Source organism: Flavobacteriales bacterium (assembly GCA_016704485.1).
In the GTDB taxonomy this organism is placed as follows: domain Bacteria; phylum Bacteroidota; class Bacteroidia; order Flavobacteriales_F; family PHOS-HE28; genus PHOS-HE28.
The window spans coordinates 691308-806650 of sequence record JADJAA010000002.1; the positions used below are offsets into that span (position 1 = coordinate 691308).

102 protein-coding genes (2 of these 102 cut by a window edge) are annotated in these 115343 nt (G+C 49.4%); 54 read left to right on the forward strand and 48 right to left on the reverse strand.

Annotation, left to right across the window (positions count from 1 at the left end):
• Both IPF95_14015 and IPF95_14020 read left to right on the forward strand, forming a co-directional pair.
• Positions 1 to 515, forward strand: partial view of an SRPBCC domain-containing protein gene (locus tag IPF95_14015; GenBank protein ID MBK6475800.1) — the 3' portion only. The gene continues 4 nt to the left of window position 1, outside the view; 515 of the gene's 519 nt are visible here — the last part of the coding sequence; its start codon lies off the left edge, out of view; the stop codon is at positions 513 to 515.
• Between the two features lie 22 nt (positions 516 to 537).
• A complete protein-coding gene (locus tag IPF95_14020) occupies positions 538 to 765 on the forward strand; it encodes a hypothetical protein (protein MBK6475801.1) in 228 nt (75 codons plus the stop codon).
• Between the two features lie 34 nt (positions 766 to 799).
• On the opposite strand, the gene IPF95_14025 is transcribed toward IPF95_14020, so the two are convergent.
• From IPF95_14025 to IPF95_14045, 5 genes are all read right to left on the reverse strand, one after another.
• Positions 800 to 2263, reverse strand: coding sequence for an alpha/beta hydrolase fold domain-containing protein (locus IPF95_14025; GenBank protein ID MBK6475802.1), 1464 nt, complete (start codon positions 2261 to 2263; stop codon positions 800 to 802).
• A 114-nt stretch (positions 2264 to 2377) separates the two neighbouring features.
• Positions 2378 to 2983 carry a TIGR04282 family arsenosugar biosynthesis glycosyltransferase gene (locus IPF95_14030; GenBank protein ID MBK6475803.1) on the reverse strand — a complete coding sequence of 202 codons (606 nt, stop codon included), beginning with the start codon at positions 2981 to 2983 and terminating at the stop codon, positions 2378 to 2380.
• Positions 2983 to 4023, reverse strand: a complete 1041-nt coding sequence (arsS, locus tag IPF95_14035; protein MBK6475804.1) for an arsenosugar biosynthesis radical SAM protein ArsS — start codon at positions 4021 to 4023, stop codon at positions 2983 to 2985. The genes IPF95_14030 and arsS overlap by 1 nt, the downstream gene beginning before the upstream one ends.
• The gene (locus IPF95_14040; protein ID MBK6475805.1) at positions 4020 to 4358 is read right to left on the reverse strand and encodes a carboxymuconolactone decarboxylase family protein; all 339 of its coding nucleotides are present in this window, start codon (positions 4356 to 4358) and stop codon (positions 4020 to 4022) included. Before IPF95_14040 ends, arsS begins: the two co-directional genes overlap by 4 nt.
• A 102-nt stretch (positions 4359 to 4460) precedes the next feature.
• Complete coding sequence (locus IPF95_14045) at positions 4461 to 4988, reverse strand: GNAT family N-acetyltransferase (GenBank protein ID MBK6475806.1); 528 nt, start codon at positions 4986 to 4988, stop codon at positions 4461 to 4463.
• A gap of 157 nt (positions 4989 to 5145) precedes the next feature.
• Between IPF95_14045 and IPF95_14050 the strand changes: the two genes are divergently transcribed.
• Complete coding sequence (locus IPF95_14050; protein MBK6475807.1) at positions 5146 to 6810, forward strand: NAD(P)/FAD-dependent oxidoreductase; 1665 nt, start codon at positions 5146 to 5148, stop codon at positions 6808 to 6810.
• Positions 6811 to 7157: 347 nt separating this feature from the next.
• Positions 7158 to 9956, forward strand: coding sequence for a gliding motility-associated C-terminal domain-containing protein (locus IPF95_14055; protein ID MBK6475808.1), 2799 nt, complete (start codon positions 7158 to 7160; stop codon positions 9954 to 9956).
• 117 nt (positions 9957 to 10073) lie between these two features.
• Here IPF95_14055 and IPF95_14060 read toward each other — a convergent pair whose 3' ends face one another.
• The 3 genes from IPF95_14060 to ppsA form a co-directional block, all read right to left on the reverse strand.
• Entirely contained in the window at positions 10074 to 10301 is a 228-nt protein-coding gene (locus IPF95_14060) for a type II toxin-antitoxin system HicB family antitoxin (GenBank protein ID MBK6475809.1), read from the reverse strand.
• Between the two features lie 178 nt (positions 10302 to 10479).
• Positions 10480 to 11448 (reverse strand): gliding motility-associated C-terminal domain-containing protein, encoded by a 969-nt coding sequence (locus tag IPF95_14065; protein ID MBK6475810.1) that lies wholly within the window; start codon positions 11446 to 11448, stop codon positions 10480 to 10482.
• 110 nt (positions 11449 to 11558) lie between these two features.
• The gene (gene ppsA / locus IPF95_14070; GenBank protein ID MBK6475811.1) at positions 11559 to 14036 is read right to left on the reverse strand and encodes a phosphoenolpyruvate synthase; all 2478 of its coding nucleotides are present in this window, start codon (positions 14034 to 14036) and stop codon (positions 11559 to 11561) included.
• 236 nt (positions 14037 to 14272) lie between these two features.
• On the opposite strand from ppsA, the gene IPF95_14075 reads away from it, so the two are divergent.
• A complete protein-coding gene (locus IPF95_14075; GenBank protein MBK6475812.1) occupies positions 14273 to 14476 on the forward strand; it encodes a hypothetical protein in 204 nt (67 codons plus the stop codon).
• Between the two features lie 156 nt (positions 14477 to 14632).
• Positions 14633 to 15040 (forward strand): hypothetical protein, encoded by a 408-nt coding sequence (locus IPF95_14080; protein MBK6475813.1) that lies wholly within the window; start codon positions 14633 to 14635, stop codon positions 15038 to 15040.
• 340 nt (positions 15041 to 15380) lie between these two features.
• Here IPF95_14080 and IPF95_14085 read toward each other — a convergent pair whose 3' ends face one another.
• Entirely contained in the window at positions 15381 to 15572 is a 192-nt protein-coding gene (locus IPF95_14085) for a hypothetical protein (GenBank protein MBK6475814.1), read from the reverse strand.
• A 131-nt stretch (positions 15573 to 15703) separates the two neighbouring features.
• Positions 15704 to 16381, reverse strand: a complete 678-nt coding sequence (locus tag IPF95_14090; GenBank protein MBK6475815.1) for a response regulator transcription factor — start codon at positions 16379 to 16381, stop codon at positions 15704 to 15706.
• Between the two features lie 273 nt (positions 16382 to 16654).
• On the opposite strand from IPF95_14090, the gene dcm reads away from it, so the two are divergent.
• The 5 genes from dcm (at position 16655) to IPF95_14115 (ending at position 21444) form a co-directional block, all read left to right on the forward strand.
• Positions 16655 to 17917 (forward strand): DNA (cytosine-5-)-methyltransferase, encoded by a 1263-nt coding sequence (gene dcm, locus IPF95_14095; GenBank protein MBK6475816.1) that lies wholly within the window; start codon positions 16655 to 16657, stop codon positions 17915 to 17917.
• Positions 17918 to 18084: 167 nt separating this feature from the next.
• Entirely contained in the window at positions 18085 to 18618 is a 534-nt protein-coding gene (gene msrA / locus IPF95_14100) for a peptide-methionine (S)-S-oxide reductase MsrA (protein MBK6475817.1), read from the forward strand.
• Positions 18619 to 18678: 60 nt separating this feature from the next.
• On the forward strand, positions 18679 to 19386 hold the full coding sequence (locus IPF95_14105; protein MBK6475818.1) for a hypothetical protein: 708 nt from the start codon (positions 18679 to 18681) through the stop codon (positions 19384 to 19386).
• A gap of 110 nt (positions 19387 to 19496) precedes the next feature.
• Complete coding sequence (locus tag IPF95_14110; GenBank protein MBK6475819.1) at positions 19497 to 20861, forward strand: OmpA family protein; 1365 nt, start codon at positions 19497 to 19499, stop codon at positions 20859 to 20861.
• A gap of 154 nt (positions 20862 to 21015) precedes the next feature.
• Positions 21016 to 21444 carry a DUF983 domain-containing protein gene (locus IPF95_14115; protein ID MBK6475820.1) on the forward strand — a complete coding sequence of 143 codons (429 nt, stop codon included), beginning with the start codon at positions 21016 to 21018 and terminating at the stop codon, positions 21442 to 21444.
• Between the two features lie 8 nt (positions 21445 to 21452).
• On the opposite strand, the gene IPF95_14120 is transcribed toward IPF95_14115, so the two are convergent.
• Positions 21453 to 22163 carry a class I SAM-dependent methyltransferase gene (locus tag IPF95_14120; protein ID MBK6475821.1) on the reverse strand — a complete coding sequence of 237 codons (711 nt, stop codon included), beginning with the start codon at positions 22161 to 22163 and terminating at the stop codon, positions 21453 to 21455.
• Positions 22164 to 22342: 179 nt separating this feature from the next.
• On the opposite strand from IPF95_14120, the gene IPF95_14125 reads away from it, so the two are divergent.
• Positions 22343 to 22792, forward strand: a complete 450-nt coding sequence (locus IPF95_14125; GenBank protein ID MBK6475822.1) for a MarR family transcriptional regulator — start codon at positions 22343 to 22345, stop codon at positions 22790 to 22792.
• Complete coding sequence (locus IPF95_14130; protein MBK6475823.1) at positions 22789 to 23391, forward strand: nitroreductase family protein; 603 nt, start codon at positions 22789 to 22791, stop codon at positions 23389 to 23391. Before IPF95_14125 ends, IPF95_14130 begins: the two co-directional genes overlap by 4 nt.
• A 13-nt stretch (positions 23392 to 23404) precedes the next feature.
• Here the strand turns inward: IPF95_14130 and IPF95_14135 are convergent, their stop codons facing one another.
• Entirely contained in the window at positions 23405 to 24703 is a 1299-nt protein-coding gene (locus tag IPF95_14135; protein MBK6475824.1) for an alkaline phosphatase family protein, read from the reverse strand.
• 116 nt (positions 24704 to 24819) lie between these two features.
• On the opposite strand from IPF95_14135, the gene IPF95_14140 reads away from it, so the two are divergent.
• Positions 24820 to 25803 (forward strand): sterol desaturase family protein, encoded by a 984-nt coding sequence (locus IPF95_14140; GenBank protein MBK6475825.1) that lies wholly within the window; start codon positions 24820 to 24822, stop codon positions 25801 to 25803.
• Positions 25804 to 25874: 71 nt separating this feature from the next.
• Here the strand turns inward: IPF95_14140 and IPF95_14145 are convergent, their stop codons facing one another.
• Entirely contained in the window at positions 25875 to 27647 is a 1773-nt protein-coding gene (locus tag IPF95_14145) for a DEAD/DEAH box helicase (GenBank protein ID MBK6475826.1), read from the reverse strand.
• A gap of 388 nt (positions 27648 to 28035) precedes the next feature.
• Here IPF95_14145 and IPF95_14150 point away from each other — a divergent pair, with 388 nt between their 5' ends.
• Positions 28036 to 28791, forward strand: a complete 756-nt coding sequence (locus tag IPF95_14150; GenBank protein MBK6475827.1) for a DUF547 domain-containing protein — start codon at positions 28036 to 28038, stop codon at positions 28789 to 28791.
• A gap of 15 nt (positions 28792 to 28806) precedes the next feature.
• Here IPF95_14150 and IPF95_14155 read toward each other — a convergent pair whose 3' ends face one another.
• A complete protein-coding gene (locus IPF95_14155; GenBank protein ID MBK6475828.1) occupies positions 28807 to 30057 on the reverse strand; it encodes a PKD domain-containing protein in 1251 nt (416 codons plus the stop codon).
• 300 nt (positions 30058 to 30357) lie between these two features.
• Here IPF95_14155 and ffh point away from each other — a divergent pair, with 300 nt between their 5' ends.
• The 8 genes from ffh to IPF95_14195 all read left to right on the forward strand — a co-directional run bounded on the left by ffh (position 30358) and on the right by IPF95_14195 (position 36085).
• Positions 30358 to 31698 (forward strand): signal recognition particle protein, encoded by a 1341-nt coding sequence (gene ffh, locus IPF95_14160; GenBank protein MBK6475829.1) that lies wholly within the window; start codon positions 30358 to 30360, stop codon positions 31696 to 31698.
• A gap of 42 nt (positions 31699 to 31740) precedes the next feature.
• Entirely contained in the window at positions 31741 to 32289 is a 549-nt protein-coding gene (locus tag IPF95_14165) for a hypothetical protein (GenBank protein ID MBK6475830.1), read from the forward strand.
• A gap of 55 nt (positions 32290 to 32344) precedes the next feature.
• A complete protein-coding gene (locus IPF95_14170) occupies positions 32345 to 32602 on the forward strand; it encodes a hypothetical protein (GenBank protein MBK6475831.1) in 258 nt (85 codons plus the stop codon).
• 2 nt (positions 32603 to 32604) lie between these two features.
• Positions 32605 to 33027, forward strand: a complete 423-nt coding sequence (locus tag IPF95_14175) for a PIN domain-containing protein (GenBank protein MBK6475832.1) — start codon at positions 32605 to 32607, stop codon at positions 33025 to 33027.
• A gap of 30 nt (positions 33028 to 33057) precedes the next feature.
• Positions 33058 to 33603, forward strand: a complete 546-nt coding sequence (locus IPF95_14180; protein MBK6475833.1) for a putative metal-dependent hydrolase — start codon at positions 33058 to 33060, stop codon at positions 33601 to 33603.
• 72 nt (positions 33604 to 33675) lie between these two features.
• Entirely contained in the window at positions 33676 to 34569 is an 894-nt protein-coding gene (locus IPF95_14185; GenBank protein MBK6475834.1) for a bifunctional 5,10-methylene-tetrahydrofolate dehydrogenase/5,10-methylene-tetrahydrofolate cyclohydrolase, read from the forward strand.
• Between the two features lie 70 nt (positions 34570 to 34639).
• Positions 34640 to 35296, forward strand: a complete 657-nt coding sequence (locus IPF95_14190) for an energy transducer TonB (GenBank protein ID MBK6475835.1) — start codon at positions 34640 to 34642, stop codon at positions 35294 to 35296.
• Between the two features lie 156 nt (positions 35297 to 35452).
• Entirely contained in the window at positions 35453 to 36085 is a 633-nt protein-coding gene (locus IPF95_14195; GenBank protein MBK6475836.1) for a carbonic anhydrase, read from the forward strand.
• Between the two features lie 84 nt (positions 36086 to 36169).
• Here the strand turns inward: IPF95_14195 and IPF95_14200 are convergent, their stop codons facing one another.
• The 3 genes from IPF95_14200 to IPF95_14210 all read right to left on the reverse strand — a co-directional run bounded on the left by IPF95_14200 (position 36170) and on the right by IPF95_14210 (position 40949).
• On the reverse strand, positions 36170 to 36892 hold the full coding sequence (locus IPF95_14200; GenBank protein MBK6475837.1) for a hypothetical protein: 723 nt from the start codon (positions 36890 to 36892) through the stop codon (positions 36170 to 36172).
• A gap of 8 nt (positions 36893 to 36900) precedes the next feature.
• On the reverse strand, positions 36901 to 37323 hold the full coding sequence (locus IPF95_14205) for a phosphoheptose isomerase (GenBank protein MBK6475838.1): 423 nt from the start codon (positions 37321 to 37323) through the stop codon (positions 36901 to 36903).
• Positions 37324 to 37436: 113 nt separating this feature from the next.
• Positions 37437 to 40949, reverse strand: a complete 3513-nt coding sequence (locus IPF95_14210; protein MBK6475839.1) for a hypothetical protein — start codon at positions 40947 to 40949, stop codon at positions 37437 to 37439.
• Between the two features lie 120 nt (positions 40950 to 41069).
• Between IPF95_14210 and IPF95_14215 the strand changes: the two genes are divergently transcribed.
• The 3 genes from IPF95_14215 to IPF95_14225 are packed head-to-tail and all read left to right on the forward strand — an operon-like array spanning position 41070 to position 47260.
• Positions 41070 to 41882, forward strand: a complete 813-nt coding sequence (locus IPF95_14215) for an enoyl-ACP reductase (GenBank protein MBK6475840.1) — start codon at positions 41070 to 41072, stop codon at positions 41880 to 41882.
• A gap of 57 nt (positions 41883 to 41939) precedes the next feature.
• Positions 41940 to 44105: a tetratricopeptide repeat protein gene (locus IPF95_14220; GenBank protein MBK6475841.1), complete on the forward strand. Its 2166-nt coding sequence runs from the start codon at positions 41940 to 41942 to the stop codon at positions 44103 to 44105.
• Between the two features lie 44 nt (positions 44106 to 44149).
• A complete protein-coding gene (locus IPF95_14225) occupies positions 44150 to 47260 on the forward strand; it encodes a hypothetical protein (GenBank protein MBK6475842.1) in 3111 nt (1036 codons plus the stop codon).
• 16 nt (positions 47261 to 47276) lie between these two features.
• Here the strand turns inward: IPF95_14225 and IPF95_14230 are convergent, their stop codons facing one another.
• The 16 genes from IPF95_14230 to IPF95_14305 all read right to left on the reverse strand — a co-directional run bounded on the left by IPF95_14230 (position 47277) and on the right by IPF95_14305 (position 62131).
• Complete coding sequence (locus IPF95_14230; protein MBK6475843.1) at positions 47277 to 47906, reverse strand: CoA pyrophosphatase; 630 nt, start codon at positions 47904 to 47906, stop codon at positions 47277 to 47279.
• 2 nt (positions 47907 to 47908) lie between these two features.
• A complete protein-coding gene (locus IPF95_14235) occupies positions 47909 to 48406 on the reverse strand; it encodes a hypothetical protein (GenBank protein ID MBK6475844.1) in 498 nt (165 codons plus the stop codon).
• A 35-nt stretch (positions 48407 to 48441) separates the two neighbouring features.
• Positions 48442 to 49323 (reverse strand): signal peptidase I, encoded by an 882-nt coding sequence (gene lepB, locus IPF95_14240; GenBank protein MBK6475845.1) that lies wholly within the window; start codon positions 49321 to 49323, stop codon positions 48442 to 48444.
• Between the two features lie 174 nt (positions 49324 to 49497).
• On the reverse strand, positions 49498 to 51054 hold the full coding sequence (locus IPF95_14245; GenBank protein MBK6475846.1) for a signal peptidase I: 1557 nt from the start codon (positions 51052 to 51054) through the stop codon (positions 49498 to 49500).
• 80 nt (positions 51055 to 51134) lie between these two features.
• Positions 51135 to 51881, reverse strand: a complete 747-nt coding sequence (dapB, locus tag IPF95_14250) for a 4-hydroxy-tetrahydrodipicolinate reductase (GenBank protein ID MBK6475847.1) — start codon at positions 51879 to 51881, stop codon at positions 51135 to 51137.
• A gap of 53 nt (positions 51882 to 51934) precedes the next feature.
• Complete coding sequence (locus tag IPF95_14255) at positions 51935 to 52762, reverse strand: zeta toxin family protein (protein ID MBK6475848.1); 828 nt, start codon at positions 52760 to 52762, stop codon at positions 51935 to 51937.
• A gap of 2 nt (positions 52763 to 52764) precedes the next feature.
• A complete protein-coding gene (locus IPF95_14260; GenBank protein MBK6475849.1) occupies positions 52765 to 53013 on the reverse strand; it encodes a hypothetical protein in 249 nt (82 codons plus the stop codon).
• A gap of 184 nt (positions 53014 to 53197) precedes the next feature.
• Positions 53198 to 53491 carry a type II toxin-antitoxin system RelE/ParE family toxin gene (locus tag IPF95_14265; GenBank protein ID MBK6475850.1) on the reverse strand — a complete coding sequence of 98 codons (294 nt, stop codon included), beginning with the start codon at positions 53489 to 53491 and terminating at the stop codon, positions 53198 to 53200.
• On the reverse strand, positions 53484 to 53735 hold the full coding sequence (locus tag IPF95_14270; GenBank protein ID MBK6475851.1) for a type II toxin-antitoxin system ParD family antitoxin: 252 nt from the start codon (positions 53733 to 53735) through the stop codon (positions 53484 to 53486). The genes IPF95_14265 and IPF95_14270 overlap by 8 nt, the downstream gene beginning before the upstream one ends.
• Before the next feature lie 165 nt (positions 53736 to 53900).
• Complete coding sequence (locus IPF95_14275; GenBank protein ID MBK6475852.1) at positions 53901 to 54821, reverse strand: T9SS type A sorting domain-containing protein; 921 nt, start codon at positions 54819 to 54821, stop codon at positions 53901 to 53903.
• A gap of 28 nt (positions 54822 to 54849) precedes the next feature.
• Positions 54850 to 55494: a hypothetical protein gene (locus IPF95_14280; GenBank protein ID MBK6475853.1), complete on the reverse strand. Its 645-nt coding sequence runs from the start codon at positions 55492 to 55494 to the stop codon at positions 54850 to 54852.
• Between the two features lie 50 nt (positions 55495 to 55544).
• Positions 55545 to 56420 (reverse strand): ParB/RepB/Spo0J family partition protein, encoded by an 876-nt coding sequence (locus IPF95_14285; protein MBK6475854.1) that lies wholly within the window; start codon positions 56418 to 56420, stop codon positions 55545 to 55547.
• Positions 56417 to 57238: a ParA family protein gene (locus IPF95_14290; protein MBK6475855.1), complete on the reverse strand. Its 822-nt coding sequence runs from the start codon at positions 57236 to 57238 to the stop codon at positions 56417 to 56419. Before IPF95_14290 ends, IPF95_14285 begins: the two co-directional genes overlap by 4 nt.
• Before the next feature lie 337 nt (positions 57239 to 57575).
• Positions 57576 to 59558: a KUP/HAK/KT family potassium transporter gene (locus IPF95_14295; GenBank protein MBK6475856.1), complete on the reverse strand. Its 1983-nt coding sequence runs from the start codon at positions 59556 to 59558 to the stop codon at positions 57576 to 57578.
• Between the two features lie 196 nt (positions 59559 to 59754).
• Positions 59755 to 60141 (reverse strand): PUR family DNA/RNA-binding protein, encoded by a 387-nt coding sequence (locus tag IPF95_14300; GenBank protein ID MBK6475857.1) that lies wholly within the window; start codon positions 60139 to 60141, stop codon positions 59755 to 59757.
• A gap of 88 nt (positions 60142 to 60229) precedes the next feature.
• Positions 60230 to 62131: an ABC transporter ATP-binding protein gene (locus tag IPF95_14305; GenBank protein ID MBK6475858.1), complete on the reverse strand. Its 1902-nt coding sequence runs from the start codon at positions 62129 to 62131 to the stop codon at positions 60230 to 60232.
• A gap of 246 nt (positions 62132 to 62377) precedes the next feature.
• Here IPF95_14305 and IPF95_14310 point away from each other — a divergent pair, with 246 nt between their 5' ends.
• From IPF95_14310 to IPF95_14335, 6 genes are all read left to right on the forward strand, one after another.
• The gene (locus IPF95_14310; protein MBK6475859.1) at positions 62378 to 63442 is read left to right on the forward strand and encodes a Glu/Leu/Phe/Val dehydrogenase; all 1065 of its coding nucleotides are present in this window, start codon (positions 62378 to 62380) and stop codon (positions 63440 to 63442) included.
• A gap of 10 nt (positions 63443 to 63452) precedes the next feature.
• Entirely contained in the window at positions 63453 to 64403 is a 951-nt protein-coding gene (gene nusB, locus IPF95_14315; GenBank protein MBK6475860.1) for a transcription antitermination factor NusB, read from the forward strand.
• A gap of 18 nt (positions 64404 to 64421) precedes the next feature.
• On the forward strand, positions 64422 to 64940 hold the full coding sequence (locus IPF95_14320; GenBank protein ID MBK6475861.1) for a DUF1573 domain-containing protein: 519 nt from the start codon (positions 64422 to 64424) through the stop codon (positions 64938 to 64940).
• 49 nt (positions 64941 to 64989) lie between these two features.
• Positions 64990 to 65313: a preprotein translocase subunit YajC gene (gene yajC, locus IPF95_14325; protein ID MBK6475862.1), complete on the forward strand. Its 324-nt coding sequence runs from the start codon at positions 64990 to 64992 to the stop codon at positions 65311 to 65313.
• An 87-nt stretch (positions 65314 to 65400) separates the two neighbouring features.
• A complete protein-coding gene (locus IPF95_14330; protein ID MBK6475863.1) occupies positions 65401 to 65985 on the forward strand; it encodes a dephospho-CoA kinase in 585 nt (194 codons plus the stop codon).
• Between the two features lie 2 nt (positions 65986 to 65987).
• Positions 65988 to 66272, forward strand: a complete 285-nt coding sequence (locus IPF95_14335; GenBank protein MBK6475864.1) for a hypothetical protein — start codon at positions 65988 to 65990, stop codon at positions 66270 to 66272.
• A gap of 9 nt (positions 66273 to 66281) precedes the next feature.
• Here the strand turns inward: IPF95_14335 and IPF95_14340 are convergent, their stop codons facing one another.
• Entirely contained in the window at positions 66282 to 66923 is a 642-nt protein-coding gene (locus IPF95_14340; protein ID MBK6475865.1) for a 3'-5' exonuclease, read from the reverse strand.
• Between the two features lie 274 nt (positions 66924 to 67197).
• On the opposite strand from IPF95_14340, the gene IPF95_14345 reads away from it, so the two are divergent.
• Positions 67198 to 67635, forward strand: a complete 438-nt coding sequence (locus IPF95_14345) for a hypothetical protein (protein ID MBK6475866.1) — start codon at positions 67198 to 67200, stop codon at positions 67633 to 67635.
• Positions 67636 to 67772: 137 nt separating this feature from the next.
• On the opposite strand, the gene IPF95_14350 is transcribed toward IPF95_14345, so the two are convergent.
• Entirely contained in the window at positions 67773 to 68909 is a 1137-nt protein-coding gene (locus tag IPF95_14350; protein ID MBK6475867.1) for an IS4 family transposase, read from the reverse strand.
• A 62-nt stretch (positions 68910 to 68971) separates the two neighbouring features.
• On the opposite strand from IPF95_14350, the gene IPF95_14355 reads away from it, so the two are divergent.
• The 4 genes from IPF95_14355 to IPF95_14370 all read left to right on the forward strand — a co-directional run bounded on the left by IPF95_14355 (position 68972) and on the right by IPF95_14370 (position 73716).
• Positions 68972 to 71677 carry a proprotein convertase P-domain-containing protein gene (locus tag IPF95_14355; protein ID MBK6475868.1) on the forward strand — a complete coding sequence of 902 codons (2706 nt, stop codon included), beginning with the start codon at positions 68972 to 68974 and terminating at the stop codon, positions 71675 to 71677.
• 146 nt (positions 71678 to 71823) lie between these two features.
• Positions 71824 to 72372, forward strand: coding sequence for a 1-acyl-sn-glycerol-3-phosphate acyltransferase (locus IPF95_14360; protein MBK6475869.1), 549 nt, complete (start codon positions 71824 to 71826; stop codon positions 72370 to 72372).
• Between the two features lie 57 nt (positions 72373 to 72429).
• Positions 72430 to 72954, forward strand: coding sequence for a hypothetical protein (locus IPF95_14365; protein ID MBK6475870.1), 525 nt, complete (start codon positions 72430 to 72432; stop codon positions 72952 to 72954).
• Between the two features lie 84 nt (positions 72955 to 73038).
• A complete protein-coding gene (locus IPF95_14370) occupies positions 73039 to 73716 on the forward strand; it encodes a peptidylprolyl isomerase (GenBank protein ID MBK6475871.1) in 678 nt (225 codons plus the stop codon).
• 93 nt (positions 73717 to 73809) lie between these two features.
• On the opposite strand, the gene IPF95_14375 is transcribed toward IPF95_14370, so the two are convergent.
• Positions 73810 to 75051 carry a DEAD/DEAH box helicase gene (locus IPF95_14375; protein MBK6475872.1) on the reverse strand — a complete coding sequence of 414 codons (1242 nt, stop codon included), beginning with the start codon at positions 75049 to 75051 and terminating at the stop codon, positions 73810 to 73812.
• 136 nt (positions 75052 to 75187) lie between these two features.
• Between IPF95_14375 and IPF95_14380 the strand changes: the two genes are divergently transcribed.
• From IPF95_14380 to IPF95_14390, 3 genes are all read left to right on the forward strand, one after another.
• On the forward strand, positions 75188 to 75964 hold the full coding sequence (locus tag IPF95_14380; protein MBK6475873.1) for a hypothetical protein: 777 nt from the start codon (positions 75188 to 75190) through the stop codon (positions 75962 to 75964).
• Entirely contained in the window at positions 75961 to 77937 is a 1977-nt protein-coding gene (locus tag IPF95_14385) for a hypothetical protein (protein MBK6475874.1), read from the forward strand. Before IPF95_14380 ends, IPF95_14385 begins: the two co-directional genes overlap by 4 nt.
• Before the next feature lie 140 nt (positions 77938 to 78077).
• Positions 78078 to 81929, forward strand: a complete 3852-nt coding sequence (locus IPF95_14390; GenBank protein MBK6475875.1) for a T9SS type A sorting domain-containing protein — start codon at positions 78078 to 78080, stop codon at positions 81927 to 81929.
• Between the two features lie 69 nt (positions 81930 to 81998).
• On the opposite strand, the gene IPF95_14395 is transcribed toward IPF95_14390, so the two are convergent.
• The 4 genes from IPF95_14395 to IPF95_14410 form a co-directional block, all read right to left on the reverse strand.
• Positions 81999 to 85031 carry a GH92 family glycosyl hydrolase gene (locus IPF95_14395; protein MBK6475876.1) on the reverse strand — a complete coding sequence of 1011 codons (3033 nt, stop codon included), beginning with the start codon at positions 85029 to 85031 and terminating at the stop codon, positions 81999 to 82001.
• Positions 85028 to 85972: an ROK family protein gene (locus IPF95_14400; protein ID MBK6475877.1), complete on the reverse strand. Its 945-nt coding sequence runs from the start codon at positions 85970 to 85972 to the stop codon at positions 85028 to 85030. The genes IPF95_14395 and IPF95_14400 overlap by 4 nt, the downstream gene beginning before the upstream one ends.
• Complete coding sequence (locus IPF95_14405; protein MBK6475878.1) at positions 85948 to 87243, reverse strand: sugar MFS transporter; 1296 nt, start codon at positions 87241 to 87243, stop codon at positions 85948 to 85950. Before IPF95_14405 ends, IPF95_14400 begins: the two co-directional genes overlap by 25 nt.
• 119 nt (positions 87244 to 87362) lie before the next feature.
• Positions 87363 to 88136, reverse strand: coding sequence for a T9SS type A sorting domain-containing protein (locus IPF95_14410; protein MBK6475879.1), 774 nt, complete (start codon positions 88134 to 88136; stop codon positions 87363 to 87365).
• Positions 88137 to 88362: 226 nt separating this feature from the next.
• Here IPF95_14410 and IPF95_14415 point away from each other — a divergent pair, with 226 nt between their 5' ends.
• A complete protein-coding gene (locus IPF95_14415) occupies positions 88363 to 89361 on the forward strand; it encodes a N(4)-(beta-N-acetylglucosaminyl)-L-asparaginase (protein ID MBK6475880.1) in 999 nt (332 codons plus the stop codon).
• Positions 89362 to 89545: 184 nt separating this feature from the next.
• The gene (locus IPF95_14420; GenBank protein MBK6475881.1) at positions 89546 to 89899 is read left to right on the forward strand and encodes a hypothetical protein; all 354 of its coding nucleotides are present in this window, start codon (positions 89546 to 89548) and stop codon (positions 89897 to 89899) included.
• Positions 89900 to 89905: 6 nt separating this feature from the next.
• On the opposite strand, the gene IPF95_14425 is transcribed toward IPF95_14420, so the two are convergent.
• From IPF95_14425 to IPF95_14435, 3 genes are read right to left on the reverse strand one after another with little or no spacing between them, the layout of a single operon-like run.
• Complete coding sequence (locus IPF95_14425; protein MBK6475882.1) at positions 89906 to 90946, reverse strand: hypothetical protein; 1041 nt, start codon at positions 90944 to 90946, stop codon at positions 89906 to 89908.
• Positions 90918 to 91532: an RNA polymerase sigma factor gene (locus IPF95_14430; GenBank protein MBK6475883.1), complete on the reverse strand. Its 615-nt coding sequence runs from the start codon at positions 91530 to 91532 to the stop codon at positions 90918 to 90920. The genes IPF95_14425 and IPF95_14430 overlap by 29 nt, the downstream gene beginning before the upstream one ends.
• A 3-nt stretch (positions 91533 to 91535) precedes the next feature.
• A complete protein-coding gene (locus tag IPF95_14435; GenBank protein ID MBK6475884.1) occupies positions 91536 to 92648 on the reverse strand; it encodes a hypothetical protein in 1113 nt (370 codons plus the stop codon).
• Between the two features lie 144 nt (positions 92649 to 92792).
• Here IPF95_14435 and IPF95_14440 point away from each other — a divergent pair, with 144 nt between their 5' ends.
• The 3 genes from IPF95_14440 to IPF95_14450 are packed head-to-tail and all read left to right on the forward strand — an operon-like array spanning position 92793 to position 94113.
• Positions 92793 to 93065 carry a DUF493 family protein gene (locus IPF95_14440; GenBank protein ID MBK6475885.1) on the forward strand — a complete coding sequence of 91 codons (273 nt, stop codon included), beginning with the start codon at positions 92793 to 92795 and terminating at the stop codon, positions 93063 to 93065.
• Positions 93066 to 93070: 5 nt separating this feature from the next.
• The gene (locus IPF95_14445) at positions 93071 to 93451 is read left to right on the forward strand and encodes a hypothetical protein (protein ID MBK6475886.1); all 381 of its coding nucleotides are present in this window, start codon (positions 93071 to 93073) and stop codon (positions 93449 to 93451) included.
• Positions 93448 to 94113, forward strand: coding sequence for a hypothetical protein (locus tag IPF95_14450; protein MBK6475887.1), 666 nt, complete (start codon positions 93448 to 93450; stop codon positions 94111 to 94113). Before IPF95_14445 ends, IPF95_14450 begins: the two co-directional genes overlap by 4 nt.
• 90 nt (positions 94114 to 94203) lie before the next feature.
• Here IPF95_14450 and IPF95_14455 read toward each other — a convergent pair whose 3' ends face one another.
• Positions 94204 to 95040 (reverse strand): T9SS type A sorting domain-containing protein, encoded by an 837-nt coding sequence (locus tag IPF95_14455; protein ID MBK6475888.1) that lies wholly within the window; start codon positions 95038 to 95040, stop codon positions 94204 to 94206.
• A gap of 210 nt (positions 95041 to 95250) precedes the next feature.
• Here IPF95_14455 and IPF95_14460 point away from each other — a divergent pair, with 210 nt between their 5' ends.
• The 3 genes from IPF95_14460 (at position 95251) to IPF95_14470 (ending at position 97636) form a co-directional block, all read left to right on the forward strand.
• Positions 95251 to 96471 carry a hypothetical protein gene (locus IPF95_14460; GenBank protein ID MBK6475889.1) on the forward strand — a complete coding sequence of 407 codons (1221 nt, stop codon included), beginning with the start codon at positions 95251 to 95253 and terminating at the stop codon, positions 96469 to 96471.
• Positions 96472 to 96619: 148 nt separating this feature from the next.
• Positions 96620 to 96853 carry a hypothetical protein gene (locus tag IPF95_14465; GenBank protein MBK6475890.1) on the forward strand — a complete coding sequence of 78 codons (234 nt, stop codon included), beginning with the start codon at positions 96620 to 96622 and terminating at the stop codon, positions 96851 to 96853.
• Between the two features lie 207 nt (positions 96854 to 97060).
• A complete protein-coding gene (locus tag IPF95_14470) occupies positions 97061 to 97636 on the forward strand; it encodes an ORF6N domain-containing protein (protein ID MBK6475891.1) in 576 nt (191 codons plus the stop codon).
• A 58-nt stretch (positions 97637 to 97694) separates the two neighbouring features.
• On the opposite strand, the gene IPF95_14475 is transcribed toward IPF95_14470, so the two are convergent.
• On the reverse strand, positions 97695 to 100319 hold the full coding sequence (locus IPF95_14475; protein ID MBK6475892.1) for an ATP-dependent Clp protease ATP-binding subunit: 2625 nt from the start codon (positions 100317 to 100319) through the stop codon (positions 97695 to 97697).
• Between the two features lie 250 nt (positions 100320 to 100569).
• Between IPF95_14475 and gyrA the strand changes: the two genes are divergently transcribed.
• Together gyrA and IPF95_14485 are read left to right on the forward strand one after the other, a co-directional pair.
• Positions 100570 to 103161 carry a DNA gyrase subunit A gene (gene gyrA / locus IPF95_14480; protein ID MBK6475893.1) on the forward strand — a complete coding sequence of 864 codons (2592 nt, stop codon included), beginning with the start codon at positions 100570 to 100572 and terminating at the stop codon, positions 103159 to 103161.
• A gap of 23 nt (positions 103162 to 103184) precedes the next feature.
• Entirely contained in the window at positions 103185 to 104348 is a 1164-nt protein-coding gene (locus IPF95_14485) for a hypothetical protein (GenBank protein MBK6475894.1), read from the forward strand.
• A 203-nt stretch (positions 104349 to 104551) separates the two neighbouring features.
• On the opposite strand, the gene IPF95_14490 is transcribed toward IPF95_14485, so the two are convergent.
• The 3 genes from IPF95_14490 to IPF95_14500 all read right to left on the reverse strand — a co-directional run bounded on the left by IPF95_14490 (position 104552) and on the right by IPF95_14500 (position 108670).
• On the reverse strand, positions 104552 to 106108 hold the full coding sequence (locus IPF95_14490) for an FMN-binding glutamate synthase family protein (GenBank protein ID MBK6475895.1): 1557 nt from the start codon (positions 106106 to 106108) through the stop codon (positions 104552 to 104554).
• 332 nt (positions 106109 to 106440) lie between these two features.
• Positions 106441 to 107112, reverse strand: a complete 672-nt coding sequence (locus IPF95_14495; GenBank protein ID MBK6475896.1) for a hypothetical protein — start codon at positions 107110 to 107112, stop codon at positions 106441 to 106443.
• 517 nt (positions 107113 to 107629) lie between these two features.
• Entirely contained in the window at positions 107630 to 108670 is a 1041-nt protein-coding gene (locus IPF95_14500) for an SRPBCC family protein (GenBank protein ID MBK6475897.1), read from the reverse strand.
• Positions 108671 to 108832: 162 nt separating this feature from the next.
• Between IPF95_14500 and IPF95_14505 the strand changes: the two genes are divergently transcribed.
• From IPF95_14505 to IPF95_14520, 4 genes are all read left to right on the forward strand, one after another.
• Positions 108833 to 109411: a hypothetical protein gene (locus IPF95_14505; GenBank protein ID MBK6475898.1), complete on the forward strand. Its 579-nt coding sequence runs from the start codon at positions 108833 to 108835 to the stop codon at positions 109409 to 109411.
• Positions 109412 to 109516: 105 nt separating this feature from the next.
• The gene (locus IPF95_14510) at positions 109517 to 110200 is read left to right on the forward strand and encodes a zinc metallopeptidase (GenBank protein MBK6475899.1); all 684 of its coding nucleotides are present in this window, start codon (positions 109517 to 109519) and stop codon (positions 110198 to 110200) included.
• A 199-nt stretch (positions 110201 to 110399) separates the two neighbouring features.
• The gene (locus IPF95_14515; GenBank protein ID MBK6475900.1) at positions 110400 to 114455 is read left to right on the forward strand and encodes a PKD domain-containing protein; all 4056 of its coding nucleotides are present in this window, start codon (positions 110400 to 110402) and stop codon (positions 114453 to 114455) included.
• On the forward strand, positions 114452 to 115343 hold the 5' portion of the coding sequence (locus IPF95_14520) for a type IX secretion system membrane protein PorP/SprF (GenBank protein ID MBK6475901.1). Its footprint extends 113 nt past the window's final position; 892 of the gene's 1005 nt are visible here — the first part of the coding sequence; its start codon is at positions 114452 to 114454; its stop codon lies off the right edge, out of view. Before IPF95_14515 ends, IPF95_14520 begins: the two co-directional genes overlap by 4 nt.

Genomic DNA, 115343 nt, shown 5'->3' on the forward strand with positions numbered 1-115343 from the left:
AATCACGTAGAAGTATCGAGCCACACGTTGTATCCCGCGTATTCAGCACGCCTCGGGAATTGGTCTGGAAAGCCAACACGGAACCGGCCGATATGATGAAATGGTTCGCACCAGCCGGCTCGAATAGCTTCGTGAAAAGTATGGATCTCAGACCCGGTGGCACGTGTCATTATTGTCAGCGCGCTGCCGATGGTACCAATGAGATGTGGGGGCTGATCACCTATGAAGTGATCACGCCGATCGATAGGATGATGTACATCCAGTCCTTCTCTGATGAAGTAGGCGCCGTAACAGCTCATCCATTATCAGAGACCTGGCCGAAGTATATGCGCTGCGTGGTGATCTTCGATGATCTAGGCAATGATCAGACCCGCATGACAGTGGAGTGGACACCACATGACCCTAGCGCAGAAGAAGTCGCAACTTTCGATGGTGCACGCGCTGGCATGGACCAAGGCTGGAAGGGTACGTTTGATAACTTGGAGGCATACTTGATGGCGGAACGGACCGTCTAGGGCAACTGGTCACTTCAGAACCATGATGACAGAACCCAGCATCATAAGAACCATGGAGCTTACCACTGCTGTGATCGACCGTGCGGTCCATCAAAAACATGGTCACGTATACGGATCCGGCCATTCCAGAGATCAGAAGATCGCGGTGACGCCCATCGAACGACTGATCGATCAACGAGCACGAAATTCCTCGTATCCGGTTGGCTTGGCTGATGAGAATCGTTGCCACATCTCCATTGTTCCAAGGTGATAACGCATACAAGGTAGGCGGTGCGCACTTTTTCTTATCGCTCGATCAACACACGCAAACCGCGCGTGGAGGCTGCCGACCCCAGTAGCAGAACATAAGTTCCACTGGTGATACCCTCCGGAATATCCAGTTGGATGGTCTCGGCATTTGCTTTCACGATCCTTTCCAGAACAGTCCGTCCATCCAACGCCATCAATCGGATGGAAACGTTGCCGTGCAGATCTGGATGTTGCACTTGGATATGATCTTGGGCAGGTTGCGGATAGATCAAAGGCCTGATCTCGTAGCTGATCTCATTGGTCCCAGTACTAATACACGAAGTTGGTCCACTCGCTATCGTATCAAAAAAGGCTGCAATGTTCACAGCACGTAGTGCAGGATTCCCTAAAAAATGATACGAGCCGTTGTTCCCGTAACGAATGCATTCGAACAAGGCCAGGTCAGTAAAGAATGGATCGCAATAGGCGAATTCAGTAATGTATTCTGGCGGATCGATCATGGCATCAAACGCATTCTTGATCGCGTTACTACCATAAGTGATGGGCTGGTTGGTGTGCCACGGCGTACTGCCCAAGTTGCATTGGCCGGACATGGTTTCAAACGGTCTCCCTTTGTTGAACGGCACAATTCCATCACAGGTCTGATGGTACATGTAGACGATCGGAGTATCAACACCTTGCCACCAATCGAGATCGAATGCATCATAGGGAACACCCCCGAACAAGTTCGCAACACCACGCACGCTTGCATCATTCCCATTCAGGTTCAACGTTCCTTGAACCGGGCCAAGGTCGGGACGCTGCAAGGCTGCCGGAGGCGTTGCATAGGTGTGCAGAATGCACTGGAAAGTGGTTCCGTTCAATACGTTCGGAGCCGGTACAGGTGCATCCGGCATGGCGTTACAGTAGTATGGTTTTTCTTCATCCCGGTCCATAAAAGCAGCCGCCAAGGCAGTAAAACCGCCAGCGCTTTCACCCCCCAAGAATACCTTGTCCACGCATACACTGTCCAGCGCCGAGCGTTGTTTCAACCAACGGATGGCGCCTTTTACATCCTGCTGTGCTCTGTATAGTGCTCGCTTCATTTCTATTGAGTCCGCAGCATAGAGGGCACCGTATTCAATAGGCCATGTTGGAGGACCTGCCGGGTTAGGAACGAAGTCGTCCTTATGCCATCCCAACCGATAATTCACACTCGCAACGACATATCCACGCCCTACGAATTCTCGCGCAAGAGCAACTACACCGGACCCCGGATCATTCTTGCAACCACCTACCCAAGCACCTCCATGCACAAGAACTAAAAGCGGGCGTTCATTGTCCGTGTTACCTAAAGGCTTGTACAGATCCAGCTCTAACGTGTCCACTATGCCGGTATAATTTGGAGCAACACCATAGACCAGATCACTTTCCAAGGTGAATTGGTATTGCTCCGGGGTTGTGTAGTCCTGTGCAATTGCATTTGTTGCCAAGGAAAGTGCACCTATCAGTATGCTCACTTTATACATCAAGTCTTTGATATCACAGTGTTTGGTGCATAGGAAAACAAATCCTACGTGTAGACAAATTACGTCTTTTCTTCGGAAGAGGTTGCGTTAGGCCTGATGATGGTTCTATTTAGGCCTGTCCCGTTGGTCCCAATTCGTGTCGATCAGGTCTTGTTCGGTATCCACATCGATCAACTCCAACAACATGTGAACGCGTTTGTGCTCGCGCCCTAGGTCTTCCAGCGTTTCACGCGCAACGGAATCCGTACTCCACGTTTTGTTCTGGAACACGCTGACCAATGGTTCATTCAGTCCAAGTAAATAGTACCCACCATCCCGTGTAGGTCCTAATACCGCGTCGTTGGTCTTCAACGAATCAAAGGCTTCGGAGATCAAATCCGCTGATATGAGAGGGCAGTCGGTTCCGATGATCACGATAGGTGAATGACCATAACTGAAGCCATTTGAGAAGGCGGTTAACATGCGCTCACCGAGATCGCTGCCATTTTGTAAGTGTGTGGTGAATCCATAGGCTTCAACCGCATCAACGGAGCCTTCACCGGTATACCACGCTTGCTTGGTGCAACGCAATTGTTCTGTGGAACCAAGTGTGTGAGCCAGAAGTCCAACGTATACATCCAACGCCTTTTCTGGACCAACTGTCGCAGCCAAACGTGTTTTGACCTTGCCGATCTCAGGTTTCCGTAAGAATACGATCAACAAAGGTCCCATCACGCAGTAGCTCCTCCGCAACTACTTCCTGCCCCAGCAGTGCAACCAAAACAATGGCGCCCTGTTGCGATCCTTCTGCCGATAACGCTTGCAGAAGCCAGATCAGAAATGTTCTTTGGCATACCTGCGGTCAGTGGAATATCCAACATCTGATTGAAATCACAATCGTAGATGGATCCAGTATGGCTCACGGATATCATGTTCCTGCACATCACACCCGCTACTGCCTGTGGGTTGAATGCATTGACCAATTTTTCCATGTATTCCTGATACTGATCCGTTCGGACCAAGTGTTCCAAGAATCGGCTGATCGGTAAATTGGTGATGGCAAATAGGTCGTTGAACACAATACCATGATCGGTCATCAACGAGCGTTTGAATTGCGCCTTCAGTTCAGACTGTGAGCCTGGCAGGAACGCACCCGCAGGATTGTACACAAGGTCGAGTTTCAGACCACTTCCTTCCACGCCGTACCCTACAGTGTTGAGCATCTTCAATGCTTCAATGGAATGCTCGAATACACCCTTGCCGCGTTGGCGATCGGTGCGGTCGGCGGTATAAAAGGGTAGGGAACTGACCACTTCTACCTGATGCTTTTTGTAGAATTCAGGCAGGTCATGATACTTCTTGTTCGCTAGGATTATCGTGAGGTTACAGCGCACCATAACACGTTTGCCGAGCTGGGCGCATTGCTCAACGAACCAACGAAAATCGGGATGCATTTCCGGTGCGCCACCTGTAAGGTCCACCGTTCCAATGTCATGTGCTTTTATTGCAGTGAGACAGTCTTCCAGAATGGCACGCGAGATCTTTTCTTTTCTGTCCGGACCAGCATCCACGTGGCAATGTGTACAGGTCTGATTGCACATCAAGCCAAGATTCACCTGAAGAACATCCAATCCGAAAGCATCAAGTACAGGAAGTCCCGCATCCTTCAACTTCGCCGCGAAATAAGGAAGGTCCAATGATTCGCCCTCCAGAACCATTCGTTGCTGAAGGGTCGCACTCAATAGGTGATGTGTTGCCGAAAGGCTTTTCATCCACCAACCATTTCCTTCGCCTTGTTCATCATTTGAACGCCATGCACCAATGATGCGCCGCCACGAATGGCCGCCGCTACGTGAACAGCTTCCATCATCTGGGCCTCACTACAGCCTTTTTCCATGGTATCGGTCGTGTAGGCATCTATACAATATGGACATTGTATGGCGTGTGCAACACTTAAAGCGATCAGCGATTTTTCGCGCGCCGTAAGCGCTCCCTCCTTGAACACATCACCATAATAATCGAAGAACTTCTCTCCGAGTTCCTTTTGGAATTCCGTGATCTTTCCGAACTTCTTAAGGTCGGCGGGGTCGTAGTATATTTTGCTCATGACTCAAGAGGCACAATTTAAGATGATCGATGAATGGTCGCTTTATCAGTGTATGCCTGACGATAGGATGAATCATTTTGATAGCTCTCGTACATCAAAGATCTAGACCTTTGTTCTGAAAAGGAATAACTCCTCGTCCCGAAAGATCACCTTTCGTTGAAATTCCATCCCGTTGTGCTTGGCTACGGCCTGGCTTGCGAAATTGGCCGGATCGATCAGTGAAACCACGGATGGCGCGAGTTGATGGTCTGCCGCAAATGCTTTACAAGCTACCGCCGCTTCCTTCGCGTAGCCCTTTCCCCATGCAGATGGCAGCATGTGGTACCCGATCTCCAATTCCATTTCCCCCTCGACCTCCTGGGTGAGCAATCCAACCATACCTACTGGCTTGTTGGTCGCCCGCTCGATCACAGCATTCAAGCACGTGCCATTACGCGGTATGCGATCCAAACTCTTCTGGATAAAGAAGGTGCATGAAGCCGGATCACCGACCTTCAGACCTAAGAACCGTAGACAGTCCGGGCTATTGATGAACTCCATCCACCAATCGCAGTCATTCATGCTAGGTCTGCGAAAGATCAGCCGTTCCGTACTATGGCCTTCCATTGATGGTATGGGTAGTTTGATCATTTTAGGTTCTGGAAGGCTGCAAAGAAATAGGTTTGATCTCAGCGGCCCGAAACACCTACAGTTCACTCAGGTGCTAAATAACTCCGACCTTTACGCATCATCGAAAAAAGACGTCGCAACAGTTGTTGCATCAAGAGGTCTTTTGTGGCCTCGAAGAATGCAAGAACGATCTGACTTTGATACGATAATCATTGGCTCCGGCGCTGGAGGATTGTCCGCGGCGATCTGCTTATCCAGAGCGGGCCAACGCGTTTTGGTGTTGGAGCAACATGACGTCCCAGGAGGTTGGTGCCACAGCTTTTATTTGAATGGTCATCGGTTCACGCCTGGGGTGCATTATGTGGGTCTATTGGGAGCAGGTGAGTCCACCAGCGAGCTATACCAAGGCCTTGGCATTGCCGATGAATTGGTGTTCTTCCGCATGAACCCGAAGGCATACGAACATTGCTGGATCGGCGGTGAACGCATAGACCTGCCTGCGAATTTTGATGAATTGATAGAGTCGCTTTCAACACGTTTCCCGAAGGAGCGGAAGAACATCAAACAATACCTGACCACAGTGCGTGATGTTTGTGCACAGTTGATGCTGATCCCCAAAATGAACGGGTTTTGGGATAATGTTACGATCCCCTGGCGAACGCGGCACTTAGGCAAATATGGCTTGTTCAGCCTGAAGACAGTGATCGACCGGTTCATTCAAGACCCATTGCTGAAAGCTGTTTTGAACGTGCAATGCGGAGACCATGGAGTGCCGCCGGGCAGAGCGAGTTTTCCATTGCATGCGGCGGTAATGTCACACTATTTCAGCGGCGGCTATTATCCTATGGGTGGCGGCGGCGCCATTGTAAAGGCCATGACGAATGCGATCAAAAAGCATGGTAGCGAAGTGCGAACCAGCCAGCGCGTAAAGCGGATATTGTTAGAAGGGAAAAAAGCGATCGGCGTAGAATTGGAAACCGGCGAACGCGTACTCGCCAAATATGTGATCAGCAATGCAGACCCTGCTACCACATACCGCAAATTAGTAGGAGTAGAAAACGTATCTCCGAAATTGGTAAAGAAGTTGGACAAGACGAAGTACTCGTGTACATCACTCATGCTCTTCCTAACCGTGGATATGGATGTGCGCAAAGCTGGGCTGGACTCAGGTAACATTTGGTACACCGCAGGCATCGTGGATGCTGATGTTCTGTACAGTGAAATGATGCAACCGGATATCCTGAAAGGCGAAGAATTTCCAGGCATGTTCATAAGCTGTACGACGCTAAAGGATCCTTCCAGCTATGATGGGAAACACCATTGCCTAGAGGCCATTTCGTTCATAGACCCGAACGCTTTCGAACAATTCAAAGGGGAAGGAAATGATCGCTCGGCTGCCTATATGGAATACAAAGAAGCGATCATGGCCAAGATGTTGAAGACCTTGGAAAAAGTGGTGCCGGGCATTGGTGCGCATATTATCCACAAGGAATTGGGCACACCGCTTACAAATTCGTTCTTCATCAACTCAACAAATGGGTCGGTGTATGGGACGGAGAAGATCTTCAAGCAGATCGGCCCGTTCTCGTACAAGCCCAAAAGTGAGGTCGAGAACCTCTACTTATGCGGCGCCAGCATAATGTCCCACGGAGTTGCTGGTGCTGGTTATTCCGGCGTACAAACGGCCGCAATTATACTTGGTTGCCGTTCCGAAGATTTAATTAAGCCAACCGGAACAAACCCGGTAAAGACCTACGAAGCAGAGGACCCGAGCAACTATCCGGAAGCGTTAAAGCGCAAGATGGAAGTGAAGCGGAGTCGGGCAGGGGTTGTTGGATCGTAATTAGTAGCCTTTATATCTGGGGATCCATTGCTTCGCTTATAAGCTTTTGTGTGTTTCCTGATCACTGGTCTAATACCATCCGTACTGACGAATGAACCATCCAATAACTAATACCACAGCAACTAGTCCTATTATAAGGAGTGCGCTTATCATCGAAAATAAACCTACTGTGATCCGTGCTGACCAGCGCCACATTCGTGCAAGGTAGAACTGTTCTTTTATACAGCGCATTGCATGAGAAGCTTTCAATTTGAATGCACCACGTACGCGTACATTTGGTGCACTGCCATGGAAACTCTCACCAAGGCATCCTTTTCACCACCCCTTACGTCTTACGGTCGATCCACATGGTTGATCCACTTTCACGCCGAGTGCGTTATTGGTCAATAGCTTTTGCGCAATTTGTCGTGTGCTTTGCGAGCGCGCAGGATCCGATCACGGTTACTAGCCAATGTCTTGGCCAAGTAGCTGCGGAGCACCACAGTTTGGCCATGGGTCCGGTGGGGACGGATTGGTTCGGCCCTGTAGTTAAGTCTGTTCCTCTAGGTGACGGAGGTTCTGTGGCCATGTACCGTTATATCGCCGGTCCGGATACGGGTGTGCAGGTGACCCGTTTCGACTCCATGGGCGCTACGGTCTGGAACTACAGTTTTACGGATCCGGGCGTGCCATATCTGCATCCTACTACTATTTGCCAAGCAAATGATCTTGGCTATCTGATCGGTGGGCAGACGGCAGGCTACACCAATGTGTGGGATCCATTCATCCTGAAGTTGGACGCGGACGGCAACTTCTTGTGGTTCAAGACCTACACGTGCAACCGCAACCTTTTCGTCAACGACATTGCTCAGAGCTCAAGCGGCAACATCTGTATGGTGGGCGGCGACTATTTCCTGTTGACCGCCTTCTGGGCCAGCCCATGGAATAATGGTTTTGATGCCAATGCTAACGCAGCCGTGGTGCTTGTGACTGATGGCGCCGGTGCTCCGCTCAGCTTTACGCCTTACTCCTTCCACTTCGGTGGTGTGGATCGCAAATGGGAGAACTTCTGTGATGTGGAGGCCATGCCGGACGGTTCGTTCTTGATCGCTGGGAACAGCGGCCACAACTGGGATTTTTTCACGGCCACTGCGCTGCACATCGATAATAGTGGTGGTTTGCTCTGGTGTCGCAATTGGCTGTGCACGCAGTTCGGTGGTACGTGGAGCAGCGATGTGGCGCAAAGTGTGGTAGCGGGTGTCACGCCGGGAACGGCACTTATCTCTGGTTATGTGAGCGATCACAACCAGTACGGTACGGGCTGGAGCTATCGTGACGCGTACGCGGCACAGATCGACATTGCCACCGGTGATCTGAACTTCAGCAAGCGCTATCCCATGACAGCAGCCAACATCATTGACTCTGAATTGTCCAATGGAAGACTACTGATCGTCGGTAGGCAATTCACCAGTGCAGGACTTAGTGGAGGTGTGCTCTATGATGTTGATGCTGCCACTGGAACGCTGGGTCAAATGCGAACGTACCATTTTGGTTCATCTCCGGGAACTTCCATCGCTTGCATCGATGCCTACGCCAACGGTGATCTGTTGCTTGCAGGAAACACCGGTCGCAACGGTTTTCAACAGGCCATAATGCTCAAGACCGATGCGCTTGGCGCCGCAACATGTACAGACAGCTTGTGGGAAACGCCAGGGGATATCGACCTCGTATGGACCGAGAAGTTCATGACGATCAACGATCCCGGTGGACTGAATCCCAGTCCGCTGACCACAATACCCACCGTTGCAGTTGATCGCACGCTTATCCGCAATTGTGTATGCCTCAAAGTTTCCACCTTCTGTCCGCTTCCATTGGATACGCTCTTCACGCTGGACAAGGACACGCTTGCTTGCTCTGGTGACTCCCTTCACATCGCCTCCGATCTGGAAGAGAGCTTACAATGCGGTGATCCGCAATTCACCTATGCTTGGGAGTACTTCTCGGATGGGGTAGTGGTCAACAATGGGGTTGTTGGCGGAACATCCTTTGCTACTTCCGGGCAAGCTTCACCACCGGGTTTGACAGCACCGGACGGATCAGTATCCGTGCAAGTACAATTGCGCGTGATCGATTGCGCCGGCGATACGATATGCAAGGTTGCAGCATCCGTTGGAATTGGTGGCTTTCAGACCATTGATGAAGTGCTGGCAGCGGATACGGTTTTCTGCGGTGCGGCTTTGCAATTGGGTCCGGGTTCCACGGATCCTGATGCAACGTTCTCTTGGTACGCTACCACCTTGGATGGCGATCTGGCACAAGCCCAAGCGGGTGGGGTCGTCAGCACCAGTGCACTTTACAGCGCTGGATCCACAGGTACTTATTTTTTGCTCAGCAATGTACATGGTTGCATCAGTATAGATTCCATTCTGGTGGATATGGACCGCCTCACGATCGATCTGGCGGACAGTGCGTGGTTCTGTAAGAATGACAATGTGTTGTTAGATGCTACTTGGCCGGGAGCAACGAGCTATCTGTGGAGCGGTGTTGTAAGTAGTGATAGCGCAACCGCAATGGCGACCACCGCGGGCAATGCTATTGTAATGGTGCATGTCGCGAATTGTGTAGGTGCGGATACCATCGCAGTTGCAGAACACCCTTTGCCCGTATTCAACCTACCGGATGAAGTGCCGTTGTGCATCGATACGCGCATTGCACACTTGGTGATAACAGATCCTCATGATAGCCTTGTCTGGAGCACAGGTGAAACAACTTCATGGATCAATGCGACGGAGACGGGCTACGTTTCGGCCAGCATATTTGTAGATGGATGCCACTCAGAAATGGACAGCACTTTGGTATACTTGGAGGATTGTACCTGCACGCTCTACGTGCCCAATAGCTTCACCCCGGATGGCGACGGCGTCAACGATGCGTGGGCACCCGTAATGGATTGCGACCTGCGCTACATGGACCTGCTACTCTTCAACCGCTGGGGAGAACTCATCGCCGAATTGAAAGAACCCGCCGACCGTTGGGATGGCACTTACGGTGGCCAGCAATGTCCCATTGGTGTGTACGCATATAAATTACGCTATTCCAGCATTCGCTTGGATCAGGAACAGACCGAACGGTCGGAGGTGTTCGGACATGTGTCGCTGCTGCGGTAGAGGAGTGGTTCTTGAATATTTGATGTGAGCCTTTTGTCCGCAACAGTTCGAACCCATGTTGACGTAGGACCCGGATCAGCTCATCCGGTGTTATCGAAGGAGTAGTGGACATTACCACTAAAAGCCCACCACCATGGAGTACTCCAATGTGCGGCTATCGTCCGGTATCGGATCACCTTCTGCTTTTAATGTCTCCAGAAAAAGCTCAATGGCTTCTTTCGCCATGGCCATTGCGTGGTCAACATCATCACCATAGGTAATGCAACCGGGCAGTGCGGGCACGTTCACTGTGTAACCACCTTCGGGTTCATGTGTAAGTAGTATGCGATATGTGCGTTGGGTCATGATGATCCGAGGTTGCTAACAAAGTTACGCGTTTACGCCTTTTCCAACCTTCACCCCGTTCTCTGCCGCGATCTTCTTCTCAACCTCAGCAATAGCCCGTTCTGTCTTCAATAACGGATCCATTTCAATATTGGAATCATTACTAGGCAAAATCGTTAGTCATGAAGCGTTAGAGATACTACCGCAATAGCGACACATGGCCTTTCAGCTTCTCTTGACCAGAACATTCAGAAGATGATTGAAGAACGTAATAATACACTCCATCCGGAGCTGGCTCTCCTCCAGACGATCGACCATCCCATGACGTAGTTGCCGAATGCATCAGATCTCCCCATCTCGAATACACCTGCAAGTAATAGAGCGAACCCGATTGCATCGGGGCAAACTGATCATTAACCCCATCTCCGTTCGGAGTAAATACATTGACAACAACAGCGGGAGGATTCGCAGTGAGTTCGTTTAACTCCGCTGATGTAGCTGCCCCACTCACTCCATATTGGAAAGCTCCAATACACTGTGGTTGTACCTGAGCATTTGATGGCTCAACAAAGTATACGTCATTTCCGTTGAATGCGATCAGACGGATATCATCCACACAAGGCCCGGTTCGGATAGTCACTGCCCCTAAGACCCCATAGAATGGCATTTCCATTACTCCAATGGAATCTACGCCGATTATCCCAGACTGGGATTCGCTCATCCTTATCCGGATAAGTGCATCATATCCTGCAGTCATGTAAAGGTCTCCTTGGTACCAAGTCAAGTCTCCTGAAGCTGAATATCCAATGTATCCTAGCACTGCAAATGAGCCATCAGTTCTAATGACACAGAGCGAGTCCCACGACTCAAAGAGCAGTTGCTCATTGTCTAGTGCAACCAACGAAACTCCACTGAAAGGTGCTGGAATTGTTGTGACAAGTTCTGGCATTCCAGTCGTTCTATCAATCTCATAAAGATATGATGAACTAATGCCGAACAAACGGCCTTCCGGAGTGAGGGCGATATCACCGAACCCGATCCCGGTGTCACCAATGTAGGTCGTATCACAACTGATGGGATCGAACTCGTACAACCATGGTCCACTTACAACATACACTACATCCTGACATCTAATGTAGTTGTAATGAAAACAAGCGAATAGTAACATCGCCGAAAAAGCGAGTATTCTGAAATTCGAACTTCGTTCAAAAATTCTATTTGATAACATTGGATTCAACCTAAAGATGGTCGAATATCCGGATTCGCTGCTTGAGAGGCTCAAGCCGGTACCTTCCCCTTACCAGCCGCGATCTTCTTCTCCACCTCAGCAATAGCCCGCTTCGTCTTCAACAAACTATCCGGAGTAACACTGATCGAATCGATCCCCAGTTCCACCAAGAACTGCGCAAAATCAGGGAAGTCACTAGGACCTTGGCCACAGATGCCAACTTTGGTGCCGGTGCGCTTGGCGGTCTCGATCAGCATCTTCAGCATGCGCTTTACGGCCGGGTTACGCTCGTCGTAAAGGTGTGATACCAGTGCGCTGTCGCGGTCCAAGCCGAGCGTAAGCTGCGTAAGATCATTGCTACCGATGGAGAAGCCGTCAATGTGTTCGCTGAACTCTTCGGCCATGATGATGTTGCTCGGGATCTCTGCCATCAGGAAAAGCTCCAAACCTTCCTTGCCGCGCTCCAGCCCGTATTCCTTCATCACTGCGGTCACGCTTTGCAGCTCTTCCACCGTGCGGCAGAAAGGCACCATCACCACCACGTTCTTCAGGCCCATTTTCTCGCGCACACGGCGAATGGCCTTACACTCCAGACCGAAGGCTTCCTTGTACACTTCGCTGTAGTAGCGACTTGCACCGCGCCAGCCGATCATCGGGTTCTCCTCGTCCGGCTCGAAATGTTCGCCGCCCAAGAGGTTCTTGTACTCGTTGCTCTTGAAGTCGCTGAACCGCACGATCACCTTGTTAGGGTAGAAGGCCGCGGCGATCTTGGCAATGCCATAGCTCAGCTTTTTCACGAAGAAGGTCTCTTCGTCCTCATAGCCGTGGATCAAGTAACTGATCTTTCCGCTCAGGGCCACATCCCCGAGTTCCTTGTGTTGTAACAACGCCAATGGATGCGCTTGTATGTAGTTGTTGATGATGAACTCCTCACGCGCCAAACCCACGCCGGCATTCGGCAAACTGCTGAACTTGAACGCCAAGTCCGGGCTTGCCACGTTGAGCATGATCGGGGTCTTCGTCTCCGGCATGTCGGCGAGCATCGTTTCCTCTTTATGGAAGGGGATGATCCCGCTGTAGATGATGCCGGTATCACCTTCGCAGCAACTGGCGGTTACTTCCATACCGGTATCCAAAAGGTCGGTGATATTGCCACAGCCCACGATCGCGGGCACACCCATTTCACGTGCTACAATGGCCGCATGGCACGTACGGCCGCCTTTGTTGGTGATGATCGCGCTGGCCTTTTTCATGATCGGCTCCCAATCCGGGTCGGTCATGTCCGTTACCAGTACATCGCCTTGTTGAAAGTCCTTGCCATCACCGCTTCCGCCACGACCATCGAGGCTGAAGAGGATCCGCACTTTACCAGCGCCAGCGCGGTCGCCAATGGCGATACCGGTGGCGATCACCGGGTGTTTCTTTGGCGCCTCTGGTGTGGCCTCGTCAGGGTTGATCAACTTGTATTCCACCACACGGTCCGTGGCCTTGCGGCTGTGGATCGTTTCCGGGCGGGCTTGTACGATGAAGAGATGACCGGTCAAGCCGTCAATGGCCCATTCTACATCCATCGGGCACCAGTGGCCTTTCTTATCACTGTAATACTTTTCTATGGCTGCCACGCTGCGCGCGATCTCCAGTACTTGATCATCGGTCACACAAAAGCGGTTGCGTTGGGCGCGCTCGATCGGGATGGTCGAGGTCGGCTTTCCGGGCTCAACACCGTAGACCATCTTACGATCCTTGGAGCCCAGCTTCTTTTCAATGATGCTGGTGTATCCCTCTGCCAGTGTGGGTTTGAAGACAAGCCACTCATCGGGGCTCACAGCGCCTTGCACCACCATTTCTCCCAAACCATAGCTGCCGTTGATCAGTACCACGTCCTTGAAACCGCTTTCGGTATCGAGGCTGAAGGCGACACCGCTGGCACCCACATCGGAGCGTACCATTTTCTGGATGCCCACTGAAAGTCCCACTTGGAAGTGATCATATCCCAAGCTCTCGCGGTACACAATGGCGCGATCGGTGAACAAGGAAGCGAAGCAGTTCCGCACGGCACTGATCAAGTCCTGGTGCCCACGGATGTTCAAGAAGGTCTCTTGTTGGCCGGCGAAGGAGGCATCCGGCAGGTCTTCCGCGGTGGCACTGGAACGAACGGCCACGTCGGTAGCTTCTTGTCCGTATTTCTGGGACATTTCATCGTACCGCTGCATGATCCCTTTCCACACCTCTTCAGGGAACTTTCCGTTCTTCACCAAGGTGCGCACGGCAAGACCTGTGCGGCGGATGTTCTCTATATCATCCACATCAAGCCCGGCAACGATATCCCGGATCTTCTGGTCCAGCACGTTATGTTCAATGAACGCTTTGTAAGCAGCAACGGTAACCACATATCCTCCCGGCACTTCAACCCCGAGCTTTCCGAGGTTTTGGATCATCTCACCGAGGCTGGCATTTTTACCACCAACGGTTTCGATATCACTTAGTTCAACTTCGTGGAGCCATTTCAAGTAAGGTTCTTTAGGCATGATCTGAGTTCAAAAGTGCGGTTTATTGAAGAAGCTTTCTAACGGACGAGTCAATGCAAAGGTTGGGAAAATAGATAAGTTCATCTCGATTTTCTTGGATGGATCGAATATCGCCGGTTCTGGCCTTGATGATGAAAGTATGACACCATTGGATTCAAGCATTTGCAGGAATAAATAAGAACGACGTCCCCAGCCTGATCTGTTATCCCTAACTTTGCGACCCTTCAAGGACGAACATGACGACAAAACGAGCCAAACTCCGCAAGGGGAACAGCGGCACCGGAAAAACGGTAGCCAAGAGAAGCGACACACGCGCCAAGCGGAAAGCCGAAACTGCGCGGAAAATGACTGCAGCTGCAGTTCAATTGAAAGCCGTGGCGAAACCGGCAGCTACCGCTAAGAAGGCAGCGCCAAAAAAGAAAGCAGCAGCAAAAAAGTAACGGATCATTCTGATCAGGGACCCCATTGGTGCGTTGCACTTGTGGGGTTTCTTTTTGAGCGTGGTTTTGTAATACAACACTCAATGCTCGCATGTTCTGCACCCCATTCCGATGTTCGGGGGCATCTATTCTGAAAGATCCTGTTACATTCGGATCATGCCAGTCTTAGCCGATAAGGTTTGTTTGGAGTGTGGTGAGAAGATCGTAGGTCGCACGGACAAACGATTTTGTTCAGATGCGTGCCGAAATCTCTTTCACTATCATGCGAACAATAGCAGCATAAACTATGTCCGCAATGTTGTGAATACATTGAAGCGGAACCGCAGGATCCTATCTGAACTGAATACGGGTGCTGAGGGGAAGACCAAGGTGCACAGGGAGAAGTTACTGGAACATGGATTCAGTTTCATGTACCATACCAACACCCACATTACCAAAGCGGGGAACAATTATGTGTTCTGTTTTGAACAAGGGTATTTGGAACTGACCGAAAATTGGTTCATGCTCGTGCGCCGGGATGAGTACCTGGATAGAGCTGGCGATCCTAAAAAGAACAGTAGGTAGTACAACTACATTCCTAGGCATAACTCTGCCCTTTAAGAGGAGATGAGCCAGATGTTGAAAATGCTATTCGGTGAAAGAAATTCACCACAAGCTTTGCATTGTTAGGGTAGGGTCTAGCCGAGTGCCCAAATAAGCAGCACGATCATACCCAAGGTCATTAGGGCCAGTAACACGGGCCCTCCGATCTCATTCTGTTCAGCTTCAGCTGGGAAATGGTCATCGAAATGTTGGTCGCTCATGAGGAAGGGTTATGCGACAAATATAACCGTGAACCCATATGATCCAAATTCTGGAAGAAAAGAATTGAGCAACAAAGATCCGGGATCTTGAGATCCTGATCTCAGTTAAGGCTGAACGTTGGTTGGCGAAGCACCATTCGGGCTATTACCGCGCTTTCATTGGCCTTCATTCTACGGACCATTTCAAGCACCTGTTCATCCAATTCACGGTCGCTCAATTTCTCCAGATCCCGGTATACGGGTAGGCTGCTCTTGCTTTTGAGTATCAGCGATATTTTGTAGGAGCGTGACATTGTGTTGTACAGTAGACGTGTGTACCATATAGAAGGATGCCTATGCGGGTCAAAAAAATAACTGAACTAGAGGAAAGGTCGAAATTGTCGTGCGAACGGCAACTAAATACAGATAAAACGCATAAAATGCTTTAGGCGTCGAACTTATAGCCTACGCCTTTTACGGTTCCGATCCGTTCGTCGCCTAATTTCTCTCTCAATTTGCGGATGTGAACATCGATCGTACGGTCACCAACGAAAAGTTCATTGCCCCAGATCCTATTGTAGATCTCATCCCGCTTGAACACCTTACCAGGCTTGCTCATCAACAATACGAGCAGCTCGAATTCCTTTTTGGGAAGTTGAAGCTCCTTGCCATCGGTGTAGACCATCACCTTTTCAAGATCCACTCGCACACCATTGCTTTCAAGCATTTCATGATCCGGAACTTCACTTGATCCCGTGCGTTTCAACAGCGCTTTTATCTTGCTTACGAAAAGTTTTGGTCGCACAGGCTTGGTTATGTAATCGTCCGCACCAGCCTCGAATCCAGCGATCTGGGAATAGTCCTCTCCACGGGCTGTCAGGAATGTGATCACCGTATGCTTGAATTCAGGAAGCTGTCTAAGCAGGGTACATACTTCAACGCCGTCCATACCAGGCATCATGATGTCTAAGACAATAAGATCAGGCTTATCCACTTTAGCCGTCTTGATCGCATCCTTACCGTTCAACGCAGTTGTCACCTGGAAACCTTCCCGTTCAAGATTGTATTTCAGCAGTTCCAGGACGTCTGCTTCATCATCAACCAATAAAACCTTCTGGGCCATATCTCTAATTATTACAGAACCATAATGCAGTATAACGCTGCAAAGGTCGGTAAGTCATTTCGTATCACTGTTAAACCTGCGTCAAATGTATGTTAAGCAGTCATCCTGATAAAGTCACCTTTTACCCCTCAATAGGCTCTGTCTCCATATCGGAATTTGGGTCCATAGTTATATCAGCGGTTTGTTCCAGCCAACTTTACACATCGCAGCGTTGATGCATCACCAAAGAAAAACTTGATCGCAAGGAGCACATTTTACTAAGTTCGGCCCGCCGTGGCCAAGAAAACTTCCTCAAAACAGGTATTACGCGTAGCAGAGCTGTTCGCCGGTGTAGGTGGATTTCGGCTTGGGCTGGAACGGGCAAGCAGCAGTGCAACTGGTTTCAGTGTGGTTTTCAGTAATCAATGGGAGCCTGGCAAGCGCAAGCAGCACGCCTCTGAGATATACGCCGCTCGTTTTGGTGAAGAACATCATACGAATAAGGACATCGGCGAGATCGGTATTGAAGAGATACCTGATCTTGATGTGCTGGTAGGTGGGTTTCCATGCCAGGACTATTCGGTTGCAAGTACCTTGCATCGTTCCAAAGGGCTAGTAGGCAAGAAAGGTGTGTTATGGTGGCAGATCCATAGGATCCTAAGCGATAAGAAAACACCACCGGCCTATTTGATCTTGGAGAATGTGGATCGTCTATTGGGTTCACCAACAGGCCAGCGGGGTAGGGATCTCGCGATCATGTTGCGCTCCTTGGATCTTCTGGGTTACGCGATAGAGTGGCGTGTGATCAATGCTGCAGAATATGGAATGCCGCAGCGACGCCGAAGGGTCTTCCTTGTGGGTTATCATCGCACAACGCCACTTTTCGAAGCACTCAAGAGATCGGATCCTACGGTCTGGCTGCGGAAGAAAGGCGTTTTAGCCGAGGCATTTTCGTGTAAAGAAGAAACCAAAGTTGACGCTTTGGATATTGATCAAAGTTTGTTGCTCCTTTCCAATGAATTCGGCTCGTTCAAGGGTTTATCGCCATTCAAGAATGCTGGGGTTATGATCGGAGCCAAAGTTTACACGACCAAAGTATCCAGCTTGAGCAAAGAAGAACCCATGGTGTTGGGCGATCTTCTTCAACCAGAAAAGGAAGTGCCTGCCAATTTCTACATAGCGCGTAAGGACCTGAAAGCGTGGAAATACCAGAAAGGGGCCAAAAGTGCAGCGCGTATTTCGGCGATCAATGGGCACGAGTACACGTATTCTGAAGGGGCTATGGCATTTCCGGATCCATTGGATAAGCCGGCACGTACCATCATAACCGGCGAAGGTGGCAATGCTGCATCGCGCTTCAAGCATGTGGTTTGTCAGGATGGTAAGCGCTATCGCCGACTCACGCCGATCGAACTGGAACGCATCAACATGTTCCCGGACAACCATACGGAAGGGCCAAGTGATGCTTGGAGAGCATTCTTTATGGGGAATGCACTTGTGGTAGGTGTAGTTGAACGGATCGGAAAGGCATTATTGAAGAAGATCGGTAGGCCCTAGCTCCTGGAACGCCTTGTTCAACCTGGTCTTAGTAGTTCCAACACGGTGCTGCCAACTGAGCGATTTACGAGATCCGGAACCTTTACTTTTGCGCGAACTGTGCGATACCGTGTATTTTGGACCGAGAGACATTGGAGTTTTTATTTTTTAGCCAACGACAGATCAATATGTTACGAGAGACCATTACGCTGGGTGCAGGTTGCTTCTGGTGTTTCGAGGCAGTGTTGAAAGAACTCAAAGGAGTGATCTCAGTTACTTCGGGATACATGGGCGGCCGAACAAATAACCCCACGTACAAGGAAGTATGTACAGGAAGTACGGGCCATGCAGAAGTCGCACAAGTGGTGTTCGATCCGGCGATACTGTCTTTGGACCAATTGTTGGAAGTATTCTGGGGGACCCATGATCCGACGACCAAAGACAGGCAAGGAGCAGATGTGGGTTCACAGTACCAAAGTGTGATTTTTTATCACACGGATGAACAACAACGTACCGCAATGGCATATATGAAAAAGCTGGATGAAAGCGGTGCCTATGCCGGACGGTTGGTTATTGAGGTTGTTCCTGCCGTTGAGTTCTATGCCGCCGAGAATTACCATAAGGACTACTTTGCGTTGAATGGAGAGCAGGGATATTGCCAAATGGTGATCCGGCCCAAATTGGATAGGTTCCGTAAGGTTTTCGCTGACCGGATCAACTAAAGTCATAAGAAATTGAGAAGCATGATCACCAAGAATTTAATCATCTGTTGCCTTTCGACCATGCCGTTTGCGTTAGCGAATGCGCAATCCACCATTGAACTGGTTCCGAACGGATCCTTTGAACAGCTTGATAAACCGGTGAAAACGTTCGATCAACTGCCGAATGCAGAAGGTTGGTCAAATGCAAACCTCGGGTTATGTGATGTTTTTGTTCCCGAGGCTCAGGCCAAAACGGTAGGTATTCCAGAGAACGATTACGGAACCATGGTATCAAAGGATGGCGCCAATTATGCGGGTTTCTTTGCATGGAAGGATGATGTTCGTCACAATTTCGATGCAAACGATCCTGATGATGTTTTCGTGCCTGGATGGAATGAATATTCCGAATACGTGCAATGCCAACTGAACCAACCACTCAAGGAAAATGTGACCTACGAAATGGTGTTCCACGTGGCCTTGGCCGGTAATAGCGATAGAAGCATCATGGGGGTCGGCGCACATTTTTGTGAAGAGCGTATGGATCATCAACATCGTAAATTCATAGATGTCGTTCCGCAGGTCTATACGGAGGGTATCATCAAAGAAAAAGGGGCTTGGACGGAAATTCGTGGTGAATTCGTTGCGGATGGCGGAGAATCATTTCTTGTGATCGGCACCTTTCCATACGTAGGCGGTGAATCCGTGAACTTGATCGAAGGCGCTGATAATCGGTATGCGTTCTTTTATTTGGATTCCATCTCAGTGCGTGAGAAGGTCGGAAAAGAATAGTTCTTAAATGCGAAAAGATGTAGTTTTCGAAGAACATCGGAATTAAGAAGTGACGGATCGGAATACCAGTCGTCTCAGGTAATGTGAGCAACCCTCAATTACAAATTCCGATGAACAGAATAGTTACACTTACGATGACCGGGATGTTATTCTCGTTAGGCCTTATGGCCCAAGACAAAGGCCCCAACTTGATCAGCAATGGTGGTTTTGAAGGCCTCAGTTCCAATGTTACGACGTGGGATCAATTGGATCGCGCTTTAGGTTGGTCCAACGCGAATCTTGGCTCGGTGGATGTTTTCAGCAAGGAAAGCTGTAAGACCACTACAGGTATACCTGACAATGAATTGGGTGCCACTGCTGCGCAAGAAGGCGAATACTATGCCGGATTCGTTGCGTGGAAAGATGATATGCGCCCGAATTGGAAGCATATGTTGAACGGCCGTGATGAAGATCCATTGAAACCTGCGTGGAACCAGTACAGTGAGTATTTGCAGACAGCACTCACTGGTCCACTTGCGGCTGGTCAGAAATACGACGTATCGTTCAAAGTAAAACTGGCCGGTAACAGCGACCGTGCTGTAAGTGGTATCGGAGCCTATGCGTCACCAACTGAATTGAAATATAACCACCGTCATTTCTTGACCGAATCAGCAGACGTATCCAGCGCCGCAGTTCTTGGTGACAAAGCGAATTGGGTGGATGTTAAAGGAACATTTGTTGCTGATGGTGACGAGAAGTTCTTGGTGATCGGAGCATTCCCCGCAGCTGGAATGGAAAAAACCAAAATGGTTGAAGGTCCGGACAATCAGCGTGCTTATTACTACATCGATGGTATCAGCATCAATCTTCATCCGGAAGATGACCGCGACAAGGACGGTATTATCGATAAAGAAGATGCGTGCCCTGACGAAGCTGGAGTTGCAGCAACCAATGGTTGCCCTGATAGGGATGGTGATGGCGTTGCGGATGAAATGGACGCATGTCCGGATAAGGCAGGACCTGCGGATAAGCAAGGGTGCCCTGATAGCGATGGAGACGGGATCGCGGACCATCAGGATAAATGCCCGACCGTTGCAGGTGTTGCGAGTATGAAGGGCTGCCCGGAGATCAATGAAGATGTGAAGAAGCTTTTTGCAAAGGCACTTACCGGTATACAATTTGAAACCGGAAAAGCCACGATTAAAAAGACGAGCTATAGCATACTCGATCAAGTTGTTGGAGTAATGAGCGACAATCCATCGTATAACTTGGAGATCCATGGTCATACCGATAGCCAAGGAGATGATGCCAAGAATTTCACGCTAAGCGAGCAGCGTGCCGCTTCCGTAAAGAGTTACTTGGAAGGAAAAGCAGTAAGTGCTGCTCGTCTAAAGTCATTTGGCCACGGAGAGATCGAGCCTGTTGGTGATAACGCGACTTCTACAGGTCGCGCACAGAACCGCCGTGTTGAATTCAAGGTGATGTTCTGGGAGTGATCTCAATTGCACTCTGTAGGCAACGGCCGTTCGGGAATTCCGAGCGGCCGTTGCTCGTTCAAAAGCGACGAATACCATTGTGATATATCTCCTAATGTCGGTAATGCTTGGCCATACCTTCGCGGTCCACAAGTAGGCAAGAAGCACCAACAGAATGTTCGCAAAGGGAACTAAGCTGTACAGCATAGTCAATTTCAAATGCCCCTATTGCCATGAAGGCGATTTTTTTATTTCGAGCAATCCGTATGATCTAACAAAAGCAGGAGACCTTCATAGGGTGTGTTCGGTCTGTAGTAGAAAGTACGAGCGTGAGCCTGGGTTCTATTTTGGTGCCATGTACGTCTCCTATGCCTTGGCCATTATGCTCTGTGTGTCCGTTTATGTTGCTTGTATCGTGCTTTTTCCTGATGCAGCGATATGGACCAGGATCGTCGCAATACTATCAGCCTTATTGTTGAGCACACCGATCTTGTATGCACTTTCAAAGATCCTATGGGCCACGATGTTCCTGGAATACTTGGGTGTGGAACCAACAAAGAAGGAACTCGCTGAAAAAGAAAGGAGGATGCACGCCCAAGGTTGAAGGATCGCTCACATGTCCTCCATCGGATCGTTCGCGAAAAAGATCACTTGGAACGGGATCTTATCGGAATGGGCGCCCACATCGGACCATCCGTATTTCAACAATGCCTCCATCAGGTCATTTGTGGGGGTCCGTTCACTCATCGAAGGCCCAATGGGCGTTTCACGATACTGCCAATCAACGACCATAAGATATTTGGGGTAGCGCATACCCTTGCGGAGTTGTTCGAAATAAGCCTCTTTATCCTTGATGCCGTAATATTTGTGAACGAGCAACGCTACATCCACTTCATCAACATTCAGTCCGGGATCACCCACAGGCACAGCCCGGATCTTAAGTCGCTCATCGCTTAGGCCGCGTGCTTTTTTCTCTGTTTGCAGCGCTTCAATATTCTTCGGGTCAGTATCGATCGCGATCACATTTGCGCCAGCATCTATAAGTTTCCATGTGAAATAGCCATCTCCTGCGAACAGGTCGCCGAACATCATGCCGGTCAGATCGCTGTTTGCCATGCCGATAATGACTTCCGGCCGCTGCCATTCGTCGCGATCCAACGGAGTTGAATCCGTGTGTTGCTCTGGAGCAGGAGGCTTCACTTCCTGTACTGAACGCTCCGTTTGAACAGGCACATTATCAACAGAATTATCCGAAGGTGCATTGCACCCCGAGAACAGAATAGCCACAACTGAACTTAAGCGGATACAGGCATTCAATTTCATATGCTAGGGCAGGTTTTCTTGTGATCGGCAAGGTAAGGCGAACGCTTCAACTGGCATTGGATGATCAAATTCATAATGCTTAATGCAAATTGGTATTTCGCACTGAAATTGCATTCCATGGGATTTAATGTAAACGTATCTTTGCCACAACGAACTAAAGTGCGTTGTAAACAAAGGCTATGCCCAAGATTTCAGTCGAATTACGAAGCAAATTCGAAAGTGAACAGCAAAAAGCAATGCTGAATACCATGTTCACTGCGAATTGGCTGCGAAGCAAAGCGGTTGAACGTTTCAGGTCGTTCGGGTTAAGCCCGGAGCAGTACAACATACTTCGGATCCTGCGTGGTGGAAAAGGAAAAATGAAGATGCACGATGTTCGGGACCGAATGATCGATAGGGCTCCGAATACCACACGGTTAACGGACAAGTTGGTGATCAAGGATCTGGTTCATCGGGAGCGTTGTGAGTCGGATCGTCGTGTAGTATTCGTAAATATCACCAAGAGCGGGCTTGCGTTGTTGGAAGAGATCGATCTTGCAATGAAAGCGGAAGCTCGATCCGATCAGGAAAAATTGAGTAATAAAGAAGCATCAATGTTGAATGGTATTCTTGATAAATGGAGAGGATGACGGACAAGAAAGATGTGGAAATGAAGAGTAACGGGCGCAGTGAACTTAGGATCCATCAAATGCTGAATGATCGTTACAGCCCCCGTGCATTCAGCGATCGCGATGTTACCGATGTAGAGCTGGAACTGGTTCTTGAGGCTGCACGCTGGGCCAGCAGTAGCCATAATGAACAACCGTGGCGTTTCCTGGTCACGCGAAAAGATCAAGACGGGCACGCAGCACTGTTGGATTCGCTGTGGAGCATGAACAGGTCATGGGCGGATAAAGCGCCGATCCTGATCCTGAACATGGTGCAACGCAACTTGGCATACAATGACGAGGAGAATTACTTCGCACGACATGATCTGGGTGGTGCTTTGGCGCAACTAACGGCACAGGCCACCTCAATGGGTATGGGCTTACATCAGCTTGCTGGGTTCCATTCGGATCAAGCACGTCAAGCATTTCAAATACCCGAAGCCTTGGATGTTGTAAGTGTATTGGCTCTTGGATTTCCTGGAAATGCAGACATGCTTGAGGAGCCCTATCGGGGGCGCGAATTGAAGCGCACGCATAGGAGACCATTGAAAGATCTGGTCTATCTGGGTCGGTACAAGTAATTCTTGTTCCAGATCACTCTTGCTGGATAGCGTGGGACCATTGTTCCTTACCTGCCGCATCAAATATGCGTATGGTCAGTACCCGTTCCTTGGTCTTTCCGGTAACCGCGATCGTCGCAAAGTTGCGCTCCGTGAATAAGGATCCTTCCACGCGCAATTCATTCTTTTCTTTTGGTGAATATGGGCCGGAAGTGAGTGGTGAGCATGTAAGATCGTATAGTTTACGACCGTCTGCAATATCCAGTTCGGTCAGTTCCGTAAAGTGCCGATCTCCCGTAAGGAATACGACGCCTTTGATCCCTTCGACCTCGATCCTTCGCAACAGTTCTGTGCGTTCATCGGGCATGGTAGCGTAGTTTTCATACACCGCATTGGGGTTCAGGACCGGGCTACCAATAGCTACTATTTTGAATGTGGCATCGCTGTATTTCAAGGCTCGGATAAGCCAGTCCAACTGTGCGTTCCCAAGCATGGCAGGGGTAGAGGTCTTCAGATCGCCGGGTACGCGGAACGTCCGGTCATCCATAAGGAATACATCCACATCGGCATAAGTGAACATCGATGTTATCCCATTCGCACCTGTTACGCCGCACGTCGGGTTGGGCCAGAACAGATCGAACATATCCTTTGCAATTGCGCTATTCACGAAACTACCGTCCGCATCATTCGATCCGAAGTCATGATCATCCCAAATGGCATAATGCTGCGTGCTGCGTAATAACCGCTGCAGTTGCGGGGTACTTCGCGCATGCGTATAGCGGTGCAAGTAGCCGGTTCGGGTACCCCAGTCAGGCTCACGCAGGTACATATTATCACCAAGCCAAAGCATCAGGTCGGGGTTCGTAGCTGCAATCGCATCAAAGATCTCATAGCCGCTACCGTACGGTTTACCCGGTCTATCATAAACCGGCTCACCGATGTAGGCACAACTACCCAGAGCGAATGTAAGATCCGGTGGAGCCGATCGGAATTTCCAGAGCGGTTGTGTCTTGAACGTAAGTGGCTGCCCAACATCGATGGGCTTGCCTTCCAATAACACCCTGTAACCATACGTTGTGCCTGGTAGGAGTGGTGCCACCACAAAATCCATCGCATTGGCATTCAATGGTTGCGAACGCTGCTCTGCTGTTGTCAGCATGCTATCCGGTCGGTCCAATTCCCAATATTCCAGCCGTGCATTGCAGGGGCCAGGGCATTGCATCCAGACAGTTGCCTCGAACATGTCCGTATAGCCAAGCATCGGGCCATTGATCGGTACTTGGGCCAGAACGGGTGAAGCAAGCAGAGCAAGTTGGAATACGGAATTTCGCATTGTACAAATATCGGCGTAGTGTTGAATGACATATGCTTCTTTTTTATATGACATTTGTTATTCTCCGAAGAAGATACATTTGCCAACCGGAACCTTCCGGATCCCAAAAGATAGACATGACATTCAATCCAATAAAAGCGTGGATAGATATGAAGGCGCAGTTACCTGTGCTGGAGATCGAGCATTACGGTGCGTATTACGTGTATCCGATCTTCATTGCGTTGATATTGATCGAGTATTTCCGGGCAAAGGACCTGTTCGATCTGCGCGAGAGTTGGGCTGGATTCGTCATGGGCGTAATTGCGACGGCCATTCGATTGATCACCAACGTATTCGAGATCACGATCTACATGTTCCTGTTCTGGTGGGCTGCACCGCTGCGCGAAGAGTATTTGGGCTACACCACACTAGGTTTCGGGGCGTTGGCTTGGATCGCGTGCATGATCGCCGATGATCATAATTTTTACTGGCACCACCGCTTAGCACACAACATACGCGTGCTTTGGGCCGCCCATTTACCACATCATAGTGGGCGCAAGTTCAACCTTACGATCAGCATCCGGAACGGGTGGTTCATCACCTTCGTAAAGCCGATCTATTGGATGTGGATGCCACTTCTTGGGTTCGAACCGATCATGATCGCTACGGCATTGATCATCAATTCATTCTATCAATTCTTCTTACACAGTCAATTGGTTCCGAGCTTGGGTTGGTACGAGAAGATCTTCAATACACCATACGTACATGTGGTACATCACAGCAGCAACACCGAGTATTTGGACCGTAACCACGGTGGTATGTTGGTGATCTGGGATAAGCTATACGGCACTTGGCAAGAACCGATCAAAGGCGTAAAAGCCAATTTCGGGATCAGCCATGATCCGGATACATACAGTGCTCTCACGCACAACTTGTTCGAGTTCAAAGAGATCTGGCGTGATGTGAAACAAGCCCCGACCTTCAAAGCGAAGTTCATGTACATTTTCGGTCCACCGGGATGGCGGCACGATGGCACTGGTAAGACCAGTAAGCAGTTGCAAGCCGAATTGAAGGCTGAGCGTGCTGCTGCTGCAGAACAAGCACCAGTTGCTGCGGCCTGACCGAACAGCGCCCAGCCAACAAGAAAGCCCGGATCTACCCGGGCTTTCTTGTGTACAGGTAGTTAACCGTTCTACTTCTTCTTGAACCACCCGCGCAATCCACCTTTCGTATCGTCCTTCTTTCTCTTGGGTTTGGTAATGTCCTCACCGAAAAGATCCTTGCTCAGTTGCGCATAATCCGGCTTGCTTAGGATTGAGGCTGCTGGTGGATTCTGTTCTTTCACCGGATTACTACTGTTGTCGTTGCCGCGTTCTGGACGTGGCCCGCGGTTGCATTCTTGGCGTGGCCCACGATCATTTCGAGAGCGTTCCGGGCGGTCTCCCTCCCTGCGTGGTGTGCGCTCAAGACGTGGCGTGCGGTCGCCTTCGTTACGAGGTATACGTTCTGAATGGGGACCGAGATCCGGCCTAGGTCCGCGTTCCGGGCGTGGGCCACGTTCGCGTTGTGGGTCCCGGTCACCGGCTGGACGTTCCGCACGTGGGCGCTCTGAAGCATGCTCGCCTTGGGGCCTACTCTGTGGGTCGCGCTCTGGTCGTTGTCCGCGTGGATTGCGTGCTGGTCTGCTTTCGCCGGACGCAGGTCGTTCGGACCGAGTGTTACGATCGTTTCGTTGCCCTTGTGGCTTAGGCCCTCCGGATCTGCCCGGTCCACGAGGTTGGCGCGGTTCGCGAACTTCTTTCTCCGCCTTCTTCGGTCCGCCGATCATCGGAAATGGATGCTCCTTGGCTTCAGGAATATCCCGTTTGATCAATCGCGTAATATCCCGCAGATATGCTTTCTCTTCGTGATCGCAGAATGACAGCGCTTTGCCCGATGCACCGGCACGTCCGGTACGTCCAATACGGTGCACGTAAGTCTCTGGAATGTTCGGAATGTCAAAATTTATCACATGGCTCAACCCATCGATATCGATGCCGCGTGCAGCAATATCCGTAGCGACCAACGCCCGGATCTTTCCGTCCTTGAAGTTCTTGAGTGCGTTCTGACGTGCGGTCTGGCTCTTGTTTCCGTGGATCGCCTCAGCACCATGGCCTGCTTGAACAAGGATCTTCGCCACCTTGTTCGCGCCATGTTTGGTACGTGTAAAGATCAATGCTTCTTTGATCGTATCATCCTCCAATAAGTGCACAAGTAATTTGTTCTTGTCAGTTCTGTCCACATAGAAAAGTGATTGATCAATGGTCTCCGCCGTGCTACTCACAGGAGCAACTTCAACTTTGATCGGGTCGGTAAGAATACTGCTTGCAAGCTTCGCGATCTCATTCGGCATTGTGGCACTGAAGAACAATGTCTGGCGCTTCTTCGGCAACTTGGCGATCACCTTTTTTACGTCATGGATGAACCCCATGTCCAACATGCGATCGGCCTCATCCAGTACAAAGATCTCCAGTTTATCCAGGTGGATGAATCCTTGCTGCATCAGGTCGAGCAATCGTCCGGGAGTGGCAACCACTGTATCAACACCGCGATGAAGCGCGTCGGTCTGCGGCTTTTGACCCACACCACCAAAGATCACGGTATGTTTAAGTGCAAGGTGTCTACCGTATGCCGCGAAGCTTTCACCGATCTGGATCGCCAATTCGCGCGTAGGGGTCAGGATCAATGTGCGGATAGGGCGCCTATTGGCCGGAATGCCTTTCTCATGCAGTTCTTGCAGGATCGGTATAGCAAAGGCAGCCGTTTTTCCGGTACCTGTTTGGGCACATCCCAAGAGATCCCGACCTTTCGTTAGGTGCGGAATGGCTTGTTCCTGGATAGGAGTGGGGTGTGTGTAGCCTTCTTCCTGAAGTGCTTTAAGAATGGGCTCAATAAGCCCAAGGTCGTTGAACGTAGTACGTTCCATATGTATGTGCGCAGAATGAATCCCTGCGCGGGAATGGTTTGGTGTTTTCAGGTCATTGTCCCTGATCAACACCGTTGTAAGTGTGTTTGAAAAAGCCCCTTTTCTACTTGTCCGGCGTGCAATGATCCGCTGGGGATGGCGCCTTGGACAGATCTTGTGTTGGTGTGTGCCAACGTGGAAAGCAGGGCGCTTGGGGTATGTCTTAACTATTCTAAGACGCCGCAAAGGTAGATAAATCCGGGATCATCGTGGGAACTTTGTCGTAGCGTGAAAATCTCCAGCGTTTGTCAGGTAAAGGAGATGGAACGACTTTGGAGCTATCTGTACATTGATCCTGCATAGTAGAACAATGAATAACCTACTCACTGCTTTCCTTACCACGGCAATGATGGGGTGCCAGCAACCATCGCCACCATCAGCATCAAATACCTTGGATAAAGGCAGCACAATGGAAGCTGCATCACTTGCTCCGGTTAATATGCATGATGCATGGAATGAATTGGTAAAAGCCCATGTCAAAGGCTCATTGGTCGATTACAAAGGCATGGTAAAGGATAAGCTCAAGCTCGAAGCATATTGTGTTTCACTTACCAATAATGTACCGACGGATGCATGGACCAAACAACAGAAGCTGGCGTATTATATCAACCTGTACAATGCGCAAACAGTGAAATTGATCGTCGATAACTACCCGGTCGCCAGCATCCGCGACCTTGATCCGAAACTGAGTATTCCGGGATTTAATTCAGTTTGGCACGCGACCAAGTTCATGGTAGGCAAGAAAGAGTTAAGCCTAAATGATGTCGAACACGAGATCTTGCGCAATATGGGTGAACCACGGATCCACTTTGCCATCAATTGTGCTAGCGGTTCATGCCCGCCGTTACGCAACGAAGCCTATACAGCGGAGAAGCTTGAACAACAACTCACAGATCAAACCAAGCAATTCATCAATAGCGCTCAATACAACAAGATCACAGGGTCTTCGGTTGAACTGAGTGCCATTTTCGATTGGTTCGTTGGCGACTTCACGAAAGAAGGGTCACTTTTCCAATACCTGAACAAGTACAGCACTGTCAAGATCAATGAGAATGCCAAAGTGAAGTATCTGGACTACGATTGGAGTCTCAATGATGTCCTTTGATCTTCGCTGGTGCAGCTAGTTGATATTAGCAACTTTTCCAGCTGCCTGAGTCCCATTCAAGTCGATAAATTTCCACAGATAAGTTCCGGAATCCGTCAGTGGAATATTGAGCATTCCACTGACCTTCAATTTGAACGAATTCATTAGTTTTCCGGAGGAGTCAAATAGCTGGAAAGTGCCCGTACTACCATTGTTCTTCACGATTATTCCTGACCCATTTGGTGTTATTGTCAGCTGCTCTTCTCGAAACTCGTTTATACCGGAAACGACAACGGTCACTTGCAGGGTATCGGTATCGGTTCGATCACAAGCATCTGTAACAGTGTAGATCACCGTATAGGAACCCGGCTGCGCATAGGTGTGCGTGAAGGCATCTTCGGTTGAAGTGGATCCGTCACCCAGGTCCCAAAGGTGACTTGTTGCATTCGTTGAAGTCTGTGAAAATTGTGCATCCAAACCGTTATTATCATCGACGAAGACCGAGGCGACCGGATCACTTGCGCCAATATTCCATGTAGCGGCACTATCAAGCACCAACGCACTTGCGATCTGCTGGAGCGTACTGGCGGTATCCGCAGCTACCAACGAAATGTAGGAAGCTCCAACGGAGGATGTTCCGAACATAGTGCTATAAATAGTACATGCAGCGAGGTAAGACCCCTCGACGCTCGGGTGACTGCCATCGGCGTTATATAAATTGATCATCGTATACTGCTCCCTCACTTGTGCCCATGCCGCCCCAACTGGTGCGCACCATGCCATATTCTCTTCTGCAAAGCTCAAGTAGGAAATGCGCAATTGGCTCTGCATTCCCTCGTAAGTGCATACAGGTGGCCATGAAGCACAATTCGCGTCATCACCATTCTGCCTTCCCCATGTCATATAAAAAACTGGTTCCGCACAAGGTGAATAAAAGCGAATACTATCTACCAAAGCCTGCGCATACGGCCGTGATTCCGTATTAACTTGAGATGGAGGAAAGGAGGGGAGCTGACTTTGCTCTTGGAGCACTACATAATCCCAATTCCCCTGCTGAATAAGCGTCATCGAAGTAAGATCCGTAGAATGACCATTGAAGGTGTAACCACCGGGCGTGTTGCTACTTACTTCGATCGTGTCGCCTAAGGACAACGCTAAGAGGCGCGTAAGGCTCGGAAGGCTGTTAAAGGCGGTATAGCTGTTCCCAAGGAAGAGAACGCGTGTTTGTTGAGCGTGCAATGAGAAGACCATTGCAATACATGCGGTAATGATGATAAGTCGTTTCATTCGTGTTCGATCGGACAACAAACATAACTAGCTCGTCGCGAAGGACATTTGAAAACGACATTACATTAAGCCCATTGGCGTGCGGACACCGCGTTTGCCATTGCATTTGCGAGCTGTGAGATGCCTAGAAGCGCACGAGGCCAGAAAGAGGACGATCGCGAGAACGAAAGCAAGGCGTTTCATAGTGAAATAACGCCCGAAGTCCCGAATAACGTATGGACTCGGTTCAACGGATGAAAATTCCGCCCATTAAGCACTAGTCTCCTATCCATACCTTCGCGATCTACACTAGCTAAGCAGATGTTCGATAACCTCAGTGATAAGCTCGAAAGGGCGTTCAAAGTATTAAAGGGCCAAGGGAAAGTAACGGAGATAAACGTTGCCGAAACCATGAAGGAAGTGCGCCGTGCGCTTCTGGATGCCGACGTGAACTTCAAGACCGCAAAGGACTTTACCGACCGGCTGAAGGAAAAGGCATTTGGGCAGGACGTGTTGAACAGCGTGAGCCCCGGACAACTTTTGATCAAGCTAGCGAATGACGAGCTTGCGGAGCTGATGGGCGGTCGGAACCAAGCCATCGATCTGAGCGGGAACCCTACGGTGATCCTGATGAGCGGCTTGCAAGGTTCCGGTAAGACCACATTCACGGGGAAGCTCGCCAACCACCTAAAGAAAAAGGGACGCAAACCGTTAATGGTAGCCTGCGACGTTTACCGTCCTGCGGCGATAGACCAGTTGGAAACGCTGGGCAAGCAATTGGATATTGAGGTGTTCAGTGATCGCGAGAACAAGAACCCGGTCAGCATTGCTGAGAAGGGAGTTGCCTACGCAAAGACACACGGGCACACGTTGGTGATCATCGATACCGCCGGTCGTTTGGCGATAGATGAGGCCATGATGGACGAGATCACGCGGGTGAAAAAAGCCATAAAGCCGCAAGAGACCTTGTTCGTTGTGGACGCCATGACCGGACAAGATGCGGTGAACACGGCCAAGGCCTTCAATGAGCGTTTGAATATAGATGGCGTGGTGCTGACCAAGTTGGACGGTGATGCACGCGGCGGTGCGGCGTTGAGCATTCGCAGCGCGGTTGATAAGCCGATCAAATTCATCGGTACCGGTGAGAAAATGGAGGCCATCGACGAGTTCCACCCGGACCGTACGGCCGGCAGGATCTTGGGTATGGGCGATGTGGTTTCACTTGTGGAACGTGCGCAGGACCAATTCGATGAAAAGGCAGCCCGTGAGTTGAACAAGAAGATCGCAAAAGATCAGTTCGGCTTCGATGATTTCTTGGACCAGATCGGCCAGATCAAGAAAATGGGGAACATGAAAGACCTCATGGGCATGATCCCGGGTGTGGGCAAAGCAATGAAGAACATGGATATCCCGGATGATGCATTTAAAGGGATCGAGGCGATGATCAATAGCATGACGCCCGCCGAACGCAAAACCCCATCCATCATCAACGGTAGTCGCCGCCAGCGTATAGCCTCTGGTAGCGGAACCAGCGTACCCGAGTTGAACAAGCTCATGAAGCAGTTCGAAGAAACCCGCAAGATGATGAAGATGATGGGCGACAAGAGCAAAATGCAAGCGATGATGCAACGGATGCAACAGGCGCAGGGTATGCGGCGGTAGTGTTGATCAGACGATCAGAAAATAAGACAATTAGAAAATCAGATGATCAGTGTTTCGCTCTTCATCGGTCGTGCCCCAATCTTGATATTACTGCTCTGGGGTGCCATTGTTAGGGTAAAGGCGCAAACATTAGAGGATAAGTTGCTTCACCAGGAAAGACTTGACTCGACCGACTTGCATTATACCACGGCCTTCGATTCACTTCCTGAATGGGTGCTGAAGGTCCACGCCTATGTGGATACGACCGTCGTCCTTTCCGACACCATCATCTATTCGATCATATCACTAGGCGACGCCACGGGTACTGCCACATTGTCCTATTTACTCAGCTACGATCGCCGTGCAAGTCGCATACTTGACCTTGTGCATTTGCATGACACACCAGACATCGACCAAGATTTGAAGCGTTATAGCTGGACGACACATAGCATTTGGAGTACCGGAGAAATCGGGACCATCGATTACGACTGCCGTGTTACGCGCCCGGGAACGCTGAATGAAACAACGAGCATGCGGACTACCGGCCGACGTTACTGGAAGGTTGAACAGGACGGCCGCCTCACAGGTGGTAAATTAGAGGTGGTGAAGTAAGTGGGTGGTTTATTACGTATCAAACAACTATCTTTGTCGTATAAACATCTCACCCATGGATTCCAAGATCACACTCAGCTTCGATCAGCAGGTCATAGAACAGGCTAAGGAGTTCGCGGCTGCCAATAATATCAGCTTATCGCGGCTTACGGAGTTCTTGCTTAGTAAGGTCATTAGTAAGCAGTACCGTTCGCTTGATGAACTTCCCGTTTCCGATTGGGTGAATCTAGTTGCGGAAGGTGAAGCAACGTACGTTCGTAAGAACAGTGCTGAGCAGAACGTCAAGAAGGGATACTTCAAAAGTCGTAAGTGATCATGCGCATCTTTTTGGATGCCAACGTTCTTGTTACCGTTCTGTGTAACGAATATCCACGTTTTACCGAATGTGCACGGGTATTGAGCCTATGCGACGATAAGCGGTTCCACGTTTATACATCACCGCTGTGCATTGCTATTGCGCACTACTATTCAGAGAAGAAGAACGGTGCAAAGCTTGCACGTAAAAAGGCTGAGTTGTTGGTGGAGAAACTGAAGATAACCACCATGAACGAGCTATGCGCCCAGCGTACCATGGCCAACAAACAAGTGTTGGACATCGAAGATGGTTTCGAGTACTATTCGGCGGTTGATGCGAAGTGCAACGCCATAATCACATACAACAAAGGCGATTTTCACTTTAGCGACATAGAAGTTCTGGATGGCATGGAGTTCTTGCTTAAGTATGCGGTGAAAAAATAGTAGTGCGGTTGGACTTAGTTTTGATAGATCATGGCCACGGACACACTCGAACAATTAAAATACCCGATCGGCAAATTCGTTCGCGGCACAAAGGCTGTAACACCGAAGCGTATAGTCGAATGCATCGAAGTGATCAGCGCCTTTCCGCAGGTATTGCGCAAAGAGGTCGATCAATTAGCGGATGCTCAATTGGACACACGCTACCGTCCTGAAGGCTGGACAATTAGGCAATTGGTACATCATATCGCGGATAGCCACGGTCAAAGTTTGCAACGCTTCAAACTTGCGTTAACAGAAGAAAAGCCCGTGATCAAACCATACAAAGAAGCATTGTGGGCGGAGCACACGGATGCACGCTCTATGCCAGTGGAACCTTCGTTACAGATCATTGCCGGTACGCATGCGCGCTGGGTGGTGTTGCTGAAGAGCATGACTCCGACTGAATTTGACAAGGTCTTTGTACACCCTGAACAGAACCGCGAGATCACCTTAAGCGAAGCCTTGGAACTCTATGTATGGCATTCGAACCATCACATGGCGCACATCACCGGATTAAAGAAAAGGACCGGTTGGTAGCTGATCGGCCGTTCAGCTGAATTACCATGCGTCACCTAGCGCTGTGGACTTCATTCTTATCTTCATCCCCAGATGACAGAAGTGGCCAAATACCAGCTATTGGACGGAAATCGCGCGTCCGAAGCCATACGCAACGAGATTACTAAGTATGCTAAAGAAGTAAAGGAAAAACGAGGGAGAGCACCCCATTTGGCTGCAGTGCTTGTGGGCAATGATGGAGCTAGCAAGACATACGTGAATGCAAAAGTGAAAGCCTGCGAGAGTGTTGGTTTCCACAGTACCTTGATCCGTTTACCGGAAAGTACGAACGAGGATGAATTGTTGGCTCGGATAAAGGAGCTCAACAGGGATATGGAGCTCGACGGCTTCATCGTTCAACTACCCTTGCCCTCTCATATCGATCCAGACCATGTGATCATGGCCATCGACCCTCGCAAGGATGTGGATGGATTCCACCCGCAGAACGTTGGGAATATGACGTTGGGATTGCCTGGTTTCCTACCTGCAACACCAAGCGGCATTTTGGAATTGCTGAAACATTATCGTATTGAGACCGCAGGTAAGCATTGTGTGGTAGTTGGTCGTAGCAACATCGTTGGCACACCCATGAGCATCTTAATGAGCCGCAATTCGGATCCTGGGAATTGCACGGTGACCTTAACGCACAGTCGCACTAAAGATCTAGCTGCGATAACACGGGAAGCGGATCTTCTTATCGTTGCGCTCGGACATCCGGAATTCATCACAGTTGATATGGTGAAAGATGGTGTAATGGTGGTCGACGTGGGCATCCACCGGATCGCAGACGGCTCTCGCAAGAACGGTTTCCGATTGGTCGGCGACGTAAAATTCGATGAAGTAGCACCAAAATGTTCATGGATCAGTCCGGTTCCTGGCGGAGTAGGGCCTATGACCATTACCAGTTTATTGTTGAATACACTGAAAGCAGCACAAGGAACGGCGTGATAATTCGCGACGGTAATCAACTATCGTAGTGCACAAAGAAACATTCAATGATCCGTGTAGGTTCGTTAGCATGAAAATTCCAGTTGTTCTATTCTTGCATGCCGCGTTCTCCGTTGCATGTGTTGCCCAGGATACCACGTATTTCAAGGACTTTGGTCGTTCATTCCAAGTGGATGAGCAAAATGCCAAATACATGGAAGTGGTCAGCCTGACGGAAGATTCCGTGACGTCATATATGCTGTCCGAATATCCGAAAGGGAAGCCTATGGATGAAAAGCATTACCGTGGAGAATACCCTGTAGGCGTTTGGCGGAGCTACGACCATAAAGGCAAACTGCTGGCAGAACGGAATTTCGACAAGCTTGTTTATACGAGTTGTGCCAGCAAAATAACCGATGGCAGGTTGGTGCCACCTGACACAACGAAGGTACAAGTTCAACCTGAATTCAAAGGCGGTTTGGACGAACTCTACAAATTTCTCGGTACAACGGTGCGATACCCGCAAGAAGCAAAAGAAGCAGGCATCATGGGTAAAGTGTATGTGGAAGCCATAATTACAGAGGCAGGCAAATGGGAAACGCAATGCATTAAACGTTCTGCTGATCCTTATTTGGATTATGAGGCTTGGCGTGTTCTGGAATTGATGCCGGACTGGACACCTGGGACCCAAGATAGTGAGCCGGTCCGTGTGCGATACATCCTTCCGATGAACTTTACGTTAGGTTAGAAGAGGACAGGGAGGGGACCTAACTACCTTAGAACAAGAGCCCCCACTTTTATGTTCACGGGCAAGTTGATCACGGTAGATCTACCTGCACGTATGGCCGCTGTAGATTTGCTAATGCATTATCTAGGTTGAGTACTAAAAGAAACAGAGCGACACATGGAATTCTACAAGCAAGTATTCGAGAATAACAAAAAGTGGATCAAGGATAAAGAAGCTTCTGACAAGGACTTCTTCAAGCACTTGGCAGAAGGTCAAAATCCAGAGATCCTGTACATCGGTTGCAGCGATAGTAGAGCCACAGCCGAAGAACTTATGGGTGCACGACCAGGTCAGGTATTCGTTCACAGGAACATTGCGAATGTTGTTGGTTCCGCCGATCTGAACTCACTGAGCGTTATTCAATATGCTGTAGCCCATTTGAAAGTGAAGCACATTGTGGTCTGTGGTCATTATTTCTGCGGAGGCGTTAAGGCAGCCATGAAAGCCCAGGATCTCGGCATTCTGAATCCTTGGCTACGCTACATCCGCGATGTGTACAGGATACATCGAAATGAATTGAATTCCATTTCGGATGAAGATGCGCGCTATCGCCGATTGGTGGAATTGAATGTCGAAGAGCAATGCATCAACGTTATCAAGACAGCTGTTGTGCAGAAAGCCTATATCGCTTCCGGTATGCCATCCATACACGGTTGGGTATTCGATATACGTACTGGAGAGTTGATCGATCTTAAGATCGACTTCGAACAGAAAATGAAGCTTATTCGAGAGATCTATGACCTTGGGTAACCCCATTCGGAACGCAGAACGGATCACGCTCAGAATTCAGTTGGATCAATGAGCGCTTGGCGCGAACAGGGGAAAATGATAAGGTCAGAATAACAATCCCGCTTTCAGATTCAGGGGCAAATTAGGCGTGGTGTATCGCCCTCTCTCAGTGGTAGCTAAGGATAGCGTTGGATCCTTTCCATGAACAAGTGAATGCGAAAGATTGGTCCGTTCAAAGTGTTGAACGGTCTTGAACTTCAACCCTACACCAATACCGAAGTCCAAGACCACTTTCCCGAGGTTTGCTTGTAAACCGATCTTCGTGTTGACCGTTACCATTTGCTTTTCAATGCGATAACTATCCGTATACACTTCGTAGTAGGTGGAGTCATCGGAATACAAATAGCCATCCGGATAAGGACTGAATTGATCCGTTCTATGAATTGTGATCTGATGTTGAACAAGATCCAACGAAACGTATGGTCTGATCTTTCTGGACTGAATGAAAAAGTACTTCTGTTCAATTGCGAGTCTTACGCCGCTGTACTTATCGTGACCGGTAATTTTCAAAGGATCTGCCAATAGTGCTACGGAAACTTGTGTGGACCAACGTGAATAGATACGTTCGTAACTCACCTCGAACCCTGGATTGAAAGGGTCGAAAATACGGATAGGCGAGAATTTGATCTGGTTCAGAAAGGTTGGTCCTTCGCGCAGCAAATTAGCATTGGGCATTGGTTCTGGCACCGTATCGAGAACGTACTGCGCCGCTGTTCGCGGTACGGAGATCAGCGCGAATAGAAAGATGAGTATAAACCTCGGGAGCACGTTCATTTTCAGTGTTCCTTGAACACTTCGACCATCTCTTCCTTTTCAACAAGTTCAGTGAATTTCCCATTGTAGCGCGTTGCACGAACAATGTGATTATCTATCCAATGATAGTTGCCCCCTCGCGGCTTACCGAATAGGATACCGTGATACTTGAAACCGTGCTTATCCAACCATGCCGTGGTTACTTCACGATGTTCTTCCAATCGTGACGTGAAGAATGTAATGATATGTCCATCTTCATACCATTTATTGCATGTCTCCAAGGCACCATCGAATAATGCGGCATCCACCATCCGTTCAGGTTCCTCATTCGGAATATCCTCGCTGATGGTACCGTCAATATCGATCAAGAAATTCTTTTTTTCTAACGGTAGCGCAGGGCTTGCCTTTTTTCCGTTGATCAGTACTTCTTTCAGATCTGTGGCCATCGTGGTCTTGAATTCGTGTATTACAAAGGTCGTTCATTACAACGTAATCGGAATACAAAATGGCCGCATCACCTTTCGACAATGCGGCCAATTCAAATGCCTTACCAATTCAATTAGGGCAATTGCTGCGAAATTGTATTAGTAGGCACTATTCCCCCGATATTCTCCAATATCAGGTCACGATCGTTCGGTGCACCGGTGTATTTCACAATACCGTTCATATCCGTATCCTCGAAATAGTATCCGGCTATGGTATTGGTTGGTACTGTACCTCCAATGATACCAAGGATCGGATCGCGGTCATTGCTCGTGCCAGTGTATTTCAGGACACCGTCCTTAACGGAATTACCGCTCCAAAGCATGGATCTACTGTCTTTCGTCATCCGCGCATTCGTACCCCAAGTGCTGGTCGTGGAGGTTCTGAAGTCAACTACCGATGTGGTTGCAGATAAGGCTACCGGGTTCAAGGTCATAACGCCCAAGTGATTTCTGTGTCGTATCGACACTTGGTAATTACCATCGGGAACTTGCAGCTGCACTGCTGAAGTGCCGTTCTTGTTCACTACATCACCATCGCGTTGCAACAAGGCACTTGCTGTGGCGATCACGGCAAAAGGAGCTGTTGTGGATCGTACTTCAACCATTACCCAATCCACGATGGCATTATTACCTGTAACAGCTAATACACCGCTGCTGGTCTGTTCTCCGCCGCCACCGTTCACATGGGTGAAACCAAGACCGGTGTAAGGTTCTGTCAAAGGGATCAATAACGCAGTGCGAAGTTGATCATTCATTAAATGGGTAGCGGTGCTATAGGGACCGGCCAACCAGATCTTAGGGCTAATGGTCACAGTGTTCGGCGTAATGGCACATGACCCGGTTATGGTGGTAAGCACGTTATTGCCTTGTTCGTTCACGATGTCCGTTATGCTGGCGATGCAGATGTTCAGGTCCGTGAGGTTGAGATAAGTGATCCGGCATAACGGTACAAGGTCAGTATTCTTCGCCATTGAGCTATCGATATACGATAAACCGATCACCTTGGTACCACCCAACGAGGATTCCATTGCAATATCACCGATCAGGCTCGGTACAAGATTCTGGACGTTTTGGATCGTGAGGCCGCTCATTTCGAATTCATAGCCCATTACACGGTTTGTTGGGTTACGGATCATGATATCCACCGTTTTAGCAATAGGGTCCACTGCGCCGAGTTGAAGGTCCACATTAACTCCAGTATCTGTCCAGCCACGTGGGAAGGTGCACCACGGGTGGTAATGCAGGACGTGTCCGATCTGGTCGTGCGTATGTTGCTGATTGTAGCAGTTCGCCATTAACGCGGCATCCGTAACGGTGATCACATTGTCTCCGTTCAGATCATTGCAATTCGTTGGTGAAATATCATCCCCCAGAATTGCTTGGACATAAGCTTGCGCATCCGGCTGTGTTTGGTTACCATCTGCATTAAGGTCACCCATTTTAGTAGTGCCTGCGCAAGTACCTGCACAATCGAATCGTGCATCGCCATAGGGCTGTCCAAGACAATCGGTGAAAGGTGGACATGTGCCTGCAACAGTAAAGGAGAGCACATTCTGCGCATCACGTGCAATGTTCAAACAGACCTGTGCGTAGTTATTGGAGTAATCCAATTCGTGTCTTCCCAAAGCATCCGGAGCTTGCTGCCAATTGGTGCGAAGTACCAGTGTATACTGTCCAGCAGGAACGTCCGTAATGTCGATCCAATTGCACGTTGTTCCAGATCCGTATATGTCATAACACCCTTTGCTGATCCCCATGTTACTGCATCCATACTGGCCCGTAAACCCTGGGTTACATCCCACATCTATCACACAGAAACCGTTCTTGAATCCTACTGGGATCGTATTCCCGCTGGGATCGAATAGCAAGTAATCCGCATATCCGGCATAGTGGGCATGCCCATGGCAATTATCGAAGTCGAATATCTCCGGATGAGCCGTAGGGTTACCGATGTAATAATCCTCGTTTCCGATATTATCGATCCTGGTGGTAAATCGCAGAACATTCCTTACGCCAAGCGCCCGGGTACATCCTTCAACTGGGGCACAAGCGTCTGTAATGTTCACAGTACTTAAGCTTAAACTACTGGCCAGAGCACTTTGGTTCATGACCAGATCGGGTCCGGTTACGCAAAGCGGATCTCCCCACGGATAGCAACAATCATTACAAGGAATTGTAGCCAAGGGTTCGTAATTGCATGATTCCGTATCCATACAACCTGTTACTGGTCCATTGTAAATAATGGAAAAAGTAATCTGGTCATTACAGTCACCAGCATTATCGCCGATGCGGAGGTGGTGCACCAGGCCAGCCGGAAAATTGGCTGTCATCACAGCCTGGGTTCCGCAACCTCCTTCATTATCGTCTGCGAATGTTGCACCTTCAACGCCATTGCTCAGCACGATCTGATTGCAGGCCATATCATATGCCCAGAGCCGAGTATCACATGAGTTGGATCCACAGGTCGAAATGGTGTAAGACCCAGGTTCCGGCGGGGTAAAGTCGTACCACGCCTCAATACTCGGAGTGGTCTTGGTGGCCAGCGTAACCGGAAATGTTGTGCCAACTGGCGCAAGTGTCAATGGTAAAGGAGAAGTACACGCAAATCCAGCAGGACAATTGAACGTCGTTTCTTCAAATGAGCCGAATACTCCTCCGGCCAGGATCAGTGTCTGATCGGAATAGAGCCAATAACCTCCATAGCCGTAAGTGCTGTGATAGATGCCATCACCTGCTGTATCGTTAATGCGGAACACCAAGCACGCATCAGACGGAACACAGATCGTAGCACCGATCGAAGTTCCGCTGGCGATCGTTAGGTTTGTTGAACCCTCCTTAAGCGTCCAAGTTGTTTCCTGTGGATAGTTGTCCTTTACGATATCGATCCTGATGCGACTTTGACCGGCTGGGCAGGAGTAATCGCACGAGTTGTTGTTGATGTTCACATTCGCGTTATAGTTGTTTGCAGTTGTTTCGCTACAGCCTACAATTGGAACCAAGCTCCCAACGAACACATCATCGATCGCGATATCGCTGGTTTCACCACTACCAGTAACCGCCCTGAAGACCAAACGCGTATTGACCAAATTCCCATAGCTCGAAAGGTTGATCCAACCTTGTTTCCAATACAAGCCTTGGTTGCCGCTGGTGCTCCAAACATTGGATACAACAGAACCGTTCAGGTTCAGATCCACGAACAGTGCACCCGATTGTGCTCCACGCATATGGTACCAGAACGTTACGTAAGGTGAGGTAACACCAGAAAGTTGATAGCATGGAGATGTCAGTACCGCGGTCTTATTCGGCGTATTTCCACCACCGGTGGACTCCACATACATATAAGTCCCCGAAGTACTATTGGACGTATGATCGCCGATAGGGCCAGTATTCGCCGTGGGGGTACCATTCTTATCTACCCACCAATCGAGATCATCCGCATTGGTGTTGATCCAATTGTTCTCCAAGGTGCCAGGTGTACCTGTTGTAAAGCTGGTGAACGGCTCATTTGCGGGGAAAGTCGTTACGCATTGGGCAAATAGGGTCGTAGCGGCACAACAAGCGCCGAAAAAGGCAGAAATTCTAAGCATCTAAAGCTGGTTTGATGGCTCAAGATACCCGTATATTTCCACATCAACAAACGGGTCATATTACTTGACCATCGAAAAGCCCTTCATACTTCTATCTTCGCCCCTACAGAAACATCTACAATGGCACACGGACTTTTAAAGGGAAAACGCGGCATCATTTCTGGTGCATTGAATGAGCAAAGCATTGCATGGAAAGTTGCCGAATTGGCGCATGCGGAAGGCGCGGAGATAGTCTTAACGAATGCGCCTGTGGCAATGCGCATGGGCGAGATCAACCAGTTGGCTTCAGAGATAAATGCGTCGATCATCCCTGCGGATGCCACCAGTGATGCGGATCTTGAAAAGCTCTTTGCGGATTCACAGGAGAAACTTGGTGGCCCAATGGACTTTGTGCTACATAGCATTGGCATGAGTCCGAATGTCCGAAAAGGCCGCTCGTATGATGACCTGAACTACGATTGGTATAAACAAACCTTGGACGTAAGTGCACTGAGCCTGCATCGCATGTTGCAAGCTGCGAACAAAGGGAATGCACTTGCCGAGGGAGCTTCCGTGGTTGCGCTGACCTATATAGCCGCCCAGCGCGTATTCCCGAATTATGGGGACATGGCCGATGCAAAAGCACTGTTGGAAAGCATAGCGCGCAGTTGGGGATACAGATTAGGGGTTTCAAAGAAGGTCCGCGTGAATACAATTAGTCAAAGCCCCACAATGACCACTGCGGGTTCAGGTATCAAAGGGTTCGATGGGTTCTTTGGCTTTGCTGATGAAATGAGTCCGTTAGGCAATGCACCCGCAGAAGATTGTGCGAACTATTGCATCACACTGTTCAGCGACTTAACGAGGTACGTGACAATGCAGAACCTTTATCATGATGGCGGATTCAGTAGCACAGGGGTTTCCGTTGGTGCAATGGAGAAGTTCATGAAGTAGTATTCGCTCATGCTGCCGAACCAAGGATCTCGACTGGATGGATGGATCCGAAATACAATGACCTATAAGCACCATATCGCGTTGATCGGTGTTCTGTTCATTTTGGACGGAACACTTTGCGCGCAGGGTGGTAAAGCGTTCTTGAAAGAAGGTGATGCGTTCCGGGCTCAGAACGAATTGAGCAAAGCAATAGAACGCTATGATCTTGCGATCGATGTGGACCCCAAGTATATAAAGGCCTATTTGGCAAGAGCCGAAGTCTACCAGCAGATGGGTCGCGTAGTGGAAGGAGCTGCGGACCTTAGGAAAGCCTCGGACCTTGATCCAGGAGAAGCTGACCTGGCTGTTCGGGCGGCGCAGGGGTATATGACGGTGGATAGTCCGGCAGTGGCACTTCGGTTCTTGGACCGCGCACTGAAAGTTGACCCCAAACACATGGAAGCCATGCAAACGAAAATACGCGTTTGCTTGGCGTTGAACGACGTGGATGCTGCTGCGGATGCGGCTGACAAAGCGTTGGGAATGAAAGCCACAACGGACACCTATTACCTGCATGGATTGGCACGCATGGCGGTACATGACTACACTACGGCAGAGACCGACTTTGACAAAGTGATCTCTTGGAACCACCTGTACGAACCTGCCTATGTCGCACTAAGCGAAACGCAACTGAAACTGCACGACCGGTATACGGGTCTTACCATGCAAATGCGTGCGTTGGAAAAGGCGATCGAGAAATGTGGAACCGCATTGGAGTTGAACCCGCGTAGTACCGATGCGTTATTCACACGCAGTAAAGCATTTGCGATGCAAAAGGATTACGCAAGAGCGATCGATGATATTAGCAGATGCATTGCCTTGGAACGAACTGATAAAGCGGTCTATCATCAACGCGCAAGCTACTATCACGGTTTTGGGCAACATCAGAATGCGGTGAATGACCTGAATAAGATACTACTGGAAGATCCGAATGATGTTCCGGAGTTATTGTTGCGGGCAGAATGCAAGGAAGCCAATCTGGATATGAACGGCGCGTTGAAAGACCTTGATGCTGCATCCAAACTGATGGATACAGAAGGATCATGGCCAGCGGAACAGCGCACTGAAATTGAAGAAAGCCGAACGCGGATCGCAGCTGCGATCTTCGAAATGGAACGAGAAAGTGATGCTCCGGACATTACGTTGATTGAACCCTTCCGAAAAGGAGACATTGCACAAGTGAGCGCGGCTTTGAATTTTGTGAAGGTTAGCGGGCACGTGCGCGATAAGAGCCTTCTGAAGAGCATTAAGGTCAATGGAGTAAAAGCGGATTTCACCACAGATGATAAGGATCCGGAGTTCGTGATCAGCGTTCCATTATCCAAGGACGATAGGACCATTACCGTGCAAGCGATAGACGTTTACGACAATTTGAAGGCCGTTGCGATCAATGTGGAACGTTCTGAAGGTATCGCCCCTAGCATCGTGCTCACATCCCCGGCAACCAGTGGTGATCGGACCATAATGCTAGAAGTCGGTAAGAATGATGTGTTCATTGAAGGCGCTGTTACCGATGCCAGCTTGATCCGTTTGGTGGCGGTTAATGGCGTAAATGCCAGTTATGCTCCCGATCAATTGAATCCTGAATTCAGTATTAAAGTTGAATTGGAAAAGAAGGAGCACTTCACGGTAAGGGCCGAAGACCAGTACGGTAATGCAGCGGAAGCGAATTATTCGATCATTCGAAAAGCCGCACCTGTGGTGGTAGCGGCGAAGCCACCAAAGCCTGAACCCACTTCCCCGGTGAGAACGGGTACCACAGGGATTACCTGGGTCATCGCGATCGAGAATACGAATTATAAGGATTTCCCAGCGCTGCAAGGAACCGCATCCGATGTTGCCAAGATGAACAAGGCATTCGCGAACTATTCATCTCAAAGGACCATCACCAAGAAGAACCTGAGTAAGGAACAGCTGGAGCGCTTCTTCAACATTGAATTGCGCGATCTGGTCCGGGTTAACAAGGTGAATACCGTGCTGGTCTGGTATAGCGGTCACGGAAGAACAGTTAGTGGCAAGGCATACTGGGTTCCTGTTGATGCAAAAAGGGATGATATCTATTCCTATTTCAACTACGGATCATTGAAACGATTGATGCAGAATTACAGTGAGACCGTAACGAATACCCTCGTTGTAAGTGATGCAGCTGGATCGGATCCGTCCTTCTACGAATTGACCAGATGAGCAAGTAGTCGGAAGGAAGCGTATTTTGCCAGTCTCTTCACATTATGGTAAAACGATATTCCTTTCTCTTTTCTTTGTTACTACTGGCCATTAGTGGCCAAGCACAGCGTTACTTTTTTGAGAATGTTGGTGTGCAAAATGGTCTGCCGGCATCCAAGGTATACGCGATCGTAGAGGATAAGGCAGGTAAGATCTGGATCGGCGATGAAGCCGGTATCTCAAGATATAATGGAAATTCCGTGACCAGTTTTGGTGCCGTGGATGGTGTTTCACAAAACGGAGTACGCGCCATGTTCATGGACGCAAAGGGCCGTATATGGGCGGGTCATTTAGGTGGTGGCCTAACCGTAGTTCAAGGGAACTCGTTCCATAAAATTGCTTTACCGGATACCGATCTCAAGAGTGATATCACCGGGATCACGGAAGACGCATCAGGCGCGATCTGGGTATGCACGTTCGGCCAAGGCGCGTTCCGTATAACGAACACAACGGACCTGATCGATATGGAGGTCGAAACCTACGGAGCTAATGAGGGTATTCCATCCAAGCTCACTTCCATTCTGCGCCTAAAGAACGGCACGATCTGTTGCACCGATGCTTCCGGTAAGATCAGTAGCTATAACACGGATGCAAAGAAATTCGAAGCATTCCCGATCAAAGGGTTACCTATTGATCAGCGGGTGACCACACTTTTCGAGGACAGCGACGAAGACCTTTGGATAGGAACAAATTTCGGGGGCGTGTTCCAATACGACACGCGGAATAAGACCACTATGTCCTATGATATTGCGAATGGCCTGCCGAGCAATTTCGTTTTCAGCATTGCCGAAGGGGCGAAAGGGAATATGTGGATAGGCACGTGGGATGGCGGTATTGCTAGGATAGAGGAAAGTGGCCTACGCATATTCAACCACACTAATGGCCTACATGGAAACGCGATACGCTGCATGGTGCGTGACCATGAGGGAAATATGCTTATCGGTACCAATGCCAACGGATTGGATATTTTCAAAGGTGAACGGTTCGTCAGTTTCAATGAGGCGGATGGATTGATCGAGCCACAGGTCTACGCGGTCATGGAGGACGATCAGGGCAAGGTGTGGCTAGGAACCAACGGAGGGATCAGCATTCTGGACCCGAACGGACGAAGCACAGCACGTGTAAAGAATTTGACGATGCAACAGGGGGAGCTCACCAGCAATGAGGTGCGTGACCTGGTGCAGGACAGAAAAGGCAATGTTTGGATCGGAACGGAGAATGGAGGTTTATTCGAATTTGACCCGCGTACATATAAGTTCCGCTATGACCTTGAGATCAGCGGAAGTATTCCTGGGAATCAAGTGACAGCACTGGCACTGGGTGAAGGAAATGAGCTTTGGGTGGGCACGGTCAACGGGCTTATACGCTACACACCGGGTTCAATACCCATTACCATCACTACCAACGACGGTCTCGCAGGAGGTCAAGTGACCAGTATCTATCGGGATCCCAAAGGAATAATTTGGGTCGGCAGCATATTGAAGGGCATAACGCGGATAGAAAATGGAACAGCGAAAGCGTTGGAACTGGATCGATCGTTCACAGCTACGTGTTTCATTCAGGATAAAGAAGGTCAATTATGGGTGGGCACAGAAGGGCAGGGTGTTATAGTCCTGAAGGACGGTGTACTCAACGCCGAGTATACAATTGAGCAAGGACTACTTTCAAATTCCATTCGTTCCTTGAACATGGACAATGAAGGACACGTGTGGATCGGCAGCAATCGTGGCCTGAATAAATGGCGTCCGAAAGTTGATGGCTTTATTTCATACACGGAACGTGCGGGTTTCACGGGCATTGAGGCCAAACCCAATTCCACATGCATAGCACGCGATGGGTCGCTATGGTTCGGGACTGCAAATGGAGCAACCAAGGTCTCCTCCTTAAAGGCACAGGACAAATTGCCACCACCTGTTACCACCATTGATGGGTTACAGGTTAATCAGGAAAAGCATGAATTGGAAGAGGATCCACGATTGGATCATATGCAGCGTAGCATTCGTTTTGACTACAGTAGTGTGTCTCTCACGGATCCAGGAGCGGTCATGTATCAATATAAATTGGATGGACTGGAAGACGATTGGCAGCCACCAACTTCAGAAACCTCCATCCATTACCCCGCACTGCCACCGGGTTCGTACACATTCGAAGTAAAGGCAATGAACCGTTCCGGAGTGTGGAGCGATCCACCTGCCCAATATGCATTTACTATTCTACCACCTTGGTACAAGTCCTGGTGGTTCTACTCCGCGCTTTTGTTGGCTTTGGGCATAGGATTGTTCAGCTTCATAAAGGTGCGTGAACGCCAATTGATACTGCGCAATGCCGTACTGGAGCAGCGGGTAACTGAGCGCACCGCTGAGGTGGTAGCGCAGAGCAAAGAGATTGACGGACAAAAAGTGAGGATCGAGGAATTGCTGCTCAATATCCTTCCCAAAGAGATCAGCGAAGAACTGAAGGAAAAGGGTAAAGCTACCGCCCGCCGTCATGATCATGTATCCGTAATGTTCACGGACATGAAAGGGTTTACTGCGGCCGCGGAAAAAATGACTCCGGAGCAGTTGGTCAACGAGTTGGACGAGTGCTTTATCAAGTTCGATGCGATCGTTGGGCGATACGGGATCGAGAAGATCAAGACCATTGGCGATAGTTACATGTGTGCGTGCGGCGTTCCAGTAGCGGATCAGCATCATGCTTGGAAAAGTGCATTGGCCGCAATGGAGATCCGTGCACTAATGGCCAAATGGAGAATCGAGCGCGAAGCAAAAGGCTTGGTTCCTTGGTTGCTCCGGATCGGTATCCACAGTGGCCCGCTGGTTGCTGGCGTTGTTGGCAAGCGAAAGTTCGCTTATGACATTTGGGGTGATACAGTGAACACTGCAAGCCGCATGGAAAGTAGTGGTGAGATCGGTGAGGTGAACATCAGTGAAACCACCTATCACTTGATCAAAGACCGCTTTGAATGTGATCACCGTGGAGCTATTGAAGCGAAGAATAAAGGCAAGATCGACATGTATTTCGTGCGCCGAATAAAACCTGAGTACAGCATCAATAGCGCCGGAAACGTACCTAACGATCGATTCCTTGAGGAGTTGGGACCTCTGGCAACGGCGTGATCAAACCGAAATGGAGTTAGCCCTTCGCGCTTAATAACACCCGCAACTCTGCGATCATCATAGCAGTAGCGCCCCATACGGCATGACCTTGGAGCTCGAAATAAGGTACTTGTATTTTACCACCCATGATCTGGATGAACTGCTCTCTGTGTTTGATGATATCGGGTCGTAGAATATGATCCAACGGACATTCGATCAGCGAGGCGACCTCACGCGGATCCGGTAACAATGGCCCAATTTCATGTGTGAATCCAACAAAAGGTGTTACCATTAACTTGCTTGGTGGTATATACACGGGTGTCAATTGGCCCAGTATTTCTATCACTGCATGTGCTCCCGTTTCTTCACTGAACTCGCGAAGAGCGGTGTCTTGTAATGAGGCATCATATTCCTCTGATTTGCCACCGGGGAAGGAGATCTGTCCGCTATGCACACCTTCATACTCCGGGCGCTCCATCAGCATGATATGCGGAATTTTGAAGCGCGGATAGATCAATGCGAGTACCGCACTTTCACGCGGCGGCGGAACCAATTGGCGGGCCTTCTCTATATCCAACCGCTTGTATCCGGACATTTCCAAGAAAGCATCATGTCCAGGAAGGCCACTATTCAGGCCGGAAAGTAAACGAGCGTAGATCTCGTCCATCACTAAGACCCCAATTCGCTCAATAGGTCAGCGGCCTGCTGTTGATACGTGTGTTTGCGATCCGCTATCTTCTTTGCACCGCTCCTTGCGCGATCCAACTGATCGCTACAGACCCAGCAAACAACGGTAAACCATTCCGCTTCATCTTTGTATTGACCAAGATTACCATTCTCCACGTGGTCCAGCGCAAGTTCAGCATCGTAAGGCTTGTTCAATGCCAAATAGCTACATGCCAGATATAGCTGCGCGGAACGGTCGCTATTCCTTTTCATCACGAACGGCTTTAGTTTCTCAACAGCACCGGCATAGTCCTTGTCATTATATGCGATCATGCCGTCAATGAATAGATCATTCTGTCTATTTCCGATACGGTTCGGATTAAGATCCGGATAAGGCATAAAGGTGCGCTGGCAAAGGTTACCTTCCACAGATGGTGTCGTGCAACTCCCAAGACCCAGGAACAAAATGGTGCACAGTAGAACGGGGATCGATCTCATCATGCAAAAATACCCCACGGAACCGAGTACGTGTTACCTTATTTCGAACCGAAAGCGCCTTTACTCATTAGGACCGGCCCACCGACACCGACTACATGGTCCGTCGGCAAGAATCCCCAGTAGCGGGAATCTGAGCTATTGTGTCTGGCATCACCTAGAACGAAGTAGTAGTCACGTTCCACCACATAGGTCGTCAACGGTTTGCCATCCAGCAGTAGAACATCGCCATCAGCTGATAATTCATGCCCTTCGTACTTGCTGATCAAGCGATCATAGAGCGGCAAGTTGTCGATGGTGATGGTGACCGTATCGCCCTGTCCCGGGATCTTAAGAGGTCCATACTCATCGGAGTTCCAACTGAACCGTGGATTGAACGGAAAAATATGACGTGGTGATCCGGTAGCAGTGCTCATCGATTCCACATTCACCACATCCGGGTGGTCCATGATCTCCATTGCCAGCTGAGGATTCAATGGAAGCTCAATGAATAAATGACCTGCCTGCACAGAGCCCCGCTGAAGGCCTAAGTACTTCAGCAAGGCATCAGGTGAACGCCCTTCTTTCAGGCGCACCAAATAGCTGAATGTACCGGTGGAAGGGAATTGCTCTTCAATTCCGTTAATGGATAAATGGCCTTTACGGATCATTACGATATCCCCGGGAACACCAACGATCCTCTTCACCAATAACGGTCTGTTGCTTTTGAGCAGATCATCACGCAGCGGATCACGAAAAACAACAATGTCGTTCCGATCAATTCCGGTCCACAGCGGCCAACGCCACACCATGAGAAGATCACCGGGTTTCAATGTCGCATACATGCTCGTGCTTTGTACGGTTACCCAGCGGACAACGAAAAAGTGCATAATAACGAGTAGGACCAACGCGTGCACGAGTGCACCCAGCCAAGGGTTGATCATCAACCACCGTTCACGAAGCGTACGCGTTATTGGGGGTTGATCCTTGATGAGTGAAGTTCATTTAGTATCGAAAACCGACGTTTGATCCAACAGTAAAGTTCAATTTCTTATACATCGAACGGCACCGGGCCCGATATGCTTGGAGCGTTATCGAAGCTACGGACAATGCTTGGGCTATTTCACCAAGGTGAACAAGCGTTTCCAACGAATACCTGTGTACGGATCCTTCGTGAACCACACCAGCACTGCCTTACCTACCACATGGTCATGCGGCACGTAGCCCCAGAAACGAGCATCCTGTGAACGGTGGCGGTTATCACCCATAAGCCAGAAATAATCTTGCTTGAACGTGTAACTGGTGGCAGCAAGGCCATTTATAAAGATGGTACCATCCTTCACTTCAAGGTCATTGCCCTCGTAGAGATCAATGATCCGCTTGTACAGCGGTAGCACTTTCAGATCCAATTGCACCGTAGCGCCTTGCTTGGGAATGTAGATCGGTCCGAAATTATCCTCGCTCCAATCGTATTGGGGATCATTCGGGAAATAGGGGAGTACATGACCGGATCCAGTATAGCCTTTAGGGTGGTTCTGCCGTGTAAGCGGTCCGAAGAAGGCGTTCCCTTCCATCAAGGGCACTTGCTCTTTGGTGAGTGCGATATTGATCACGCCCCGCGTTGGAGTGCCAGAAAGATCGCCCATGGAAACGTTGTATTGCTCCTTCAACATCTTTTCACCGCGATCATTGATGTTTGCTTTCAGTTCCGCGTCATATCCGAATTGTGCTTGATCGTAGAATTTCTCTTTGACTCCGTCGATGTACACATATCCATCGCGAACCTCCAGCGAATCGCCGGCTATACCAACACAGCGCTTGATGTAATTCTCGCGCTTATCGATCGGTCGCACAAGAATATCGCCCATTGGCATTTGCACTTGTTGATCGCCGACCATATTGGGCAAGCGGAAGTTAGGATCATGGATCTTGTTACGCCCATTATCGCGTACCAATTGATAGTAACTCTGGTTCTGGAAGTTTGCCACCACGGTGTCTCCTTCAGGGAAATTGAATACCAGTGCATCGCCACGCTGAGGAGAGCCGAAACCCGGCAAGCGGCGATACGGTTGACTGAACCAGTTGACGAAAGAAGGTGTGCTTACTGTTAGCGGCATCGTGTGATGCGTGAACGGGAACGTCATCGGGGTAATGGGCAACCGCGGACCATAGCTCAATTTGCTCACGAACAAATAATCGCCCACCAACAAGCTTTTCTCCATCGAAGGAGTAGGGATGGTGAAGGCTTCGAAGGTGTACGTGCGGAATACGGTCGCAACGATCACGGCGAACAGAATGGCATCACCCCATTGGCCCAACATACCGCGTTTCCGTTGCGCCACTGGGACAGGACCTACATATGCTTTATCACTGAAAACGACCTGTGGGATCTTCACCCAAGGAAAGAAGGTCATGATCACATGGTCCTTGAAGTCACGCTCACCGAGAACGATGGAGATGTTCACGTTCATGATGATGAACATCAGTAAATTCACTCCAGGCACAATGAACAAGAAGACCCACCACCATGGTTTGCCACTGATCTGCAGCCACACGATGATATTGTAAACAGGCACGAATGCCGCCCATGCGGGTTTACCGGCTTTTACAAAAAGCTTCCAAAGGCAACCGAGAACAACAGCGAAATACGCGAACAGGAATAGGTATGGGATCATGGAGCAAGTGATCGGGTCAGGCTACGAATATCCGGAGTTTCAAATGGATAGGACCACAAATAACGCACAGCGAACGCAAGTCATGCTTGATCCAGCACATCATCCATGTTAAAAAAGCCTTGTTTGCCAAGGAGCCATTCCGCTGCGATAACCGCACCAAGAGCAAAACCACTGCGATCAAATGCCTCATGGGAGATCACGATCCGATCGTTCCCGCTAGTCCAAGAAACAGCATGCTTACCCGTTACTTCACCTCTACGTTCACTGAAAATAGAGACAGGACCGGGTTCAATTGAATTGGCGTTGCGAGAGATGGTCTGATCGGCAGCATTGTCTTCCTTCAACTCGAACCCGGAATACCCCTTCGTCTTCAGGTCAATATCCCGTGCTAACGTGATCGCCGTTCCGCTGGGGGCATCCAGTTTATGGATGTGATGGATCTCATCGATGTGGGCTGCATAGTCCGGTCGTGTGTCCATAAGACCAGCCAACATGCGATTGACCCGAAAGAACAGATTCACGCCAATACTGAAATTACTGGCCCACAGAAGCGAACCCTTCTTATCTCCGACCTTTTTGCGAACACCGTTCATTTTATCATACCAACCCGTTGTCCCCACCACCACAGGCACGTCGTGATCAAGGCATAGGTCCATATTGGCCAGCGCCTGATCAGGCGTGCTGAATTCAATGGCAACATCGGCACCCGTTGGGGCAGTACCCGCATTGGCGCCGGTTACACGCAACACGACCTCATGGCCGCGCGCAACCGCGACCGCCTCTATGGCCTTACCCATTTTGCCATAACCGTATAGGGCGATCTTCATTGGTTATTCCTGTGTGTAATTCGGGTGATCGCCGAAGGTAGTGGGCGCCTTACTTATTTGATCCCACGCGTGGCCTGAAAGAGTTCCATTTGTCCTTTTAGCTGCGCATTCTTTGGGAAATGGGCCAGATAATATTGGACAAACCAGAACGGCATATGATCCATAAAGATCTTCCAGTCCTGTTCACCGTCGGGTAATTTTTTATGCGTCCAAAATAGGTGTGATTCAATTCCAGAATTATCCCAAAGGAATGTATGATACGCCAGATCAATAGCAGCACGAAGTTGATCCATTGAGCGATAATACCGGTCAATGATCTTGTCTTTTGGAACATTGTGTCCACCTTCTTTTACGCGGATCTCTTGTACCCGCTGCACATTGATAGATGGATCTTCTGTTCCGACATAGTACAGGTATACTTTGTAGCCTAGGTCACGAGCACGTTGCATCAATGCCAATTTGCTCGGATGGCTGAAAACGGTCTCGAATGTGAACTTATGTTTCCTGTCCAAGAGCTGGTCATACAAGTATTGCGCAGTCAATTGGGCTAGGCGGTCATTCACGTTGGGGGCATTGGACCTGAGCTTGCCAGCGTTCAAAAGCAATGCGGAGTCCAGATCAGTTGAGGTGAATCCTTTGCCCAAAAGCCCTGATCCTTTCGCAAAAGCCAACACATCATTCCGATCCAAGGAAACATCATAAGGGGCAAGGTCAAAGCCTTTGCCCGAATTGAGCACTTGCGCAATATCATCTGCGTTAACGTAAAGTCCAAAGTCTACGTTCCTTCCATTTACTTTGAAACGGCGTACTTCGCGTATAACGGTTGTCTTTCCCGAACCGTTCGGGCCAGCGAATACACGCATACGCGGCTCTCCCGCCATTTCTACGCTCGTTCTTTGGCTGGCATGGTCAGCGTTAGCTGTTTCACGCGCTTCACAACAGTGCCTTTGGCATTTATCCGTACAAGCCAACCATCCTTTACCACTAGCAGTTCATCCACGTGCTTAAATGCTCTCTTGTTAGCTTTGCGGGTTGCTGCCTTTGAAGCAGCCTCCAACACTGCCTTGCCCATGAACACTTTTCGAGGCGTTGCAGACTTTTCCGAAGGGTTACTATCTTTCTTGTTAGGCATGGCACTAAGATACGCCGTTGAATAGGAAGATCACAACCTCCATCTGAATGACTTGCTGCAAGTCGAGTTATTGTAAACTTCCGTTTTTAAGTTTGCCAGACTGGCTCAATATCAGAGATCTGAAAAGAACCGACGGAGTTTTTACCACGTCGACTGGAATCATGAACTACAATATCCAACACTACTAGATTCGACCCTTCAGATCCATTCGCTCGTGCAGTATTCTTGAGGTCTCAATATTATCCCGATCCACTATTCGGAAGAGTAGAACGCGTTTCATTACCTGCACTCCATTCAGTTCTGATCGGATTCCTTCATATTTCTTACCAAGCCTTGGATCATCTGCAGCTTCTTGGCATGCATCGAGAAGGTTCTGGTAATACTTATCTGCTTGTTGTTCGGACCATCGGTCCAACGTGTAGTTCCAAATATCTCCCAGATCCTCGACCGCTTTATTGGTCAAGATGAATTTACCCATTGGAATTCCTTCTGGCTTTCAACGAGGCAAGATGATCTTGAGGGTCGAAATCGTTGGCGAGTCCACTATCTATTCCTTCCTTGATGGCCTGTCTAAGTGCAATGACTTTGCTTTCCTCTTCCTCAAGAAGTCTAAGTCCCGCTCGAATTACTTCGCTTACGTTGTTGTATCGTCCTTCGGAGATACTGCTTTGAACGAATTGTTCGAAATAGTCTCCTAAGGTTATGGATGTATTCTTACTCATTGTTCAACGGTTTTTCAAATGTGCCAATATTTGGTATAGTGTCCAAATTGTTGTGTGAGTAGTGGTTTAGACAAAGTAGCCACAGGCTACGATGCTTACTACAACTTTCGCGTAGCCACAGGCAACGCGGAGATAAGGGTAGCCACAGGAAACGCTGAGGACGGTTCAATCATCGGTACGTACAACCTTGTACACACCTATGGCTCGATCAGCCAAGGACCATGCACGAAGAAAATAGGTGCCTAAAGTGAGGTCAGAAAGATCGGCACTGTTCCCGGTGCCATCGAGCCTCTTCATTCCTAGGGTATCAAACACTTCAAAGCGAATGATCGCCTCCCCGAATTGTACAGAATTTGCCGTAGGGTTCGGAAAAAGAACGAGCACATTCCGATCATGATCTGAAGATATTCCAGTGATCGGGTAACAGATGCCTTCTCCATAAACGGACATACCGTTTTCTTTGACACATTCCAGCGAAAGGAAGTGGGATAATCCAAATTGTACATCCAACGGATGAGAAGGACCCGAAGACCCACCAATTCCCTCAATTATTGATCGTGTTCCAACGAAGTCTTCCAACGAATCAACAACGAACCGCTTTCGGTAACTACCATTAATATCGACCGAATCGATCAAGATAACGTTAGCCCATCTAGGGTAGTCTGAAACGGGTGCATTAGGAAAGCTACTTGGATAGGGTATTGAGTCGCCAACCTCAACGTTGAAGTCATAGATCATGTATTCTTCAATCGGTTCGATCAGCACATAGACGCGTTTATCCTGTTCTCGAACAAAATGCGCAATACCGTTCGCATACGATGAGTTATTACAGTTCATGGATAAAATGTATGATTGAGAATAGAACTCCTGCCGCCAGATCACCTGATACGCTTGACCATTGAGAATCGTATCACCACCAATAAAGTAGGTATCGGTATAGATGTCTTCGCACTGAGCGTCCACGCTACCTCGAAATACAGTTGTCCATTGTCGGCTTGGTTCCCCAAAGAGCGGAACGAATGTCTGAGCGAAGCCATCTGTTACAAACAAAATGACCGCAAGTGAAAGAAGCACTACACTGCGCATGACCAGAAGTTTAGTGCAAGGTAAGCAACTACCGCAACGCTAACCCTATACTGATCCCCACCGCACCTTGCGACAAAGCGGGTAGGGAAGGTCCCATTTCCATACTCAAGTCCGGACTCACATCGAAACGCACGAAATGCGCATCAACGCTGGCGTCTATGATATTCAAGGCATACACCGCACCCATTGCGATATAGCTCAGATCGCGCCATCGACGATAGGTATCCACAACGTCCAGGACGCGGTCAGCGCTCACTGACCCATTGAACTCATCAATGGTGGTCGGGTCATTATCCACAATAGCGATGTACGCATCCTTGTACCGGCGATATTGCTTGGTGTTCTCAACAATAAAATACGCACTAACGCCCAAGCCGGCCCACACGATCGGCGCTTTCCAATATTTGCGGTTGTAGATCTGGCCGGCGCCAGGAGCCAATGCACTCAAGATCGAAGCTTTCTTGGGTGAATGCCGTTCTTGCCAAGTAAGCGAGTCTTTCGTGATGCTCGCAGGTACTTCTGATATCGGTTCGTCGGTGAACGGTTCTACCGTTTTCAACTGCGTATCCGCACTGTCAGAGACTAGCTCCACACCAACGCTATCAACCTGTGCAAGGAGCGGGGTCGAAAAGACCAAGAATGCACTAAGGGCGTATATGATCAGGCGTAGCACGGCACAAAGATCGGACTAATGGAACGAAAGCCGATCAGGAGAAATTGCGATCACCCTTGTACGACACGCAGGATCCTACGGAGTTCGTCGTCCGTCTTAAACGTGATCTCGATCTTTCCTTTGCCCTCGTTGTTCTGTTTCACCACAACACGGCTGCCGATAAGATCCGCCAATTGTTTGCTCAATTCCTTGTTCGGACGAGCAGCGGTACCGGAACCTTTTTTTGCTCCGGAATTCCGTGCAAGCTCTTCGACTTGTCGCACACTCAACTGGCTTTCAATGATCCGATTGAACAGATCCACTTGTTTCACCGGATCATGGATCGCGATCAACGCTCGCGCATGGCCCATACCGATGCTGCGTTGGCGCAGACCGAGTTGCACTTCAGGAGGAAGCTTCAATAGCCGCAGGTAGTTCGTTACAGTAGCACGGTCCTTACCGACCTTCTCGCTGAGTTGCTCGTGCGTTAGGTTCACTTCATCCACCAACCGTTGGAAACTGATCGCCACCTCGATGGCATCCAATTCCTCGCGCTGGATGTTCTCGACCAATGCCATCTCGAGCATGGCTTCGTCATTGGCAACGCGGATGTATGCTGGCACTTCCACCAGACCCGCCAGTTGCGATGCACGGAAACGGCGCTCACCACTGATCAACTGGTAACGATCATAACCGAGTTTGCGAAGCGTAACTGGCTGTATCACGCCTAGCTCACGTATGCTCTGAGCCAATTCGGAAAGCGCTTCATCGCTGAAATGCGTCCGCGGTTGGAACGGATTCGGTTCTATGTGCGCGATCAAGATCGATCCGATCGGGCCAGCACTGCGAGGTGCAGCGCCAACATTGGAAATAGGAGAACTTGCAATATCCGTGGAGGGGTCCTCCAATAGCGCACTTAATCCGCGGCCCAGGCTTTTCTTTTTCATGATCCGATCTCTTCCTCAACTGCCAACGTCCGCTCTTCATTCGGGATCCGGGTAAGGCTGTTCTTCTGCAGCACCTCACGTGCAAGATTCAAATAATTCACTGCACCCTTACTGCTTGCATCATGCATAATGATCGTTTGGCCATGGCTCGGCGCCTCGCCAAGTGCAACGTTCCGGTGAATGACCGTATCGAAGACCAACTGTTGGAAATGTGTTTTCACTTCGTCCACAACCTGGTTCGCGAGGCGCAAACGGCTGTCATACATGGTCAACAACATGCCTTCGATCACGAGTTCCGGATTCAAACGCTGTTGTACGATCTTGATCGTGTTCAGCAATTTGCCAAGACCTTCCAACGCAAAATACTCGCACTGAACGGGCACGATCACACTATCGCTGGCTGTAAGGCTGTTCACCGTAACCAGACCAAGAGAAGGGGAGCAGTCAATAATGATGAAATCATAAAGCTCGCGAAGCGGTTCCAGAACGGCTTTCAATTGTTGTTCGCGATCGCGCATGTCGATCATCTCGATCTCTGCACCTACCAGATCAATATGTCCTGGCAGAATATCCAAATTCGGGTTATCGGTCTTCATGATCACATCCGTGGCAGGTATGTTGTTCACGATGCACTCATAGATGCTTGCTTTCACAGTGCGTGGATCATAACCAACACCGCTGGTAGCATTCGCTTGCGGGTCGGCATCCACCAATAGCGTTCTCCGTTCAAGCACTCCCAAGCAGGCGGCCAAGTTGATCGCAGTTGTGGTTTTGCCAACGCCGCCTTTCTGATTTACGATTGATATGATCTTCGCCATGTGTGAGCTTTTTCTTTGATGTATAAACGTTGACCCAACGCTTAAGAACGGCGCAAGATTACCGCCCATCATCCGTACTTCGTAATCCACATGCTCTGTACTTTTGAACATTCTGACGGTGAACTAGAAATTCACCATTCACTAACTGCCTGATGTGCTAAGCAGGTATCCTGATCACTTTGGCGAAAAAGGGCTGTTGAAAGAACTTTCCAAGAGGAACGAGGAAGACGCGGAACTACACCTTCAGTGGATGCAAGTCGGAGTGTTCAATGATCAGGAAACGATCCTCAACTTCCAGATCCATGTCTCAGATCTGGCAATTCCATTTTGATCCTGCTCACTGATCCGATCCCGCAGTCGGTGGCTCCGCCTTAGGTCTTATGCGGTGCAATGGAACTTTCTTTTGTTCTCCAAGGATCAACGGAACATATTCCACAACCGTATCTGTTTGGTCCAACCCGAATGCACTTCGATCAGAAAGCGTGAACCGTTTCAGGAAGAAATAAGCATCCAGGAGCAATTCATCCTTCACGGACAGTTCGTTCTCAACGGATAGGAAACGCTCCATGAGCACGTAGCGGATGTCTGCAGTGAAATCGTGCTTCTTCATTGATTCATACTTACTGCGGAAGTCGATCTCATTGCTCTCCACCATTTCCTGGATCACCCGTTTGAACAAAAAATTCATGCGCGGTTGAATTCGGAAACCAAGATCGAAGTCCACGCGGATCACCTTGTCATGCGCAAGCTCGGTAACGCGGTAGTTCATGGTGAATGGTTCATCGGTCCAATTCACGTGCAGGAACCAGTAAATATCCGCACGCTTTGGTCTTCGACGTAGGATGGAATCCAGGATCTTGCGCTCTACGTTGCGCGGACTATTGGCCTTGGTAAGAAAGACCAAATGTGTTGCGAATTTCGGTATTTCCTTATCGCGGCTAAGGTCATTGATGGCCGGGAAGTAGTCGTACAAATAGCGGAAATCCAAGTAACGGTTCGTGATCCGGCGTGCACGATACCACATGATCATCATCAAGAATAAGCTAAAAACAACCAATAGGAACGACCATCGACCTTGCAGTTTCACACTGTTCGAGATAAAGAACGCCAGTTCCAAAGCAGCGAAGATCGAGAGTGTACCGATCACGGAGAACAAGGTCCACTTCCGTACGAAGCGAAGCCAGAGGAACATCAAGCTGGTCGTCATTCCCATGGCAACAATAATGAACAAGCCATAGATGGCTTCCATCTGTTCACTTTCGCGGAATGCGAGCATGATACCGATGCAACCTGCCCAAAGGATCAGGTTCACGCTGGGTATGTAGATCTGTCCGCGCACATCACTTGGGAATTTGATACGAACGCGCGGCCAGAAATTCATGGTTATTGCTTCACTGATCAAGGTGAAGGACCCAGTGATCACAGCTTGGCTAGCGATGATGGTGGCGAGCGCTGAAATAATGATACCGGTCAAAAGGAACCATCCTGGCATTACGGCATAGAAAGGGTTCTTCCCATCGAGTACGTCCAACCCGCTGTGCAGGATCCATGCACCTTGGCCCATATAGTTCAGGACCAGCGCAGTCTTCACGAAGATCCAACTCATTCTCACGTTGCTTAGTCCAACGTGGCCCAGATCATTGTACAACGCTTCTGCACCTGTGGTACACAGCACTACTGCACCTAAAAGCCAAAATCCTTGCGGGTAATTCACTAAGAGATCATAGGCGTATTTCGGGTTGATGCATTTCAATACTTCCGGATAATGGCCCACTTGCACGATCCCGAGGATGAGGAGCATACTGAACCAGATCAGCATCATTGGGCCGAATACCGTACCCACCACTTTGGTGCCGAAACGTTGAATGAGGAACAATGCCGAAATGATCGCAATAACTATGGTAACGGTAAGGTCTCCGCCTGGAACGATCACATCTTCCAAACCTGGCACACCACCTAAACCTTCGATCGCTGAGCTAACGGAAATGGGTGGTGTAATAATACCATCGGCCAGAAGACAAGCGGCACCGATAGTAGCAGGAATATAGACCGTTCGCGCATAGCGGCGTACCAGCGCATAAAGAGAGAAAATACCACCCTCACCGTGGTTGTCGGCTCGTAGTGTGAGGATAATGTACTTGAGCGTTGTTTGGATCGTTAATGCCCAGAACACACATGAAACACCGCCCAACACCAATTGTTCGGTTATGGGTCGGTCGCCGACGATGGCTTTCATTACATACAAAGGCGAAGTACCTATGTCCCCGTATATGATCCCTAGTGTAACCAGCATCCCGGCTGCACTAAGCTTCTTGCTCATATCATGCGCCATTGAAAGAGGATATGGATGTTGCAGAGATCAGCATCACGCTTGTGGAAAGCGGACAGGGTGTTTTTGCGAACCGATCTGTATAGAAGAATTCCACGGGAAGGTTCCGCTCAAAGCGCAACGGGCGGCGAAATTAGGTGGAATGGATAGAATCCGGATCAGATAAATAAATGATGTCCATACAGCATCAATCTTCCGTCTTTCCGTCCAGATCCTCGAACTTAACGTCCGTGTATGGGTTCTTGGGAGCATTTTCATCCACTGGTCCTTCGCCACTCGACAGACCAATATCCTCTTCTACATGTTTATTGTGCCGCTCTCTGCGTGGTCCATGCAGCCGATCGATCTCGTCCAGCGCATCGTGCATACCATCAACGAACTTTTCGAAATCCTCTTTGTAGAGAAAGATCTTGTGCTTGTCATAGGTCGCTGAACCATCTTCGTTCGTATGCTTTTTACTCTCCGTTATAGTGAGGAAAAGGTCGCCGCCACGGGTGCTTTTCACATCAAAGAAATAGGTTCGTTTTCCTGCTCTTACAGCTTTGGAATACACATCCTCACGATCATCCGACATAGTTGTATCTGGGCTTTAAGCTAGGAGAGTTCAATACCAAATATAGAATTGATCGCTGAAAGCGCAAGTTTTGAGCTTGTTCACCGCATTATTCCACCTCACGAGCTTCTTCAAGCAATTGCTCTTCGTGCAATTCGGCGTAGAGGCCATTCAGCTTCAATAATTCATCGTGTGTACCTCTTTCGGCAACACGTCCGGACTCTAGGACGAGTATCTGATCCGCCGCCTTAACAGCACTTATCCTATGACTGATGATCACGGTTGTACGACCTTTCATGATCGTGCGTAGCGCATTCAGGATCGCTTCCTCGGTTTCCGTATCCACTGCGCTCAACGCATCATCGAATAGTAGGATCCGAGGGTTTCCAATGATCGCTCGGGCAATGCTCATCCGCTGCTTTTGACCACCACTCAGGGTGATACCACGTTCCCCAAGCAGCGTATCATAGCCCTTGGGAAAATCGATGATATTGTGATGCACATTGGCATGCTTCGCGGCTTGTTCAACGCGTTCTTGGAGCTTGGCCGTTTCAACAGATCCATTTACACTGTCCAAGCTGAATGCGATGTTGTTCCGGATCGTATCACTGAACAAGAAAACATCTTGTGGGACGAAGCCAAGTTGATTACGAAGTCGTTCCAATTTGATCCGTTTTATGGGCACGCCATCGATCAGGATCTCGCCAGAGGATGCATCATAGGACCTGCCGATCAAGTCAGCAAGCGTGCTTTTGCCACTACCGGTATGCCCAACGATCGCCAATGAACCACCAACGGGAACATGGAAGGAAACGCGGTCCAGCGCCTTGATATCCGTAATTGGATAGGTGAACGAAACGTTCTTGAAGGTGATCGCTCCTTTCAATTCAATGAGATCATCGGCTTCGTCCAGAATTGATGGTTGGGTATCCAGGAATTCATTGATCCGCTCCATACTTGCACTGGCTTGTTGAACCAAGGATGTGACCCAACCTACGGAAGCAAATGGCCACGTAAGCATGTTCACATAGATCACGAATTCGGCGATATTCCCAATGCTTACGGAACCGTCGCCACCGATCACCTTCATTCCGCCGACATAGATCGTAAGCACGGTGCTAAGGCCGATCAAGAAGAGAATGGCCGGCATGAACAGTGCTTCTATCCTGGCCTGCTCCAAACTACGCTTGCGATAATCGGCTGCTGCTTCCGCAAATCGTTCCGTAGCCATTGGTTCCTTGCTGTATGCCTTAAGCACCCGGATCCCACTGAAGCTTTCTTGTGCCAATGTGCTCAACCTGCTTTGTTGCTGCTGAACGGCCATACTTCTTCTATTGATGACATCACTCACGTAATAGATCACGATGGACATGATCGGTAAAGGAGCCAAGGTCCATAGCGTCATTTCCACATTCACCGAAAGCATCCGCCCCACGCATAAGGCAAAAAGCACGATCAGTCCAGCGGTATACATCACCGCAGGTCCTAGGTACATCCGTACTTTACCAACATCCTCGCTGATGCGGTTCATTAGATCACCTGTGCTATTCCGCTTATAGAATGCGCGGTCCAAGTGTTGATAATGCGCGTAAATGGTATTCTTCAGGTCATATTCGATCAAACGGCTCACTACGATGATCATCTGTCGCATCAGAAAAAGAAAAACGCCCCTGATCACTGCAAAGGCAAGATAAAGCAATGCCAACAGGCCAGCCGCCCATACGATCGTTAACTTGATCGTATCGTTATCATTGAGCTGCTGTAAACGGCCTTCCAGATCAATGCCGGTCCAACCAACCCAAAGTTGTAATGTGGCAGGAACATCCAGATGCCGTTCAGCCACCGGTATTTCCATCTGCTTCACGGCAGTGGCTATCAGGTCCACGGCTTCTCGTACGACTTGTGGTGAGTATACGGCGAACCAATTGCTTAGCACCACGAACACAAGGCCCAGCAGCATATGCCACTTGTATTTGGCGAAGTATGGATTTAGCTTGAGGAGCGGTCGCATTTGGCGAAGAGAACTTACTAGATTTGCCCCGCCTAATTACGGCGTTGAAGAAATACGGGTCAAAGGTAGGCAGCGTGAGAAAGGTGGATCTACATTGAGGAGCTTTGAATTGATGGATATCAGTTGATATTGGAAATTCCTTCAACCGAAAATGGGATCACCCGAACGAAAACAAAAAACCAACAACTGAGAACCGAAAATCCGATGTCCTTGGTAACACAAAATATATCCACCAATGAAGGCGATCTGGTACTAGGTCGCATGCAAAAGCACGATCACGAAGAGGTCCTGTTCTGTTATGACCGACCGACGGGTCTGCGTGCAATGATCGCAATTCACGACACCACGTTGGGCCCAGCACTAGGTGGCACGCGCATGTGGGCCTATGCGACCGAGTCCGATGCTTTTAGCGATGTACTGCGTTTGAGCCGTGGCATGACGTACAAGTCCTCGTTGGCAGGGCTTGATCTCGGTGGCGGGAAGGCGGTGATCATTGGCGATTCACGAAAAGATAAAACGGAAGGTATGTTCCGTCGTTTTGGACAATTCGTGGATAGCTTGAATGGGCGATATATTACTGCCGAAGATGTGGGAATGTCCACCACCGAAATGGTGAATATTCGGAAACAGACCAAACATGTTGCAGGATTGCCGGAAGAAATGGGCGGCAGTGGAGATCCAAGTCCGGTAACTTCGTATGGTGTTTTTTGCGGAATGCGAGCAGCAGCGCACACGGCCTATGGAACCGATGCCCTTAAGGGGAGGAAAGTTGCAGTGCAAGGAGCCGGAAATGTAGGTCACGGTCTTGTTGCCCTGTTGGTAAAAGACGGCGCAACCGTTTACATCACGGATATACATGATGATAAACTAGCGGCTTTCAAAAAGGAATTTCCAAGCATCAATGTCGTAAAGCCGGATGAGATCTACGATCTTGACATGGACATTTATTCACCCTGTGCGCTGGGTGCAACAGTGAACGATGACACGTTGAAGCGTTTGAAGTGCAGCGTGATCGCTGGTGCTGCGAACAACCAATTGGCGGATGAGAACATCCACGGCAAAGCGGTGATGGAAAAAGGAATTCTGTACGCTCCTGATTTCATGATCAATGCGGGTGGTATCATTAACTGTGCGTGGGAATTACAAGGGTATAACCGCACTGCTGCATTGAAACAGACCGAAGGTATCTATGACACTGCGATGCGCATTTTCAAGTCCAGCAAAGAACTGAACATCCCGACCTACCTCGCTGCTAATAAAGCTGCTGAGGACCGTATCACCAACATGCGCCAAGCCGGTATCCGGTTCTAGCCAACGCTCTATGCTCAACCGTCGTTTTTTACGCATTAAGGTCTACCAAGCGCTATATGGCTTTTGGCAAGGTGATAGTACCAATGCGGCACGCAATGAAAAGGAATTGTTCAACGGTATCGACCGTACGTATGATCTATTTCTATCGCTCTTACTCGTTTTCGGGGAGCTGCGCCATGTTGCCGAACTGCGCATGACGGAACAGCAGAAAAAGCACCTGCCAACTGGTGATGACCTCAAGCCTGATCGACGATTCGTGGATGATCGACTGGTTAAACTATTCAGTGATAGCACGGTACTGCGGTTGGAAGCCGAAAAACGCCGTATCAATTGGGTAGGTAACCATGAACTTTTCACGCGTATGTGGCGAGAGGTCAAGGCCAGCCCGGAGTATCAAAGCTATATGGCTGATGCGGATCCGGATTTCAGCAAGAGCCAGAAATATTTGGTGAGGATGTTCACTGATCATGTTGCGAACAGCGAGGCCTTGCAAGATGTTTTCGAAGGCCGCAGCATTTATTGGTTGGAGGATCTGGATCTTGCATCATCAATGGTGAAACGGTTGTTGGAGCTAATGCGAGAAACGGATGCCAATGATCTTGCTATGGCTGATATCGTTCGTAGCACGAAAGAGGAAGGAGAGTTCGTGACGACACTATTCCGCAAGACGATCGAATACCAGGAAGAACACGAAAAAGCGATCGCGGAACACGCCAGCAATTGGGAGACCGATCGCATAGCCTATAGCGATATGATCCTGATGCAAATGGCGCTTTCAGAGGTGCGCGTATTCGATCAGATACCAATAAAGGTGACCTTGAACGAGTACATTGAGATCGCTAAGGCATACAGTACGCCGAAGAGCAAGAATTTCATCAATGGCGTATTGGATAAGATCTTCATTGAAATGAAAGGCAATGGTATGATCCATAAAGTAGGTCGCGGACTCTTGGAAAATTGAATCGGATCCACACGAAGAATGAACGTCATCAGCGCAAGATCGAATAGCCTAACGATCATAGGATCCGGATCGATCATCGTCTTGATGTTGATCGGTTGCCGCATAACGGACCATACTGAGAACGATGGTCAGGTTACATCCGAAGCACTCAACTTTCCCAGTTCAGGATACGAGGATATCGACCCGGCCGATCTTCCAAGATTCTCCTTCGACTCCACCACAATTGACATGGGGCAAGTGATCCAAGGCGCCAAGATCAATAAACAATACACCTTTGAGAATACAGGAGGCAACGCCCTTGTGATCACCGACGTTCGCGGATCATGTGGGTGTACGGTAGCCAAGAACTGGCCACGGAACCCAATTCCACCAGGCGAGCACGGCACGATCGAAGTGAGTTTCGATAGCGAAGGGAGGAGTGGGCGCCAGAACAAGACCGTTACCGTTGTTGCCAATACCAGTCCTCCGAGTACGGTACTTTTGCTCACCGGCGAAGTACTTGGGCCATCTAATGTTGGGACGGAAGAAGTTGAGTAAAAGGGTGCAAGAAGTCAAAGCGTGAGAATTAAAAAGCAATAACCAGAACATGAACCTAAGCATACTCCTACAAGCAGAACCAGAACAGAACCCGATGTCATTCTGGATCATGATGGGCCTCCTGATGGTGGTCTTTTATTTCTTTATGATCCGCCCACAGCAGAAGAAAGCAAAGGATGCCAAGAAATTCAGGGAGTCATTGGCGAAAGGCAGCAAAGTGGTGACCATAGGTGGCATGCACGGGAAAGTGCTTGAGGTGAACGATACCACCATCCTTTTGGAAGTGGACAATAACGTTAAGCTTCGATTCGAGAAAAGCGCCATTGCTTCAGACAACACGCAACAGTTGAATGAGACTACTGCGAAAGGGTAGGTAGTGCCCCGTGATAAGTTTACAGATATCATTGAAACGCTTGCTCAATTAACTCGAGTGCTCTAAGGTTGACCCACGATCCACACAATGCGGACTATTGGCATAACAGGTGGCATAGGAAGTGGCAAGAGCACAGTTTGCAAGATCTTTCGTGTGCTAGGTATTCCGGTATTCGAGGCTGATACAGAAGGTAAAGCGTTGTTGAATACGGATCCAGAAGTACGTCCAGCTGTGATCGATCGGTTCGGAAATGAGGTGTACAAGAATGGCTCTTTGGACCGAAATGCTTTGGCAACCATCGTTTTTTCCGATCCCGAAGCACTCAAGGACCTCAACGCTATAGTGCATCCTGCAGTCCGAAAGGCATTTGCTGAATGGGCCGCAATGCAACATGCCCCTTATGTGATCATGGAAGCCGCCCTATTAGTTGAAACGGGAGGGCACAAATACTTGGATGAGGTGATCCTAGTATGCGCACCAAAAGATCTACGGATCAAACGCACCACGGCCCGAGATGGAGTAGGAGAGGAAGCCGTTTTGGCGCGCATGCGGAACCAAGCAACTGAAGATCAGCGGAAAGCGATCGCTGATCATGTGATCATGAATGACGACTCGGTTCTGGTGATCCCGCAAGTGCTTGCTTTGCATGAGATCCTTATTCAGGCTTCGTAGCGATGAAACAAGTTGCAAAGGACCTACCGTTGAGCATGGTCACGCTGGTTTTTGGGGGGCTATCGATACCATTGGCTTTTGCGCGGCACCTTGTGTCATTGGCTTTTGTGATCGGTCTATTAGCGATCCTGTTCGCAATGTGGGGTAAGCAAATGCACTTCAAGCACTTCTTGCGATACACACCAGCAAGTCTGCGTAGAAGTCGGCTAGGTTACCGGCTCGCAATAGCGGGTACGCTGTGCGCCGTGATCATGTGGGTATTGTGGGCACGGAATGTGTTGCTTTGAGACCCTATCTCACGCTCTCAAAGCGTGCTTCCACGGTACAACGCCATCAAGAATAGCCTCGGTACCGAAACGGTCCATCAAATTCAAGAGTAGTCCGGCAGTGGCTTCAGCATCAACCAAAGCGCGGTGCGAAACGGTGAATGGTACACCCAAATGCCTACATACGTTACCTAGATTATAGCGATCCAAATTAGGGATCAATCTACGCGTAAGACGCTCAGTGCAAAGGGTAGGGCGCTCGAAAGTGAGGCCGGTACGTGCAAATTCATGCGTTAAAGCGGTCATATCGAAACGCACGTTGTGAGCAACGATGATCCGATCCTGCGTCAATGTTTCCAACGTCCGCACAATGTCAACGAAGGGTGGCGCGTCCACGAGCATATTGGATCCGATCCCCGTTAGCTTGGTAACAAAAGGAGAAACAAGTGCTCGTGGATCCACGAGTGAATCCCAACGAAGACGCTCGTGCGCTCCATCGTGTGCCAGCACTGCAACCTCCATCACACGGCCTTCAATGGGATTACCACTGGTAGTTTCAACATCAAGCACCGCGAACCGAAGTCTCTGCATAGCGGCTTCATACGGTGAAGTGGGCACGGAGGTTCGCTTCACCAATACAGGTGCTGAATAGCGGAGGTCGGCAAGCGGCATTTAGGTGATATAATTGAAGCTTTAGGTCTGAGGCTTTGGTTGACCAATATGATCCGGTCGACAAATATGAACATCTCATTGTTAAGATCCGAATTTCAATTGATGATCTCACGTTTCGCAAATGTCAGCTAGCCCTTTCCTTACGACCATCAACGTGGGCGATAATTAGAGTTTGTGGCTTAGGAACAATAGACTCCCGAACAATAAACTGTACTTCTTGGCCTCAATTCCTTAATATTTGCACGAATTTTTCAGTAACCAGTACCAATTGAACATGTTGAAATACGTTAGCCTTTTAATGGGCTTAATGCTTGTATTCCCCTCCTTTGCGCAGAAAAGAGTTGACCTCCATAATGCTGTAGTCGTCCCAATGACCTTTCACGGTGAGACCCATGCATATCGGGATTGGGACCCACGACAGGAATTCGTGAATACCGTAGTCCGGAATCATGATGGCGTCCTGGTTGAACACGAAGAAATAGAGAACAAGGGACTACACGAAAAGACCAACCCGAATGCAATGCCTCTTGGTCTTGACCCAATACTTCAGAATAGAAATGGAGCGAAGTCCAATAATGACCGTGCGCTGGACCTTTCCTTCAATGGAATGACCAATACCGGAGTAAGTCCAGCAGATCCATGCCTGGACGTTGGTCCGAACCATGTTATTCAAATCACTGCCGTCCGGAACAATCCTAGCTCGGCAGATTGACGTTCTGGAAGACCTGGTTTTGTTGAACTGGTCTGCTGGACACTAAAGTTAGGGTGGTCCGAAGTTAAAAAACGTAAGTTGTTGAGTTGGTGGCGATCCGAAAAGTGTAGGATCATCAGGGCTCAGCAACAATTCCTTTAGATCACATAACGCATTAAATGCAATCGCACTAGGCCCACCATCGTTGAATATGCTGGCTGGATCTTGAAGGAGAATAATTTGCGCTTGATCGTTACCAATAGATCCGCGATCAAGGCGCACCAGATCTGGATCCGGATCGCGTTCTCATTGTCACCTAGGAAGTCGGTAAACTTCAGGTTCTGCTTGAGACGCTTGAATAGTATCTCAATTTGCCACCGCTGTTTATAGGCTTGGGCTACGTTCACCGGTCCCATTTTACCCATGTTGGTAATGAATTGCAAGGTGCGTTTGAAGGTCTGGTCGTAGTAGGTTATCAAGCGCAACAGTATAGGGTTGAGTTCGCCTTCGTGGCCCAGCAGAACCCATTGGTCTTTGAGTACTCCAGCCTTCTTGGCGCTTGCGCTTACCGTGCGATCGCGAAGTATTTGCACCGTGCTTCGCAGGTTTAGGCGCGTAACAAAATGCACCCCGGTCTTACCCCAGTGCCTATACAAAGGGTAGTTCATGTACGCCTTGTCGAACACCAATATGGTTCCCTTGGCCATGTTCTTGAACTCAGGCATGAACTGCTTGTCGTTGGTGGCCGCTTTGGTAATCCGAATCAGAGATGGCACTTCTTCAGTAAGGTGCATACCCATGTGGACCTTCACCCCGCCCTTGCGTTTTCCGTCGGCAGGAGTGCGCCCACAAGCCTTCATGATCTCTTTGAAAAGTGTAATTGTGGTTGAGTCTACCAAGAACAAATTACGTAGCCAACGTTCGTTCTTTGGCAAACTGCTGTCCGATAAATAGTGTCTATATCGGCGGTATATGTCCGCAAAAACCCTAGCGAACAACTCTGGTGGCCGCTTCTTATTCGCATCGCTTACGGTGCTGCGTTTGGGCAGGTGAGTAAACCCCAAGTGTTTCAGACCTTCGCTATAACCCGCTAAACCACTGGTGAGTTCGCGAAGCCCTGAAGTTCTTTGCAACACGGCAAAAATCATAGACCCCATCAAGGTCCATGTATTGAGCTTCTTTACAGCGAAGTCTGCACCGGTTTCAACTACCGCATTATGGAAGTCTTTTCGGTTGATAAGCGATAACAGCTGTCCGTAAACCGGAGTTCCAGCCTTTGCCTTAATTTTGCCCATGGTACCATTAATTATGGAAAGGGATCCGCGACGCAATCAGGGGTCCCTTTCCTATTTTAGCAGTGCAAAATTATCCGGTCCGTTCTATTGTTCCGGACGGCAGTGTTATTCAAATGATGAATGGTGGTTCAGGTGCTTATTTCCAGATCTTCAATAAAGCCGGAACATCATTGGGAGCTCGGGTCTATTACGACAATTTCTTCAGCACGGCTGGCGGTCTTGGAGACCCGGTAGTACTGTATGATCAGCTAGCGGATAGATGGTTGATGAGCGAATTCGGTGCCAGTGGGAACCACCTCTATGTTGCGATCTCGACAACGCCGGATCCTACAGGTACGTGGTATTCATACGATTTTACTACTCCCAGTTTTCCGGACTATCCGAAGTATAGCGTGTGGAATGGTATGTATATGATCACTACCAATGAGAGTAGCTGTGCGCTGTATGCTTTGGATCGCACTAAAATGTTGGTCGGCGATGGAACAGCAACCTCCCAACGATTTACTACAGCAGACTATGCCACGATCAGCTTTCAAGCCACCACACCGGTCACATTCGACGGTACCACACCGCCTCCTGCCGGAGCGCCTGCCATGTTAATGCGCATGGCCGACGATGGCTGGTCAGGTGTTAGCACTGATCGTCTTGAGATCTGGACCTTGACTGTTGATTTCACTACACCTGCGAATTCAGTATTGTCGAACCCGACCTATCTGAACGTTTCAGACTTCGATACGGAGCTCTGTGGGTTTACATCATTTTCATGCATAGACCAACCGGGTTCCAATACGAACCTGGATCCCTTGCGCGAAGTGATCATGAACCGTGCACAGTATCGCAATTTCGGTACCCACGAATCCATTGTATGCAACCATGTAACCGATGTGAACGGGAACGATCGTGCAGGAATACGTTGGTATGAATTGAGACGGGTCGGTGGCCCCACCCAGCCATGGACCGTGTATCAAGAAGGTACTTATGCTCCGGGAACCGATAGCCGCTGGATGGCCGCCATCAGCATGAATAGTTTGGGTGACATTGGACTCGCTTACAGCGTTTCCAGTTCCACCACCTATCCATCGTTACGTTATACAGGCCGAAATGCAAGTGATCCTCTTGGCCAAATGACACTTGCTGAAACCAGCATTATTGCTGGTACCAGCCCGAATTCATCCAATCGTTGGGGAGACTATTTCTCACTTGATACTGATCCAGCCAACGGATCCTTTTGGGGCACGGGTTGCTATAACACGTCAACCGCTTGGGGCACACGCATTTATCGTTTCTCCATACCAACCTCGCTCTGTACACCAGCTACCGCAACTGCAACTCCCAGTTGTGTGAGCACGACCCAGTTCGAAGTGAATGTGAACCTCACGGCATTAGGTGATGCAAACTCAGTGAACATTCAAATTGATAGCGATGGTGCTGGAGGAAATGCTCCTGTGACCGTGGCAACGACCAGTTCTTCGGGAACCTTCGGACCATACGGGCCATATGCGAGTGGATCTCCGGTGATCGTTTATGTGCGCCACGATCAATATTCGGAATGCGACATTACACTAAGTAATGTGGTAGGTGAGTGCAATTCTCCAGGAGCAGGATGTCAATTCAACAGCACTGCTACTACAGCCATTGTGGATAACACCACGGTAACGAATACGATCGTGGTACCATCTCACGGTGGAGCCACTATTGCCGACCTTAATGTATACGTGAACCTGTCACACACCTATACCGGCGATCTTCGACTTACGCTGGCATCACCAACCGGTACGACCGTTGGTCTTATTGCAAATGCAAAATGTGGCAATAACGACAACATGACCGTTGAATTCGATGATACCGGTGCAAATGGGGCAGTGGGAGTTACATGCCCAATGACAGCGCTGTTCGTAATACCGGAAAATGCATTGAGCGCATTCAATGGCGAAGTGATACAAGGGAACTGGACTTTGAGCATTCAGGATGTGGCAACGCAGGATCAAGGAACATTGAATAGCTGGTGTTTGATCCCCACCTTGAATAGTGCATCCGGCGTTCAATTGGCGATCAACATGTTCTTGGAAGGGCCTTATGATTCAGGTTCTGGCTTTATGAATGATGACATTCGTGCTGCTGGTCTACTGCCTTTGGTACAACCCTATTCTGGCTACCCGTTCATTGGAGGCGGAGGTGAAACAATTGCACCAGCGGTCAGAAATGTTACAGGTCCCGATGCGATAGTTGATTGGGTCGTGATCGAACTTCGTAGCGCTGGGAATAGCAGCACTGTAGTTGCCAGCAGAGCAGCACTTGTGCAGCGTGATGGCGATGTGGTGGACCTGAATGGCACTTCAGACATTACAATGAACGTTGCTACAGGAAGCTATTTCGTTGCGGTACGACATCGTAATCACTTAGGCGTAATGGCCACACCGGCTATTGCTTTGTCCAGTTCGGCTGCGACCATTGACTTTACTAATTCAGCAACTGGTGTATATGGCACCGAAGCACGAAAGAGCGTAGGTGGCAAAGTGGTTCTTTGGGCCGGCGACGTGACATTCAATGGTGTATTGCAATACACGAATACCGGAAATGATCGCGATAGGATCCTCCTGGAGATCGGAGGAGCGGTACCGACGAACACGGTGGCCGGATACGCACCCGAGGATGTGAACATGAACGGTGAAGTGCGCTATACCGGTACGAACAACGACCGTGACATCATTCTTCAGAACATTGGTGGAATTGTTCCCACGAACACTAGAATTGAACAGCTGCCATAGTGCGTAGATAACGACTCTTCGTTGAGTATGACCAAGTTTGCAGGGGCTCCGATAGAGCCCCTGCTTTCGTTCATCCTTATTCGTTTTATCCTTCCGGAATGTGAAATGGTATTAGGATCCAAGAGAACCACGAACTTCGCATCCACATGAAATTCGTTTACCGCTTCTTCTTTCAAACGGTTTTCGGTTGGAGGATCCAGGATGACCGCCCTGCGGAGCTGCCGAGCTACATTGTGGTAGTAGCGCCACACACGAGTAATTGGGATTTTTGGGTGGGCGTTTGTGTTCGGAGTTTGGCCAATATGAAAGATGTAAAATTCCTGGCCAAGGCATCACTCTTTAAGCCACCTTTAGGTTGGTTCTTCAGAGCCATGGGTGGTTATCCGGTCAATCGTTCGAAAAGCGCATATCTGGTGGAAAGTATTGTAGCGATGTTCAAAAGTGGTGAGCTAACGAAGATCACCATTACCCCGGAAGGCACGCGCAAATACCAACCTGATTGGAAAACGGGGTTCCATCGTATTGCAACAATGGCTAACGTGCCAATTGTTCTGTGCACGTTCGATTATGCACAGAAATTAGCGATCCTTAGCGAACCATTCCCGTTGACGGATGATGTATCGGGTGATATAGAACGCATGAAAGACTGGTTCCGTCCGCATAAAGGCAAGAATCCGGAGAATGGGGTCAGGTGATCCCGGATCGAATGGTACGAACATTGCTTATGCCGCTACAACCTAGTTTGCCTTGCCATGTATAAACATCTTCTCATAGCTACTCTGCTGATCTCGTCTCATCACCTTGTAGCGCAGAATTTTCCGGCCCTGACGGGCGAAACAGCAGATGGCGTCACCATCATACTCCCAAAGTCGGATGCGAAACCATATACCATCATAGGATTGGCTTACAGCCAAAAAGCATCACCGGTAATGGAAGGTTGGTACGAACCGGCCTACATGCGGTTCATTGCGAAATACGGGCTTATGGCGGGTGCCTACGATGCCGATATCTACTTCGTACCGCTTTTCGTAGGTGCGAATAAGTCAGCGTATGAAGCTGTGATGAAGAACTTCCGCGAGAACGCGGATCCGGAGATCGTGGATCACGTGCTCTTTTCCAAAGCTGAGATCGAACCATTGAGCGCAGCTCTTGATCTTAAGGACAAGGGAATTCCATACTTCTTCGTTTTGGATGCAACCGGCAAGATCATTCATCGCACCCAAGGCGAATTCACTGAGGATAAGCTGGAAGCAATGGAGGACGTAATGCTGGAATAAGCCTAAACGCTGCATCTAAAAACTATGATCCAATGAGAACGGATCACAACCTTACATTTACACCCCGAAAATAACCCAATGACCATGCTTTCGACCATTGCAATTTCAGCCCTGATGGGCCTTTCATTAACATCATGCGGTACCGCTTCAAAGGAGGACGGTAATACCCTTGTTGCAACACAAACCGAACTAAACCAAGATAAACCCGTGGAAAATTCAGAAGGGCTATTCGCCAACATCAAGACCAATAAGGGTCTCATCGTGATCAAGCTGGAATTCGAGAAGGCACCCATGACGGTGGCTAATTTCGTAGGTCTGGCAGAAGGAAAAGTGAAGAACACCGCAAAAGGAGAAGGCGTTCCATACTACGATGGTTTGAAATTCCACCGCGTGATCCCTGATTTCATGATCCAAGGTGGAGATCCGAATGGTACGGGATCTGGTGGCCCTGGCTATGCTTTTGCAGATGAGATCCACCCGGACCTTAAGCATTCACGCGGCGGTACATTAAGCATGGCCAATGCTGGTCCAGCAACGAACGGCAGTCAATTCTTCATCACACACAAGGCAACGGATTGGTTGGATGGCAAGCACACCGTGTTCGGTTATGTGACTGAAGGAATGGATGTAGTGAACACCATTGCTGGAAACGATGTGATCGAGACAATTACCATCGTTCGTAAGGGCAAAGCTGCGGAAGCATTTGATGTAATGGCTGTTCTGGCCGCAAACAAGGACAAGTTCGGCCCGAGCCGTCGCTAGTTCGAGGCTTCTTAAATTGAAAAGCGGCAGGTCATCGAAAGATGGTCTGCCGCTTTTGGTTTGTACCAAGAACCAAGAGATGTTCATATCCGACTATCGTCGTCTATTGCCACCACCACCGCTACGGCCTTTACCACGGCCGCCTCCATTACCACCGCGATCACTGGCAACGCGCGCTTTGGGGTCATAAGCTGGACCTCTAGCAATTCCTTCCGGGATGGGCATTTTGGCAACTTCATAGCCGATCAAGCTTTCGATCCGGCCGAATTCGCGCATTTGCTTTTCATTCACGAATGTAATGGCCTGCCCCTTTTTTGAAGCACGCGCAGTACGACCTACGCGATGCACGTAATCCTCTGGATCACGGGGTACATCGTAATTGATCACCATATCAATGTCATCAATGTCGATACCGCGACTGACCACATCGGTTGCGACCAGGATCCTCAGTTTCCTATTGCGAAAATCGAGCATGACGGATTCGCGTTCCTCTTGACCGAGATCGCTATGCATTTCTGCAGCGTTGAATCCTTTTTTCTTCAAATGCCGAGCAAGGTTGCGTACTTCGACCTTGCGGCCTGCGAACACCACAATGGTCGTGCCTTCACTGGTATTCAATACGTGTTCCAGGATCTGCGCTTTCTGCATATCGAAGATCACATACGCCTCTTGTTTTACGCCTTCTGCGGGTTTGCTCAAGGAGATCGATATCTCTACCGGATCATGTAACACCTGTTTGCTCAACTCACGGATCGCCGGCGCCATGGTAGCGCTGAACATAAGTGTTTGCCGATCCTTGGGTATGAAGGTGATGATCTTCCGGATATCATCCACGAAACCCATATCCATCATTCGGTCAGCCTCATCCATGATCAGGAACTCCAGTCCTTTCAAAGGCACATACCCCAAATTCAAATGGCTTAGGAGCTTGCCGGGTGTTGCAACTACGACCTCAACGCCGCTGGTCAATGCAAGTTTCTGCTGATCGAAGGTAGACCCATCACTACCACCGTATACAGGTACGGAGGTTATCGGTGTGAAATAAGCAATGGCCTGTAACTGCTGATCGATCTGCAACGCCAGCTCTCGGGTTGGCACTACGATAAGTCCGCGGATGGAACCTTCCTCCTTAGGCTTGTACCCCGTGATCACGTCAATTATTGGCAAAAGGAACGCAGCTGTTTTACCGGTCCCTGTCTGCGCGCAAGCGATAAGGTCGCGCCCTTCCAAGACCGCTGGTATGGCCTGCTCCTGAATGGGAGTAGGCTTCCTAATGTTCATATGATCGAGGCCGTTGACCAGGTCCTCACTAATGCCGAGTTTTCGAAAATCCATGGGTATGCCGCAAAAAGGGGAAATTGAATTAGGCGGCTAATAAAGGCGCGAAGATACGCGGAGCAGTCCTAGGATATGGCTAGGCTTATGGTGTAGAGGTGAACTGGAGGCAAGCATCTCATTCTTGAACCGATCCATGAACCAACGATTGCATGATCGGCCTAAGTTTGGGGCCATGGCCGTGAAGGTGGAAATTTGTGCAACGAGCTATGCCGAAGCAAAGGCTGCGGCGGAATTGGGATGCGATAGTGTGGAGTTATGCTCTTGGCTCGCCTGTGGTGGCTTGACCCCGAGCTCCGGTTTTGTCGACACTGTCAGGAGCACCTTGGATATAGCCGTGCGGATATTGGTCCGACCAAGCCCTGAAGGATTCGTACTAGCGCCACCCGAAGCAAATACGCTGCTCGTGGACTGCGAGGTTTTCGGCGGTGGAGCATTGGATCTTGTAACTGGCGCGCTGACCGCCGAAGGGCTCATGGACATTCAACTTATGCAAGCAGTACAGCGAACTGCACCTGAAAGCCGGATCACCTTTCATCGTGCCATTGATCGTGCTCGCGACCCGGTAAGACTTGGTGAACAATGTGTGGAACTGGGGATACACCGCATACTTACATCGGGCGGTTCATTTCGTGCAATGGATGGGGTCGATGTGATCAAAGCCATCATGAATGCGACGAATGGGAACTGTGAAATTGCCTTGGCAGCCGGGATCAACGGCCAGAATGTGGTCGAATTAGTAGAGCGGACAGGTGCTCAAGAAGTTCATTTTTCAGCGCAGCGAAAGGTTGCTTTTCGATCCGAAGGAGTTGCATTATCAAGTCTTGGCGGCGGAGATCAATTCGGAATAGATCCAGACATAGCCAAGATCGAAGGTGTGCTGAATACCTTAGTAAAAGCGGGATTGCGATGAAGTGGTTGGCGTTGGTTTTCGGTTGTTGGATGACCGTCGCACAAGCCCGTGCACAGGAAGTACACATCCCCTTGCATGATGGTTGGAGCTTTTGCCAAGTAGGGAAGGAGCAATGGTATCCTGCTGAAGTGCCGGGTGTGGTCCATACCGATCTGCTACGCAATGGTTTGATACCCGATCCGTATCTAGGCAATAACATGGATAGCGTGCAATGGATCGAGAACGAAGCGTGGATCTATAAACGCACCATCATCGCTACCGACACTCTGCTAAAACACGGCCATCTCGATCTGGTATTCAAAGGCTTGGACACTTTCGCGGAGGTCTACCTCAACGATACGCTAATCGGAAAGGCGGACAACATGTTCCGGACTTGGGAATGGGATGTAAAAGCCCTTCTCAAGCCCGGCGACAATGAATTGAAAGTGATCTTCCTTAGCCCGATCAAGGAAGGAGCAAAACTGCGCGATGCGTATGGTATCCAATTGCCGCACGACAATGACCCGAGCGGCGTGAGTCCATACATCCGCAAGGCGGCGTACCAATTCGGCTGGGACTTTTGCCCGCGATTGGTGACGAGTGGGATCTGGCAGGGGGTGGAGTTGCATGGTAGCGACAAAGTGCGATTCGGTAGTGTGACCTTCCATGAGTTGGATTCCGAGATCCTAGTTTCCGTGAGCCTAATAGCCGATGGCTGCGATCGAGCAGTGCTCAAGGTTTTCTTGAACGGCAGTTTCATCACAACACGAAAATTCAAGACCTGCGACCAAGGCATACATCGGTCTGCGACAGGCTATTTCTCAGTCAATAAGGGGCCGGTCAAGCGTTGGAGGCCTGCTGGATATGGCCACCCGAACTTATACGATCTGCGGATGGAGCTTTTCATCCACGGGAAGCTGGAAACGATTTTCACTAAACGATATGGATTCCGCGATGTAACTCTCGATCAACCGGTGGACAGCTTCGGACGCGCTTTCACTATAATGGTGGATGATATCGCTGTTTTCGCTAAGGGCTGCAACCTAATTCCGCCGGACCTCATTCCGTCCGAGATCAGCGATAGTGCTTGGGTGGCACAAGTACAGCACATGCAAGGAGCCGGAATGAACATGGTGCGAGTTTGGGCAGGTGGTATTTATCCACCCGATGCATTCTATGACGCTTGCGATACCGCAGGAATCCTGGTGTGGCAGGATTTCATGTTCAGCAACATGATACCCGGAACCCGCGAGTTTCGGAAGAACGCAGAACAGGAATTAGTGGAACAGACGGACCGCTGGGGTGGCCATCCATGCGTTGCGGTCTTGTGCGGCAATAACGAACTCAATGTGGCGTGGAGGAATTGGGGCTGGCAGGAACGATATGCGCTGCGTGGTAAGGATTCGCTTAGGGTCGAGCGAGATAACTGGAGCTTCTTTCATGAGCGTCTTGTGAAAGGTTACGGCCCCGACTACACCCCAACCTCCCCACTAAGCAACTGGGGCAACGCTGAAGGTCTCACAAAAGGCGACCTCCACTACTGGGGCGTCTGGCACGGAGACAGTGCATTCTCTTCGTTCAAGAACAACGTAGGCCGTTTCGTCAGCGAATACGGGTTCCAGAGCTATCCGGATAGTGCGTTATTGGCCAACTACATCGATCCGAAAGAACTCTACCTCGGCAGCCCAGCTGTGAACCGCCTACAACGCAGCTACAAGACGGACAAACCCATTTGGGAGGCCATTGAGCGCGAACTAGGGGAGGAGAAACCAACAACCCTCGGCGGGTTCATAGAAGCCAGCCAACGCGTGCAAGCAAAGGCATACGGTATGGCCATTGAAGCGCATATGGCAGCGCAGCCGCACTGCATGGGCACGTTGCTATGGCAGCTGAACGATTGTTGGCCCGGCCCAAGCTGGAGTATCATCGACTATGAAGGGCGTCCTAAGCCTGCATATGATGTTGTACGTGCTCTATATTTGACGGAACCTTAGCTCAACTTTTCAGCTCTCAACAGCACTGACTATTGGTATCCAAAAGAATTGATCAGAAACTGCTTCGTGCACATTAAGCGAAATTCCGATCTTACGAAACCCTATTTTTACGCCCCCACAATTCACAAACCTGTATCTGAATGAAACGAACAAGACTCTACGCCATCCCCTTGCTTTTTGGAGCTATTGGTTTGGTTGGTCAAGCCTTTGGACAAGGCGATTGCCAAAATACCAGCCAATACCCCGGAAACGCGATAACTCCAAATCCGAATGGAACAGTGACCGTGATCAGTACTTGTAATTTTCAGAGTGAGTATTCTGCAATTGCGGGTATGGTAACCGGTGGTAATTATCAGTTCGTTGCAGATGGCACAACATACATCACCCTGCGTACCGGAGCTTTTGATGGTCCCGTCTTGGCACAAGGTACAACGCCGTTGGATGTAACTGCCGCAACGAATGATACGATCTACGCGCATTGGAACGTCAATGATCTGTGCGCAACTGCTTCTACGTGCATCAACACCTCTGTGCAGCGTATTCTGAATTGCGAACTCCCGGAAGTTGCTGTAAGCTACACGGAGGATTGCACTGCCGGAACATTCACGATCGTGTTGGATATAACATCCACTGGTGATGGCGCTACGGTGGATGTCATTTATGATGATGCTGGTAATGTTCAGACCATGGCTGGAGTGGGTACAGGTATTATAACCTTGGGACCTTTCACCAATGGCTCGCTTCCCTTGGTAATGGTGCAGCACGAAAGTGACCCTGATTGTAATATCAACCTTGGTGGACTTGCTCCATTCACGGAATGTGCAATTGATATCGTCTGCGGTGATCCTTCCATAACTCAGAACTATTGTTATGCGGACAATGACGATGTGAATTGGACATACACAGGCAACGGCGGTGGCTCCATGGTCCTAACTTTCCAGAGTGGCACGATCGAGGGTAGTTTCAACGATAGATTGTCCATCTATGATGGGTTTGATGCAACAGGACCAGTGCTGTTCGACCATACCGCCACAGGAACATTCGACCTTACAGGATTGAGCGTTGTTTCGACCACGGGTTCCATACACATGGCACTTTTAGCCAGTGCTTTCACCAGCTGTGCAACCGGAAGTTTCGGTATTGAAGAGTGGAACTGGACCGTTGTCTGCTTGAATTGTGAGATTCCACAAGCTACCGCGACCGTTACGGATGATTGCCCTGGTAATGCGTTCAACATTGCTGTGGATGTGGTCAGCACAGGTGATGCGACCACAGTGGATCTTGAGTATATCGTCAATGGTGGTGCCCCTCAAACTTCTGCTGGAGTTGGCACGGGTATAACCAACCTTGGCCCATTCACTGTCGGCGACAACGTTAGCCTTTCCGTGAACCATGATAACGATGCGAACTGCAACTTGGATCTTGGGGTGTTCACGGATCTGAACTCATGCCCACTGATCATCGCTTGTGGTGAACCTGAAGTAGTAGAGACCTATTGTTATGTGGGAAGTGATTCACAGTTCTGGTTCTACCAATCGAGCGGTGCAGGCACAATGCGTTTACGATTCAATCAAGGAACCATCGAGAGCAACACTTACGATGACCTAATTATCTATGACGGCATAGACAATACAGCCCCCGTGTTGTTCATGCATGGCAATTTAACATCGAATTTAGGACCTGTGGGAAGCGCAGTGCTTAGCCCGAACTCGCCCTACTATGGTGTTGAAGTTTATGCTACAGGTAACAGTCTCTACATGGAAATGTCCTCTGATCCTTCGGTCCAGTGCAATGGCTCAACGACCTATGATTCTTGGGAATGGGAAGTTGTTTGCCTCGATTGCACGATCCCGGTCGTTAGCTTTTCTGCAGCTGATGATTGTGTCAACTCCCAGTTCAGCGTACCTGTTGTGGTTACGAGCACTGGTGATGGTGGCACAGTGAATATCAACTACACAGTGAATGGTGGTGCTGTACAAACGGTAACCGGTGTCGGCGTAGGAACAGAATCCATTGGACCGTTCAACTTCAGCGATACCGTAAATGTTATTGTTGCCCACGGAACCAATTCACTTTGTGACATTGAACTGGGGGACATTACGGATACCGGAACATGTCCTGTACTGATCGATTGTGGCTCAGAACTCGGTGAGCAACTTTGCTACGCGAACAATACGGATTCACGGTACTACTACGATGGAACCGGGACATTGCCGCTGGCCATCTTCTTTGACTCCGGTACCGTTTTCGCGGGTGACCTAGTGAATATATACGATGGTGGCGACATTACTGCCCCTCTGCTTTACAGTGGCAACAATGGTTCGAATATGACCGGATTCTTCGTCAATTCATCCAATCCGGACAATCGGTTAACCTTACAGATCATTGCGAATGGATTCACCGATTGTGCAACCGCAGGAATACAAGACCCTCCGACCTGGCGTGTATTCTGCTTGGATTGTGCTCCACCAATTGTCTCATTCGACCTGGTGCAGGACTGTATTAATTTCCAATACGTCATGGAGGTTACGGTCACCACCATGGGTACGGACCCATCCATTGATGTGACCAATACCGGCGGTGCTCCAACGGTTACGATCACTGCACCTGGTACATACACCGTTGGACCATTCGTATCTGGAAACCCAGTCGAAGTGGTTCTGGTAAACGAATTGAACGACCTCTGCAATGTATCAAGCGGTGTGCGTGTGAACCCCGTTTGCCCACTACCGGTATGCGGCTCCACAGTATTGAATGAAACATATTGTTACGTGACGAGTGATTCCATGGCATGGGCTTATGAACTTCCGACCGCAGGCACATTACGTCTAACGTTCCTACGCGGTACCATCGAGTCCAACTCATGGGACAACCTGATCATTTATGATGGTACGGACAATACGGCACCAATCCTTTTCATGCACGGCAATACGACGTCGAACTTAGGTCCTGATGGCAGTGGTGTTCTGAATACAACAGCACCTTATGAGACGGTAGATGTTACTGCAACAGGTTCCAACCTGTACATGGAAATGTCATCGGATTTCTCTGGAGATTGTTCCAGTAGCACGACCTACGATCCATGGGAATGGCAGGTCTATTGCGAGGGTTGTGTTCCTCCTGGTGTGAGCTATAACCTGCTTACGGATTGCTTCTCGCGTTCATTCACCACAGAGGTGATCGTTACGACCACTCCTCCTGCAGAAGGGCTTCAGATCACAAATACCATCACCGATGAGATCAGTACGGTGAATTCATCGGCGGTTTACAACTTCGGTCCCTACGGCCAGAATACGGATGCGGTGTTCGAGATCGTTTCATTGGACGAACCCGGATGCGTATACCGCAGTGATACCCTCAGTGTGCCTAGTTCTGATTGCATCATTGTTAGCTGCGGATTCGATCAGTACAATTATTGCCTTGGCAATGATGAAGATCGCTGGTACACGTTCAAGTCCGAGCAGAACGTTCAAACCACGATCACATTCATCAGTGGCCAACTATTACCCGGTGATCGGATCGTGTTCTACAATGGACCGGACGAGAACTCAGCAGTACTCTATCAGGGCACGAACGGCGGAAGTTTTACCGGGTTTGCGCTGAATTCGCAGAATGCTGCGAACACGATCACCATGCGGATCCAATCCGATGGAAGTGGATCCTGTGGTGATGGAGCAGCTGGTGCGACAGAGTTGTGGTGGCACGTGGGTTGCGGTGCAGTTGGCATCGAAGAAACCGCTTCCACAGGGTTCACGATGTTCCCGAATCCGACCAATGGATCACTCACGATCAACATAGGTGCTTCAGTTCAAAACTCTGCCTATGTGAACGTGATCGACATGCAAGGCCGCACGGTAGCCGAGCAACGGATCAATCAAAAAGCTGGTTCAACCAATATACTGGATCTATCCGGTTTGTCCGCTGGACAGTACATGGTAAAAGTGATCACCGACGAGTGGGTACGCACACAGGCTTTGCAGATCGCACGCTGATCAGCACGAAATAAAATGAAAAGGGGCTGTCTCGAAAGAGGCGGCCCTTTTCTATGATTAGAGGGTAGCTCACTTTGTTTCGATCAACACCTCATCAACAAAGATCCAAGTAGGGCCTCCATTACCGGGATGCCAATCAGGACAAGGCCCAGCATTTCGTGCGATGACTTTGATGTATCGCGCTCTTTTGGAGATCGGTTCTGTCCAGAGCTCCGTCGTTAGCGCATCCATTGTATCTCTTGCAATGGTGTGTGAGGCGATCGCCGTGCTCCACTGCCTACCATTGGAGCTGAACGCGAACTGCACATCAGCTGGAAGCCAGATCCAGGATCGTTGGTCCTGCAAGGCACTTAAACCAACACGTTCCAATTGCATTGGCTTACCTAGATCTACGGTTGCTATAAGATCCGCACCTTCGAAACCCTGCCATTCGCCTGTTCGGTAATCATCACCGCCCCGAAGTCCATCCACTAAGGCTTGATCTCCTCCAGCGGAATACTGCTGTGCAAATTCGGTAGCCAATTCAATGGATCGGTCCGTTTCAACTTTTACAAAATGAGCTGTGGCTGGCTTTGAGCGGAATGGTGAATCTGCCCTGTCCGGAATAATACGCTCAGCAAAAGCTGATATGGAGGTGTTTGCGGAGATATGAAATGGCCCTGAATAAAGCAGGGGAGCTGATCCGTCCAATGAATAATAGAGGCGGGCGCCGATATCGCTGGATGAAATGGTGATCTTCAACGAATCCCTGAATGCTTGCGAGGCCGCCGAAATAATAGGAACCGGTTGCCAGGTCGATAGCTCCGTCTCACCAAGCTGTGGAGCGTCACTGGATGAACTTACAGGTCGTGCGCCCAATTGGTAATGCAATGATCCGCCTTTCTGCAACAACTCAAATGGTAAGTTCCGCATGCTGGTCATTTCCTTACCGTTCAACTCCACGCGTTCAATGATATTCCTGACCCCACCTTGTGCTGTACTGGAAATGACAAATGTTCTATCATCTCCAAGAGCAATGGAAACGGAGTCGAATAATGGCATGGTCAAGGTCATTTCGGGTTTTCCGGGGCAGATCGGATACATTCCCATAGCACTGAGGACATACCACGCACTCATTTGGCCACAATCCTCATTGCCTGCAAGACCATCAGGAGCATTGTGATACAAGTTATTCAAGATGTTCTTTACATAACCATCCGTTAGCTCCGGGTGTGACGAGAGGCTGTTGAGATAAGCGAAAGAATGGCTGGGCTCATTGCCATGCGCGTATTGCCCGATCAATCCGGTGATATCACTTTGATCGCGTCCGGTGGTACTTGTTTTTGCTGTGAATAACGACTCCAGCCGGTTTGACAAACCTTCTTTTCCACCGATCAATTCAGTGTACCGTCCCATGTCATGCGGCACGAATAGACCGTATTGCCATGCATTGGCTTCGGTAAAGTGAAAATTCACTTCGTATGGATCAAAGGGCACAACGAAACCGCCATTGCGGCGTGCCCGGAAGAATTTGGTCTCTGGATCGAACACATTCTGCCAATTCCGCGACCGATCATAGAACCGATCAGCGATATCAGTTTTCCCCATTGCTTCTGCCATGCGTGCAATACACCAATCGTCATACGCATATTCCAACGTTCGACTAACACTTTCGGGCTTATCCTCGCTGCTGATATAACCGCGTTCCCGGTAATGGTCCAGTCCGAAAAGATCCGCATCGGCACTAGCCACCATGGCTTCCAATGCAAGCTCTGCATCGTAACCACGGATACCTTTCATGTAGGCATCGCTGATCACACTAACGCTGTGGTATCCGATCATGCAATCGGTCTCGTTGCCCCAAAGCTCCCAAACGGGTAAGCGGCCACTTTGTTGGTAATGAAGCAGAAAGGTCTTGATCCAATCATTGGTCATATCCGGCTCCAGGATCGTCATTAAAGGGTGAAGTGCCCGGAACGTATCCCAAAGACTGAAAACGGTGTAAACGTTGTGATCTGCTTGATGGACTTCACTATCCATGCCGCGGTATTTTCCATCCACATCGTTGAAAACGTAGGGCGCTACGTAGGTGTGGTAAAGCGCCGTGTAGAAGGTTTTTTGTTCATCCACAGTACCGCCGCTGATCTGGATCTTGTTCAGTTTCTGGTTCCATAAGTCTTCCGCCTGCTGGCGCACTTTATCGAAATCCCAATGTGGCACTTCGGCTTCGATATTGGCGCGTGCTCCTTCGATGCTCACTGCACTGATACCAACTTTGACGATCAGCGGCTGGTCAAGTGGACCGAAGTTCAGACCAGCCACGGTATTAACAAGATTGGAAGGCATGACCTCATTGTCGATCCATGGTGCGCTGAATTGTATACAGAAGAAAAGACGTTGGTCCGTTGCCCAAGAGCTTGATCGCCGTTCCCCAACGATCTCCGAGCTACCAATGACTTCCATGCTTGCGCCAAGAAGAGGGTCACGATGCCGCAGATCGATCGCAATGCGCGCGGCATCGCCTTTTGGAAACCAGTACCGATGCACTCCGACGCGGGCAGTTGCGGTCAATTCAGCGTTGATCCATGTTCCTCCACCTCCATCGATCACATTACTATCTTCAGGCTGGGAATCCGTCGAAGTTAAAAGACCAACCTTATAATACCCAGCATTAGCATGTTCCCTTGTGTGATAAAAACGAGCCCGAGTCGCGGTCCTATCGAACGCCATTCCTTTGGGCCCGCTCATGGGCATCAGCAACACATCACATAGATCAGCAACACCCGTCCCACTCAAGTGCGTATGACTAAATCCGTAGATCAACGAATCACTGTAATGGTAACCGCTGCAACCGTCCCAGTCCATGACGCCATCCGGTCGCGTATCCGGACTTAGCTGCACCATGCCATTGGGTACGCAAACTCCCGGGAAGGTATGCCCGTGCCCACCTGTCCCAATGAATGGGTTCACCAGATCGCGGGCTGGATTTTGCGCCACAGCACTAAGCGTGAATGTACTAAATAAGGCTGTCGATACATAGGAAATGGACAACTGCTCGAACCTATTTCGCTGCACCTTGGATGGCATGATCCCAAGCGTGTAGTTGTTCTGTTCTCTGCTCATACGCTTCTCTTCAATTCTTTATTCATAAAAGTTAATGCGGCTGCACCAAGGATCCCTGCTTCATTCTCACCCAGACCGCTCAAGACCAGATCTACGCGATCATGATAAATGTTCAAAAGATCTTTCCTGAACCATTCTTTCAAGGGATCCAGAAGCAAGGAGCCACTCCGTGCAATACCACCGCAGATCACAATGCGTGCAGGGCCGGTTGTAGCTACAGCATTGGCCAATGCCACTGCTAACCATCGGACCGTATGGTGGAAGGTCTGCATCGCTTCGTAATTACCGGCCAAAGCAGCATCGGCTATACACTGTACGCCTTCTTGTTTCAAAACATCCTTGTTACCATCGAGTTCGTCATAAGTCCGCCGCATTCCGCGAATGCTCACATAAGCCTCCAAACACCCTTTGCGGCCACAGGTACAATCACGGCCATCCATAACGATCGTGGTATGTCCGATCTCACCCGCATTTCCAGCACTTCCCAGAACAAGTTCTCCATTCACGATAACACCGCCACCTACACCTGTGCCCAATGTGACCACCAAGAGGTCATCGAATCCTTTGCCAGCACCGTATTTCCATTCACCAAGTGCGGCGGCGTTGGCATCGTTACCAAGCGTGGTAGGAACACCGGTACGTTCAGAGATAATTTGGGCCAAGGGCACATCGTTCTTCCAAGGAAGGTTGGGCGCTTGCTCTATGAGTTGGGTAAAATGATTCGCGTTGGGCGCGCCAATTCCGATAGCACTAGGATCAATATCATTGGTGAGATGCTTTATGCACTGTGCAATGGCATCTGCGAACACATGCTCATCAGCATGACCCATCGTTGGAATGCGATCAGAACGAAGTATTAGTCCATTTTGGACCAGACCGATCTTGGTGGATGTACCTCCTATATCGACCCCGAGGATCAGGTCGCTCGTCTTTCGTTCCATGCGTAATAAGTGACGTAGAAGTAGCAAGAGATAACCAGTAGGAATGCCACTTTGAAGCCGAACCCATCGGCCAGCAGGCCAAGTAGGGGAGGAATTACGGCACCGCCGAAAATGGCAGTGCATAATATACCGGAGCCTTGTGGTTTAAGCGGTCCGAGACCTTCAATGGCCAACGTGAAAATAGTGGGGAACATGATGGAGTTGAATAGACCGACAGCCAAAATGCTCCACATTGAAACGAAGCCTGTAGTTGAAATGGAGATCAGGATCATTGTAATTGCCAATAGACCGAAGATCATAAGCACCAACGCAGGGCGATAGATGCGCGTAAGAAATGAACCAACGAACCTCCCGATCATGGCGCCACCCCAGTAAAGCGCTACGAAGACACCTACAACACCTTTCGCATCCATTCCCGTTACGTCCTTGCCTAGAAGATCAGCGATCCAGCCCATTGTGGAGTCAGCGCGAACTACATCTGCCAGATCCATGGAAAGGAAATAATTGACCAGATACGATCCGATGGCCACCTCGGCACCGACGTATAGGAAAATACCGACAGCACCGCGGATCAGTCTGCCTTTTCGGAAAGTGGCTGCGTAAGAACCAAAAGTCTCACCGTCCAGTATGCGGGGCAAATGAACCGCTCCAACAAGAACGGCCAGTAATAAGAGTGCCCCGGCCAGAACGACGAACGGTCCTTGCACAGCTGAAGCTTCTTGGACCATGTATGCAGCGCGATCGGTACTTGATAACGCCTCAATGGCTTTGCCATCCAGGATATGATCGCTCAATAAATAGTTAGCACCAATAATGGGTGCTATGGTGGTTCCAACACTGTTGAAGGCTTGTGCCAGATTCAATCTACTGCTAGCACCTTCTTCGGAACCAAGCACTGCCACGTATGGATTCGCGGCAACTTGCAGAACGGTCATTCCTGCTGCTAGTGTGAAGATGGCCAGCATGAAATAGGGATAAGCTCTAGTGCTTGCAGCAGGCCAGAATAGGAGGCATCCGATCCCCATTGTCGCCAGACCGATCAGCATACCTCGCTTGTAGCCAATTCGTGCCAAAAGGAACCCAGCAGGAATTGAGACCAATAAATAAGCACTGAAGAACGCTATCTGTACTGCTCCAGCTTGGAAATAGCTCAGTTCAAAGACCTCACGCAGCCTAGGGATCAGTGAATCCACAAGCACCGTGATGAATCCCCACATAAAGAACAAGGAGATCACGACCATAACGGGCGCATTGGAGTGTTTTTGGTCCATATGATCTTTGAAATGTGGGTGAATGTAGCAGTAACTCGGGTTAGGAACTAGGAGCGTATCATCCAAAGAAAAAGGCTGCCCTTTTGAGGCAGCCCTTTTCAATACATAAGAAGGTCGAACTAGCGGATCACAGAGATGCGCTGTGCTTGCTCATTACCATTGCCTACAGTACGAACCATGTACGTACCGTTAGCATAGTTGCTCATATCAAGTGTGTACGTACCACCATTGGTCACATTGATGGTCAACGCCTCGATCAAGCTACCGCTCATATCGAATACATTGATGGCCTGTACCTTGGAATCAACACTAAGCTTGAAGATACCATTGGAAGGATTAGGACTGATCGAAAGGATCTGGCTAGGAGCAAGTTCCGTTATGCCAATTCCCCCTCCACCGATACATGTAATAGCAGGAAAACCATTGGCGGTTCCAGCATTAGTGGAAGTTCCACAAGCGCCTTCCTCCGATACTACCAACAAATAAGTACCTGACTCACTTGCAGTAAATGTCAAGGCACAATTTGAACTGGCATCAAGTCCATAAGCATCAACTGCTCCACTCGGGGTAATAATGGTATATGAAATGTTGAAAGCAGTACCACCAGTTCCGTTACAGGCGCTGAACGTGTAAGTGCCGGCTACCATATTGTCCATAGCATAAGCCTCATCAGCGTAGATCTCAAAGTCAGTGATCTCATTCACTGGGCAACCAGCTCCTGTATCAGCAGGCGCACCTCCGAAGGCCGTGTTGAAATCGCTCCAACCTCCAGTTGCATTCGGATTTACCCAAGTAGTACATTGAGCAGAAACTTGTGATGCGGAGAGTACACCCGCTACCAAAGCCACGGACAAAAGTGAAAGACCTTTTGTCAAAGAGTTAAATGTTTTCATGCGTTTGATTTTTTAAGAGTTTGTACAAATATAGGAAAGTAGTCGATTGCGCCAGTGATTCTGAACTTTTGATCAAAGATTTCTCTCGTCGGAGATCCAATTCGTGTTTTCGTACCAACTTCTTAATAATCTTACCTTTTCGTGCTATTCTACTTTGGGATGATCCTAAACCTGATCTCATAGGGTGTTGGTTTTGTTCTGCTATAGGTGTTAGTACCTTTCCGGCATGGCCGATCGCAGAGACTTCCTGAAACTAAGCCTAGCTGGGTCAGCTGGGCTGCTTGTGGGGTGTAATTCCTCAGAAGAAAAAGGTGCGATCATCACAAACCCGATTGAGTCATTACGACCGAGCGGGGCCTTGATCGTTTCCACTTGGAACCATGGTATAGCTGCGAACGAAAAAGCGTGGTCCACACTGGAGAGCCATGGCAGTGTCCTTGATGCAGTTGAACAAGGAGTAGCTATCGTCGAAAGTGACTTCTCCAACCGCAGTGTTGGGCTTGGTGGTCGCCCGGATAGGGATGGAATAGTGACGCTGGATGCTTGTATTCAGGATCATGACGGGAAAGCAGGAGCAGTTGCATTCATTCAGCGCTTCGAACACCCGATCAGCATTGCGCGAGCCATCATGGAACGCACGCCACACGTGATGTTAGTGGGTGCAGGAGCTGAAAAATGGGCCTTGGAGAACGGGTTCAAGCAGATCGATATAGATATACCCGAAGTACAATTAGCTTATGAGGAATGGTTGAGAACGTCGGACTACAAGCCAATCGCGAACAGAGAGAACCACGATACGATCGGAATGCTAGCCATGGACGCAGAAGGACGAATTGCAGGGTCATGCACCACCAGTGGCATGGCTTTTAAAATACATGGACGGGTAGGGGACAGTCCGATAATTGGCGCAGGGCTTTTCGTGGATGGTGATGTTGGGGCGGCTTGTGCGACCGGAGTGGGTGAATTGATGATCCGAACCGCCGGGTGCCACACCGTAGTCGAATTGATGCGCCAAGGGTTCAGTCCGATGGATGCATGCCGCGAAGCAGTGCTTCGTATACTTGCCAAACATCCGAATGAAAAGGACTTGCAAGTGGGCTTTTTAGCATTGAACAAAGCCGGTAAACACGGAGCTTGGAGCGCTTACGAGGGTTTTAATTATGCGTTAAGCACATCCGCGATAGCACAATTGGCCAATGCCAGTTTTGAGCGAAAATTCGAATAGTGCGTTGTCCATCTGAGCAGATCTGCACGGCTTGGCCGATCTTCAAGAACGATAGTCGATCGGTCACCAACAACTTATCGCGGATTCTCCATCGGCGATCGTTATCCAGTTGAACTTGGTCGAATTGTGAATAGATCAAGCTTACCCATTGAATTAATTTGTCTTTTCAAGTAACTTTGTAGCAATGGATCGGTTCTACGTTTTGCTTCGCAATACCGCTTTTCTATGGGCTCTACTTACTGGGTTCCAGGCGAATGCTGGCGGTAATGAGGAAACGCCGGATTCGAGCCAGGTCACGATCGAGTGTACGCGGTCCTCCAGCTTGGTCTTGATCAACATTACGAATCATAGAAAGATCGGCTTGGTGAGCATCTCGATCAGCGATTCAAAAGGACGTTCACTGTACTACGAAGAGGGTAAGGCAATGACCGATGAACTGGTCCGTCGGTTGGACAAGGGCCTATTCCCACCGGGAGAAGCAACACTTACTGTTCGCTCACGGGATGTGACCGAGAGCCAAGCTTTTCTGGTTCAGTAAAAGGTTCTACCAACCCGCATTCAGCAGTGAAACAAGCTCGGCATCCACGGCCAAGCTCCTGCTCTGGGCTGCATTTCCATCTGATTTCTTGAATTTGCCTTCCTGGGCTGCTTGTACCGTACCAACATTCGCTCTGCTATGATTTACAGCAAGCTCAGACTCGGTCACCACATGCGAAACAGTCGGGGCCGGAGGAGCAGCTGTTGTCGCATCGAAGACAGGTCTTATGCTATCGGCTTCATCTGCTAGCATCTCCTGAACACGAGCGCCGTCCATATACTCAGCATCCTCATTTAACTTATCGTCCTTGGACACATCCGCAAATGACCCCGCCTTTTCCCGGTTGATCTCCTTCAGGCTTTCAGACCGTTTCGCAAGCACTTCCATCGGTTCTTCCATAGCTGCAACATCGTTGGCTATAATGGTACTACCAGTGCTTACTTCCATCTTACTTAGGAACCCATTTTCATTTGCAAGTTCTTGTTGCTGTGCAACACGCGCAGCACCTTGTAATTCTTTAGCAGCAACATCAGCAGCTTCTGCGGTCACAGGCTTCAACACGGCGTTGCCCTCTATTCCGTTAGGTGCCTGAAGTTCTTTCTGTACATCAACAGCTTTGGCATGCTCAACATCCTTTAGCTCAGCCAATCCGACTTCATTCGTACCATAGTTCCGGACCAATACAACCCCGGCGGTGATCAATATTGCCAACGAAGCGAATGCCAACGCCGGTCGCCACAATGCAGACATTTCCTTTGGCCACAACAACGGTCCTACGCTGTTGAGCCAGATCTGCCATTTCGGGCGCTGCTGAGCACGGAAGGCATTGATCACATTGGACCGTACGCTATCCGGAGCGACCAACGGTTCTTGTTCCCGGTCGCTCGTGCGCATGTGCAGCAACAGGCCGCGCATGGTCTCGTATTCATTCCTATCGGTAAGGTGACGAAGCACATAGGCCCGCTCCTCTTCCAATAGCTCGTCGAAGCTCCGCTCGCTGAGCAGGCTTTCGATGTCTTCAGGATCGTATCGTTCTCGCCGTTCCATTTGGTATCAGTGCTTTTGGGTCGAATTCCTTGAGGCGTTCGGCCAGTTTTTTCAATGTGTAGAATAGTCTCGATTTCACGGTTCCTTCGGAGCAAGCAAACGCTGCCGCAATCTCTTTGATGGCCATATCCTCGTGGAATCGCATGACGAATGTGGCTTTATGATCGGGATCCAACTTATCCAGTTCCTCATCCAACCGCCCTCGGAAAAGTTCACGATCCACACCTACACCGCCTTTCGCTTCTTCTCGGTCCGTGCCGTTGCGCAAATGCACTGCTGCAGCGCGTACCACTTCATTATGGCGGTATGCATTCTTGCAAATGTTGTTGGCTACGCTGAACATCCACGTCTGAAACGGTCTCGCCGGATCATAGCTTTCTGGTCGCTGCGCCAATTTGGTGAACAGGTCCTGCAAGTAATCCTGGGCCATTTCGCGGTCCTGCCAGAGCATGCGATGGAAATAGTTGAGGAGCCTGCGGTTGTATCGGTCGTATAATCCGGCAAACGCTTGTTCATCCCCGCGAACAACGAGTTCCATTAAGCGTTCATCGCTCAGCTTTCCATATTCCTTGCCGAATAATGCCATGCGTCAGTGCTGCAATACACCGGTTTTGATCAAGCTGTTCGTCGCCCCCAATTTTCCTGCAAGCAGTCGGAGTTCATATTCCAACAAACTGGCTTTTTCTTCATCACCTGCAGCGCGGTAATGCATCAATAAGATCGAACCTGGTAGCAAGTAATTCCGCGCCAATGGACCCGCTGCTGTTGCCTTTTTCATGGCCTTCCAATTCCGTTCGAGCGTAGGTATGTTGTCCAGTAGCACAGGACTATAACGCGCTGCAAGCCCGGTCACGTATAGCCTATCGCGCATCGTCTTCACAAGGTCCGGACCAAGTGCTAACGAAAGGAATACCGGCCTTTTTGTAGCAGATGCCAAAGCACCGATGAATGCGGGACCCGCTGCAGTAGCAGCCCCGCGAGCACCGGCACTGGTCCATACCTGTTGACGATATGCAGCATCCACCAAGAGGCGCTCATCCACGATCAAGACATCCTTCCGCACGCCATCGGCATATTGTTTTGCCCAAGCAGGGTAGGCGTCCATTTCACCCGCAGTAAAGAGGATCGCATCCTTCTCTACGGAAATAAGCATGTCATCCGTGAGCTTCCAGAGATCTGCTGCAACGTTACCTTCAGACTTCAAAGCCTTGCTCCAACGCACAGTTTCGCTTGAATTCGAAGTACGCACCGCGTTCATTAGTTGCGGTCCGATCAACTCGTTCCGATCGCTTCCTTTAGCGATTGCATGATCAAGTTCAGCAAAAGCACCTGGCGCAGGAAATTGTGAATAGAATTGGGCCAAATGCGCTTCAAAGGAATTGGGAGCAACTGTTCCGATGCGATCTGCCAAGACGTCCAAATTTGCTTGATCGGCTGGTGGGATGGTACCGCTATTCCGTGCGAGCGAAGCGTTCCGTTCACTCCGGTACTGGTTCAATAAAGCATCGTTATTCGCTGGTTGTTCTTCGACCAATACGCCCCATAAATTGGCGTTGCGGGTCTGGTCTTCGGCCTGCCATCCACCTTGATAGGGATCTTGCATGACCGGTGCCATTTGCTCAGCTTTGGCTGGCGTTTCGGTTTGCCCATACGCAAATCCTGTAGCGAGTAATAGAAGAAGTGAAATAGTCGTTCGGGACATAGTTGATCCAGACATCTAGTAACCAGTACACGCATCGCCCGAAAAGGTTCGATCGAATATGCGCGATACCTTTGCGAAGTTACAGGTAAGCAGCATTGTATACTTCCGTGCACATGTTTGCAAGGCTGACCGTAACTGCCAGAAATGGACGAAGAAGCAAGAGATCGGTTGAAATTGCGGTTGGATGAAGTGCATGAATGGCCAAGCGTCTATATGTTCAAATTCATTTTCGAGCCGGAACAGGAACGTACGAATGCTATTCTGGCCTTGTTTCCCGCAGAGAGTGAAGTACTGCGGAAGTATTCTTCCGGGGGGAAATATTTGAGCATTACCGTTAGGGAAGTAATGCTCAGTGCTGAGGAAGTGATAGAACGGTATGAAAAAGCAGGTACTATTGATGGCGTCATCGTAATGTGATGTATATGGACATTCAGAATATCCGTACCGCGCTTATAGTTACGCTTTCCGTTCTATTGGTAGTCGTGCTTTGGCGCAGATTCAAACGTGGCGTGCTCGCGAAGGACATGCCTGCTCCATTACATGCTGAATTGATCAATTTGCAAGTGCAATACCATCCGGCCAGATTACACGTTGTGGTAAAGGTCCCGAGCAATCAGACCATCCGAACGAATCTATTGGATGGAGCTCATAACCCATTGCACGCTTGGGCAGACGTTGATATGAAGCCTGGAGAATCCACCATTGAACTGGCCCTACCTGCTGCTGCCGACGGGCAATACCACCTGGAAATGTGTACCGACACGCAACGAACCGTGCGCCAGTTCCGTCTACTTCAAGGATGAAGTTCTCAGGATGGTTGGTTATCGTGTTGTTTTTGGCGACCGCCTGTGAACTCAACGCACAAAAGAAGAAGACCGATCAACCAATATTCACGACCTTCAAAGGCACATTGGTCTTGCCGATACCTACAGCTAACCCGTTGTTCCGTGATGTCACTGAAACGATCGGCCAATTGGACGGATCGATCCAGTTCCGAGTATATAAAGGCATGAGCTTAGGTGTTGGAACAAAATGGTCTTGGTACGGGATCGAGGACCGCGCTCTGTCACCACAAGGCTCTCCAGGTGAAGTTCGTCGCTCGGCATATTACGGCAAGGTGGCTTTTGAGAAGTACACCGGAAAGAAAACGTTCTACGAGCTGTGGATCAAATCCGGAATGGCGCAATACGAATACAAATGCGCGACCTGCACAGCCGAAAGAAACTTCGTCTTCCATTGGGGTGCCGGCGCTTCCTATTACATACACGCCACTGACAATCTATCCTTCGGACTCATGCTTGGTTATGAGACTGATGCATCCACCTTCAGTATCACGGATATCGGTGTCGATAACCTACCCGGACGGCGTATCACCACTGAAGAGCATAATTACCGGAACTTCCTGTTCGGAATGGGATTCAGCACCACGTTCAAAAAGGCCTCGGATGGGCCTGGGGCGTGGTAGGATTACTCGCGTTCCATCCGCACCACCTGATATTGTATCGCTTAAACGTTCCGTGGATGCCGAACAACCAAATCTCTTTTTATGTTCAATTCACTTCACCACGATCAACCGTTTTGTTCCCAGAACACCCTGGTTTGTTTGCAATTGATAGAGGTAAGTAGCTGCTGGAAGATCAACGGTAGTGATCACCTTCGAACCTGAACCGCGCACGGAAAAGCGCTTGATCTCGGCACCTTGCATGGTGTAGAGGACGATCCAACCCTCTTTCATAGATGCTGGAAAATCGTAGGTGATGGTCGTGTTTTCAGTGGTGGGGTTGGGGTAAGCACCAAGATTATTGCTGCTTTCCATAAAGTGCTCTTGCCCGCCAAGCGCAAATCCGGATATGGAGCCATCGCATTCCAAACAACCTAATGATCCCGGGAGTGAGTAAACGCGCATATCACCTGAAAGTCCTTCGGAGGTCAGGTTCATTTGTGTTCCGTTCGGAGTGTTATAAATGAACGGTTCAGTAGTGGCTGCATAAAAATTAATTATTGCAGGCGCATAGTTGGTCGCAGAAAAGATCTCGGTACCATCTGTCCGGAAGACTTTCGTACCATAATTTCCAGATATGGTTCCTGTTACCAAGAATTCGATCGTACTGGGGTCGGTATCGAATAGATCTTCGGAAATATACATAGGTACAGGATAGTCGTACGCTGATGAAGCTACAGCCCAAGGACAAGCGACAACGAGGTATTGAGTAAGATCCATGTTGTATATGGTGAAACTTCCGGGATAGAATCCGACCAGTTTCGGTCCAGCGTTCACCAAGGTGTTACAATGCCATAGGGTCACTGGTGTCGAACCGATCTCCGTGATCTGGCCATTCGCTAATATCGCAAGGGCCAATGCTAGTATAAGAGTTGCAAGTCGGGCTTTCATAGAATTTCGAGGTTTTACTCCTAGACGATCATGATCAATGTGGGTTGCTTCATAAATGAACAAGATCATTTGAATACGGGCAGGAATGATCAATTAATCCGCACATGATGAAATCAAACCAGAATGAATCACTGTTGTCGAGTCCTGATTATGGGTTAACCATCGGACGTCTAGTTTCTTATCAAAAAGTAAAGGTTGTACATTTACGTAGTGTCCTCCTTGTTGAATAGTGCAATTCTCGTTCTAGCAAATTGCTGTGTTCTTCATACCGCCTTTTGCCAAACTGTTATTTGGCAAGAAACATTTGATGGAACTGGGAACTGGAACACGCTGAATATCCCGGCGGGTAGTGAAGGCTGCAATGCCAATCCCTTTTTTATCAGTTGCCTAGAGAACGGTAACCCAGCCGGTGTCTGTGGCAGCGGCTGTGGTAGTAATAATACACTGCACGTCGCCTCTATTGCATTCGGCGATACAGGTGCGGCATATGACGCTGGTGGCGGCCCTGCTTGTGGTGGCCTTTTCGCTTGCATATTCGGCGGCTTGTGCAACACACTTACCAATAGACGATCCCGTTCTGCAACGATAAGTACGGTGGGGTATTCGGGCATCGATCTGGAGTTCGATTACATAGAATCCGGTTCCGGCAGCGCCGATAATGCAACGGTGGAATACAGCACCAACAACGGTAGCACATGGACGCTTCTTACGGATATGCCCAAAACCGTTAATACAGGCTGTGGTGGCCAAGGCCGTTGGACGCACATTAGCACCCCGTTGCCTGCTTCTTGCGAGAACATAAGTACACTTCGCATTGCCTTTCATTGGGTCAATAACAATGATGGTGCTGGAACGGACCCTTCCTTTGCAGTGAACGATGTAATGATCACTTATCTCGATCCGCTGCCTGTGGAGCTGGTCAGTTTTTTAGGCACCCCTGTAAATTCTTCGACCTACTTGAATTGGTCAACGGCGACCGAGAATGACAACGACCATTTTGTTCTGGATCGAAGCGTGGATGGCAGGGAGTTTCATTCCATTGGAACCATGGATGGCGCGGGCACTACGATGCAGCAGCAGACCTATTCATTTTGGGATCATTTTCCAATATCCGGCATGAACTTTTATCGGTTACGCCAAGTGGATCATAATGGCCATGAAGAAGTATCGCCTGCGGTTGCTGTGATGCATCAACCCACGAATGACCCTTTAGCTGGCCTGTATGTGGACAATGGCGTTTTGGTTACCGGGTTTATCGAAGACCACGCCAATTGCACATACCGGATCACCGACGCACAAGGGAGAATGATAAAGGAAGGCACACCGCGCGGTGATCATTTGAATGTGGATATGAACAGCTATATGCGTGGTCTGTATGTCCTGCAATTGAACAGCGGTGAACGAGTAGGCTCAGTTCGCTTCGTGCGTTAGTCTGAAAGCAATCGTAGGGTGAATCGTAAAGAGGGCTTCGACTATTCAATGGAGATCTTGTGGATGCGCAGCGGGCCATTGATCATTTGATCAGCACCATACCGGACGCGGCAGTAATACTTAACTTTACACAACAATCGAAATTCAAATGACCGCGTTACAAATACGGGCGGAGATCCAACGGTTACTTCACAAAGAAAATAACTTGACTGTTCTTGAGGCGATCCATTTGCTCTTAAGGCGTGAAGAATCTGTGGCCGATGAAGAGCTGTCGGATGAGAAGATCGCTGAGTTGAACGCGCAACGCGCTGACCGGATCAGCGGAAAAGTGAAGTTCATCAGCGAAGAAGAAGCTATTCGCATGTTCCGGGGAGCCAAGTAATGAAGTACTCGCTTCAGCTCGACCCAAAAGCTGTCAAAGAAGTACGTCAGGTCTATGATCATCGAGAGCATGAAAAGAAAGGATCGGGTGACCATTTCGTCAATGCTATTGAAGCCTGTTTCGACCAGATCAAGCTAGGTACTTTTACGTCCCTACCGAAGTAAGTGGTCGCAAATTGCGTCCACCTCTGAACGCATTGATAACACTATGAAAAGCAATCATCCTTCCGAAGAAATAGAAACCTTGATCTTCGAGATCCGTGGACTGAATGTGATGCTTGATAGCGAACTGGCAACGCTCTACGGTACGGAAACGAAGCGTTTAAAGGAACAGGTCCGACGCAATAGTGAACGCTTTCCGGATGACTTTATGTTCGAGTTGACCAAAGAGGAAAAAGAAGAATTGATAGAAGGTAACGAAAGGTTGAATAAATTGAAGTTCTCGCCAGTATTTCCCATGGTATTCACTGAACACGGTGTGTTGATGCTCTCCAGCGTATTGAATAGCGACACAGCCATAGCTGTGAACATACAAGTGATGCGCGTGTTTACGCAAATGCGTTTAACGATATCCACCAACAATGAGATCTTGCTCAAACTGGAGAAACTGAGCGGCACGGTGAGCCATCACAGCCGCGATATCCGCAGGATATTCAGCCAATTGAGGAAAATGGAGGAGGAAGAAAAGAACCGGCGGTTGCTTGCACTGATCGCCAAGGAAACGAAAGGGCAACATAAACAGATCGTTGGGTTCAAACCGGACAGGGATAAACCGAAGAAATAATACCCAAAAAAAAGCCCCCCAACAAACGTCAGGGGGCTTTCAAATTGTTCAAGGTCAATTAGTCCTTGCTCTTATCATCTGTAGGAGGGAGTTCCTTGGCATCATCTCCTTCACCTTTGGCGAGTTTCTTTTTGCCTTTGGTGACCTTGATCGCGAGTTCGGTCTTGTCCTTGTTCACGCTCACGTTGATCTTATCTCCTTCTTCAACGCCATGGTTAATGATCTCCTCGGCCATAGGATCTTCGATGAACTTCTGGATCGCACGCTTTAGCGGTCGTGCGCCGAATTTCTCGTCGTATCCCTTATCGACCAAGAAGTCCTTCGCATCATCGTTCAACTTCAGATCGTATCCGAGTTCAGCTACACGCTTGTACAAGTAGCCCAGTTCGATATCGATGATCTTGTGGATATCCTCACGCTTCAAATTGTTGAATATGATGATGTCATCGATCCTGTTCAGGAATTCCGGTGCGAACGCTTTCTTCAATGCCTTTTCGATCACACCGCGATTGCTGTCGGCCTGACCTTCGGCTTTAGCAGCCGTGCCGAATCCGACACCCTTACCGAAATCACTCAGGTCACGAGCACCGATGTTGGAGGTCATGATGATGATGGAGTTCTTGAAGTCGATATGACGACCTAGGCTATCGGTCATTTTACCGTCATCCAACGCCTGAAGTAGGAGATTGAATACATCGGGATGTGCTTTCTCGATCTCGTCCAATAGAATAATGGAGTAGGGGCGACGCCGAACCTTTTCGGTAAGCTGTCCACCTTCTTCGTACCCAACATAACCTGGTGGCGCACCGATCAAGCGGCTCACGGAGAATTTCTCCATGTACTCGCTCATATCAATGCGGATCAACGCATCGTCCGTATCGAACAGGTAACGCGCGAGCTCCTTCGCCAACTGGGTCTTACCAACACCGGTCGGTCCCAAGAAAATGAATGAACCAATAGGGCGGTTCGGATCCTTCAGTCCAGCACGATTACGTTGAATGGCCTTCACAACTTTGATCACGCCATCTTCCTGGCCGATCACTTTGCCTTCCATCTCCTCCTTCATACGGCGCAACTTGCCGCTTTCTTTCTCTGCGATACGCGTCACGGGTATACCACTCATCATGGCCACAACCTCTGCAACATTGTCTTCGCTAACAGTGGTACGGTTATTCCTGCTTTCCTCTTCCCAAGCCTTTTTGGCCGTCTCTAATTCCTCCAATAACTGGCGTTCTTTATCGCGCAGTTTCGCAGCTTCTTCATAGCGCTGGCTGCGTACGACTTTGTTCTTCTCGTCCTTGATATCCTCGATCTTTTTCTCTACGTCAAGGATCGCCTTCGGAACAACGATATTGCTGATATGCACGCGACTACCGGACTCGTCCAAGGCGTCGATCGCTTTATCGGGCAAATGCCGATCCGTGATGTACCGATTGGTCAGTTTCACACATGCATTGATCGCCTCAGGCGTATAGGTCACGCTGTGGTGGTCCTCATATTTCTCCTTGATGTTGTTGAGGATCTGGATCGTTTCTTCAACAGTGGTCGGCTCAACAATGACTTTTTGGAAACGGCGTTCCAGCGCTCCATCCTTTTCGATGTACTGCCGATACTCGTCCAATGTGGTAGCACCAATGCATTGGATCTCTCCACGTGCAAGTGCTGGCTTGAACATATTGCTTGCATCCAACGATCCACTTGCACCACCGGCACCAACGATCGTATGGATCTCATCAATGAACAGGATCACATCCGGACTGTTCTCGAGCTCATTCATTACGGCCTTCATGCGTTCCTCGAACTGGCCACGGTATTTGGTGCCGGCCACGAGTGAGGCAATGTCCAATGCAACTATCCGCTTATTGAAAAGCACACGGCTCACTTTGCGCTGAATGATGCGGAGTGCGAGACCTTCAGCGATCGCGCTCTTACCAACACCGGGTTCACCGATAAGTACAGGATTGTTCTTCTTTCTTCGGCTCAGGATCTGGCTTACACGCTCGATCTCTTTCTCACGTCCGACAATGGGGTCAAGCTTCCCATCTTCTGCCATTTTGGTAAGGTCTCTTCCAAAATTATCAAGGACAGGTGTTTTGCTCTTGCTATCGCCTTGTTTGCGTTGTCCGCCACCACCTGCACCCCCACCCGCAAATCCACCGCTATCGTCATCATCATCGTCCGCACTTTGCTGTGAAGCTTTGGGCAGTTTTTTGGAAGGTATGATGTTCATGTCATCGGAACCATCCGCAAGAATTGTATCCACTTCATGTTTCACATTCTCATAATCAACACTGAACTTGTGGAGTGTCCGGGTTGCCAAATTGTCCTCATCCTTCAGGATACTGAGCAGAACGTGCTCCGTATCGATATGCGGGCTTTTGAAAAGTTTGGCCTCCAGGAAACAGATCTTCAACATTTTCTCGGCCTGTTTCACCAAGCTGATCTTATCCTTATCAGGCGGTCGCATGGCACTTGCGGGTTCCATCGAACCCTCTACTGTCTTGCGTAATTCATCCAGATCGACCTCCAAACGCTGCAACACCTTAACGGCATTGCCTTCGCCTTCGCGGATAAGACCTAGGAGAATGTGTTCGATGCCGATATATCCGTGCCCTAAGCGCAATGCCTCCTCACGACTGAAGGTGATGACGTCGCGCACACGGGGTGAAAATTTTGCGTCCATATAAGTTGGTGTTCTTCGTTCTACTACCCACTTGGGCGTTGTGTGCTAAGGTAACTAACGTACTTCAGCGGGCAAGCTATTTAGGTTAATGATGCAGCCTTTGGTATTCCTTCGATCTTTTATCCACAATATCGTGTGCGGTTGTGGAAAACTACCATACGAAGACAGGTGAATTCGGCCTACTTTCGGGCTCCCTTTCGGGAAACGGCCTGGTCACAAGGATCAGGCCAAGTGTAGAGAATTGACAAAAATGGCAGAAGCAGCAGGAGAAAAGATCATTCCGATCAGTATAGAAAGCGAAATGCGCACAGCATACATCGATTATTCGATGTCAGTGATCGTGAGCCGGGCATTGCCCGATGTGCGCGATGGATTGAAGCCGGTACACCGCCGCGTGCTCTACGGTATGCAGGATCTGGGCGTACTGAGCAATCGCGCGCACAAGAAGAGCGCACGTATCGTGGGTGAAGTATTGGGTAAATACCATCCACACGGCGACAGCAGTGTTTACGATGCCATGGTGCGTATGGCACAGCCTTGGAGCCTGCGTTATCCGTTGGTAGATGGCCAAGGAAACTTTGGCAGTATCGATGGGGACAGCCCAGCGGCGATGCGTTATACCGAAGCGCGCTTCAGAAAGATAGCGGAAGAAGTATTGGCGGATCTTGATAAGGAGACCGTTGACATGCGCCCCAACTTCGACGATTCGTTGGAGGAGCCGACCGTTATGCCAAGCAAGATCCCGACACTTTTAGTGAATGGAGCAAGCGGTATTGCAGTAGGTATGGCCACCAACATGCCACCGCATAACCTTTCCGAGGTGTGCGATGGAATTGCGGCATACATTGAAAATAAGGACATCGATGTGGAAGGGCTGATGCAACACATCAAAGGCCCCGATTTCCCTACCGGTGGCGTGATCTATGGAACCGATGGTATCCGAGAGGCATACGAGGGTGGTAGAGGAAAAGTGGTTCTGCGCGCAGCATGCCACATTGAAGAAGACGATAAAAGCGGTCGTGAGACCATCATTTGCACGGAGATCCCTTACCAGACGAACAAGGCTGTTCAATTGGTAAAGGGAATTGCTGACCTGGTCAATGATAAAAAGATCGAAGGCATCAGTGACGTAAATGATTATAGTGATCGCACAGGGATCCGCGTTGCTTACGAAGTCAAGCGCGAGGCCATGGGTACCGTGGTCCTGAATCAGCTGTTCAAATACAGCATGTTGCAGACCAGCTTCAGCATCAACAACATTGCACTTGTCGGTGGCAGGCCCATGTTGCTTGGGTTGAAGGACATGATCAAATACTTCGTGCTGCATCGTTTGGATGTGATCAAGCGTCGCACGGAATTCGAGTTGCGCAAAGCGGAGGAACGCGCACATATTCTGGAAGGTCTATTGATCGCTCTGGATCATTTGGATGAAGTGATCGCTTTGATCCGTGCAAGTCAAACCCCTGACATTGCGCGTGAGGGATTGATGACCACCTTCGGACTGAGCGAGATCCAGTCCCGTGCTATTCTGGACATGCGCCTTCAGCGATTGACCGGATTGGAGCGCGATAAGATCCGTGAAGAGCATGCTGAGCTGATGATCCTGATCGGGAAATTGAAGGCCATTTTGGCGGACGAGCACCTGCGCATGGAGATCGTGAAGCAAGAGACCTTGGAAATAAAGGAGAAATATGGCGACGAACGCCGCACCAAGATCGTACATGCGAGTGGTGATATGCGCATGGAGGACCTGATCGCGGATGAAGCGGTAGTGGTTACCATTAGCCATCTGGGGTACATTAAACGCACCAGTCTAAGCGAATTCCGTACCCAAGGAAGGGGAGGAGTTGGTAGCCGCGGAAGCACGACGCGCGACGAGGATTTCCTGGAGCACTTGTTCGTAGCGACCAATCACAATTACCTCTTGATCTTCACGCAAAAAGGAAAGGTCTATTGGATGCGGGTATACGATATCCCCGAAGGCACGCGCCAAAGCAAAGGCCGCGCGATCCAGAACCTGGTACAGATCGATGGCGACGATAAAGTAGTTGCCTATTTGAACGTGACCGACCTGAAGGATGAGGAGTATCTGAACTCACACGCTGTTGTGTTGTGCACGAAGAAAGGAGTGATCAAGAAGACCACACTTGAGGCCTATAGCCGTCCACGTAGCAACGGGATCATTGCCGTTAAGATCCGTGAAGAGGACGAACTTTTGGAAGCGCGTTTGACCAACGGTACCAGTGATATCATCATGGCCAGCAGAGAAGGGAAGGCCGTTCATTTCAATGAATCAGGCATTCGCCCGATGGGCCGTAATAGCAGTGGTGTGCGCGGAATGCGGTTGGGTAGTGAAGCCGATGAGGTCATTGGTATGATCACCTTGAACAGCGAACAGACCGCTGATCACCAAGTCTTGGTCGTGAGTGAAAAAGGCTACGGAAAGCGCAGCCCGGTAGACGAATACCGGATCACGAAACGCGGTGGAAAAGGCGTTAAAACCATACAGGTCACTGACAAGACCGGAAAACTGATCGCCATCAAATCAGTAAAGGAAGACGATCAATTGATGATCATCAACCGCAGTGGCATGACCATCCGAATGGACCTAAGTGAAATGCGTGTACTTGGCCGAGCTACACAAGGAGTTCGTTTGATCGATCTGCGTAAAAATGATAAGATCGCGGCTGTAGCCCGAGTGGATAGTGAGTTAAGCGAGGATGTGGCAGCGGAGATAGTTGATGGTGAGATATCGAATGCTGACGAAAGCGCTCCGGACGCGGATACCACCGAAGAGGGAACAAATGGCACTGAAGTTGCAGAAGACCCGGACGAAGAATGAAAAGCATTGAATTAAAAGGAACCATGAAAACCTTTCTGACCATTGCGCTTGCCGCAGGAACTTTGGGTATGTATGCCCAAAATGCGAACGTGGTGAATGCATACAACTATATGAAGGATGGCGATCTAGCGAAAGCCGTTGAATTCATAGAGCCTGCGATCGTTGATGCGAAGACCGGGGCCAATGAAAAGACCTGGCGTTATCGCGGTGATATCTACAGGATGATCGTGTTGGGCGAGGACGAAGCCTTGAAGACCCAATTCCCGGACGCCATCGAAAAAGCTGTAGAGAGCTATATGAAGGCGAACGAGTTGGATACGAAGGAATCCTATAAGGTGGAGAACATCAAGGCACTCGGTGCGTTGCAAGGGACTTCGCTGAACGCTGGTAACAAGGCATTCACTGCTAAGGAATATGACAAAGCAATCAAGGACTATGCACGTGCAGAGATGATCGCCAAAGCGTTCGGCCAAGTGGATACGAACGCGATCTTTAACAGTGCTTTGGCGTATGAAAGTAAAGGCGATGGCGTTGGTGCAATTCAACGTTACCGCGATGCTCTTGCTGGAGGCTATAATAAGCCCGAGGTGTACAGGTACATTTCTAGCTTACAAGCCAAAGGAAATGACCTTGATGGAGCTATTGTAACACTGACAGAGGGAAGGACCAAGTATGCCGATGATAAGGACCTTATCATGGACCAGATGGCTTATCTCTTACAAGCGGATCGCGCGGCTGAAGCTGAGGAAATGGTGAAATTGGCATTGAATAAAGACCCGAACAACGCGACATTGTATAGCGTTCTAGGTAGCTTGTATGATAAGAAAGCCAGCGATGCCAAGGAAGAAGCACAAATGATCGAGTGGTATACCAAGAGTGAAGAAGCGTATAAGACAAGTATAGAGAAAGACCCGAAATTCTTCGATAGCTACTTCAACGTAGGCGTGCTCTATAACAATCGCGCAGCTTACGAGTATGAAAAATGCAACGCATTCAAGAGCGATGCTGAATATACCAAGTGTAAGACAGGAGCGGATGAGATCTATTTGAAAGCAGTACCGTTCTTCGAGCAAGCGCACGAATTGAATGCAGAGGACGTGCAGACCATCCAACAATTGATGAAACTGTATGCCCGCAGTAATGATCAGCCAAAATATGAAGCGATGAAAGCATTATTGGGCGAATAGGAACCCAATAGCTCAAGAGCAAAGCCGGGCAGAAATGTCCGGCTTTTTTTCTGTGTGATCGATATCATGCCGGAGTGAACGTACCGCACAAAGCCACCTCAGAGAGTGCTGTGATCTGCCTAAGAATTGCGGGAGGGTCGTGATCCTGAGCTTTCGCGATCATCCAGATCCCTTCGTTGAATGTGCGATGCTTCGTGCAGAGATCACACGGTTGCCCGCACTTCCTCTGGCGCATTACTTGGCACCAGGTCACACCAGCGATCGGTATCCAAACTATTTGGGAAGTACTTGTTTTGAAGTGTAGTGAATTCGTCGCCACGCATGAACATATCCATCCCGATCTCATCGATCGAGTGCTTACCACATGCTGCCAGCAATTCCATTACACCACGCAACGTATTCCGGTGGAAGTGATATACTCGTTCGCTTTTATCGGATACCACCAACCCTTTTACGAGCATTTTATCCTGCGTTGTTATTCCTGTAGGGCAAGCGTTGGTATTGCATCGTAATGCTTGAATACATCCTAATGAGAACAAGAAACCTCTTGCGGAGTTGCATATGTCGGCACCTAATCCGAGCATTTTAAGCAAACTGGCAGCGCTAAGCACCTTACCACTCGCAATAACCTTTACCTTACTACGCACCTTGTATTGAAGTAGTGTAGTGTGTACGAAGATCAACGCCGGCACTAATGGCATACCCACGCTATCATTGAATTCCAGCGGTGCGGCCCCTGTACCACCTTCAGCACCATCCACCGTAATGAAATCGGGGATCGGTGCACCATTCGCCATGGCTTTACAAATGTCTACGAACTCCTCGGTACGGCCAATACATAGCTTGAACCCAACGGGTTTCCCACCGGAAAGAGTACGCAACGTATCCACGAATTCCAACAGACCTTGTGCTGAATTGAAGGCGCTATGCCCCGGTGGCGACAGCACCATGGTATGTGGTTCAATATGACGTATCGCGGCGATCTCGGGCGTATTCTTTATCGCTGGAAGAACCCCGCCATGTCCGGGTTTTGCCCCTTGCGATAACTTAAGTTCGATCATGCGCACCTGCACATGTGCAGACTTTGTTGCGAAAAGCTGAGGATCGAATTTGCCGTCCTTTGTGCGGCAGCCAAAATATCCGGTACCGATCTGCCAACACACATCGCCGCCTGGTTCCAGGTGATAGGGGCTTAAGCCGCCTTCGCCCGTATTGTGATAGAAACCGCCTTTTTTGGCTCCGGAGTTCAATGCGAGGATCGCGTTTGAACTCAGAGACCCAAAGCTCATGGCAGAGATATTGAATAAAGAAGCGTTGTAGGGGAGTTTACATGCCTCACCACCAATGTGCACACGTGGTGCTTCTTTCATTACATGAGCCGGAAAAATAGAATGCCGGAGCCCTTCATAATCATCGGTATTCAACTCCAGTTGGGTGCCAAAAGGGGTCGTATCGTCCACATTTTTTCCACGCCGGTAGGCCAATTCCCGTTGTTTACGGCTAAAGGGTTTGCCCTCGGTATTCAATTCTATGAAATACTGCTGAATTTCGGGGGATATTGCCTCTAACATGTAACGTAAATGCCCGATGACCGGGAAGTTTCGCAGAATAGCATGTCGTGGTTGTATGCAATCATATAGGCCCAACAGATACAGTGGCCCTACAATGATGAACAACCAAAGGACATTTGGATGGAAATAACCAATGGTGCCGATCAGCAATATGATAGCAGTTGCGGATACGAGGAACACGTTACGCATGATGGAAATGGATAAGTGCTAAAGGTAAAATCAAGGGTAGCCCGGCTTATGAAATTAACGATCGTTTACGATGCCGAACTCAAGACAAAACGATATGTTACAATGCCAACGCCGTTTGGATCTTTACCACTGAAAATTCGGACCGGACCTATGATCATTAAGGGAAATGATCGGAACAGGAACGGTGAAACGGATCAGTTGAGCACAACACAGGGGGTAAGCATATCCATTGGAGTTCAATCTGAGCTAGATGCATCTCTTGACTAGCCATGATACTGATTGAAAGGGCAGTTGATTGGTTTCCAACCCAATATAACTTAACATAATATAAATTATGCGCCAAGACTGGACCAGATCAAACAAGCCGGTTCGATCAGATCAACACCTAAGCCAGTCGTTCCTAGGCATTTCATACTAATCCCATCCATGACCAATCCAGTGAACGGATCATTGCTGATCAACCATGGTCCATCCAGATCCACGAGATCTGAATAAGGTGCAAGTTGTGCCATTGCGCCACAGCCCAACGAACTCTCGGACATGCAACCGAGCATAACAAGTAGATCCAATTCCCTAGCTCTGATCATGATCTCTGCAGCCCGATCAATACCGCCACATTTCATGAGCTTGATATTGACTCCACTGAACACATCACGTGCTCTTTCCAGATCATGCAACCCTTGAATACTTTCATCACCGAATACCGGAACCCTTGTGAGCTTACTTAGTTCAGCATGAAGGTCCCATCGGTCCTTACCGAAGGGTTGTTCAATTCCGGCAATTCGATCCTCACCGGCCAACTCGATCAGGTCCAGCACCTGGTCCACATCCTGCCAACCTTGATTGGCATCCAAGAATAACTTCCTGTTATCCAAATCAATAACCCTTCTTATCGTAACTGGATCCCGAATTGAACCCAATTTAACTTTCAGAATGGTAGAAATTGGTAATTGGCTCAATTTCAACTCAATATCACCAAGATCGGAATATCCTAAGGTTACCATTGCTGATCCATTTGTAGTTGATAATCCTTTTGTTTCAACCAAAGATCCAGCAATGACATTCAACTGCTTGCTTTTCAGGTCATAGTATGCTGTAGATAGAGCTGCTCTGCAAGGTCTGCTTAGACTTAGAGGAAAAGTCTCGTTTCGATGTGGTAGGTCTTCTCCTAATTTATTAAACAAATCATTTAATTCAATTGATATAAACTCCTGAACAACAGATATTAGTGTATCATTCAAATAAGGTGGTAAGGTAGCTTCACCGTAACCGACATGACCATTTTCTTCTAAACGGACGAATACGGCATCGGTACCGGTTCGAATGCCGTGAGCTGTTCCAAAAGGATGTTTGAATTGTAACCGGTATGGCGCGTATGAAAGAATCATTCAATTAGTGTACGAAGATGAGAACGAACGCTCATACCTCTGATAAAAAGCAACAAGAAGTATTAACCCATTCAACAACAAAAGCCCCGGACATTTCTGGTCCAGGGCTTCAGGTGAAGATTGCTCGTAAGTTCTACTTCACAAGGTAATAGATATTGGTCAGCCATTTGGCGGTATCTTTCTCAGACATTGGGTCGGTCACATATTCCTCGATCACGGCACCATACTGGGTCAATCCGTTTGCCTTGATCATTTCATCCATCGCGTAGTGTGCTTCGCCAGATCTATCATACGCCCCCATGTAAGGGATATGTAGCGCTTTGGATGCAGGAGTTGTATAGGTCGTATATCCAGCAAGCGCTATATCTGAAGCGGCTTTAACAGGGAATGCAGGCATCATATCCGCGCTCATTCCTTTTTCGTCATAGCTGAAATACAATGCTGATGGCGAACCGGACATGGGCACTTGCGCTTTTCCCAAAGCAGCCCCAACCGCTCCGTATGTGGATCCAATGAATCGTTGTATATCAGCGAACCTGGTGACAGCACGTTTACCAACATAGGTCATCTCAGGGCGGTCTATGGTCTCAATAACGTATCCTCTGAAGGTTTTCGCTGCAAGTTCAGCCGCTACCGCTGCATGCTCCGCTTCGGACATTACTTTCAATTTCGTAAGACCGTTCTCGAAATCAGGACCTATCATTTCATCCATATTCATGAAAACGTTCATTACGCGAGCCATGAAATTATTCTGAGTTGTCATCTTCCATGTCACCTTGGAACCATCACCCTCCGTAGCCAGATCCAGGTCCACCTTCGCCTGTGATTCAAATGGTTCAATGAATTTCAACGTCGATCCAACGTGCTTATTCGATTCCAGTTCAATGATCTCTTGCGAACCTGTACCAACAGTGTCACCGACCCATTCCTGGATCGAACCAACAGTACCATCCGTACCACTAAAAGTCGTTTTCTGGTCTTTGTCCGCATCTCTCCAAGGACTCCACTTAAACGATTCTTTTAACGACGATATGTGCGGGTATACACTCTCGACGGGCGCCGCAATTACAGTAGAACGCTCTACCACAGTGGTCTTTGGACCGATGAGGCCGAGTACAACGATCAACGCTGCAACGGCCAATAGGATGATCAGAATGGTCTTTAATGCTCTCATGATGGGAAAATTTGACCGAAAGATGCATCGAACATTTCGAGCTTCCAATATATTCCATGGGAAATAGTTTGAAAGACCGACGTGGCACGGTGTTTTCTTTGCATGCCCGAGAGCTGTATCCGCACATTTGAAAAACCACCACTACCCCATCATCCATTCCCCATGAATATTCTAAGAACTGCTGCTATTGCAGCCATATCATTCGCGTTGATCGGATCTGGTCTTGTTGCTTGTAAGAGCAAGAAAGCTGTCCCGCCCGGCAGCGTAAAAGTGAACCAACCCTTTTCGGGCAACAAATTCGAAAGCAACAGCGCATGGTTCCGTGGCACTGGGCAAGGAACCAGCGTGAAACAGAACATAGCCCGTAGCAAAGCAGATCTGGACGCAAAGAATCAATTGGCCGGTCAAATTGGGACCAACATGCGTGCCGTTACCGACCAATACTTGGCACAGACAGAGAATAATGATGCCGCCAATGTGGCCGATAAATTCCAATCGTTGATCCGTGAGGTAATGAATACCGACCTTGGTGATCTTCGTAAGATCGGTGAGGAGACGTACCAGGACCAGACAAGTCAAGAGTTCACTGTACACGTAGCGTATGAGATCAAGAAGAACGCCATGTTCCGGTTCATGAAAAAACAGGCGAAGACCAGTGAAAAAGTGGACGAACGCACACGGCAACAAATGGAGGAGATCCTGGACAAGGAGATAGAAAAGGCGGATGCCGCCGGAGAGTGAGTGCTCAATTCGCCTTTGTAACCATGTCTTTTTGTCGCTTTCACCTGGACTGGCAAGCTGTTTGAACGATCGATCCCAAATTGAACGAAGATGTTGGGTAACCCGATGATGGGCGCGTATTTGATCGGTATGGTCATAATGGGGATCAGCTGGTTGATCGGTAAGCAATTGCGTGATCGTTTCGCCAGGTATTCAAAAACACCGTTGAGAAACAACATGTCCGGAGCGGAGATCGCTGAAAAAATGCTACGTGATAACGGGATCTCGAATGTTAAAGTGATCAGCGTAAAAGGTCAACTTACCGATCACTATGACCCAACGAACCGTACAGTAAATTTGAGTGATGCGGTATATAATGCTCGAAATGCAGCAGCAGCAGCAGTTGCAGCGCATGAATGCGGGCATGCCGTTCAGCATGCACAAGCGTATCAATGGTTGGCAATGCGAAGCAAGCTTGTACCAGCAGTAAGTTTTGCATCGCAATGGGTTCAATGGGTCCTTTTGGCTGGTCTGTTCCTTGCCAATTCCTTGGGCACCGGTCTGTTGATGGTCGGGATCGTTCTATTCTCACTCACTACGCTCTTCAGCATTATTACGCTGCCGGTGGAATACGACGCAAGTAACCGGGCACTGGCATGGATGAAGAACAACAACGTGGTTAATCAAGGCGAGTACGCCATGTCCGCCGATGCCTTGAAATGGGCCGCAAGAACATATTTGGTTGCAGCGATCGGTAGTATTGGCACTTTGCTGTATTACGTCATGATCTATATGGGTCGAAGGAATTGATAGTGATCGGGTCTTCCTGATCCCAGGATTCTCGTAGGTAAGATCTTTACAATACGATGGCAAGAAACGGGCGTTGGCCTTCATATTGATGAACTTGGTCGGATAACGCGTAGTTCGCGAAACATAGGAAGACGGACTGCGTAGAACGGGAATAGCGACTACCTAATGTCGTCCCCGTTTGAAAAAACTTCTATTCACATTGATCTTGTTATTGGTTGGTTCAGGAGCCAGCGCGACGCACATGTCCGGTGGTGAGATCTACTGGGAGTGCATAGGGCCAAATCAGTTCAGGATCAAGTTGGTGGTTTACCGGGATTGCGCTGGTATCAACGTGGACCCAAGCTACAATCTACAGCTCACTAGTCCTTGCGGTAACCGAACATTGACCGTAACGACCCCGGGCGGTGTGGAAATATCCCAGCTCTGCAATATAGAACTACCAAATAGTACCTGCAGTGGCGGCACGTTACCAGGCATTCAGCAATACGAGTACACCGGCACGATCACGCTTCCGCCGTGTGATTCATGGAGCATAACATGGACCAACATATACCGGAACAATGCCATTGTGAATCTTACGAATCCCGGAACTCGGGAAATGTACATAGAAGGTGTGCTTAACAGTGCTGCTGCTCCGTGTAACGATTCGCCGACGTTCACGAACACGGCAATACCGTATGTATGTCTCGGTTTTCCAGTATCCTTCAGTTACGGAGCATTCGACCCTGAAGCCGACTCACTGAGCTATTCATTGATCGGAGCACGCATGTTGAATGCCGCACCCGTGCCATACACCGCCGGCAATTCAGATACTGCCCCAATACCTGGCATTACGCTGAATCCAGCCACTGGCCTGATCAATTTTACGTTGAATGTTGCCGGTAACTGGGTAGTAGTGGTGCTTGTTACCCAATACGACGCAAACGGGAATGTGATCGGTACCATCATGCGTGATATGCAATTCGTGGCTTACCCGTGTTCCAACATTCCACCGGATGCCGCTACAGGTCTGGTCACAAACTTGACTGGTACCGCCATACTAACAGGACCTAGGGCAGTAACGGTCTGTGAATCGGGCGATTTCTGTTATGATATGGTGATCACAGATGCGAATGCGGGAGATCTTCTTACGGCAACGACCAATCTACAACAGAACCTTCCGGGAGCTACGATCTCATATTCGGGGACGAATCCTATAACAGCACACGTTTGTTGGAATGCACAAGCAAATACGGCTGGATTCTACGCTTACATCGTAACGGTGAATGACGGAGCTTGTCCAATTCCAGCCATTCAGACCTACGTCTATACAGTGAGAGTACTTGCAGGGTTGGCAGCGACGATAACCACAACAGATGAAGCGTGTACAGGAACAGCAGATGGAACAGCGACCACAAGCATTGTCACTGGCTCCCCGCCATACACGTATTCATGGAGCAATGGCGCCACAACGTCTTCAATTACGGCTGGTCCTGGAATCTATTCAGTTACGATCAGTGATGGAAATAACTGTGTTTCCCACGTACTAACTGGAACTATTGGGACCATCGGACTCCCGAATTCGGCCAATGCAGGCCCTGATCTAATTGGATGCACAGATGAGCTACCTGTGCAGCTCAGTGGAAGCGTGGTGAACGCTACCGGCGGAACATGGTCCGGTGGAGCTGGAACTATCACTGGGCCATGGGGTACGGCGCAATATCAACCTACACCTCAGGAGATCGCAGCCGGTTCAGTTCAACTCACTTTAACCACCACCGGCAATAGTACCTGTCCTCCTGGTTCGGATATGGTAACGATAAGCCTACCGAACAGTTTCGCTTCACAATCCATCTCTGGTACAAATACGCTTTGCTACGGTGGTACCGGTGGAACAGCCAGCTTCTCACCGAACAATGCTGGTTTCATCTATGCATGGAATGATCCGCAACAACAGACCACGGCTACGGCAACCGGTTTGGCGATGGGTGATTACACGGTATCAGTAACGGATACTTACGGTTGTAGCACACAGATGTCCATCACACTATCGCAGCCCGCTGCCTTGGCCATTGCGAACATTTCCTCAACTGCAGTAACCTGTACAGGTGCAGGAAATGGATCGGCAACAGTAACTCCGAGTGGCGGAACGCCACCTTATACGTACCTCTGGAGCACAGGCGCAACCACTGTAACGACCGTTGCCGGAGTGGGCACGCACACGGTATCTGTTTCTGATGCGAATAACTGCACACCTGTGACAGCCCAAGTGGATGTGACCGCGACTGGATCCCCGAATGCTGCGAATGCAGGACCGGACCTGATCGGATGCATGGGAGCGCCACCAATTCAACTAACTGGATCCGTGATCAACGCTACTGGTGGTTTCTGGAGTGGCGGAACAGGGATCATTAATGGATCGGGAATGACCGCATCCTACGCACCATCCAATAACGATGTGATCGCAGGAGGTGTGGATCTGTACCTGACCACTACAGGAAATATTTCGTGTCCTCCGGATGTGGATACGATCCATATTGCACTAAGCAATAGTTACCTAAATACACAATTGACCTCCTCAGCGGCACTTTGCAATGCTGTAAGCAACGGCACGATCGCAGTAACACCTACACTACCTGGGCTTACGTATCAGTGGAACGATGCAGCGCAACAGACCGCTGCGATCGCAACTGGACTTGCTGCTGGGACCTATACCGTTCTTATCACCGATCAACTCGGCTGTGATAGCTCGTTCTCCGCCACGATCACGGAGCCTACGACACTAACTATCCCGTTGATCAACAGCGTTAACGTGACTTGCCCGGGAGGTAGCAACGGTTCAGCAACAGTTACGATCTCAGGAGGAACACCACCCTATTCAACGCTATGGAGTACCGGCGCAACGTCGAACACGATCACAGGTCTGATGACCGGCAACTTTGGTGTAATCGTAACAGATGGCAATGGTTGTACGGCGCAAAGCAGCATAACCATCGCGGAACCACCACCGATCATTCTAACTGCCCAAGTACCGAATACCGTTTGCGTCAATTCAATTGTTCAGCTTATAGCTCAAGCAAGTGGCGGAACGGGCGATCTATCCTATAACTGGAATGGACTTGGCTATAATGACACGATCAATGTGGCATTCAGCATATCACAAACCATTTCGGTGACTGTTACTGATCAAGCTGGTTGCAGCGGACCAACCGTAACACTGCCGGTCTCGGTACTCGACCTCAGCACTGCCACATTAACAACGTATGGCGATACCACGGTCTGTTCAGGAGGCACGGGGTCGATAGGAGCTGCGCTTTCAAATTACCCCGGTAGTTATGTCCTTTCATGGACTGAGCTTGGAACCAATAGTGCAGGACCATTTACCGTACCAATTACTGAGAATAGCGTTCAACATGTGGTGGTTACCGATCAATGTGGGAATACGTTGTCGGGGTCGGTCTCACTACAGATCGAAACACCACCAAACGTAGAGCTACCTCCGATTATCGCAGAGGCCTGTGCACCGTATACCACGCACTTCCCTAACCTTCAATTAGGCAACGTAACGGTACTCTGGGATCTTGGCAATGGCAGTACTTCCAACCAAGTCTCACCAGCTGTGAACTACCCTCCGGGCACGTATCAGGTCAGTCTTACCGTTACCACACCGCTGGGATGCACTGCAACCAGCCCGGCATATGGGCAGGTGATCATGCACGCACCACCAACAGCCGCATTTACGGCATCATCATGGGAAGTGGACTTTGACAATGCGCTGATCCAATTCACGGATCAAAGCGCCGGTACCATAACAGACTATGCTTGGACCTTTGGCGACGGAGGGACATCAGAACAAGCATCTCCAGCACACAACTATGGAGAGCCGGGTTACTTCCAAGTAGAGTTGTTCGTTGAAGATCAAAATGGGTGTACTTCCATTGCGGATCATACGATACATATCACTCCCGTGTACGATATCGTGATCCCGACAGCATTTACCCCGAATCCGAACGGTAGTGCCGGCGGTCAATGGGTAACCGGTGATCTGAGCAATGATGTGTTCTATCCCTTTGTGCGTTTCGTGGATGAATTCAACATGCGTGTTTTCAATCGCTGGGGTGAATTGATCTTTGAAAGTGACGATCTGAAGATCGGTTGGGACGGATTCTACCGCGGTGAAATGTGCCCGCAGGATATGTACGTCGTACAGACCTGGTATAAGTTCCTTGACGGAAAGGAGATCAAAAAACTGAGTGATCTGACATTGATCCGATGAAGAGCTTACGTTTCCTTCTTTTCTGGCTCCTGCTTATCAGTGGGTGGATGAATGCCTTTGGACAGGATCCACAATTCTCGCAGTTCTATGCTTCACCGCAATACTTGAATCCGGCATTGACCGGTAACACGTATCAGGATCGCATCGCAATGAATTTCAGGCTGCAGTGGCCCGGTGTACAGCCCGGCTACAAATCGTATTCGGTTGCCTATGACCATCGCAATGCTGCGCTGAGCAGTGGTTTCGGAGGTTATGTCCTGCACGACCAGACCGGTAACCAAGGATTGAAATTCACCTTGCTGGCACTTTCGTATAGCTACGAAGCACGGATCAACCGCAAGAGAGCCTTACGCTTCGGTGTACGTGGGGGCTATACCATGCGAGGCATCAGCAGGGACGAATTCCTCTTTGCCGATCAAGTTATCCGCGATGATGCATCAACATCCGTGGAGAGCAACATCATCGAGAATATCAGTTACATGGATCTTGCAGGTGGCGTGGTTTATTATAGCGACGCATTGTGGGCCGGGGTAAGCATCAACCATTTGAACACTCCGAACCAGAGTCTGTTGACCGGTGGTAACGCGAACCTACCGATGCGTTTCACCTTCCACGGCGGCTATCGAATTGCCTTGGACGACCGTATCTTAAGCCGAAGCGAAACACGTTTCACCTTAGCAACGATCTATAAAGCACAGGGCAAATGGGACCAGCTTGATGTTGGCGGTTACATCGATCATCAACGGCTCAGTTTTGGGCTTTGGTACCGTGGTCTTCCCATTGCAAAAGCGTATAAGCAAGGCTATGGGAACAGCGATGCGGTGATCATGATGATCGGTGTGCAGACCGACAACAAGCTCCGGTTCACCTACAGCTATGACATCACCG

Coding starts and splice junctions, on each gene's coding strand:
- IPF95_14020 (MBK6475801.1), top strand. CDS start 538: ATGATGACAGAACCCAGCATCATAAGAACCATGGAGCTTACCACTGCT.
- IPF95_14030 (MBK6475803.1), bottom strand. CDS start 2,983: ATGGGACCTTTGTTGATCGTATTCTTACGGAAACCTGAGATCGGCAAG.
- arsS (MBK6475804.1), bottom strand. CDS start 4,023: ATGAAAAGCCTTTCGGCAACACATCACCTATTGAGTGCGACCCTTCAG.
- IPF95_14040 (MBK6475805.1), bottom strand. CDS start 4,358: ATGAGCAAAATATACTACGACCCCGCCGACCTTAAGAAGTTCGGAAAG.
- IPF95_14045 (MBK6475806.1), bottom strand. CDS start 4,988: ATGATCAAACTACCCATACCATCAATGGAAGGCCATAGTACGGAACGG.
- IPF95_14050 (MBK6475807.1), top strand. CDS start 5,146: ATGCAAGAACGATCTGACTTTGATACGATAATCATTGGCTCCGGCGCT.
- IPF95_14055 (MBK6475808.1), top strand. CDS start 7,158: ATGGTTGATCCACTTTCACGCCGAGTGCGTTATTGGTCAATAGCTTTT.
- IPF95_14060 (MBK6475809.1), bottom strand. CDS start 10,301: ATGACCCAACGCACATATCGCATACTACTTACACATGAACCCGAAGGT.
- IPF95_14065 (MBK6475810.1), bottom strand. CDS start 11,448: ATGTTACTATTCGCTTGTTTTCATTACAACTACATTAGATGTCAGGAT.
- ppsA (MBK6475811.1), bottom strand. CDS start 14,036: ATGCCTAAAGAACCTTACTTGAAATGGCTCCACGAAGTTGAACTAAGT.
- IPF95_14075 (MBK6475812.1), top strand. CDS start 14,273: ATGACGACAAAACGAGCCAAACTCCGCAAGGGGAACAGCGGCACCGGA.
- IPF95_14080 (MBK6475813.1), top strand. CDS start 14,633: ATGCCAGTCTTAGCCGATAAGGTTTGTTTGGAGTGTGGTGAGAAGATC.
- IPF95_14085 (MBK6475814.1), bottom strand. CDS start 15,572: ATGTCACGCTCCTACAAAATATCGCTGATACTCAAAAGCAAGAGCAGC.
- IPF95_14090 (MBK6475815.1), bottom strand. CDS start 16,381: ATGGCCCAGAAGGTTTTATTGGTTGATGATGAAGCAGACGTCCTGGAA.
- msrA (MBK6475817.1), top strand. CDS start 18,085: ATGTTACGAGAGACCATTACGCTGGGTGCAGGTTGCTTCTGGTGTTTC.
- IPF95_14105 (MBK6475818.1), top strand. CDS start 18,679: ATGCCGTTTGCGTTAGCGAATGCGCAATCCACCATTGAACTGGTTCCG.
- IPF95_14110 (MBK6475819.1), top strand. CDS start 19,497: ATGAACAGAATAGTTACACTTACGATGACCGGGATGTTATTCTCGTTA.
- IPF95_14115 (MBK6475820.1), top strand. CDS start 21,016: ATGTTCGCAAAGGGAACTAAGCTGTACAGCATAGTCAATTTCAAATGC.
- IPF95_14120 (MBK6475821.1), bottom strand. CDS start 22,163: ATGAAATTGAATGCCTGTATCCGCTTAAGTTCAGTTGTGGCTATTCTG.
- IPF95_14125 (MBK6475822.1), top strand. CDS start 22,343: ATGCCCAAGATTTCAGTCGAATTACGAAGCAAATTCGAAAGTGAACAG.
- IPF95_14130 (MBK6475823.1), top strand. CDS start 22,789: ATGACGGACAAGAAAGATGTGGAAATGAAGAGTAACGGGCGCAGTGAA.
- IPF95_14135 (MBK6475824.1), bottom strand. CDS start 24,703: ATGCGAAATTCCGTATTCCAACTTGCTCTGCTTGCTTCACCCGTTCTG.
- IPF95_14140 (MBK6475825.1), top strand. CDS start 24,820: ATGACATTCAATCCAATAAAAGCGTGGATAGATATGAAGGCGCAGTTA.
- IPF95_14145 (MBK6475826.1), bottom strand. CDS start 27,647: ATGGAACGTACTACGTTCAACGACCTTGGGCTTATTGAGCCCATTCTT.
- IPF95_14150 (MBK6475827.1), top strand. CDS start 28,036: ATGGGGTGCCAGCAACCATCGCCACCATCAGCATCAAATACCTTGGAT.
- IPF95_14155 (MBK6475828.1), bottom strand. CDS start 30,057: ATGAAACGACTTATCATCATTACCGCATGTATTGCAATGGTCTTCTCA.
- ffh (MBK6475829.1), top strand. CDS start 30,358: ATGTTCGATAACCTCAGTGATAAGCTCGAAAGGGCGTTCAAAGTATTA.
- IPF95_14165 (MBK6475830.1), top strand. CDS start 31,741: ATGATCAGTGTTTCGCTCTTCATCGGTCGTGCCCCAATCTTGATATTA.
- IPF95_14170 (MBK6475831.1), top strand. CDS start 32,345: ATGGATTCCAAGATCACACTCAGCTTCGATCAGCAGGTCATAGAACAG.
- IPF95_14175 (MBK6475832.1), top strand. CDS start 32,605: ATGCGCATCTTTTTGGATGCCAACGTTCTTGTTACCGTTCTGTGTAAC.
- IPF95_14180 (MBK6475833.1), top strand. CDS start 33,058: ATGGCCACGGACACACTCGAACAATTAAAATACCCGATCGGCAAATTC.
- IPF95_14185 (MBK6475834.1), top strand. CDS start 33,676: ATGACAGAAGTGGCCAAATACCAGCTATTGGACGGAAATCGCGCGTCC.
- IPF95_14190 (MBK6475835.1), top strand. CDS start 34,640: ATGAAAATTCCAGTTGTTCTATTCTTGCATGCCGCGTTCTCCGTTGCA.
- IPF95_14195 (MBK6475836.1), top strand. CDS start 35,453: ATGGAATTCTACAAGCAAGTATTCGAGAATAACAAAAAGTGGATCAAG.
- IPF95_14205 (MBK6475838.1), bottom strand. CDS start 37,323: ATGGCCACAGATCTGAAAGAAGTACTGATCAACGGAAAAAAGGCAAGC.
- IPF95_14210 (MBK6475839.1), bottom strand. CDS start 40,949: ATGCTTAGAATTTCTGCCTTTTTCGGCGCTTGTTGTGCCGCTACGACC.
- IPF95_14215 (MBK6475840.1), top strand. CDS start 41,070: ATGGCACACGGACTTTTAAAGGGAAAACGCGGCATCATTTCTGGTGCA.
- IPF95_14220 (MBK6475841.1), top strand. CDS start 41,940: ATGACCTATAAGCACCATATCGCGTTGATCGGTGTTCTGTTCATTTTG.
- IPF95_14225 (MBK6475842.1), top strand. CDS start 44,150: ATGGTAAAACGATATTCCTTTCTCTTTTCTTTGTTACTACTGGCCATT.
- IPF95_14230 (MBK6475843.1), bottom strand. CDS start 47,906: ATGGACGAGATCTACGCTCGTTTACTTTCCGGCCTGAATAGTGGCCTT.
- IPF95_14235 (MBK6475844.1), bottom strand. CDS start 48,406: ATGATGAGATCGATCCCCGTTCTACTGTGCACCATTTTGTTCCTGGGT.
- lepB (MBK6475845.1), bottom strand. CDS start 49,323: ATGATCAACCCTTGGCTGGGTGCACTCGTGCACGCGTTGGTCCTACTC.
- IPF95_14245 (MBK6475846.1), bottom strand. CDS start 51,054: ATGATCCCATACCTATTCCTGTTCGCGTATTTCGCTGTTGTTCTCGGT.
- dapB (MBK6475847.1), bottom strand. CDS start 51,881: ATGAAGATCGCCCTATACGGTTATGGCAAAATGGGTAAGGCCATAGAG.
- IPF95_14255 (MBK6475848.1), bottom strand. CDS start 52,762: ATGGCGGGAGAGCCGCGTATGCGTGTATTCGCTGGCCCGAACGGTTCG.
- IPF95_14260 (MBK6475849.1), bottom strand. CDS start 53,013: ATGCCTAACAAGAAAGATAGTAACCCTTCGGAAAAGTCTGCAACGCCT.
- IPF95_14265 (MBK6475850.1), bottom strand. CDS start 53,491: ATGGGTAAATTCATCTTGACCAATAAAGCGGTCGAGGATCTGGGAGAT.
- IPF95_14270 (MBK6475851.1), bottom strand. CDS start 53,735: ATGAGTAAGAATACATCCATAACCTTAGGAGACTATTTCGAACAATTC.
- IPF95_14275 (MBK6475852.1), bottom strand. CDS start 54,821: ATGCGCAGTGTAGTGCTTCTTTCACTTGCGGTCATTTTGTTTGTAACA.
- IPF95_14285 (MBK6475854.1), bottom strand. CDS start 56,420: ATGAAAAAGAAAAGCCTGGGCCGCGGATTAAGTGCGCTATTGGAGGAC.
- IPF95_14290 (MBK6475855.1), bottom strand. CDS start 57,238: ATGGCGAAGATCATATCAATCGTAAATCAGAAAGGCGGCGTTGGCAAA.
- IPF95_14295 (MBK6475856.1), bottom strand. CDS start 59,558: ATGAGCAAGAAGCTTAGTGCAGCCGGGATGCTGGTTACACTAGGGATC.
- IPF95_14300 (MBK6475857.1), bottom strand. CDS start 60,141: ATGTCGGATGATCGTGAGGATGTGTATTCCAAAGCTGTAAGAGCAGGA.
- IPF95_14305 (MBK6475858.1), bottom strand. CDS start 62,131: ATGCGACCGCTCCTCAAGCTAAATCCATACTTCGCCAAATACAAGTGG.
- nusB (MBK6475860.1), top strand. CDS start 63,453: ATGCTCAACCGTCGTTTTTTACGCATTAAGGTCTACCAAGCGCTATAT.
- IPF95_14320 (MBK6475861.1), top strand. CDS start 64,422: ATGAACGTCATCAGCGCAAGATCGAATAGCCTAACGATCATAGGATCC.
- yajC (MBK6475862.1), top strand. CDS start 64,990: ATGAACCTAAGCATACTCCTACAAGCAGAACCAGAACAGAACCCGATG.
- IPF95_14330 (MBK6475863.1), top strand. CDS start 65,401: ATGCGGACTATTGGCATAACAGGTGGCATAGGAAGTGGCAAGAGCACA.
- IPF95_14335 (MBK6475864.1), top strand. CDS start 65,988: ATGAAACAAGTTGCAAAGGACCTACCGTTGAGCATGGTCACGCTGGTT.
- IPF95_14340 (MBK6475865.1), bottom strand. CDS start 66,923: ATGCCGCTTGCCGACCTCCGCTATTCAGCACCTGTATTGGTGAAGCGA.
- IPF95_14345 (MBK6475866.1), top strand. CDS start 67,198: ATGTTGAAATACGTTAGCCTTTTAATGGGCTTAATGCTTGTATTCCCC.
- IPF95_14350 (MBK6475867.1), bottom strand. CDS start 68,909: ATGGGCAAAATTAAGGCAAAGGCTGGAACTCCGGTTTACGGACAGCTG.
- IPF95_14360 (MBK6475869.1), top strand. CDS start 71,824: ATGAAATTCGTTTACCGCTTCTTCTTTCAAACGGTTTTCGGTTGGAGG.
- IPF95_14365 (MBK6475870.1), top strand. CDS start 72,430: ATGTATAAACATCTTCTCATAGCTACTCTGCTGATCTCGTCTCATCAC.
- IPF95_14370 (MBK6475871.1), top strand. CDS start 73,039: ATGCTTTCGACCATTGCAATTTCAGCCCTGATGGGCCTTTCATTAACA.
- IPF95_14375 (MBK6475872.1), bottom strand. CDS start 75,051: ATGGATTTTCGAAAACTCGGCATTAGTGAGGACCTGGTCAACGGCCTC.
- IPF95_14380 (MBK6475873.1), top strand. CDS start 75,188: ATGAACCAACGATTGCATGATCGGCCTAAGTTTGGGGCCATGGCCGTG.
- IPF95_14385 (MBK6475874.1), top strand. CDS start 75,961: ATGAAGTGGTTGGCGTTGGTTTTCGGTTGTTGGATGACCGTCGCACAA.
- IPF95_14390 (MBK6475875.1), top strand. CDS start 78,078: ATGAAACGAACAAGACTCTACGCCATCCCCTTGCTTTTTGGAGCTATT.
- IPF95_14395 (MBK6475876.1), bottom strand. CDS start 85,031: ATGAGCAGAGAACAGAACAACTACACGCTTGGGATCATGCCATCCAAG.
- IPF95_14400 (MBK6475877.1), bottom strand. CDS start 85,972: ATGGAACGAAAGACGAGCGACCTGATCCTCGGGGTCGATATAGGAGGT.
- IPF95_14405 (MBK6475878.1), bottom strand. CDS start 87,243: ATGGACCAAAAACACTCCAATGCGCCCGTTATGGTCGTGATCTCCTTG.
- IPF95_14410 (MBK6475879.1), bottom strand. CDS start 88,136: ATGAAAACATTTAACTCTTTGACAAAAGGTCTTTCACTTTTGTCCGTG.
- IPF95_14415 (MBK6475880.1), top strand. CDS start 88,363: ATGGCCGATCGCAGAGACTTCCTGAAACTAAGCCTAGCTGGGTCAGCT.
- IPF95_14420 (MBK6475881.1), top strand. CDS start 89,546: ATGGATCGGTTCTACGTTTTGCTTCGCAATACCGCTTTTCTATGGGCT.
- IPF95_14425 (MBK6475882.1), bottom strand. CDS start 90,946: ATGGAACGGCGAGAACGATACGATCCTGAAGACATCGAAAGCCTGCTC.
- IPF95_14430 (MBK6475883.1), bottom strand. CDS start 91,532: ATGGCATTATTCGGCAAGGAATATGGAAAGCTGAGCGATGAACGCTTA.
- IPF95_14435 (MBK6475884.1), bottom strand. CDS start 92,648: ATGTCCCGAACGACTATTTCACTTCTTCTATTACTCGCTACAGGATTT.
- IPF95_14440 (MBK6475885.1), top strand. CDS start 92,793: ATGGACGAAGAAGCAAGAGATCGGTTGAAATTGCGGTTGGATGAAGTG.
- IPF95_14445 (MBK6475886.1), top strand. CDS start 93,071: ATGGACATTCAGAATATCCGTACCGCGCTTATAGTTACGCTTTCCGTT.
- IPF95_14450 (MBK6475887.1), top strand. CDS start 93,448: ATGAAGTTCTCAGGATGGTTGGTTATCGTGTTGTTTTTGGCGACCGCC.
- IPF95_14455 (MBK6475888.1), bottom strand. CDS start 95,040: ATGAAAGCCCGACTTGCAACTCTTATACTAGCATTGGCCCTTGCGATA.
- IPF95_14465 (MBK6475890.1), top strand. CDS start 96,620: ATGACCGCGTTACAAATACGGGCGGAGATCCAACGGTTACTTCACAAA.
- IPF95_14470 (MBK6475891.1), top strand. CDS start 97,061: ATGAAAAGCAATCATCCTTCCGAAGAAATAGAAACCTTGATCTTCGAG.
- IPF95_14475 (MBK6475892.1), bottom strand. CDS start 100,319: ATGGACGCAAAATTTTCACCCCGTGTGCGCGACGTCATCACCTTCAGT.
- gyrA (MBK6475893.1), top strand. CDS start 100,570: ATGGCAGAAGCAGCAGGAGAAAAGATCATTCCGATCAGTATAGAAAGC.
- IPF95_14485 (MBK6475894.1), top strand. CDS start 103,185: ATGAAAACCTTTCTGACCATTGCGCTTGCCGCAGGAACTTTGGGTATG.
- IPF95_14490 (MBK6475895.1), bottom strand. CDS start 106,108: ATGCGTAACGTGTTCCTCGTATCCGCAACTGCTATCATATTGCTGATC.
- IPF95_14495 (MBK6475896.1), bottom strand. CDS start 107,112: ATGGTAACCTTAGGATATTCCGATCTTGGTGATATTGAGTTGAAATTG.
- IPF95_14500 (MBK6475897.1), bottom strand. CDS start 108,670: ATGAGAGCATTAAAGACCATTCTGATCATCCTATTGGCCGTTGCAGCG.
- IPF95_14505 (MBK6475898.1), top strand. CDS start 108,833: ATGAATATTCTAAGAACTGCTGCTATTGCAGCCATATCATTCGCGTTG.
- IPF95_14510 (MBK6475899.1), top strand. CDS start 109,517: ATGATGGGCGCGTATTTGATCGGTATGGTCATAATGGGGATCAGCTGG.